Source organism: Pseudomonas sp. NFX98 (assembly GCF_047784845.1).
Taxonomy (GTDB): Bacteria; Pseudomonadota; Gammaproteobacteria; order Pseudomonadales; family Pseudomonadaceae; genus Aquipseudomonas.
On sequence record NZ_JBLNNF010000023.1, the window covers coordinates 1 to 98,657 of the forward strand.

General features: G+C 60.0%; 88 protein-coding genes and 1 pseudogene. 37 read left to right on the forward strand and 52 right to left on the reverse strand.

What is annotated here, in order from left to right; all coding sequences use genetic code 11:
- A pseudogene (locus ACM110_RS25790) lies at window positions 1-107 on the forward strand (IS110 family transposase); the annotation flags it as partial.
- A gap of 27 nt (window positions 108-134) precedes the next feature.
- Here ACM110_RS25790 and ACM110_RS25795 read toward each other — a convergent pair.
- Window positions 135-926 carry a crotonase/enoyl-CoA hydratase family protein gene (locus ACM110_RS25795; protein WP_416129976.1) on the reverse strand — a complete coding sequence of 264 codons (792 nt, stop codon included), beginning with the start codon at window positions 924-926 and terminating at the stop codon, window positions 135-137.
- A 420-nt stretch (window positions 927-1,346) separates the two neighbouring features.
- Between ACM110_RS25795 and ACM110_RS25800 the strand changes: the two genes are divergently transcribed.
- The gene (locus ACM110_RS25800; protein WP_338582246.1) at window positions 1,347-3,020 is read left to right on the forward strand and encodes a DEAD/DEAH box helicase; all 1,674 of its coding nucleotides are present in this window, start codon (window positions 1,347-1,349) and stop codon (window positions 3,018-3,020) included.
- A 151-nt stretch (window positions 3,021-3,171) separates the two neighbouring features.
- On the opposite strand, the gene ACM110_RS25805 is transcribed toward ACM110_RS25800, so the two are convergent.
- A complete protein-coding gene (locus ACM110_RS25805) occupies window positions 3,172-3,939 on the reverse strand; it encodes a DODA-type extradiol aromatic ring-opening family dioxygenase (RefSeq protein WP_416129977.1) in 768 nt (255 codons plus the stop codon).
- A gap of 102 nt (window positions 3,940-4,041) precedes the next feature.
- Here ACM110_RS25805 and ACM110_RS25810 point away from each other — a divergent pair, with 102 nt between their 5' ends.
- Window positions 4,042-4,698, forward strand: a complete 657-nt coding sequence (locus ACM110_RS25810) for a thiopurine S-methyltransferase (RefSeq protein WP_416129978.1) — start codon at window positions 4,042-4,044, stop codon at window positions 4,696-4,698.
- A 181-nt stretch (window positions 4,699-4,879) separates the two neighbouring features.
- Here ACM110_RS25810 and htpX read toward each other — a convergent pair whose 3' ends face one another.
- Together htpX and ACM110_RS25820 are read right to left on the reverse strand one after the other, a co-directional pair.
- Window positions 4,880-5,770, reverse strand: a complete 891-nt coding sequence (gene htpX / locus ACM110_RS25815) for a protease HtpX (RefSeq protein WP_338582242.1) — start codon at window positions 5,768-5,770, stop codon at window positions 4,880-4,882.
- Window positions 5,771-6,083: 313 nt separating this feature from the next.
- On the reverse strand, window positions 6,084-7,295 hold the full coding sequence (locus tag ACM110_RS25820; protein WP_008030363.1) for a pyridoxal phosphate-dependent aminotransferase: 1,212 nt from the start codon (window positions 7,293-7,295) through the stop codon (window positions 6,084-6,086).
- 226 nt (window positions 7,296-7,521) lie between these two features.
- Between ACM110_RS25820 and msrB the strand changes: the two genes are divergently transcribed.
- The 3 genes from msrB to ACM110_RS25835 all read left to right on the forward strand — a co-directional run bounded on the left by msrB (window position 7,522) and on the right by ACM110_RS25835 (window position 9,021).
- The gene (gene msrB / locus ACM110_RS25825; protein WP_338582241.1) at window positions 7,522-7,917 is read left to right on the forward strand and encodes a peptide-methionine (R)-S-oxide reductase MsrB; all 396 of its coding nucleotides are present in this window, start codon (window positions 7,522-7,524) and stop codon (window positions 7,915-7,917) included.
- Window positions 7,918-8,077: 160 nt separating this feature from the next.
- A complete protein-coding gene (locus ACM110_RS25830) occupies window positions 8,078-8,563 on the forward strand; it encodes a glutathione peroxidase (protein WP_416129979.1) in 486 nt (161 codons plus the stop codon).
- On the forward strand, window positions 8,560-9,021 hold the full coding sequence (locus tag ACM110_RS25835) for a MarR family winged helix-turn-helix transcriptional regulator (protein WP_416129980.1): 462 nt from the start codon (window positions 8,560-8,562) through the stop codon (window positions 9,019-9,021). Before ACM110_RS25830 ends, ACM110_RS25835 begins: the two co-directional genes overlap by 4 nt.
- On the opposite strand, the gene ACM110_RS25840 is transcribed toward ACM110_RS25835, so the two are convergent.
- Complete coding sequence (locus tag ACM110_RS25840; RefSeq protein WP_416129981.1) at window positions 9,005-11,326, reverse strand: ATP-binding protein; 2,322 nt, start codon at window positions 11,324-11,326, stop codon at window positions 9,005-9,007. The genes ACM110_RS25835 and ACM110_RS25840 overlap by 17 nt on opposite strands.
- Window positions 11,327-11,492: 166 nt before the next feature.
- Here ACM110_RS25840 and ACM110_RS25845 point away from each other — a divergent pair, with 166 nt between their 5' ends.
- Together ACM110_RS25845 and ACM110_RS25850 are read left to right on the forward strand one after the other, a co-directional pair.
- Complete coding sequence (locus ACM110_RS25845; RefSeq protein ID WP_416129982.1) at window positions 11,493-12,383, forward strand: ATP-binding protein; 891 nt, start codon at window positions 11,493-11,495, stop codon at window positions 12,381-12,383.
- Window positions 12,380-12,862 carry a GAF domain-containing protein gene (locus ACM110_RS25850; RefSeq protein WP_338582233.1) on the forward strand — a complete coding sequence of 161 codons (483 nt, stop codon included), beginning with the start codon at window positions 12,380-12,382 and terminating at the stop codon, window positions 12,860-12,862. The genes ACM110_RS25845 and ACM110_RS25850 overlap by 4 nt, the downstream gene beginning before the upstream one ends.
- Here the strand turns inward: ACM110_RS25850 and ACM110_RS25855 are convergent, their stop codons facing one another.
- From ACM110_RS25855 to ACM110_RS25895, 9 genes are all read right to left on the reverse strand, one after another.
- Complete coding sequence (locus ACM110_RS25855) at window positions 12,863-15,808, reverse strand: HD domain-containing phosphohydrolase (protein WP_416129983.1); 2,946 nt, start codon at window positions 15,806-15,808, stop codon at window positions 12,863-12,865.
- 48 nt (window positions 15,809-15,856) lie between these two features.
- Window positions 15,857-19,498, reverse strand: a complete 3,642-nt coding sequence (locus ACM110_RS25860; protein WP_416129984.1) for a transporter substrate-binding domain-containing protein — start codon at window positions 19,496-19,498, stop codon at window positions 15,857-15,859.
- A gap of 8 nt (window positions 19,499-19,506) precedes the next feature.
- Window positions 19,507-20,133: a response regulator transcription factor gene (locus ACM110_RS25865; RefSeq protein ID WP_175389648.1), complete on the reverse strand. Its 627-nt coding sequence runs from the start codon at window positions 20,131-20,133 to the stop codon at window positions 19,507-19,509.
- A gap of 244 nt (window positions 20,134-20,377) precedes the next feature.
- The gene (locus ACM110_RS25870; RefSeq protein ID WP_416129985.1) at window positions 20,378-20,770 is read right to left on the reverse strand and encodes a response regulator; all 393 of its coding nucleotides are present in this window, start codon (window positions 20,768-20,770) and stop codon (window positions 20,378-20,380) included.
- Between the two features lie 179 nt (window positions 20,771-20,949).
- Window positions 20,950-22,278 (reverse strand): deoxyguanosinetriphosphate triphosphohydrolase, encoded by a 1,329-nt coding sequence (locus tag ACM110_RS25875; RefSeq protein WP_416129986.1) that lies wholly within the window; start codon window positions 22,276-22,278, stop codon window positions 20,950-20,952.
- Between the two features lie 69 nt (window positions 22,279-22,347).
- The gene (locus ACM110_RS25880; RefSeq protein WP_416129987.1) at window positions 22,348-23,511 is read right to left on the reverse strand and encodes an EAL domain-containing protein; all 1,164 of its coding nucleotides are present in this window, start codon (window positions 23,509-23,511) and stop codon (window positions 22,348-22,350) included.
- A 126-nt stretch (window positions 23,512-23,637) separates the two neighbouring features.
- Window positions 23,638-23,982, reverse strand: a complete 345-nt coding sequence (locus ACM110_RS25885) for a hypothetical protein (RefSeq protein ID WP_416129988.1) — start codon at window positions 23,980-23,982, stop codon at window positions 23,638-23,640.
- A complete protein-coding gene (locus tag ACM110_RS25890) occupies window positions 23,979-24,368 on the reverse strand; it encodes a phage holin family protein (protein ID WP_338582219.1) in 390 nt (129 codons plus the stop codon). Before ACM110_RS25890 ends, ACM110_RS25885 begins: the two co-directional genes overlap by 4 nt.
- 1 nt (window position 24,369) lies before the next feature.
- Window positions 24,370-24,684: a DUF883 family protein gene (locus tag ACM110_RS25895; protein ID WP_416129989.1), complete on the reverse strand. Its 315-nt coding sequence runs from the start codon at window positions 24,682-24,684 to the stop codon at window positions 24,370-24,372.
- Between the two features lie 325 nt (window positions 24,685-25,009).
- Here ACM110_RS25895 and ACM110_RS25900 point away from each other — a divergent pair, with 325 nt between their 5' ends.
- The 5 genes from ACM110_RS25900 to ACM110_RS25920 all read left to right on the forward strand — a co-directional run bounded on the left by ACM110_RS25900 (window position 25,010) and on the right by ACM110_RS25920 (window position 28,408).
- Window positions 25,010-26,218 (forward strand): ammonium transporter, encoded by a 1,209-nt coding sequence (locus ACM110_RS25900; RefSeq protein WP_416129990.1) that lies wholly within the window; start codon window positions 25,010-25,012, stop codon window positions 26,216-26,218.
- Between the two features lie 82 nt (window positions 26,219-26,300).
- Complete coding sequence (locus ACM110_RS25905; protein ID WP_416129991.1) at window positions 26,301-26,537, forward strand: glutaredoxin family protein; 237 nt, start codon at window positions 26,301-26,303, stop codon at window positions 26,535-26,537.
- A gap of 166 nt (window positions 26,538-26,703) precedes the next feature.
- Window positions 26,704-27,021 (forward strand): transcriptional regulator, encoded by a 318-nt coding sequence (locus tag ACM110_RS25910; protein WP_338582212.1) that lies wholly within the window; start codon window positions 26,704-26,706, stop codon window positions 27,019-27,021.
- Window positions 27,022-27,092: 71 nt separating this feature from the next.
- Window positions 27,093-27,983 (forward strand): pseudouridine synthase, encoded by an 891-nt coding sequence (locus ACM110_RS25915; RefSeq protein WP_416129992.1) that lies wholly within the window; start codon window positions 27,093-27,095, stop codon window positions 27,981-27,983.
- A gap of 146 nt (window positions 27,984-28,129) precedes the next feature.
- On the forward strand, window positions 28,130-28,408 hold the full coding sequence (locus ACM110_RS25920) for a hypothetical protein (RefSeq protein ID WP_416129993.1): 279 nt from the start codon (window positions 28,130-28,132) through the stop codon (window positions 28,406-28,408).
- A 70-nt stretch (window positions 28,409-28,478) separates the two neighbouring features.
- Here the strand turns inward: ACM110_RS25920 and ACM110_RS25925 are convergent, their stop codons facing one another.
- Entirely contained in the window at window positions 28,479-28,700 is a 222-nt protein-coding gene (locus tag ACM110_RS25925; RefSeq protein WP_008055112.1) for a YgdI/YgdR family lipoprotein, read from the reverse strand.
- Between the two features lie 77 nt (window positions 28,701-28,777).
- A complete protein-coding gene (mobA, locus tag ACM110_RS25930) occupies window positions 28,778-29,380 on the reverse strand; it encodes a molybdenum cofactor guanylyltransferase MobA (protein WP_416129994.1) in 603 nt (200 codons plus the stop codon).
- Window positions 29,381-29,461: 81 nt separating this feature from the next.
- On the opposite strand from mobA, the gene moaB reads away from it, so the two are divergent.
- Together moaB and glp are read left to right on the forward strand one after the other, a co-directional pair.
- Window positions 29,462-30,001, forward strand: coding sequence for a molybdenum cofactor biosynthesis protein B (gene moaB / locus ACM110_RS25935; RefSeq protein ID WP_150703763.1), 540 nt, complete (start codon window positions 29,462-29,464; stop codon window positions 29,999-30,001).
- Window positions 30,002-30,023: 22 nt separating this feature from the next.
- Window positions 30,024-31,211 (forward strand): gephyrin-like molybdotransferase Glp, encoded by a 1,188-nt coding sequence (glp, locus tag ACM110_RS25940; protein ID WP_416130043.1) that lies wholly within the window; start codon window positions 30,024-30,026, stop codon window positions 31,209-31,211.
- A gap of 62 nt (window positions 31,212-31,273) precedes the next feature.
- Here glp and ACM110_RS25945 read toward each other — a convergent pair whose 3' ends face one another.
- A complete protein-coding gene (locus ACM110_RS25945; protein WP_416129995.1) occupies window positions 31,274-31,585 on the reverse strand; it encodes a hypothetical protein in 312 nt (103 codons plus the stop codon).
- A gap of 224 nt (window positions 31,586-31,809) precedes the next feature.
- Between ACM110_RS25945 and yegS the strand changes: the two genes are divergently transcribed.
- Complete coding sequence (yegS, locus tag ACM110_RS25950; RefSeq protein WP_416129996.1) at window positions 31,810-32,727, forward strand: lipid kinase YegS; 918 nt, start codon at window positions 31,810-31,812, stop codon at window positions 32,725-32,727.
- On the opposite strand, the gene ACM110_RS25955 is transcribed toward yegS, so the two are convergent.
- The 3 genes from ACM110_RS25955 to ACM110_RS25965 all read right to left on the reverse strand — a co-directional run bounded on the left by ACM110_RS25955 (window position 32,711) and on the right by ACM110_RS25965 (window position 35,213).
- Window positions 32,711-33,367 carry a response regulator gene (locus tag ACM110_RS25955; protein ID WP_416129997.1) on the reverse strand — a complete coding sequence of 219 codons (657 nt, stop codon included), beginning with the start codon at window positions 33,365-33,367 and terminating at the stop codon, window positions 32,711-32,713. The genes yegS and ACM110_RS25955 overlap by 17 nt on opposite strands.
- The gene (locus ACM110_RS25960; RefSeq protein ID WP_416130044.1) at window positions 33,364-34,257 is read right to left on the reverse strand and encodes a sensor histidine kinase; all 894 of its coding nucleotides are present in this window, start codon (window positions 34,255-34,257) and stop codon (window positions 33,364-33,366) included. Before ACM110_RS25960 ends, ACM110_RS25955 begins: the two co-directional genes overlap by 4 nt.
- Before the next feature lie 485 nt (window positions 34,258-34,742).
- Window positions 34,743-35,213 carry a hypothetical protein gene (locus ACM110_RS25965; protein ID WP_416129998.1) on the reverse strand — a complete coding sequence of 157 codons (471 nt, stop codon included), beginning with the start codon at window positions 35,211-35,213 and terminating at the stop codon, window positions 34,743-34,745.
- 469 nt (window positions 35,214-35,682) lie between these two features.
- Between ACM110_RS25965 and ACM110_RS25970 the strand changes: the two genes are divergently transcribed.
- Complete coding sequence (locus ACM110_RS25970) at window positions 35,683-36,618, forward strand: chemotaxis protein CheV (RefSeq protein WP_096509805.1); 936 nt, start codon at window positions 35,683-35,685, stop codon at window positions 36,616-36,618.
- A gap of 178 nt (window positions 36,619-36,796) precedes the next feature.
- On the forward strand, window positions 36,797-37,603 hold the full coding sequence (locus ACM110_RS25975) for an MOSC domain-containing protein (protein WP_416129999.1): 807 nt from the start codon (window positions 36,797-36,799) through the stop codon (window positions 37,601-37,603).
- 72 nt (window positions 37,604-37,675) lie between these two features.
- Here the strand turns inward: ACM110_RS25975 and ACM110_RS25980 are convergent, their stop codons facing one another.
- The 8 genes from ACM110_RS25980 to ACM110_RS26015 all read right to left on the reverse strand — a co-directional run bounded on the left by ACM110_RS25980 (window position 37,676) and on the right by ACM110_RS26015 (window position 46,994).
- Window positions 37,676-37,960: a pyrimidine/purine nucleoside phosphorylase gene (locus tag ACM110_RS25980; RefSeq protein WP_003183665.1), complete on the reverse strand. Its 285-nt coding sequence runs from the start codon at window positions 37,958-37,960 to the stop codon at window positions 37,676-37,678.
- Window positions 37,961-38,029: 69 nt separating this feature from the next.
- On the reverse strand, window positions 38,030-38,572 hold the full coding sequence (locus tag ACM110_RS25985) for an exonuclease domain-containing protein (RefSeq protein ID WP_338582188.1): 543 nt from the start codon (window positions 38,570-38,572) through the stop codon (window positions 38,030-38,032).
- Window positions 38,573-38,642: 70 nt separating this feature from the next.
- Window positions 38,643-40,604, reverse strand: a complete 1,962-nt coding sequence (locus tag ACM110_RS25990) for an acetyl/propionyl/methylcrotonyl-CoA carboxylase subunit alpha (RefSeq protein WP_416130000.1) — start codon at window positions 40,602-40,604, stop codon at window positions 38,643-38,645.
- 108 nt (window positions 40,605-40,712) lie between these two features.
- Window positions 40,713-41,510, reverse strand: coding sequence for an enoyl-CoA hydratase/isomerase family protein (locus ACM110_RS25995; protein WP_416130001.1), 798 nt, complete (start codon window positions 41,508-41,510; stop codon window positions 40,713-40,715).
- Window positions 41,507-42,664, reverse strand: a complete 1,158-nt coding sequence (atuD, locus tag ACM110_RS26000; protein WP_416130002.1) for a citronellyl-CoA dehydrogenase — start codon at window positions 42,662-42,664, stop codon at window positions 41,507-41,509. Before atuD ends, ACM110_RS25995 begins: the two co-directional genes overlap by 4 nt.
- 25 nt (window positions 42,665-42,689) lie before the next feature.
- Complete coding sequence (gene atuC / locus ACM110_RS26005) at window positions 42,690-44,306, reverse strand: geranyl-CoA carboxylase subunit beta (RefSeq protein ID WP_416130003.1); 1,617 nt, start codon at window positions 44,304-44,306, stop codon at window positions 42,690-42,692.
- Window positions 44,307-44,309: 3 nt separating this feature from the next.
- On the reverse strand, window positions 44,310-45,179 hold the full coding sequence (locus ACM110_RS26010; RefSeq protein ID WP_416130004.1) for an SDR family oxidoreductase: 870 nt from the start codon (window positions 45,177-45,179) through the stop codon (window positions 44,310-44,312).
- Window positions 45,180-45,191: 12 nt separating this feature from the next.
- Window positions 45,192-46,994, reverse strand: coding sequence for an acyclic terpene utilization AtuA family protein (locus ACM110_RS26015; RefSeq protein WP_416130005.1), 1,803 nt, complete (start codon window positions 46,992-46,994; stop codon window positions 45,192-45,194).
- A 162-nt stretch (window positions 46,995-47,156) separates the two neighbouring features.
- Between ACM110_RS26015 and ACM110_RS26020 the strand changes: the two genes are divergently transcribed.
- From ACM110_RS26020 to ACM110_RS26030, 3 genes are all read left to right on the forward strand, one after another.
- Window positions 47,157-47,780: a TetR/AcrR family transcriptional regulator gene (locus ACM110_RS26020; protein WP_338582181.1), complete on the forward strand. Its 624-nt coding sequence runs from the start codon at window positions 47,157-47,159 to the stop codon at window positions 47,778-47,780.
- Between the two features lie 94 nt (window positions 47,781-47,874).
- Window positions 47,875-48,684, forward strand: coding sequence for a substrate-binding periplasmic protein (locus tag ACM110_RS26025; protein WP_416130006.1), 810 nt, complete (start codon window positions 47,875-47,877; stop codon window positions 48,682-48,684).
- Between the two features lie 75 nt (window positions 48,685-48,759).
- On the forward strand, window positions 48,760-49,773 hold the full coding sequence (locus ACM110_RS26030; protein WP_416130007.1) for a GNAT family N-acetyltransferase: 1,014 nt from the start codon (window positions 48,760-48,762) through the stop codon (window positions 49,771-49,773).
- 110 nt (window positions 49,774-49,883) lie between these two features.
- Here ACM110_RS26030 and ACM110_RS26035 read toward each other — a convergent pair whose 3' ends face one another.
- Window positions 49,884-50,432 (reverse strand): RNA polymerase factor sigma-70, encoded by a 549-nt coding sequence (locus tag ACM110_RS26035; RefSeq protein ID WP_416130008.1) that lies wholly within the window; start codon window positions 50,430-50,432, stop codon window positions 49,884-49,886.
- 297 nt (window positions 50,433-50,729) lie between these two features.
- Here ACM110_RS26035 and ACM110_RS26040 point away from each other — a divergent pair, with 297 nt between their 5' ends.
- Together ACM110_RS26040 and ACM110_RS26045 are read left to right on the forward strand one after the other, a co-directional pair.
- The gene (locus ACM110_RS26040; RefSeq protein WP_416130009.1) at window positions 50,730-63,728 is read left to right on the forward strand and encodes a non-ribosomal peptide synthetase; all 12,999 of its coding nucleotides are present in this window, start codon (window positions 50,730-50,732) and stop codon (window positions 63,726-63,728) included.
- A 207-nt stretch (window positions 63,729-63,935) separates the two neighbouring features.
- Window positions 63,936-64,754 (forward strand): alpha/beta fold hydrolase, encoded by an 819-nt coding sequence (locus tag ACM110_RS26045; protein ID WP_416130010.1) that lies wholly within the window; start codon window positions 63,936-63,938, stop codon window positions 64,752-64,754.
- Between the two features lie 104 nt (window positions 64,755-64,858).
- On the opposite strand, the gene dsbG is transcribed toward ACM110_RS26045, so the two are convergent.
- From dsbG to dsbD, 3 genes are read right to left on the reverse strand one after another with little or no spacing between them, the layout of a single operon-like run.
- On the reverse strand, window positions 64,859-65,626 hold the full coding sequence (gene dsbG, locus ACM110_RS26050) for a thiol:disulfide interchange protein DsbG (RefSeq protein ID WP_416130011.1): 768 nt from the start codon (window positions 65,624-65,626) through the stop codon (window positions 64,859-64,861).
- A complete protein-coding gene (locus tag ACM110_RS26055; RefSeq protein ID WP_416130012.1) occupies window positions 65,602-66,456 on the reverse strand; it encodes a prolipoprotein diacylglyceryl transferase family protein in 855 nt (284 codons plus the stop codon). Before ACM110_RS26055 ends, dsbG begins: the two co-directional genes overlap by 25 nt.
- Window positions 66,456-68,192 carry a protein-disulfide reductase DsbD gene (dsbD, locus tag ACM110_RS26060; protein WP_416130013.1) on the reverse strand — a complete coding sequence of 579 codons (1,737 nt, stop codon included), beginning with the start codon at window positions 68,190-68,192 and terminating at the stop codon, window positions 66,456-66,458. The genes ACM110_RS26055 and dsbD overlap by 1 nt, the downstream gene beginning before the upstream one ends.
- 153 nt (window positions 68,193-68,345) lie before the next feature.
- Here dsbD and ACM110_RS26065 point away from each other — a divergent pair, with 153 nt between their 5' ends.
- From ACM110_RS26065 to ACM110_RS26085, 5 genes are all read left to right on the forward strand, one after another.
- Window positions 68,346-69,026: a response regulator gene (locus ACM110_RS26065; protein WP_416130014.1), complete on the forward strand. Its 681-nt coding sequence runs from the start codon at window positions 68,346-68,348 to the stop codon at window positions 69,024-69,026.
- The gene (locus ACM110_RS26070) at window positions 69,023-70,348 is read left to right on the forward strand and encodes an ATP-binding protein (protein ID WP_416130015.1); all 1,326 of its coding nucleotides are present in this window, start codon (window positions 69,023-69,025) and stop codon (window positions 70,346-70,348) included. Before ACM110_RS26065 ends, ACM110_RS26070 begins: the two co-directional genes overlap by 4 nt.
- Window positions 70,349-70,557: 209 nt before the next feature.
- Window positions 70,558-71,040, forward strand: a complete 483-nt coding sequence (locus ACM110_RS26075) for a GNAT family N-acetyltransferase (protein ID WP_416130016.1) — start codon at window positions 70,558-70,560, stop codon at window positions 71,038-71,040.
- Window positions 71,041-71,097: 57 nt separating this feature from the next.
- Window positions 71,098-72,504, forward strand: a complete 1,407-nt coding sequence (locus ACM110_RS26080) for an aspartate aminotransferase family protein (protein ID WP_416130017.1) — start codon at window positions 71,098-71,100, stop codon at window positions 72,502-72,504.
- Between the two features lie 81 nt (window positions 72,505-72,585).
- On the forward strand, window positions 72,586-72,810 hold the full coding sequence (locus ACM110_RS26085; RefSeq protein WP_416130018.1) for an MbtH family protein: 225 nt from the start codon (window positions 72,586-72,588) through the stop codon (window positions 72,808-72,810).
- Between the two features lie 213 nt (window positions 72,811-73,023).
- On the opposite strand, the gene ACM110_RS26090 is transcribed toward ACM110_RS26085, so the two are convergent.
- The 10 genes from ACM110_RS26090 to ACM110_RS26135 all read right to left on the reverse strand — a co-directional run bounded on the left by ACM110_RS26090 (window position 73,024) and on the right by ACM110_RS26135 (window position 80,958).
- On the reverse strand, window positions 73,024-73,923 hold the full coding sequence (locus ACM110_RS26090) for a metal ABC transporter substrate-binding protein (RefSeq protein WP_416130019.1): 900 nt from the start codon (window positions 73,921-73,923) through the stop codon (window positions 73,024-73,026).
- Entirely contained in the window at window positions 73,924-74,823 is a 900-nt protein-coding gene (locus tag ACM110_RS26095; protein ID WP_416130020.1) for a metal ABC transporter permease, read from the reverse strand. It abuts the gene before it with no gap.
- Window positions 74,823-75,668 (reverse strand): metal ABC transporter ATP-binding protein, encoded by an 846-nt coding sequence (locus ACM110_RS26100; protein WP_416130021.1) that lies wholly within the window; start codon window positions 75,666-75,668, stop codon window positions 74,823-74,825. Before ACM110_RS26100 ends, ACM110_RS26095 begins: the two co-directional genes overlap by 1 nt.
- A complete protein-coding gene (locus tag ACM110_RS26105; RefSeq protein WP_338582162.1) occupies window positions 75,665-76,591 on the reverse strand; it encodes a metal ABC transporter substrate-binding protein in 927 nt (308 codons plus the stop codon). Before ACM110_RS26105 ends, ACM110_RS26100 begins: the two co-directional genes overlap by 4 nt.
- A 35-nt stretch (window positions 76,592-76,626) precedes the next feature.
- Window positions 76,627-77,199: a DUF6162 family protein gene (locus ACM110_RS26110; protein ID WP_416130022.1), complete on the reverse strand. Its 573-nt coding sequence runs from the start codon at window positions 77,197-77,199 to the stop codon at window positions 76,627-76,629.
- Entirely contained in the window at window positions 77,196-77,525 is a 330-nt protein-coding gene (locus tag ACM110_RS26115) for a hypothetical protein (RefSeq protein WP_416130023.1), read from the reverse strand. The genes ACM110_RS26110 and ACM110_RS26115 overlap by 4 nt, the downstream gene beginning before the upstream one ends.
- Window positions 77,522-78,064: a thiamine pyrophosphate-binding protein gene (locus ACM110_RS26120; RefSeq protein WP_416130024.1), complete on the reverse strand. Its 543-nt coding sequence runs from the start codon at window positions 78,062-78,064 to the stop codon at window positions 77,522-77,524. The genes ACM110_RS26115 and ACM110_RS26120 overlap by 4 nt, the downstream gene beginning before the upstream one ends.
- Window positions 78,061-79,260 carry a PepSY-associated TM helix domain-containing protein gene (locus ACM110_RS26125; protein WP_416130025.1) on the reverse strand — a complete coding sequence of 400 codons (1,200 nt, stop codon included), beginning with the start codon at window positions 79,258-79,260 and terminating at the stop codon, window positions 78,061-78,063. The genes ACM110_RS26120 and ACM110_RS26125 overlap by 4 nt, the downstream gene beginning before the upstream one ends.
- A gap of 204 nt (window positions 79,261-79,464) precedes the next feature.
- Entirely contained in the window at window positions 79,465-80,340 is an 876-nt protein-coding gene (locus ACM110_RS26130; protein ID WP_416130026.1) for an alpha/beta fold hydrolase, read from the reverse strand.
- 159 nt (window positions 80,341-80,499) lie between these two features.
- A complete protein-coding gene (locus ACM110_RS26135) occupies window positions 80,500-80,958 on the reverse strand; it encodes a VOC family protein (RefSeq protein ID WP_416130027.1) in 459 nt (152 codons plus the stop codon).
- A 336-nt stretch (window positions 80,959-81,294) separates the two neighbouring features.
- Between ACM110_RS26135 and ACM110_RS26140 the strand changes: the two genes are divergently transcribed.
- The 3 genes from ACM110_RS26140 to ACM110_RS26150 all read left to right on the forward strand — a co-directional run bounded on the left by ACM110_RS26140 (window position 81,295) and on the right by ACM110_RS26150 (window position 84,034).
- Window positions 81,295-82,518 (forward strand): SfnB family sulfur acquisition oxidoreductase, encoded by a 1,224-nt coding sequence (locus ACM110_RS26140; protein ID WP_416130028.1) that lies wholly within the window; start codon window positions 81,295-81,297, stop codon window positions 82,516-82,518.
- A gap of 2 nt (window positions 82,519-82,520) precedes the next feature.
- Window positions 82,521-83,186 carry a methionine ABC transporter permease gene (locus ACM110_RS26145; RefSeq protein WP_416130029.1) on the forward strand — a complete coding sequence of 222 codons (666 nt, stop codon included), beginning with the start codon at window positions 82,521-82,523 and terminating at the stop codon, window positions 83,184-83,186.
- Window positions 83,187-83,263: 77 nt separating this feature from the next.
- Window positions 83,264-84,034 carry a MetQ/NlpA family ABC transporter substrate-binding protein gene (locus ACM110_RS26150; RefSeq protein ID WP_338582153.1) on the forward strand — a complete coding sequence of 257 codons (771 nt, stop codon included), beginning with the start codon at window positions 83,264-83,266 and terminating at the stop codon, window positions 84,032-84,034.
- Between the two features lie 150 nt (window positions 84,035-84,184).
- On the opposite strand, the gene ACM110_RS26155 is transcribed toward ACM110_RS26150, so the two are convergent.
- From ACM110_RS26155 to msuE, 4 genes are all read right to left on the reverse strand, one after another.
- On the reverse strand, window positions 84,185-85,288 hold the full coding sequence (locus ACM110_RS26155; protein WP_338582152.1) for a sigma-54 dependent transcriptional regulator: 1,104 nt from the start codon (window positions 85,286-85,288) through the stop codon (window positions 84,185-84,187).
- A 24-nt stretch (window positions 85,289-85,312) separates the two neighbouring features.
- Entirely contained in the window at window positions 85,313-86,500 is a 1,188-nt protein-coding gene (locus ACM110_RS26160; RefSeq protein ID WP_416130030.1) for an acyl-CoA dehydrogenase family protein, read from the reverse strand.
- A gap of 118 nt (window positions 86,501-86,618) precedes the next feature.
- On the reverse strand, window positions 86,619-87,764 hold the full coding sequence (gene ssuD, locus ACM110_RS26165; RefSeq protein ID WP_416130031.1) for an FMNH2-dependent alkanesulfonate monooxygenase: 1,146 nt from the start codon (window positions 87,762-87,764) through the stop codon (window positions 86,619-86,621).
- A gap of 10 nt (window positions 87,765-87,774) precedes the next feature.
- Entirely contained in the window at window positions 87,775-88,338 is a 564-nt protein-coding gene (msuE, locus tag ACM110_RS26170; RefSeq protein ID WP_416130032.1) for an FMN reductase, read from the reverse strand.
- 397 nt (window positions 88,339-88,735) lie between these two features.
- Between msuE and ACM110_RS26175 the strand changes: the two genes are divergently transcribed.
- From ACM110_RS26175 to ACM110_RS26190, 4 genes are all read left to right on the forward strand, one after another.
- The gene (locus ACM110_RS26175) at window positions 88,736-89,005 is read left to right on the forward strand and encodes a hypothetical protein (RefSeq protein WP_416130033.1); all 270 of its coding nucleotides are present in this window, start codon (window positions 88,736-88,738) and stop codon (window positions 89,003-89,005) included.
- A gap of 101 nt (window positions 89,006-89,106) precedes the next feature.
- Window positions 89,107-89,721, forward strand: coding sequence for a LysE family translocator (locus ACM110_RS26180; protein WP_338582147.1), 615 nt, complete (start codon window positions 89,107-89,109; stop codon window positions 89,719-89,721).
- A 206-nt stretch (window positions 89,722-89,927) separates the two neighbouring features.
- Window positions 89,928-91,085, forward strand: coding sequence for an aminotransferase class V-fold PLP-dependent enzyme (locus tag ACM110_RS26185; protein ID WP_416130034.1), 1,158 nt, complete (start codon window positions 89,928-89,930; stop codon window positions 91,083-91,085).
- Window positions 91,086-91,149: 64 nt separating this feature from the next.
- Window positions 91,150-92,958, forward strand: a complete 1,809-nt coding sequence (locus ACM110_RS26190) for an aminopeptidase P family protein (RefSeq protein WP_416130035.1) — start codon at window positions 91,150-91,152, stop codon at window positions 92,956-92,958.
- Here ACM110_RS26190 and ACM110_RS26195 read toward each other — a convergent pair.
- Window positions 92,951-93,859, reverse strand: a complete 909-nt coding sequence (locus ACM110_RS26195) for a LysR family transcriptional regulator (RefSeq protein WP_416130036.1) — start codon at window positions 93,857-93,859, stop codon at window positions 92,951-92,953. The genes ACM110_RS26190 and ACM110_RS26195 overlap by 8 nt on opposite strands.
- A 116-nt stretch (window positions 93,860-93,975) precedes the next feature.
- Between ACM110_RS26195 and ACM110_RS26200 the strand changes: the two genes are divergently transcribed.
- A complete protein-coding gene (locus ACM110_RS26200; protein WP_416130037.1) occupies window positions 93,976-94,974 on the forward strand; it encodes a zinc-dependent alcohol dehydrogenase family protein in 999 nt (332 codons plus the stop codon).
- Here ACM110_RS26200 and ACM110_RS26205 read toward each other — a convergent pair.
- Both ACM110_RS26205 and ACM110_RS26210 read right to left on the reverse strand, forming a co-directional pair.
- Window positions 94,971-95,561 (reverse strand): 2-hydroxychromene-2-carboxylate isomerase, encoded by a 591-nt coding sequence (locus ACM110_RS26205; RefSeq protein WP_416130038.1) that lies wholly within the window; start codon window positions 95,559-95,561, stop codon window positions 94,971-94,973. The genes ACM110_RS26200 and ACM110_RS26205 overlap by 4 nt on opposite strands.
- A 36-nt stretch (window positions 95,562-95,597) precedes the next feature.
- The gene (locus ACM110_RS26210; protein WP_338582141.1) at window positions 95,598-96,326 is read right to left on the reverse strand and encodes an SDR family oxidoreductase; all 729 of its coding nucleotides are present in this window, start codon (window positions 96,324-96,326) and stop codon (window positions 95,598-95,600) included.
- Window positions 96,327-96,418: 92 nt separating this feature from the next.
- Here ACM110_RS26210 and ACM110_RS26215 point away from each other — a divergent pair, with 92 nt between their 5' ends.
- Complete coding sequence (locus ACM110_RS26215; RefSeq protein ID WP_416130039.1) at window positions 96,419-96,973, forward strand: TetR/AcrR family transcriptional regulator; 555 nt, start codon at window positions 96,419-96,421, stop codon at window positions 96,971-96,973.
- Here the strand turns inward: ACM110_RS26215 and ACM110_RS26220 are convergent.
- From ACM110_RS26220 to ACM110_RS26230, 3 genes are all read right to left on the reverse strand, one after another.
- Complete coding sequence (locus ACM110_RS26220; protein WP_416130040.1) at window positions 96,960-97,241, reverse strand: hypothetical protein; 282 nt, start codon at window positions 97,239-97,241, stop codon at window positions 96,960-96,962. The two genes, ACM110_RS26215 and ACM110_RS26220, sit on opposite strands and share 14 nt — an antisense overlap.
- Window positions 97,242-97,408: 167 nt before the next feature.
- Window positions 97,409-98,296, reverse strand: a complete 888-nt coding sequence (gene rhtA / locus ACM110_RS26225) for a threonine/homoserine exporter RhtA (RefSeq protein ID WP_416130041.1) — start codon at window positions 98,294-98,296, stop codon at window positions 97,409-97,411.
- 154 nt (window positions 98,297-98,450) lie between these two features.
- A partial coding sequence (locus ACM110_RS26230; protein WP_416130042.1) for a hypothetical protein occupies window positions 98,451-98,657 on the reverse strand: 207 nt, incomplete at its 5' end.

The following is a 98,657-nucleotide window of genomic DNA, read 5'->3' on the forward strand; positions in this document are numbered from 1 at the left end:
CCCCCAAGCAGATCATTTGTGCGGCGATGCGAAAGCTGCTGCACTTCGTTTACGGCGTACTCAAGTCGGGCCAGCCCTACGACCCGAAACTTGCGCTTGCCCGGTGAGGTTCAAGACGGTATCTACACGGATTTTCAGCAGCCTTTGAAAATACCGGGCCGCCGCTCCACCAGCGACCGCACACCCTCCTGCGCATCCTCACTGGTCAGCAACTTCTTCACCAGCGTCGGTAATCCTTGTGCCGCAGCGGTTTCCCCTTCGTAACGCGCCTGCCGGGCCGACATCAGCGTCGCCTGGACCCCCAGCGGCGCCTGTCGCGCGATTCGCTCGGCCAGCTCAATCGCCCTCGGCAGCAAGTCTTCACTGGCCATGACTTCCTGTACCAGGCCCAAGTGCAAGGCATCCCGGGCATCGAACTCGTCGCCGGTCAGCATCCAGCGCATCGCATTGCCCCAACCGGCCACCTGATGCAGGCGCAAAGTGGCCCCGCCAAACGGGAAAATCCCGCGCTGCACTTCCATTTGCGCGAAGCGGGTGTTGCTGGCGCACAGGTTGATATCCGCAGCCAGCATCAATTCGATGCCGATGGTCAAACAATAACCTTGCGCGGCGACGATCACCGGTTTGCTGACCCTTGGCCCGGCGAACACACCCCAGGGATCGCACCCGCCGGGTGGCGCTTGCCAACCTTCGGTCAGCGCCGCGCTGGCGTTGACCAGATCCAGCCCGGCGGTGAAATGTTCGCCATGACCGAAGACTACCGCCACCCGCGCGTCGCTGTCGGCTTCGAACTCGCCGTAGGCCATGCTCAGTTCGTTGAGCAGGTCGAGGTCGAAGGCGTTGCGTTTGGCCACCCGGTCCAGGCCGATCAACAGGACGTGACCGCGCTTTTCACGGCTCACACGACTGGTGTTGGGCTCTTTCATGGTGCATTTCCTCGAGCGGGAAGGGGAGTCGGGCCGACGGTCCGGGTGGTCCGGGTGAACCGTTTTAGCGCCATAACCCGCAAGGCCGGGCCTTTGAAAAATAGACGCTTGCACGATTATCCGCAAAGCCTGTGACAGAACGCCGTACGCGGGAGTTTTGCGATAAAAAAAGCTCCCTTTTTCGGCAAATTCCGGTATAGTGCGCGCCGGCCTTTAGCCGGGCCGCGTTTAGGTAGAGCAATTCCCCGAAGTCAGCTTCGGCTGCACGTCCGTACTGCGGACTCTCCCTTGACGATTCTTTTCATTCATTCGTTTTCGCAAATCCCCGCCGACAAAGCTGCCAGGGCGACTCTTGAGTCTCAACACGGCACGCGCAGCTTTGGAGCATGGGTCTTTGCGGATGCACTTAGAGGCAGACCCATGACCCAGGAAACCGGCGGCTTCGCCGCTTTTAATCTCAATCCGAATATTCTTGCAGCCGTCATCGCGACTGGCTACGAAGAGCCATCGGCTATTCAGCAGCAATCGATCCCGATCATCATGGCCGGTCACGACATGATTGGTCAGGCGCAAACCGGTACGGGTAAAACCGCTGCGTTCGCCCTGCCGATCCTGCATCGCATCGATCCTGCAAAGCGCGAGCCGCAAGCCCTGATCCTGGCCCCAACTCGTGAGTTGGCGCTACAAGTTGCAACCGCTTTCGAAACCTACGCCAAGCAAATGCCGGGCGTAACTGTTGTGGCTGTCTACGGCGGCGCGCCGATGGGCCCACAGCTGAAAGCAATCCGTAATGGCGCACAGATCGTTGTCGCCACTCCGGGCCGTCTGTGCGACCACCTGCGTCGTGACGAAAAAGTACTGGCGACCGTGAACCACCTGGTTCTCGACGAAGCCGACGAAATGCTCAAACTGGGCTTCATGGACGACCTGGAAGTTATCTTCAAGGCTCTGCCTGCAACCCGTCAGACCGTATTGTTCTCGGCCACCTTGCCGCAGTCGATCCGTGCCATTGCCGAACGCCACCTGCGCGATCCGCAACACGTGAAGATCCAGACCAAGACCCAGACCGTTACCGCGATCGAACAGGCTCACCTGTTGGTTCACGCTGACCAGAAGACTTCGGCCGTTCTCAGCTTGCTGGAAGTGGAAGATTTCGACGCCCTGATCATGTTCGTGCGCACCAAGCAAGCGACCCTGGACCTGGCCAGTGCCCTGGAAGCCAAAGGCTACAAAGCCGCTGCGCTGAACGGTGACATCGCCCAGAACCAGCGTGAGCGCGTAATCGACTCCCTCAAGGATGGCCGTCTGGACATCGTTGTGGCGACCGACGTTGCTGCTCGTGGCCTGGACGTTCCGCGCATCACTCACGTTTTCAACGTTGACATGCCGTACGACCCAGAGTCCTACGTTCACCGTATCGGCCGTACCGGCCGTGCCGGTCGCGAAGGTCGCGCGCTGCTGCTGGTAACTCCACGTGAGCGCCGCATGCTGCAAGTGATCGAGCGTGTAACCGGTCAGAAGGTTGCTGAAGTTCGCCTGCCGGACGCTCAAGCCGTTCTGGATGCGCGCATCAAGAAACTGACCAACAGCCTGTCGCCGCTGGTGGCTGATGCCGAATCGACCCACGGTGATCTGCTCGATCGCCTGACCGCCGACATCGGTTGCAGCCCGCGTGCCCTGGCCGCAGCCCTGCTGCGCAAGGCCACCAACGGTCAAGCGCTGAACCTGGCCGCTATCGAGAAAGAGCGTCCACTGGTGCCGAACAACGCACCGCGTGGCGATCGTCCAGAGCGTTCCGGTGACCGTCCTGAGCGTGGTGATCGCGAGCGTCGCGCACCAATGCCGCTGGGCGAAGGCCGTGCTCGTTGCCGTACCGCGCTGGGTGCGCGTGACGGTATCGCTGCCAAGAACCTGCTGGGCGCCATCCTCAACGAAGGTGGTCTGGCTCGCGAAGCAATCGGTCGCATCCAGGTGCGTGACAGCTTCAGTCTCGTCGAGCTGCCGGAAGATGGTCTGGAGAAGTTGCTGACCAAGCTGAAGGACACTCGCGTTGCCGGTAAGCAGTTGAAGCTGCGTCGCTACCGCGAAGATTGATCCGCCCCCGGGCTGATTGATCGAACATAAAAAATCCCCGACTGGTTCGGGGATTTTTTTTGCCTGTAAAAAAGATCGCAGCCTGCGGCAGCTCCAGAGAAATGCGATCCCATGTGGAGCTGTCGAAGGCTGCGATCTTTTGATCTTCATCTCAGCCGAAGCGATAGATATCCATGCCCAGCGCACCCATGGTGAACCCTTTGTGGGCAACGCTGAAGTCGCCTCCGGCACTGCGGGCAAAGTACAGCGGCAACAAATGCTCATCGCTGGGGTGGTTGCGCACGGCGTTCGGTGCTTGTTGGCGATAATCGTGCAGGGCCGCTTCGTCGTTCGCCGCCAGCTTCTCGATCATCCAGTCGCGGAACGTCTGTGCCCAAGGTTCGACGCTTTCGGGGCCGGCATGCCAGTCCAGTTCCCGCAGGTTGTGGGTGATGCTGCCGGAGCCGATCAGCAGCACGCCGTGTCCACGCAGGCTGGCCAGGGCATGACCGACGCGGGTTTGCAGGGCAGGGCCGCCACGGGTGGGCAGCGAGACCTGGACAATCGGAATATCCGCCTGCGGGTACATCAAGGACAAAGGCACCCAGACCCCATGATCGAACGGCCGCCGGGCATCGATGCGCGCCGAAAGGTCGGCGGCGTTCAACAGTTCGACAACCTCTGCGGCCAGTTGAGGTTCGCCAGGCGCCGGGTATTGCACTTCGAACAGCGCCCTTGGAAAACCACCAAAGTCGTGCCAGGTTTCGGGCTGGGGATTACCGCTGACTAATAGCTCGTGACTTTCCCAGTGCGCGGAAACGATCACGATGGCTTTGGGTTTGGGCATTTCTGCCGCCAGGCGAGCCAGAGCCGGTCCACTGGCACCAGGTTCCAGCGCAAGCATCGGGGAGCCATGGGATATGTACAGGCTGGGGAACATGAATGAGCTCCTGAGAGTTAAGATGCACCATCTTCAGTCAGATCATTGATCTAAATCTAATATAAGTTTTAGGGTGTTTTGATCGAATTTTCGGGGTTATTTATGCAGCCGGAGTTTTGGCACAAGAAGTGGGCGTCGAATCAGATCGGCTTTCATCTGCCGCAGGTGAACCCTCATCTGAAGCGGTTCTGGCCAGCGTTGAGCCTTGAAGAAGGCGCACGCGTGTTGGTGCCGCTATGTGGAAAAAGCCTGGATTTGCTATGGCTCGCCCATCAAGGTCATGAGGTCTTGGGAGTCGAACTGTCGGAAAAAGCCGTCGAGGAGTTTTTCAGTGAACATGGCTTTGATCCGGCCGTTAGCGAACAGGGACCGTTCAAGGTTTATCGGGCAGGTTCCATTGAGCTGTGGTGCGGCGATTTCTTCGAGCTGACGGCAGGCGATGTTGCCGATTGCTCCGCGCTTTATGATCGTGCAGCACTGATCGCGCTGCCGGCGGAAATGCGAGAGCGCTATTCCGCCCATTTGACGCGGATACTGCCGAAGGAGTCTCTGGGACTGCTGATTACGCTGGACTATGACCAGTCGCAAATGTCCGGCCCGCCGTTTGCCGTGCTTGATGAGGAAGTGCAGCGGTTGTTTGAGGCTTCATGGACGCTGAAAATCCTGGAAGATCAGGATGTGCTGAGCGAGAGCGGGAAATTCCTGGAGGCGGGTGTCACGAGGCTTGAGGAGCGGGTGTACCGGGTTTCCAGCCGGTAATTCGTAGCGGATATTCTGCCCTCATCGCGAGCAAGCTCGCTCCCACACGGAATTTGTGAACGACGTGGAACCCTTGTGGGAGCGAGCTTGCTCGCGATGAGGCCCTCAAAAGCACTCCAATAATCAGCAGACAAAAAAAGGCCCGCATCGCTGCGGGCCTTTTCTATTCAAGCAGAGCTAATTAGCCCCGACGACGAGCCAGAGCGTCGATACGCTCTTCCAGCGGCGGGTGGCTCATGAACATGCGGGCGAACCCTTGTTTAATGCCACCGTTGATGCCGAAGGCGTTCAAGGTGTCGGGCATATGCACCGGCAGGCCTTGTTCCGCACGCAGACGTTGCAGGGCGCCAATCATTGCGGCCGTACCGGCCAGGTTTGCACCGGCTTCGTCAGCGCGGAATTCGCGCTTGCGCGAGAACCACATCACGATGGCGCTGGCCAGAATACCCAGGACCAGTTCGGCGACGATGGTCGCGACGTAGTAGGCGATGCCCTGGCCTTCTTCGTTTTTGAAGATCACCTTGTCGACAAAGTTGCCGATGATCCGGGCGAAGAACATCACGAAGGTGTTCACCACGCCCTGGATCAACGCCAGGGTCACCATGTCGCCGTTGGCGACGTGGCCGATTTCGTGGGCCAGAACCGCTTTCACTTCATCCGGCGAGAAGCGTTCGAGCAAGCCCTGACTGACCGCGACCAGCGCGTCGTTCTTGTTCCAGCCGGTGGCGAAGGCGTTCGCTTCGTAGGCCGGAAAAATCCCGACTTCGGGCATCTTGATCCCGGCTTCGCGGGACAGTTGCTCGACAGTTTGCAGCAGCCATTGCTCGTGACGAGTGCGTGGCTGGGTGATGATCTGGGTGCTGGTGCTCATCTTCGCCATCCACTTGGAGATGAACAGCGAGAACAGGGAACCGGCGAAACCAAAGACCGCACAGAAAATCAGCAGCTGATTGAGATTGAGGTCAACCCCATTGGCCGCCATGAACCCGTTGAAGCCGAAAAGGCTCAGGGTGATGCTGGCAATCAGCACGACCGCCAGGTTAGTGGCCAAAAACAGCAGGATGCGCATCATGGTTGTAGAAATCTCCTTATGCTAAAGATGTAGCGTACTGCGGGGTATATAAGGTGCTGCACCGGGGTATTCAACCGGGTGACTATTTCAAACTGTGTCCTACGGCAATAGCTTAGTCGCTTGAAGGACTTTTCCGATGGCGCAGAAGGAAGTGTTTGTCAGCTCCTGGACGTCCCGCCCCCCGTCGTTGTTAGACGCGAGCAGGCCAGGTGTTATCGATCAGAGGTTGAGGTGTCAGGGAGCGGCAGGGCGCAAACATGTGTTGCTGAATGAATCACCGTGCGATGGGTTGGCATCGCACGGTGAAGGCCATTCACTGGCGATAGGACTTGAGGAAGTTGCCGATGCGGCCGATGGCCATGTCGAGGTCATCGACGCGTGGCAGTGTCACGACGCGGAAGTGGTCCGGCCATGGCCAGTTGAAGGCCGTGCCTTGCACCACCAGCAGCTTCTCGGAGAGCAGCAGGTCGAGGACGAATTTCTCGTCGTTGTGGATTGGGCAGACTTTCGGATCGATGCGGGGGAATGCGTACAGCGCGCCCATCGGCTTGACGCAGCTCACGCCCGGAATGTCGTTGAGCAGTTCCCAGGTGCGGTTACGCTGTTCCAGCAGGCGCCCCTGCGGCAGCACCAGGTCGTTGATGCTCTGGTAGCCACCCAGTGCGGTCTGGATCGCGTGCTGGCTCGGCACGTTGGCGCACAGGCGCATGTTGGCCAGCATGTCGATGCCTTCGATGTAGCTCTGCGCGTGGTGTTTCGGGCCGGAAATGGCGATCCAGCCGGAACGGAAACCGGCGACGCGATAGGACTTGGACAGGCCGTTGAAGGTCAGGCACAGCAAGTCCGGCGCCAGGGACGCGGTGCAGATGTGCACGGCATCGTCGTAGAGGATCTTGTCGTAGATCTCGTCGGAGAACACCACCAGATTATGCTGGCGGGCCAGTTCCAGCATGCCCAGCAGCACTTCTTTGGAGTACACCGCGCCGGTCGGGTTGTTCGGGTTGATGATCACCAGCGCCTTGGTGTTCGGGGTGATCTTGGCCTTGATGTCGGCCAGGTCCGGCCACCAGTTGGCTTGCTCGTCGCACAGGTAGTGCACCGGATTACCACCGGACAGGCTCACCGCAGCAGTCCACAGCGGATAATCCGGAGCCGGCACCAGCACTTCGTCGCCGTTGTTGAGCAGGGCCTGCATCGACATCACGATCAGCTCGGAAACGCCGTTGCCCAGGTAAATGTCTTCAATGCCGACGCCTTCCACCTGCTTTTGCTGGTAGTACTGCATCACGGCCTTGCGCGCGCTGAACAGGCCTTTGGAGTCACTGTAGCCCTGGGCGGTCGGCAGGTTGCGGATCACGTCCTGGAGGATTTCATCCGGCGCTTCGAAACCAAAGGGCGCCGGGTTGCCGATGTTCAGCTTGAGGATGCGATGGCCTTCCTCTTCCAGGCGTTTGGCGTGCTTGAGCACTGGGCCGCGAATGTCGTAGCAGACGTTGGCGAGCTTGTTCGATTTGCTGACCTGCATGGCGATGTGTTCCCGAAAATGAACGATCCAGGCGGCGTGTGAACAACCGTACTGGGAATCCTGCGTAATCACACAGGCCTGACGCCTTGAGAGGCAGCATCCATAAATCCGTTTGAATGCGCGTGGTCTGGCTGCCAGACTGGCGTTTGACGAGGCGCAATCATACGTGCCGCCCGATCCGTGGAAAAGGTACAGATCGGGCTTTTTCAGCCGCCGAGGTGTGAAGATGGAAAAGTTGGAAAAAACCCTGGAAGAATGGAAGGCGATGCTCGATCCAGAGCAGTACAACGTGTGCCGCCTCAAAGGCACCGAACGACCGTTCTCCGGCAAATACAACGCCACCAAGACCGATGGCGTTTACCACTGCATCTGCTGCAACGAGCCGCTGTTTGACTCGAAGACCAAGTTCGATTCCGGCTGCGGCTGGCCGAGCTTCTACGCGCCGATCGGCGACAGCGCCATGACCGAGATCCGTGATGTCAGCCACGGCATGATCCGCACGGAAGTGGTCTGCGCCAAATGCGATGCGCATCTGGGGCACGTGTTCCCAGACGGCCCGCCACCCACCGGTCTGCGTTACTGCATCAATTCGGTGTGCCTGGACCTGGTGCCACGCGAGTAAACCTCTGTAGGAGCACGGTTTGCCGGCGATGGCGATCTCAAGGGCGAAATCGCCGGCAAGCCGTGCTCCTACAGAAGGGTGGTTTATTGATTATTTAAATTGCACACAATTCAATTGCTCGCTATGTTTGTCCCATCTTCCCGAATCAGGAGCTTTCATCGTGAGCGACAATCTGCTGAGCATCCCGTGCACCACCATCAAGGGCGAGCAAAAGACCCTGGCCGATTTCGCCGGCAAAGCCGTGTTAGTGGTCAACACCGCCAGCAAATGCGGTTTCACCCCGCAGTACAAAGGCCTCGAAGAACTGTGGCAGACCTACAAGGATCAAGGCCTGGTAGTGCTGGGCTTTCCGTGTAACCAGTTTGGTAAGCAAGAGCCGGGCAACGAAGGGGCGATCAGCGAGTTCTGCGAGCTGAACTACGGCGTCAGTTTCCCGCTGTTCAAAAAGATCGAAGTCAACGGAGCAAGCGCTCATCCGCTGTTCGTGCAGTTGAAAAAACGCGCGCCCGGCTTGCTCGGTTCCCAAGGCATCAAGTGGAACTTCACCAAGTTCCTGATCGGTAAGGACGGCCAGCTGGTCAAACGTTTTGCTCCGGCGACCAAGCCGCAGGACTTGAGCAGCGAGATCGAAGCCCTGCTCAAATGAACAGCCTGTCCGTTGATTCGCTGAACCTCGACAGCCAGCTCTGCTTCAAGCTCTACGCTGCTTCCCGCGCGGTGATCCGGGCCTACAAGCCGATGCTCGATCAACTGGGCCTGACGTACCCGCAATACCTGGCGATGCTGGTGTTGTGGGAGTGGCAGGCATCAGCGCCGGAGCAGCCGACCGTCAAGGCGCTGGGCGAACGCCTGGCGCTGGATTCCGGCACGCTGACGCCGTTGCTCAAACGCCTTGAGCAATTGCAACTGGTTCAGCGTCAGCGTTCGGCACGGGATGAGCGCGAGGTGCACTTGAGCCTTTCCCCCAGCGGGCTGGCGTTGCGCGATCAGGTCGGGCCGCTGAAGGCGCGGTTGCTGTGCGACAGCGGCGTGGATCTGGATCGTCTGAATGAACTGCGCGACGGCCTCGATCACCTGTTGGGGCAAATCAAGGCGCTGTCGTAGCGGGTAACCACACATCCAGCAACGCGGCCAGTTCTTCCCGGCGGAAGGGTTTGGCCAGGTAGTCGCTCATGCCCGCCGCGCGACAGCGTTCGCGCTCTTCGGACATGGCATTGGCGGTCAGCGCGACGATGGGCAATTGCGGCCAGCGCCCGCTGCGGCGAATTTGCCGACTGGCTTCATAACCGTCCATCACCGGCATGTTGCAGTCCATCAACACCAGATCGAATTCGCTGCTTTCCAGCTGATCCAGCGCCTCGACCCCATGAGCGGCGACAATCACCTCGCAACCGAGTTTGCCCAGCATGCCCTTGGCCACCAGTTGATTGACCGGGTTGTCCTCGACGAGCAACACCCGTGCACGCCGTTGTGGGGTTTGGGCATCGACAGGAGCGTCGTTGATGGTGGCGATTGCCGGTTGCAGGATACGTCGTAGATTCTGATGCAGCGCATTGCGTGCCAACGGGCGTGCCTGTTGTTGCAAAGGGGCGAGGGCGTTGGCTTGTTCGCTGGGCATGAAACTGCCGTAAGCGGTCACCAGCAAAATCGGCGCAGTAATGGTGGGGCGTAGGTTGAACAGACATTCCGGGCAATCGGTGATCAGCACATCGGGGTTCAAGCCAATTAGCGGATCGTCGATCGAGCGTTGCTGATAGTCCAGCCCCCAACCGGGCAACACGCTACCCAGCAGTTCCGCCAGGCCGCTGCTGGCTGCGGTGATGGCGACGACCTTGCCTTGCAACGCAGGTGGTGCCTGGGCCCGGCTGTGGCGGGGCAGCGGCAGTTCCGCGCAGAACTGGCTGCCGAAGCCTGCTTCCGAACTGATGGTCAGGCGTCCTTGCATCGCTTCGCAGAGGTTGTAGGTCAGGGCCAGGCCCAACCCCGTACCGCCAAACTGCCGGGTAATCCCGGCACCGGCCTGGGTGAAGGGCTGGAAGATCTTGACCTGAGCGTCCTGGGGAATGCCGATGCCCGTGTCGCAGACTTCGATTCTGACGTCGTCGCCGGATGTCGACAGGCGCACATCGACCCGTCCGAAACGGGTGAACTTCAGCGCGTTGGACAGCAAGTTGCTGACGATCTGCCGGACCCGGGTCGGATCACCGAGCACCAGCGCCGGAAACTGCGGGTCGATGAGGCAGGTCAGTTCGACGCTCGGCGCCGCGTTCTGCGACAGCAGGTTGGCGGTGTCTTCGATCAGTGAGCCGAGGTCGAACGGGATGTGTTCGAGTTCGAGCTGACCGGCATCGAATTTCGACAGATCGAGAATATCGTTGAGCAATTCCACCAGCACTTTGCCCGAGTCGTGGGCGATGGACAGTTGTTGCTGTTGTTCGGCATTCAGCGGACCGTCCAGCGACAACGCGATCATCCCCAGCAGGCCATTGAGCGGTGTCCGAATTTCGTGGCTCATGTTGGCCAGGAACACGGAGCGCGCTTCGGCCATGTCCAGGGCGGTGCTGCGGGCGACTTCCAGTTCCTGATTGGATTGACTGAGGCGAGCGTTGATTGCCTTCAGTTCGGCGGTGCGCGCCGAGACAATATTTTCCAGTTGGCTGAGGTAGTCGGTCAGGCGGTTTTCCGCATTGCGGCGCTGCTGGATTTCCGTGGCGACGTTTTCGAATTGCTGATTGGCGACTTTCACCAGCACGCCGATTTCATCGTTGGCGTGTCCGGCCGGACATTCCAGTGTGGTGGGTTCGATGCTGCGCGAGTCGCGACCGCTGAGTTCGCGGATTACCCGCACCAACGGTTTGGTCAACATCACATAGAACAATGCCAGCAGAAGGCCGGTCAGGATCAGGCTGCGGGCGAAGCCGTTGAGCAAGGTGACTTCGGCGCGACGCAGAAAACGGTAACCGAATGAGTAAGTGTCGACGTCCAGTCGCAGCGTGCCGAGGGATTCGTTCGGCAAGTGGTCCAGATAGAGGCGGTCTTCGAACTGTCGGTCGGCACCGAACAACAAGTCGCTGAGCACGCGATAACCGCTTTGCAGGCCGGGGCGTTTGACGTTGGCCAGCACGTTGCCATTGTTGTCGGTCAGTCGCGCGCCGATGATCGCCGGTGAGCGCAGCAGGCCCAGGGTCAGTTCCTGAGCGAGTTCGGCATCGATGTTGTAGGCGATACGCGAGGCCGGGTTGTGACTGATTTCCAGCAAAGACACAATTTCACGGTTGATGGAGGCGTCTTCGCTGACATAATCGATGCCTATTTGCAGCAGGCTGAGCAGCGTGCCCAGAATGAAACCGACCAGCACGGTAAGCTTGGCTTGCTTGTAGGACAGCCGGTTGGTGAATTTGATATCCATGGGGTGTTGGACCACTTCCGTTTCCCTTCGCTGCTCAAGCATAGCCGATCATGCATGGATGCCGACGCTCTCGCGAGCCCTTGTACCGGGGCTTGTCCCGGTTGTCGAACATTGTGTTTCGTCGCTGTATCGTCATCATTACTGTGAACATGCCCGAGGAGAAGACGTGGATTCCCGATTGAATGCTTTTCTTGAACGCGCCGATGCCGTTCTGGCCCGTATCGAACCGCTGCTGCCCACCCCTCGGCAATCCATCGACTGGACAAATTGCCTGGCCGCGCGCTGGCAGCGCGAAGGTCGCAGCGGCTTTCTGCTGCCGCTGGAAGTCAGCCTCGACATGCGCCTGTCCGACCTGATTGGCGTCGACCGCCAAGTGGAACAACTGGGGCGCAATACCCAGCAGTTCCTCGATGGCATGCCGGCCAACCATGCCTTGCTCTGGGGCTCGCGCGGCACCGGCAAATCGTCGCTGGTCCGCGCCTTGTTGGCCGAGCACGCCAAGGCCGGTTTACGCCTGATCGAGATCGAACGCGATCACCTGGCGGACTTGCCACGGGTCGTCGAGCAGATCGCCAAACTGCCCCAGCGTTTCGTACTGTTCTGCGATGACCTGTCGTTCGAGTCGGGCGAGGGTGATTATCGCGTACTCAAAAGTGTACTCGACGGCTCCCTCGAACAGGCACCGGACAATGTGCTGCTGTACGCAACCTCCAACCGTCGCCACCTGGTGCCGGAGAAGGAAAGCGATAACGAAAACTGGAAGCGGGTCGACGGCGAATTGCACCCCAGCGAGGCGGTGGAAGACAAGATCGCCCTGTCGGACCGCTTTGGCCTGTGGTTGTCGTTCTATCCGTTTACCCAGGAACACTTCCTCAACGTCGTCGAACACTGGATCGGCCAACTGGCCCACAAGGCCGGCCTCAATTGGCAACGCACCGAAGAGCTGGACATCCTCGCGGTGCGCTGGGCCACGGGGCGCGGCAATCGCAATGGACGTTGCGCGTATCAATTTGCCCGCTATTGGGTCGGGCTGAAACTGTTGGAGCACAAGGCATGATCGATTTACAAAAGAGCGGCCAGGGCCTCGACGGCTACGGCATGCTGCACGCACAGCTGGAATCGCTACTGGCGGACGAGCGGGATTTCATCGCCAACGCCGCGCAGTTTTCGGCGTTCCTGTTCAACCAGCTCGATGACCTGAACTGGGCCGGTTTCTACCTCAATCGCAACGAAGAACTGGTGCTGGGTCCGTTCCAGGGGCAGATCGCCTGTGTACGGATTCCGTTCGGTCGCGGCGTTTGCGGTACGGCGGCGGCGACCTTGCAGACTCAACTGGTCGAAGACGTACACGCGTTTCCCGGGCACATCGCCTGCGACAGCGCGTCGAACAGTGAACTGGTCGTGCCGCTGGTCAAGGACGGTCGTCTGATCGGCGTGCTGGACCTCGACAGCCCGAAACTGGCGCGTTTCACCGCCGAGGATCAGGCCGGAATCGAGCAACTGGCGGCGATTTTCCTGCGCCTGACCGATTGTTGATCAAACCTTGAGGCCTGCCTTGACCAGCAGGCCTGACGGGTCCACCGCGTCGATTTGTTGTGGGTCGAGAAAACGCTTGGCGTACTGCAAATAGATGTGGGCGTTGATGAACAGCCCGAACAATTCCGGATCAATGTGCGCATCGCGGCACATGTACGCCATGATGCCCAGCGCCTCGCTCAAGGATTTCGCCTTCTTGTAGGGGCGGTCGGCAGCGGTCAGCGCTTCGAAAATATCGGCAATCGCCATCATCCGCGCCGGCAGGCTCATGTCCTCGCGCTTCAAGCGTTTGGGGTAGCCGGTGCCGTCCATTTTTTCGTGATGGCCGCCAGCGATCTCCGCCACGTTGCGCAGATGTTCGGGGAAGGGCAGGTGGCTGAGCATCAGGATCGTCTGCACGATGTGGTGATTGATGATGTAGCGCTCTTCGCCTGTCAGGGTGCCGCGGGCAATGCTCAGGTTATAAAGTTCGCCGCGGTTGTACTTGTAGCGCGGTACATCGAGTTTGAAGCCCCAGGGATTGTCCCGAGCAATCAGTTCGGCATCGGTGCGTTCGAACAGATGCTCGGGTTTGTCCGACAGCAGTGATTCGGTGACCGGCAGTATCGGGGCCGGGGTGCGGGCCTGACGCTGGTTTTCCTCCCAGGAAACCCCCAGTCGATCATCCAGTGTTCGGTTCCAGGTGCGTTGGCCGATGCTGCGCAGGCGATGCAGGTCGCTCTCGGCCATGGCTTCGCCGCCGAGGTTGCAGCCGGCGATGAAGGCGAAATCGTCGTCCAGCTCTGCCAAAGACGCGTCGCGGATTTGCGCCAGAGATTGCTCGTCACCCCCCTTGGCAACGGCTTGCCAGTAACTGATCCACGCATCGCGCTTGAGCACTTCGAAGCGCGTTCGGATTTCGTGGATACGGTCGTTCAGGGTTTCCAGTTTCGTGGCTTTATCCACCACGTACTCCGGGGTGGTGATCTTGCCGCAGTCGTGCAGCCAGGCAGCGATGTGCAGGGCTTCCCATTCATCGTCGGTAGGTTGATAGCTGCGGAAGGCCGGGTCTTCACTGGCCGCGGCGGCCTGAGCGAGCATCAGGGTCAGGACCGGCACACGCTGACAATGCCCGCCGGTATAAGGGCTCTTGGCGTCAATCGCACCGGCCAGCAGCTTGATGAACGCGTCCAGCAATTGTTTTTGCCGGGCTTGCAACCTCTGGCTTTCGATACTCACTGCGGCAGCACCGGACACGGCCTGGAGAAACGCGATGCGGTCCGGACGAAGTTTTTCCAGGTCGCTTTGATTGCCGCTGTCGGTCAGCAAAAACACCAGCAGACCCACGGTTTCGTTATGGCGATTGTGCAAACGGATGCCGATCAGATGAACCCGGGGGCATTCCAGTGCGAGCAGCACTTTCTTCAAATCCCCCGCCTGCTCGAAACCGAGATTGCTGACGACATTGTCGGCACTCGACAACTGCTGCAACCAGGCCGGGCTCTGCGGGTTTTGAAGCTCGTGGGCGCCGATGTCGAATGACGCCAGGGGTTGCTCGGTATCGTTGATCACCAGACCCAGGGGTTCCATGCGATCGCCGTCACCTTCGCGCAGGTAGATCAGGCCAGCCTGGGCCTGGCCGATTTTTACGGTTTCAAACAACACCCGTTCCAGCAAAGGCGCGAAACGGGTCTCGGCGCTCAGGCTGTCGGTGATCTGGAAGAAACTCGTCAGGGTGTCTTTCATGCGCGCCATCGACACGCTCAGTTGATCGACTTCGAGTACCGGTGAACGACTGGACACTGGAAAATTGAAATCGAAACTGCGAATCGCATCCGCTTCCTGCACCAGGGCGCGCAGGGGTTTGACCAGAATGCGCGATGTCAGCCAACCCAATGGCACACACAACAGCAACGTTGCCAGGGTAATCAGCGCGCCTTGCCAGCGCATGCGGTAAGCATCGGCGAGCAATTCATCTTCCGGCACCAGCAACGCCAGTTGCAGTCCCTGTGGGCCACCTTCCTGCATGCTGCTGCGGGCCACGATCCATTGGCGACCGTAAGCATTCAGCCGATTGCCCCCTGGAGGGCTTTTGAGTAACGTTCCAAGGCTGGGGCTCAGGTCAGCGGCCTTGATCAGGCGCGCGGTCTGATCGTCGATGATCAGTCGACTGGCGTCCGGATAGGCAATGGCATTGCCTTGGGCATCGAACAGCACGATCTCCGTGGAAGGGGTCACCACATGTTTGGCCAGGGTGGCGCTGAGTTCAGCGAGAGTCAGGTCGGCGCCCATCACTACCTGCTCGCCACTGCGCCGGGCCAGGGTGGTGCCGACGTTGTGGGTCGAGAAAAAGACATAGGGCTCGGTGGTGATCTGATCGTTGTCGCGGCTGGCGCTGGTAAACCAGGCGCGGCTGCGCGGATCGTAAGGGTCCTCGGGATTGTCCTGGCGACTGATCAAGGCCAGATTCTGATCGAAAAACAAGGATTGGGAATGCGCCTGGCCGCTAGCGCTTCGCTCGATGCTCCACACTTGATAAGCCGCTGACTCCGGGGCCTTGAGCAGTGTTTTCAAATGTGCGGTGCGCAAAGGGCGGACCATGAAGAAATCACCGTTGCCATAACCCAGGTACAGCGACGCCAGATCAGGATTGTCGGTCAGCGACTGGCTGAAGGGCCTAAGCAGCGCCAGGCGTTGCTCCAGGTCCGGCGCCTGGATCGCAGGGTTGACGACCAGCAGGCTCAGCAGGTGCCGAATCGGTTCGTAGGTGGCGTGCAAATCGAGGCGGACATCCTGCTCGATGCGATTGAACAGCTTCTCGCTGCTGGACAGGATGATCTGTGTGGTTTGCCGATAATTGAAAATGCCCAGTGCTACCCCGGTCAGCAACAGCAGGAAGGTAAACATCACGCTGATATGAACGTGCAGGGGAAATCGCCGTTGATCCGGACGCAGTGGGCTGGGCATGCAGGTCGCTCCGTGATGGTTAACACACTGCTCAGCGTCCAAGCATAGTTAAGCCTCTGTCATTCTGCTTTCGTCGTTTTCGCCGATTTGTTGCAGCAATGCCTGGTCCAGTTCCATCAGGGCGCGCTCCACTGCCGCACAGCATTCGGCCACTTTTTCCGCCTGGAATGGGGCGCGGCAGATTGTTTCGAGCGCCTCGCAGCTGTCGATCAAACGAAAAGCCTGAGCGATCCGGGCGGCGCCCTTGATTTTGTGGGCAATGTCGAGAAATGCCTGCGGATCCGTGGACCCGTAAAGCATCTGCAACCCTTGGCGGTCCAGACGGTTGCTGTTCAGCAGTTCGGTCAACAGGCGCTGGTTCAATGCCGGGTTGCCGCCGGTCAGTTGCTGTAACCCTTCCAGGTTGAAGGCTGGAGTGCGGGACGTCAGTGCGATGCTTTCAACCCATTGGCTCAGGGCGGCCAGGGTCAGGGGTTTGAACAGGCAGTCATTCATCCCGGCGTGTTTGCAGCGTCGAATTTCTTCCGCTTGAGCATTGGCGGTGAAACCCAGCACAGTGCATGGCGGTTGTTGCGTTGACTGTTCGTGTCGGCGAATGGCTCGGACCAGTTCGTAGCCATTCATGACCGGCATGTTGCAATCGGCGATCACCAGATCGAATGCTCCGGCTTTCCACGCCTCGAACCCTTCCTGGCCGTCTGCTGCGACACTGAATCGATGCCCCAGAAACTCCAGTTGCTGACACATGAGCAAGCGATTGGCTGCATGATCATCGACCACCAGAACATTCAACGGGATGCTGGCGGTCTGGATCTGCGTTTCAATCGTCTCCACCATGGGTTCACGGGGCAGGGCAGGTAGCGGCAGTGACATTCGCACTTGCGTCCCCTTGCCGGGCTGACTGTTCAATTGCAGGCTGCCGCCCATCGTTTCGCACAGGCTGCGGCTGATCACCAGGCCAAGCCCGGCACCGCCTCTGGCTGACCGCACGGCGTTATCGGCCTGGGCAAAAGGCTCGAACAGGCGCTGCTGATCCTGTTCGCTGATCCCTATACCGCTGTCCTCAACCTGCAGTTGCAACAGCGCTTGATCGGGCTCGGCGGTCTGGCGCAGGTCGACGGTAATCCTCACCTGGCCCTGCTCGGTAAACTTGATGGCGTTGCTGACAAGATTCGACAGCACCTGTTTAAAGCGCAGCGGGTCCAGCAGCACATCGATAGGCGGATTGGCCGGGTTGAAATCCAGATGCAGTTCAAGCTCTTTCTGCCGGGCCAGCCCATCGAAAATCCGCACCACCGATCCCACGATTTCTCGCGGATTGACACGCTCCGGGCTCAGGCTGAGGTGCCCGGATTCGATGCGCGCAATGTCGAGAATATCGCCGATCAGTTCCAGCAAATCCTTCGCCGAGTGATAGGCCACATCGATGGCCGAACGGTCAGGGTGGTGGTGTTCAATTCGTTTCAGCGTCAGTTCGAGCATGCCGATGACCGCGTTCATCGGCGTGCGGATTTCATGGCTCATGGTCGCCAGAAACGTACTTTTGGCCCGGTTGGCTTCATCGGCGCGCTCTTTTGCGCTGCGCAGGTCGTCGAACAGTTGCCGCCGTTCACTGATGTCGATCCAGCCACCGATAATGCCTTGCACTTCACCGCTTGAATCCCGGTAGGGGAGAATCCAGTGATAGATCGTCAGCCGGCGACCGCCAATGTGCAAAGCACGGTCGAGAATCAGCGGTCTGCCCTCAGCCACGACACGCTGGTAATCGGCCTGATATTCGCGGGCTTCGAACGCATTGCTCATGGCTCCCTGGATGACGCTTTTGCCGATCACGTCTTCGCGTCTGGCGCAGAAGGCTTGCAGGTAACTCTCATTGCAGCTTTGCAACAGTCCCTGACGATCCCGCACATAAAGTGGGTGTGGCGTGCCATTGACCAGCGAACGCATGAATTCGAATTGATCGTTCAGTGCGCGTTCAGCCGCTTTGCGCTGATTGATCTGGCGCTGCATGTAGGCATTCCAGGCCACGGAAATCAATAGCAGCACGCCGGCAGCGATGACGATCTGATAAAACAGTCGGTGATAGTTGCGCCAGGTGCTTTGTGATGACGCCGAGTAACCACGCCAGCGGCTGTTGATGATGCCCAGCTCCTCCGGCGCGATACTCAATAGCGCCTTGTTGAGGATGTCATTGAGTTCCTTGGCTTCACGGCCTGTCGCCAGGGAGAACGCGGCTTGTTCCGTACCGATGGTGGTGCTGATTTGCAGGGTGTGGTCAAAGAGTCGCGAGGAAATGAAGTAGTTGGCAATCACCAGTGAATTCACCGCACCTTCTGCCTTACCCTCCGCCAGCATCTCGACGGCGCTGAAAGTGTCCGGGGTTTCGATGAGCTTTATTTGCGGGAACTCGTTGCGCAAGTAGTCCATTAGTGGATTGCCATGGGCGATTGCCAGGCGCTTGCCCTGAAGCTGGGTGAGGTTGGTGGGGCTGTCCGCGGCCTTGCGCGTCAGCAGAACATAGGAGTTCTGCAGGTATGGCCGGCTGAAATTGAGCAGCGTGTCCCGTTGTGCGCTGGGGAGTAGCGCGGCGATCAGGTCAGCCTGGTCGTCTTTGATGCGCTGGATCATTTCGCTGTCGTTGCGGCTGCGCTGGATGTCGAAGCGCAACCCCGTGCGCAGCCTGACTAACTCAAGCAAGTCCGCGGCAATCCCACGGAAGTTACCCGCGCTGTCGAAAAACGTCAGCGGCGCGAACGCCTCGTTGACGACTACGCGGACCACAGGATGTTGCGCCAGCCAGCGCTCCTCGCTGTAACTGAGCGCCAGTTTGTGATCGGTGAGCAGAATGTCACTGCCGGCACTCCAGCGTTTGGCGATGTTTTCTCGAACGCTGGTGGGGATGGCCAAGAGCATCGCATCGATGATCCCGAGCAGCTCAGGGTTGTTTTTATGCACCGCGAAACTGAAGCCGTAGGCTTCGTGTTTGCCGAAGTTGGCCATGCGGATATTGTTCAGGTATCCCTTGTTGATCATGTAGTGGGTGGAAATGGTGTCGCCGAGAAACACGTCGGCCTGGTCGAAGGCAACGGCATTGATCGCATTCTGGTAGGACGGATAAGAGGTAATGATCGCCTTCGGATACAGTGCCTTGACCTCATCCAGCGGCAAGTAGTGATACACCATGCTCAGGCGCATACCGGCGAGGCCATCGGTCAAGGAGCGGGTTTCGCCTTCACGCGTTACCAGGACCGGTTGATCCACGGCGTAGGGTTTGGACAGAACGATGTTGGTACTACGGGCCTCGAACCCATTGGCGGTACCGAGCAAATCCACTTCGCCGTTTTCCAGCGCCTCAATGGCCGCACCCCGGGACGCAAAGCGCTGAATCGTGATGGGCAGGCCGGTTACTTTGCCGAGGATACCGGCGTAGTCGGCGGTGAAACCTTCATAGTCGTGGCCACTTAGGGTCAGGTCGAAGGGCGGATAATCCGGCGCTGAAGTGCCGAGGATCAGTTCATGTTTGTTCTGTAGCCATTGTCTTTGAGGTGGGTCCAGGTGGACTTCCAGATGCCCGACGGTCGAGCGACTCAGCAGGGCGTAGTTTCCACTACTTTGTCCCGCGAACAACGTGGTACTCAGGCATAGGCCCGCGGTCATCAGTATCAGGCATTTCTTCAAACGGCTGGGCATCCTGACTCTCACACTAGCGCATTACGTTTTGCCATCTCTATGAGTTCAACCAGTGATTTGGCCTTGAGTTTTTGCATGAGGCGCTTTTTGTAAGTACTGACGGTTTTGTTGCTCAAGAACATGCCCTTGGCAATTTCCTTGTTGGTACGGCCTTGTGCGAAAAGTTGTAACACCATCAGTTCCCGATCGTTGACTGATTTGAACAGTTCCAGTTCTGCGCAACGCGCCTCATCGCCGCGAACCGGGTTCAATGCCTCGCTTGGAAAATAGTTGTAACCTGACAGTACCGCTTTTATAGCGCTGACCAGTTCGCTGAGGTCCTCCTGTTTGCATACATATCCCGAAGCACCGGACTGCATGCAGCGAATTCCGAAAAGAGTTGGGCATTGTGCAGTCAATACCAACGTTTTCAGTGGAGTACTCATTGCGTTGAATCGGGCCAACACTTCCAGGCCGTCCAGTTTGGGAATACTGATGTCGAGAATGACCAGGTCGGGCATGCATTCGCGCACCATTTGCATGGCGTCGACCCCGTTGTCAGTTTCACCGACGACTTTGTAACCTTCATGTTCAAGCAGCATTCGAACGGCAAGTCGGATGACAGGGTGATCGTCGACAATAAAAACGGAGTTCATAATCAAATCCCATGCGAGCTGAAATAAAGCGCGCACCTTAGCTCAGATAGTTGATGTCACGTATGAACTGATGTACCTGTAGCAGCAATATAGGAATAGTCCTACAAGCGAAAAAGAATGGGCTTACGGGTTAACTGGATTTTTGCGAAGATACATGAAGGTTGCGGGCATTTGGTTTTTGCTTTTGAGTGTGTTGTTTTTTGAACATTGCTTTGGCTTTTCTGTATGGTGATTTCGGAGGTTGTTACGGTGTGATCAAGTTTAATAATTTTCTGAATTCGGATTGTTGTATTGGCTTGATTAAATAGCCCAATAGTGGCAGGCCATGTGCATTCGCCAGGTTTTCTAGGCTGTCCAGTTCGGCCGGTGTCAGGCTACTTAAAAGTATCGCCTGTTTGATCATCCCTCGATGAGTGGCGTACTTCACCAATTCAAGCCCGCAGACGTCTGGCAAACATTGATCACACAAAAGAATATCGAATGGCTGCGCAGCAATGAGCATCTGATGCAATGCACCTTCGGCACTGTCCGTTGTGGTCAATTGTGTGAAGCCGTAACTTTCGAGCAGGTATTGAGTGGCCCTGAGCTGAAATGGATGATCTTCCACCAGCAAGATGCGCAGATTTTCTTTGATCATGTTATTCATGCTTCTTGTATTGAACAAAGTAGACACGATTGTTCCGCGTCAATGCGGCACAATCGATCAGTTCACTCGACATCAGCTGTAGGGGAATTCAGCGAGGGTTGAATGCTCTTGGTTATTTAGGGACGGATCAGCCATTACAGAGGGTGTAATGGCTGATCAAGCGGTTCTTGTCAGTGACTGGAGCGACCGGTCATTTCCAGCGCCATGTCGCTGGCATAGCTGTCGGTCATGCCGGCGATGAAGTCGATCATTCGTAGAAAAGACGTATGTAACGAGCCGTGGGGATCGGGTGCGTTGTTGCCCAGCAGGTCGAGAACCCGTCGACTCTTGAAAGACGGTGTTCGACCGTTGTGTTGTTCGAGCGCCGCGCCACAGAAGGCATTGAGCAGGATTTCCAGCGTGGTGTAGGCACCGATTTCGTGCAGGGTCTTGCGCTTGTCCTGAAAGATTTTTTTGCGTGCCATGTCCTTGGCATTCAAGACGCAACGTTTGGCGGGGCCGTGCATGTGCTCCACCAGGTCGCCGGGTAGCGTACCGGCCAGCAACGAATCCTGCTGCTCGACAAAGGCGCGGGCCGCGGCATTGGTCAGGTGTTCGATGGCTTTTCCGCGCAGGATGGCCAGTTTGCGTCGGCGCGAATCCCCGGGGCCGAGCTGGCGGTAGGTTTCCGGCAAATCGTCGCCCACCAGATCCAGCAACAGCGACTCGACCTCGGCGTATTCCAGCAACGCCATTTCAAGGCCGTCTTCGAGGTCGATCAACGCATAACAGATGTCATCGGCGGCCTCCATCAGGTAAACCAGTGGGTGACGCGCCCAGCGCTGTTCTTCGAGTTGCGGCAAGCCGAGTTTCTGAGCGATCTGCTCCAGCAGTGGCAGTTCACTCTGGTAGCAGCCGAACTTGTGTTTCTTGTAGCCCAGCGAGTCGGCATGCTGGGCCGTCCACGGGTACTTCAGATAGGTGCCGAGGGTGGCGTAGGTCAGTCGTGTGCCCCCGTCGAACTGGTGGTATTCCAGTTGAGTCAGGACCCGAAAGCCCTGGGCATTGCCTTCGAAATTGAGGAAGTCATTGCGCTCGGCTTCAGTCATTGCGTCCAGCCAGCCACGACCGGCCGCTTGCTGGAACCAGTGACGAATCGCATCCTCGCCGGAATGGCCGAACGGTGGATTGCCGATGTCGTGGGCCAGGCAGGCCGATTGCACCACCATCCCCAGATCGCTGGGTTCGCACCAGTCAGGGAGGACGCTGCGGATGGTTTCACCCACGCGCATGCCCAGCGAACGGCCGACGCAACTGACTTCCAGCGAGTGGGTCAGACGCGTGTGGATATGGTCGTTGCTGGAGACCGGATGTACTTGGGTCTTGCGCCCGAGACGGCGAAACGCCCCCGAGAAGATGATCCGGTCATGGTCTTTGTGAAAAGGACTGCGGCCGAGTTCTTGCGGGCTGTGCAGGGGCTTTCCGAGGCGTTCGCGGGTAAGCAGGGTATGCCAATCCAAGGCTGGTTCTCTCCGTCAGGTGACTGATTGCCCCAGCTTCCCGGTTCGCATCACGACCTGCAAGTGTAACTACAGCCCGACAGCATCAATATCGATGAGCAGCAGGCGCTCGCCATTGTCGAAGAATTGCCCGGCGGTGAGGCAATACTGGTTGCTGGTGGCGTCGCGATAGGTGTTGGACAGGGTCAGCCGCCGCTCATCCCAGCCTTCGGCCAGCAGGTGATAGAAGTACGGACGCCAGGACCAGTTATGACCCAGGTAGTGATTGTCGGCGACCCAGCCATTGTTGCGCCATTCCAGGTTCGGCGTCAGTTGGGTGCCGTGGCGGTCGCATTGATAGAAGCGCAGCAGCCAGGGAAACGCGTCCAGTTGCGGCAAGGCGCTGAGCGGCGCGTGCGTCTGGGCCCAGGCTTGCAGGATCGCCATCAGTTCGCTGAGTTGCTGGCGCATGATCATCAAGCGACTGCGCTCGGCGATTTTCTGCTGAACATAGCGCTGACGCAGTTGTGCGAAACGCTCGACAAAGGCGTCGGCGGCAAAGAAATCCTCTTGTGCTCCGGCGAACAGAAAACCCTGCACGTAACGCGAGCCGCATTCCAGAGCGAAATTGAGTTGCGCGTCGGTTTCCACACCTTCGGCAATGATCCAGCAACCGGTTTTCTCGGCCATTTGCGCCAGGGCCTTGACCACGTCGCTGCTCGGCCCGCCCAGTGCCGCTGCCTGGAACAGACGCATGTCGAGTTTGAGAATGTCCGGTTGCAACGCCAGCACGCGATCAAGCTGGGAGTAACCGGCGCCGAAGTCATCGATGGCGATGCGGGCGCCGGCTGACCGGTAACGCGCCACTACTTGGGCCAGGCGCTGGATATCGCCTCCCAGTTCGGTGATCTCGAAAACGATTCGCTGCGGGTCGACACCGTACTTGCTCAGTTGCTTGAGACTTGGCAGCGGCTGGTCGGGGCGCAAGCGGCTGATCCAGCGCGGGGAAATGTTCAGGCTCAGGAACCATTCAGAGGGTGCTTCATGCAACCTGCTCAAGGCGTTATCGCGCAACTGGCGATCAAGGCGACGCAAGGCGATGGCGTTGGTTCTGGGGTCAGCGAACAATGGTCCTACGGACACCAACTGACCGTCGGTTTGACGCAGACGCCCCAGCGCTTCGACACCCGCGATCCGGCCGGTCGCGGTATCGATGAACGGCTGAAAGCAGGCGAGCGGTTGCCCGTCGATCACAAGGCCTCCTTGGTTGATCTTGTTTTTGGAAAGAGCCTGGTCGCCGAGTAGGCACGCAGGGTCGAACCCCTCAATAGAGAGGTTCATCCCGTGGTCTTTGCAAGAATGCAGCCAGAAAGTGACAGCCTAGTGCTTGCGGGAAGAGCCTTGCAGCACGAGCTTGATCAGAGGCCCCAACATGGTGCTCAGTCGCACGAGTCGCGTGAGGCTGGCAATTCCACCGCCGCTTTTCGCACCTTTGCCGGTCAAGAAACCGAGCAAAGTGACAGCAGCAACGCCCCACAGCGGGGCGTGCTTGATGCCGAATCCGTCCTGCAGATTTTGCGTCATCCCGCGAACACGCCGCAGCGGTTGCAGCAGTTGCGTGGATTCGTGGCGGATTTCCTGGCGATGCATTTCCATGCGCAGGCGGATCAGCGCTTTGCGCATTTCCGTGCGCGAACTGTTTCGAGGCAATTCAGGCAGGTTCATGGCAGCAAGCGCTCCCGGTCGTTGGCCAGTTCTTCCAGGGTGCCGTGGAAGGGCGAGGACTCATCGAAAATCGCCGCTCTCAAGCGCACGCCGCAGAAGATTGCCGCGAGGGTATAGAACACGCAAAGGCCGATGATGGCCGCGAGGCGATAGGTGTCCCAGAACACAATCATCACCAGCGTCGACAAGCCCACCAGCAACAGCAAGGCAAACACCAGTGCCAGGCCTGCAAACAGCAGCAGGCTTACGGTACGGGCCTTTTGCTCCTGCAGTTCAATGCCGAACAGTTCGACATGGCTGTGCAGTAATCCAAGAAATGCGGCACCCAGGCGTCGCGGTGAGGAGCTTTGGCCCGTTTCGTCCGGGCCGGATTCACCGAGAGCCATATCAGCGCCGAGTCGCCAGCAGGCCAATCAGAAAGCCCACGCCGGCCGCGATCCCGACCGCTTGCCATGGATTGGCCTGAACATAGTCTTCGGTGGCCGTGACGGCAGCCTTGCCGCGTTCGCGCAGGGAGTCTTCGGTCAGCTTCAAGGTTTCCCGTGCACGCAACAGACTGTCGTGGATCTGGTCGCGCAAGTCATCGGCTTGATCACCGGCAAGAGACGCGGTGTGCTCCAGCAACCGTTCGGTGTCGCTGACCAGGGTCTGAAAGTCGTTCATCAGGATTTCTTGAGCAGTCTTTGCCTTGGTGCTGGCCATTGGTGATCTCCATAAGTGGCGTCTGAAGCGTTCGAGTATGAGCCTTGCGCGAAGGTTCAGTACAAATGACTGGTACAACTTTTGCTGTGTCGTGGTGCGTCAGCCTGCGCTTTGCGCCGTTGCTGGGCATGATTTGCGTAAACCATAACTCAAACAATCAAAACACGAGCCAATGTCTCGGTCGTGATTGGCCTTGACGAACCCTGTGCGCCAAAGCGGTTCATCGGGAGTGACGGAGCGGATTCGTTGCGTCACAACTTGGTGCATGGATTGCCCGCACGAACTGCTTTGGTGCTTTTTTACAGCCTTAAGGTCTGCCTAATCCATGGAAAATCTGCAAAGCGCTGTGGACAGCCTGGTCCATAGTTCCAACACGTTGTTCATTCTGATCGGTGCGGTGATGGTACTGGCCATGCACGCCGGTTTCGCCTTTCTTGAAGTGGGTACGGTTCGGCAAAAAAACCAGGTCAACGCGCTGTCGAAGATCCTCAGCGACTTTGCCGTCTCGACGCTGGCTTACTTCTTTATAGGCTATTGGATTTCTTACGGGGTGACCTTCATGCAACCGGCGGCGGTGATCAACGCCGATCACGGTTACGGGCTGGTGAAGTTTTTCTTCTTGCTGACCTTTGCAGCGGCGATCCCGGCGATCATTTCCGGAGGCATCGCCGAGCGTGCGCGATTCGTGCCGCAACTGTGTGCGACAGCACTGATCGTGGCGTTCATCTATCCGTTCTTCGAAGGCATGATCTGGAACGGCAACTTCGGTTTGCAAGCCTGGTTGCTGGAAAGCTTTGGTGCCAGCTTCCATGATTTTGCCGGCTCCGTGGTGGTCCACGCCATGGGCGGCTGGCTGGCGCTCGCAGCGGTGTTGCTGCTGGGACCACGCAATGGTCGATACCGCGAAGGGCGCCTGGTGGCCTTCGCGCCGTCGAGCATTCCGTTTCTGGCATTGGGATCGTGGATCCTGATTGTCGGCTGGTTCGGTTTCAACGTGATGAGCGCGCAAACCCTGCAAGGCGTCAGCGGGCTGGTGGCGGTGAACTCGCTGATGGCCATGGTCGGCGGCACTATGGCCGCCTTGATTGTCGGGCGCAATGACCCCGGTTTCCTGCACAACGGCCCGCTGGCCGGACTGGTGGCGATTTGTGCCGGCTCCGACTTGATGCATCCGGTGGGCGCGTTGGTGACCGGGGCTATTGCCGGAGCATTGTTTGTCTGGTGCTTTACCGCCGCGCAAGGCAAATGGCACATCGACGATGTTCTGGGTGTGTGGCCATTGCATGGCTTGTGTGGCGTGTGGGGCGGGATTGCCTGCGGCATCTTTGGCCAGAACGCATTGGGAGGGCTGGGTGGCGTGAGTCTGATCAGCCAGTTGATCGGCACGGCGCTGGGTGTGGTCGTTGCTTTGGCTGGAGGCTTCGCGGTATACGGCGCGATCAAGGCGTTCCATGGTCTGCGTCTGAGCCAGGAAGAAGAGTATTACGGTGCGGATTTGTCGGTGCACAAGATCGGTGCTGTCAGTCAGGATTGAGGCGTGGCGCGAGGATTCAATGTCTCGACGGTTATTTAGGGTGGGCCTAGAATAGTCACTCAAATTTTTCGGTTGAGCGCTCATGCTTCCTGAATGTCAGCTGTTCGGCACCGTTGGGTGCCACCTCTGTGAAGTGGCCGAAGCCATGCTGATGGAATTTGTCGAGCGGGGTCTGCTGGTGGAGTTGGTGGACATCGCTGACGACGAAACCTGGTTCGAAGCTTACAGCCTGCGCATTCCGGTGCTGCGACGGGTTGATACCGGCGCTGAGCTAGGCTGGCCGTTCGGCGCCGATGAAGTGGTGGCGTTCCTTGGTTAGTCTTTTTCGATGACGGCATTCCCGTTTGTCGAACTTTACGGTTGATCCCCTTGGCTTATCCGCAGTGATTCGGATACTGTATGCGCATACAGTTATTCGGATTGCTGCGCTGTCATCCGGTTTTCAGAGGATGGGCAGGCAAGTCCGGGCGTGAGAGGGATGAATCGTGGTCAACGTCGAACAATTGAAGAGCAGCGTGAACCGGATGTCGGTTGACGTGGTACGCGAGGCTGTCCTCGAATTGCGTCTGGACGGTCTGGTAACCGAAGGCAAGACGCCTTTCAACAAACTGCATTTCAATACCTGCTTCGCTGAAATCGAAGCCTTGTTCCAGCGCGCGGGCTATCACCGGCAACTGGATGTCGTGGGCTATCAGGGTTTGTTGTATGCGTTGTATGACCCGGGGCGATGGGAGGCGGTCGATGTGCTGCGCTGGCTCAAGGAGTACACCGAGGCGGCGGCGCGCAAACAGATACCGGCCTGAGGATTCTCCGCTAGGTTCGTTCCCCTCGCTGTTGGATAATGCCGCTCTGCATTGAGGGTTAGAGCTTTCGTATGTCCACTTCACCTTTTTCTGCCGCACACAGCCAGGCCAGTACACTCTACTTGCCGCCTGGTTCGTGGCAGACCGTACTCGATTGCCTGTGCGAGCACTTCAGTGCCATTGGCCGTGAACAATGGCTGGACAGAATCGCGCGTGGCCGCGTGCTTGATGGGCAAGGGGCGCCAATCGCTCTCGATCTGCCTTACAAGGAAGGGTTGCGCATTCACTACTTTCGGGAAGTGCCGGACGAAAAGCCGATCCCGGTGGTGGAGTCGATCCTGTACGCGGACGAGCATCTGGTGGTGGCGGACAAGCCGCATTTTCTGCCGGTGACGCCGGCGGGTGAGTACGTTGAACAGACCCTGCTCAGGCGGCTGATCCGTCGTCTGGATAATCCGCACCTGGTGCCTTTGCATCGCATTGACCGGCATACGGCGGGACTGGTGCTGTTTTCAGCCAATCCTCAAAGCCGTTCGGCGTACCAGTCGTTGTTTCCTACACGGCAGATCGAAAAACGCTACGAGGCCATCGCACGAGCATTGCCAGAACTCTCGTTTCCATTGGTTCATAAAAGCCGACTCATTGACGGTGAACCTTTCTTCCGCATGCAGGAAGGGCCGGGCGCCAGCAACACCGAAACGGCTGTCGAGGTCAGGGAAAAGAACGGCGATCTCTGGCGGTATGGCCTTTACCCGGTGACCGGCAAGAAACATCAATTGCGGGTGCACATGACAGCGTTGGGCGCGAGCATTTGCAACGACCCGTTTTATCCTCGGGTGCTCAAGGATGTGGAGGATGATTACGCCAATCCATTGAAGTTGCTGGCGCAAGGGCTAAAGTTCGTGGACCCCGTCACGGGACAGGAAAGAGAGTTCGAGAGCACGATCAGCCTGCAATGGTGATTCAGCGTCTGATTTTTCGAGAGCATCGAATTTACGGGCGGGTTTGTAGTCATTTGAACAGGCCCCACGAACGTGGCGTTCAAAGTCCTCGGCAGGTCAGCCCGATCATTCGGCAGCTCCGAGTCCTTCCAAGCAAGGAGACACCCATGAAACGTACCGTTTTCGCTGGAATGTTCATTTGCGCTGCAATGTTGGCCAATCCCGTGTTCGCTGCAGATCATGACCTTTGTACGATCAAGCTCCAGGAGCTCAGGGACAAGGTCACCACCCTGCCGGCTACGTCCGAAAACACCACCATGGAAGTCAAACGGATGCAGGCCAGCGCGGAAGCGGCCAACGCAGCGAACGACGACAAAAAATGCATCACCGAAGCCACGCAGGCATTGACCCGGGTGGACAGGCTTGCGAAAGAACCTAACCCGTAAGTTGCGGTGTCAGAAAAGAAAATGCCCCGACAAGTCGGGGCATTTTTGTATCCGGTAGTCGCCGCGAAGATTACAACTCTTTAACGGTACGAACCTGATCCTTGTTGATGCGGGTTTGTTTGCCATCCAGTTGTTCGAATTCGTAGAAGCCCGAATCCTTGTCATAGTTTGGCGTGTCGACGGCCTGGATTTCGCGACCGTCATTCAAGGTGATCACTGTAGGCGATGCGCAACCGGCGAGGGTAGCGAGGCCCAGTGCGAGCATGAAAGTGGCCAGGGTCCGTTGAGTCATGGGTGTGTCTCCGAAAATGAATTCTTTGGTTACTGAACTTCAGACGTGTGCAGCACGTGCAAGTTCCTCGGGTGCGTTCAGTCTGACACAGTGTTGTGTTTGCTTAACAGTTCCGGCGTGTTCAGGTTGGCCAGGCGCGGATCGTTGTCAGGGCACTGTAGCGCAGTTGCGCCCAGCTTGCGCATGAGTCGGCCCGGACTGCGTTCACCGTCGTTCCATGCGCTTTCGAAGTCGTCGCGAAGTGCCACGGGAATCACGCACAACAAAGGCTCCCAATGTTCATCATGGCGCAACATCAACGGTTTGTCGGGATGCTGGCTGGCGGTTTCGCGCATGCTGGTGAGCAGGGCTTCATCGATGCGCGGCACGTCGCAGGGCAAGACCAGCAAGTGGGTATGGCGAGCCGCTTTCAGGCCTGCACGAATGCCTGCCAATGGCCCCGGAAAGTCGCCTTCGTCGTCATGAACCAATTGGTCGGCGTAGGGCGCGTATTTTTCCTGGTTGCGGTTGCAGGAGATAATCAGGTCATCGCTCAGCGGGCGAGCCTTGCGATGCAGATGTGCAATCAGCGGCTCACCGTGCCATTCCACCAACCCTTTATCCTGACCGCCCATGCGTTCGCCGCGTCCGCCCGCCAAAAGCAGAATGGAGCACGGTGGCAGTCGTGTGTTAGAGGTCATGGCAGTTCTCCATGGGGGCGGCGAAAAATGGGGGCGCTGTGATATAACACCGGGCTGTTTCTCCTACAACTGGATGAGCCTATGAAAGCCAAGGCTGATGTACCTTTCGCACCGCTCAACATCGCAGTGCTGACGGTCAGTGACACCCGCACCCTGGAAACCGATACCTCAGGTCAGGTCTTCGTTGACCGCTTGACGGCTGCTGGCCATAACCTGGCTTCCCGGGTGTTGCTTAAAGATGACCTCTACAAAATTCGCGCGCAAGTCGCCAACTGGATTGCCGACGATGTCGTACAGGTGGTGCTGATCACCGGCGGCACAGGTTTCACCGGACGCGATAGCACGCCGGAAGCCGTGAGCTGCCTGCTCGACAAGCAAGTCGACGGTTTTGGTGAGCTGTTTCGGCAGATCTCGGTAGCGGACATTGGCACCTCGACCGTGCAATCGCGCGCCTTGGCAGGTCTGGCCAACGGCACGCTGGTTTGTTGTTTGCCGGGCTCGACCAATGCCGTACGCACCGGGTGGGACGGCATTCTTGGCGAGCAACTGGATTCGCGGCATCGCCCCTGCAATTTCGTGACTCATCTGAAACAGGCGGCCCCCTGTGAATCCCGCGGGTAAGCCAGGCAAGTCCGGCAGCCTGATGCCGGTCGAGGTGGCGCTGGCACGTTTGCTGGAAATGGCTGATAGCTCGAGGATTGTCGAACGTGAGCGCCTGCCGCTGGCGCAGGTTGAGGGGCGTGTCCTGGCCGATGATCTGGTGTCGACCCTCGATTTGCCACCCTGGCCGAACAGCGCCATGGATGGTTATGCCTTGCGCATGGCTGACTGGACCGGAGAGCCGTTGGTCGTCAGCCAGAAGATCTTTGCCGGGCAGGCACCTGAACCCTTGAAGCCGGGTACGTGTGCTCGAATCTTCACGGGCGCGCCTGTTCCCGCCGGGGCCGATTGTGTCGAGATGCAGGAAAACGTCGAAGTGCAGGCGGATGAACGCGTACGTTTCACCGAGCCCTTGAGCCTTGGGCAAAATATTCGTCCACAAGGCCAGGAAACCACGGTCGGTGAACTGATCTTGCCGGCCGGAACCCGTTTGGGGCCGATTGAACAAGGTCTGGCTGCCTCGCTGGGGTGTGCCGAACTGGAGGTGATTCGCAAGGTTCGCGTTGCGGTTCTGTCCACCGGGGATGAGTTGATTGAACCAGGCCAGCCGCTTGGGCCAGGACAGATCTATAACAGCAATCGTGTTTTGCTCTGCAGTTGGTTGCAGCGTTTGGGCTGCGAAGTGATCGACGCCGGTATTCTTCCGGATGATCTGGAAACCACGCGTGTACGACTAGGTGACTTGAAGAGTGTCGATCTGATCCTCTCTACCGGTGGCGTCTCGGTGGGTGAAGCTGATTTTCTCGGTATCGCCTTGCGGGAGGAGGGGGAGCTGAGCTTGTGGAAGCTCGCCATCAAACCCGGAAAACCCCTGACATTCGGCCATTTTCGTGGGGTTCCGGTGATCGGCTTGCCCGGTAATCCGGCATCGACGCTGGTGACCTTTGCCCTGTTGGCCAGGCCATATATATTGCGTCGTCAGGGCGTCAAACAGGTGGAGCCACTGAAGGTGCAAGTACCGGCAGGATTTGACTGGCCCATCGCCGGTAATCGACGTGAGTACTTGCGCGGTCGACTGGAGAATGGCCAGGCCATCATCTACAAAAATCAGAGTTCCGGTGTATTGCGCAGTGCCGCGTGGGCCGATGGGCTGGTTGAAGTGCTGGAAAATCGCACACTGGTTGCAGGTGACGGCGTTTACTTCATTCCGCTGAGTGAAGTGCTGGACTGACCTTTATAGCTGTCTTGTCACGCAGGCCCGGTTGATCCAACCGGGTTTGGCGTGATGACGGATCAATGAGCCAGGAGCAGCGTTACGAGCTGGTCGAAACGGCTATTGGCAATCCAGCCCAAAAGCCCGAGCACGACGGCCGTTCCGCCAGCGGAATAGGCGAGTCTGTGTTTGATGGATTTGACGTCGGTTCGTACTTCTTCCATGTCTCTTCGGATGTATTTGAGGTGTGTTTCCAACTCAATGACGCGAGGTTCCATATCGACTTCTCCTTTGGTTTTTGCGCTGTTTCTGAATTCGGCTTGATGATTGGCGCGCTTCTCTGCGAGCGGTACGACCTGAGTCACCGGTAACCTGAGATCATGGCTTTGCATGGCACATCCTTGTGTTTGCTTATCACTGAAAAACCCAAGTGCCAAAGTGTACCAATCACCCTTATTGGTCAATTGAGCCGATTCCTCAGGTTTTGTAAGAAAAATCGCCCCATGTAGTAATCAAGGCTGTCCAGCCGGAAATAATTCAACTTCTTGCGACTTTTTGCGGGTGCGACGAGGTCAACATCTCCCATACGCCATTCAATACCGGGAGTGACAAAACCATGAGCGAGTGCAAGGCGCTGTTGATTCTGCATGGCAAGCAGGCGCTCAATGAAGAGGTTCGTGCCGCCGTCGAAAGCAAGCGTGCACAGGGATGGGAGCTGGCCGTCCGGCTGACCTGGGAGGCTGGCGACGCACAGCGGCTGGTGGATGAAGCGTTGGCGGCAGGTTACAGACAGATCGTCGCTGGTGGTGGTGACGGTACATTGCGCGATATTGCCGAGGCCATGGCGGCGCATTCCACGCGAGCCAGCCTGGTGCTGATGCCCTTGGGAACCGCCAACGATTTCGCACGTGCCGCGGGCGTTCCACTGGAGCCTGCTCAAGCGCTGGATCTACTGGATGTCACACCGAGTCCGATTGATTTGGGGGAGGTCGGCGGGCAGGTTTTCCTGAACATGGCCACTGGCGGTTTTGGCAGCCAGGTCACGGCCAATACCTCCGAGGAGTTGAAAAAGGTGCTTGGCGGCGCAGCGTATCTGTTCACCGGTTTGTCACGCTTCAGCGAACTGCATGCGGCGTATGGCGAGTTGCAGGGGCCGGATTTTCACTGGAGTGGAGATCTGCTGGCCCTGGGCATCGGCAATGGTCGGCAGGCGGGTGGCGGCCATGTGTTATGCCCGCAGGCACTGGCGGACGACGGTTTGCTCGATATCAGCATTTTGCCCGCGCCGCAGGAAGTGGTCGGCACCCTGAAAAACCTGCTGGCCGATGGCTTCGGTATCGACAACATGTTCGTGCGGGCTCGTCTGCCATGGGTCGAGATCAAGGCTTCCGAGGGCCTCTACATCAACCTCGATGGTGAGCCTCTGGAGGGTGACAACCTGCGGTTCTCGGCGCGACCGGCGGCACTGCTTGTGCATTTGCCCGAGGATTCGCCGCTGTTGAGTGCGACAGGAGCTGTCAGTCGTCCAGACTGATGATCTGTTCACGCACGGCGAACAACACCAGGCCTGCGACATCGTAGATTTGCAGGCGCTTCATGATCTGCGAGCGATGGGTTTCGACGGTCTTGACGCTCAAGCCCAGGCCGTTGGCGATTTCCCGGGTGGATTTTCCGCGAACGATCAAGCGCAGGATTTCCAGCTGCCGGGCCGTCAGGTTGTGCGAGTCAGCGGGGTCAGGACTTTTCTGAGTCCGGGTTAGCGCCTGGGTGATGACCGTATGGGCAATGGCCGGGCTCAGGTAGCGTTCGTTATTACGCAAGGCTTCCAGCGCATGTTCCAGTTCAGTGGCTGTGGTGTCCTTGAGCAAATAGCCATGAGCCCCGGACTCCAGCGCCTGCATGATGAGTGCCGGGTCGGTATGCATCGACAGGATGAGGACCTTGCTCTGCGGGCGGACCCGTTTGAGTTGCTGTAAAGCTTCAAGGCCGCCGGTCTGCTTCATGGAAATATCCAGCAGCACAATGTCTGGGGACAGGTGCTCGACCATGGCGAGCAACTGCGAGCCGTCATTGGCCTCGCCGATGACTGCGTAGCCAGGAATATCCAGCACCAGGGCGCGCACGCCAGCCCTGATCAGCGAGTGGTCATCCACCAGAAGTAAGTTACAAGTCAATGCATAACCTTATTCGTACTGGCCCGTTCGAGCGCGCGAGGCGCCCAGGGGAAGAGAGCTTCGATTTGAGTACCTTTGCCCGGTTCACTGGTCACCGTCAATGTGCCGCCCAGCTGAGCGATCCGCTCCGACATCCCGGCCATTCCGCGTTGTCCCTCACGACCCGGGTCCGTGGCTGGCGCGAAACCCTGGCCGTCGTCACTGATCGATAATGTCAGACCCTGGGGCAAACGTTGCAGGCAGACCAGCAGATTCTTTGCTTCGGCATGCCTGAGAATATTGGTGACCGCTTCCTGGGTAATGCGAAACGCCGCCACGGCCATTTCTTCCGGAATCCCGGTCAGGCGTTGATGGCAGTCCAGGCTCCAATGCACGGAGGTATTGGCCAGCGTCTTGAGCAAATGCGCACGCAGACTGGCTTCCAGTCCAAGGCTGGTCAACTGCCGCGGATTGAGGATGGCCGAAACGTCGCGGACTTTGGCGAGGGTTTCCTCCAGGGTGTCGCACAGTACCGAGCATTGCCCCTGGAGTTCTTCCGGCATACGGCGCTTGAGCCAGTCACTCTGAAGTTTGGCAGCGGTCAGCAACTGGCCAATGTCGTCATGCAGTTCCCGGCTGAGCCGGTGACGTTCGTTTTCCTGGACTTCGAGCAAGCGATCCGCCAGTTCCTGGGGTTGAAACTTGATCGACTTGCGCGACAGGCGATATTGCACCCAGACACAGCTCAAGGCCGCGATATTGATCGCCAGCAGAGCCAGTGGCAGCTGGGTGGAAAGGCTATAGACCAGCAGGCAGCCGAGCGTAGAGCAGGCACATAACAAAAGCGTGAACCGTCGCGCATTTTCTCGGGACGGTGGCCACGTGGCGATTGACTTGAGGCTGGCGTACATAGCGGATGGAGCCAATGGAGGTTCGCTGCGGGCAGACCGGTCATGCTGGCTGACGGGTCTCTGTTTTGTAATGTTGTACATCGACTTCAACGCTGCACAATTTCTGTATAAGAAATCGAGTCTGGAACTTGATCGACTGTGGCCGTGGCAATCAAATTGCCATTAATTGACGCCAACTAATGGGCGGCATAATACCACTTAAGATACCGTTGGTCGCGCATGCGATATATGTCCCGGGAGTCAGGATGCAAGGCATTCTGGACTTGATTTCCACATTGGAAAAAGTGTGGTTTTTTCGTGGGAGAGATGTCGGTTTCCCTCGGTTCTTGTCTTTTAATACCAGGAAAAACCCTGGTCAAGACAAGCAATCAAATGCCGAAAGGAATAGGTTGTTTATTGGCGGTTGTCGTTAATTGATATGCGGAGTTCAATTACGACATGCGCGTGCTCAATATGTCGCGCAATCATGACCCGCAGAATGTGGATTAAGCCTGCCGCTCCATATAGGGAACGAGTGTGAACGGTTTGGAATTAACCGGGAGTTGATACTGAGTTTGGCCGACCTGGAAGGCAAAGGCTTCGATCAGTATTGTCTGTTCACTTTCATCCAGACTCAGTTGGCCGGTGTTCTGGTCGATCAGTTCAAGTTGCCAGGCGATCAAAGTCAGGCAATCTTTCAGCGCACCCAGGGCCTGGTCGTGCAGGTCCATGTGATTCTGCGCGTGGTTGAGCAGGCCATGAATGTGCAGCGAGAACTCCGAAACGGCTGCCAGCGCCAGGGCATCCGCCTTGCTGGCCAGTTTCAGAAGAGTACTGAGCATGCAGTCGATGGCGTCCTTGTCATTGCTGATCAGTTGCAGATGACTGAGGCATTCTTCGGTTTTCGCCAGGAGCGATTCGGCTTCGATGAGAAACTCCGGGACCCGCTTTGCCCACTCTGTACGATTGTTTGGCATGCTTATCTCCACAACGTCATGACTAATGAGGGGATGTCGTGTGTGTCGACGAGGACGACGGGCGTCCCGACGTAACCGTTTCGTCGTGAGATCGCGTTCCGGCCATCCTGGATGCAGGTGGGGGAACTACTTGTTGAGGGGGTGGATGGCCACTGACCTGCGATCGCACACAAAAGCCTGACTCCATTCATGCAATGAGAATGGCGTCACATTAATGGCTATTGGATATTGCGAATATCAGGTTGTGCCTGATTGTTGCTAGGGGAATCCCTTACGCAGCGGAACCTATTGCGCAAACTATGGTCGCGTCGCAGAGACTGTAGCAGATGAAATCACAACGCCAGTAAAGCATGATGTTAATGTGACATCAATGTTTGAGCGTGGCATTTTAGAGGGGGTCAAGGTCTGGCAAAACCAGCCGATAACCCTCTATCTAGTGAATTCATCAGTACAAGCCCAGGAGTCATTGATGGCTGGCATTCTCGATACGGTAGACCAACGTACGCAATTGGTGGGTGAGAATCGCCTGGAAATTCTCATGTTTCGTCTCGCCGGACGGCAATTGTTCGCGATCAACGTGTTCAAAGTGCAGGAAGTTCTGCAACTGCCGAAGTTGACCCTGATGCCGCAGCGTCATCCGTTTGTGTGCGGCGTGGTCAACCTGCGTGGCCAGACCCTGCCGGTGATCGACCTGTCCCAGGCCATCGGTATGCGTCCTCTGGTGCCGGGCCCGAACAGTACGATCATCGTCACTGAGTACAACCGCTCCGTGCAGGCCTTCCTGGTCGGTGGCGTGGATCGTATCGTCAACATGAACTGGGAAGCGATTCTGCCACCGCCGACCAGCGCCGGTCGCCAGCACTACCTGACCGCCATCAGCAAGGTCGACGATCAGTTGGTGGAAATCATCGACGTGGAAAAAGTCCTGGCCGAGATCGTCCCTTACAATGCCAAGGTATCGCGCGACAAACTGGATGATCCGGTACTGGAACGCGCCCGTGGCCGTGAAGTGCTGCTGGTGGATGACTCCAATGTGGCCCTGGCGCAATTGCGCGACACCCTGGGTCAGTTGGGCGTGAAGATGCACATCGCCAGCGATGGTTTGAAGGCCTTGAACATGCTCAAGGCCTGGGCCGATACAGGCGTGAACATGACCGACAAACTGCTGATGGTCTTTACCGACGCGGAAATGCCGGAGATGGACGGCTATCGCCTGACTACGGAAATCCGCAACGATCCGCGCCTGCGTGGCCTGTATGTGGTGCTGCACACGTCGCTGTCCGGCAGCTTCAACGACTCGATGGTCAAGAAGGTCGGCTGCGACAACTTCCTCTCCAAATTCCAGCCGGACAAACTCGTCGACGTGGTGCGCCAGCGCCTGATGCTCGATGCGGTTCCAGCCTGATCTATCCCTGTAGGAGCGAGCCTGCTCGCGATGGACGTCAACGATAACGCGTGCTGTCTGACTTAACGCGTTATCCGGACGTTCTTCGCGAGCAGGCTCGCTCCTGCAAGGGTCTTTGCTCTTTGATTCGCCGATCAAGCTCGTATAGGGTGACGTTTTTGCCCACAGGGAGCTGGTCATGCTGCGTCTGAGCGCGCTTTATCGTTATCCGTTGAAATCCGGCAAGGGCGAGGTCCTGCAACAGGCTGGTCTCGACAAGCTGGGGCTGGATGGTGATCGACGCTGGATGCTGGTGGACGAGGCCAGCGGGCGTTTCCTGACCCAGCGCGCGGTGGCGCAGATGAGCCAGTTGTCGGCGTTGTGGAATGCCGAGGGTGGCCTGACGCTCAGCGCGCCAGGTCATTCGCCAATCGATATTGCATTACCCGGCAGCGACGCCGAACTCCGCGGCGTGACCATCTGGCGCGACACTTTGCGTGTGCCGGATGCCGGCGATGCGGCGGGCGCCTGGGTCAGTGAGTTCATTGGTAAACGCACGCGTCTGGTGCAAGTGCCGCTGGACCGCGCGCGGACCACACAGTCGGGCTTCGGCAAGGACGATGATCAGGTTGCCTTCGCCGATGGCTTCCCGTTGTTACTGATCGGCCAGGCTTCACTCGAGGATATTTCGCAGAAAGTCGGTCGGCCAATGGAAATGCTGCGCTTTCGACCCAACCTGGTGATCGATGGCAGCGAAGCGTACGCCGAGGATGGCTGGAAACGCATACGCATCGGCGATGTCGTGTTCCGCGTGGTCAAGCCGTGCTCACGTTGCATTTTGACCACCATCGACCCGCAAACCGGTGAACGTAGCCATGATCGCGAACCTTTTGCCAGCTTGCAGAAGCACCGCTCCACTGAGGACGGCGCGATGTTCGGTCAGAACCTGGTCAACGACGGCAACGGCCGACTGGAAGTGGGGATGCCGGTAGAAATCCTCGAATAACTGCCCCGCACAATGAAAAATGCCCGTGTCCAAGGACGCGGGCATTTTTTTGCGCTGTGAAAACCCAGGGTTTTAGCCGCGGTATTCGCACAGGTAAGCGGTGTCGACGGCCACTTTCAGCTGGAACTTGCTGTTGGCAGGCACGTTGAACTGGCTGCCGGCGGCGAAGGTTTCCCAGTCAGTGCTGTCCGGCAGTTTGACGGTCAGGGCGCCGGACACAACGTGCATGATTTCACGCTGGGCGGTGCCGAATTCGTATTCGCCCGGTGCCATGACGCCGATGGTCGCCGGACCCTCAGCGGTGCCAAAGGCGATCGACTTGACGGTGCCGTCGAAGTACTCGTTGACTTTAAACATGGGCGATTCCTCGAAAAGGGCTAAAAAGGGCCGGCCAGTATGCACAAGGCCTTTGTTGGCGTCACCTGTCTAAAGCGGCAGAACCAGCGGTAGCAGCCGTGCGGTGTTGCGCGCATCTTCGAGCGCCCGGTGTTGCTGGCCGGTGAACTGCAAACCTGCTAGCTGCAGGGCGCCATTGAGCCCCAGCGGGCGTTCCAGTCGCCGGGCCTTGGCAAAGCGTTGTTTGAGATTCATGTGCTGAACCCGACTGAGGACGCTATCGAGTTGCAAGCGCTGCCATTCCTGGAGCAATTGTTTGCGATCGTAGTCGCCCCAGCTGGCCCAGCCTTCAAGACGGCTGTGATGTTGGCCGAGCCAGCGCTCGAACGCTGGCCAGACTTCGCCAAGGGGTTGCGCATTATCGATGTTGGCTTGGGTGATGTGCGTCAGCTCCCGACAAAACGGGGTCAGCAACGGCCTGCGCAACGGCCGGACGAAGCGTTGAAAGTGGTCCACTTCGCGCCCTTTGCGGTCCACCAGGGTGGCGCCGATTTCGATGATTTCCATTTCCGTTATCGGCCAACCACCCTCATCGGTGGTGGCTTCCAGATCAATGACCAGCCAATGAGGCATCGCAGGGTTCCTGGTATCCGCGTCCTGATAGGTCTGAGCGTAGCCAAACCCGACGGATCCGCCTAGCGGCTTATTCAACCTCCAACAAAATCTGACGATTCTTTACCTGATCACCGACCTGCACCTGCAAGCGTTTGAGTACGCCGTCGATGCCCGACTTGAGCGGATGCTCCATTTTCATGGCCTCCAGCACCACCAGCAACTGGCCTTTGCTGACAGTACTTCCTTCACTGACCAGCACGTCGACAATCGCGCCGTCCATCGGCGCCTTGAGAGTACCGCTGCTGACACTGGATTGAATGTTGACCAAAGCCTGGGTCCGGTCCTCCAGTCGCAGGCTGCCCGGTCGGGTAAACAGGCACAGCCGCCCGGCCTCCAATCGATACGCATGGCGTTGGCGGATGCCGTCGATTTCCAGGGTGGCCCGTCGCCCGTCGCACTCGATCACGCGCAGTTCAAGCTCGCGGCTGGCGGCTTGAATTCGATAGGCCTCGCCCGGCACCGCGTTCAACGCCACCGACCACTCCTGTTCGTCCAGGCCGAGGCGATAACTCAACGGCACACTGGCGTTGTTGCGCCACCCGGCCAGCGGGCTGCGGTGAGCTTGAGCCGAGGCGTGATAGAGCAGGGCGGCGGCAATCGCCAGTTCTTCAGCGCAGGGCACATGAAGGTGCAGACACGGATGATCGGCGAAATGCTGCGCGATGAATCCAGTGCTGAATTCGCCGCTGATGAATTGTGGATGTTGCAGCAGGCTGGCGAGCAGGCGCTGATTGCTTTGCACCCCCAGCAACACGCTGTCCTGCACCGCCCGCAGCAGCTTGCGCCGGGCCTCTTCGCGGGTGGCGCCGTGAGTGATGATCTTGCCGAGCATCGGATCGTAGAAGGGGCTGACGTGCTGACCTTCGATCAAGCCGTGGTCGATACGCACGCCATCTTTCAGCGCTGGCTCCCAGGCTGAGATGTGTCCGGTTTGCGGTAGAAAACCCTGTGCCGGATCTTCGGCATACACGCGCACTTCCATGGCGTGACCGGTGAGCTGCACCTGCTCCTGACGCAGCGGCAGCGGTTGCCCTTCGGCGATGTTCAGTTGCCAGGCCACCAAGTCCAGGCCGGTGATCAGTTCGGTGACCGGGTGTTCCACTTGCAGGCGGGTGTTCATCTCTAGAAAGTAAAACTGCCCGTGCGCATCCAGCAGGAATTCAACAGTGCCCGCACCCACGTAATTGACTGCATGCCCGGCCTTGAGCGCCGCTTCGCCCATGGCCTGGCGCAACTCGGAAGTCATGACCGGGCAGGGCGCTTCTTCGATGACTTTTTGGTGGCGGCGCTGGATCGAGCAATCGCGTTCGCCGAGGTAGATCAGGTTGCCGTGCTGGTCGCCGAACAGTTGCACCTCGACATGCCGTGGATCGATCAATGCCTGTTCGAGGATCAGTTCATCGCTGCCAAAACCGTGCAGGGCTTCGGAGCGTGCGGTGCGGATTTGCTCAAGCAAATGGCTGGCATCGTGTACAAGGCGCATGCCGCGCCCGCCACCGCCGGCGCTGGCCTTGATCATCAATGGATAGCCAATGCGCTCGGCTTCGCGGCTCAGGGTCGCGTCATCCTGTTCGGCGCCTTGATAGCCTTTGATGCACGGCACGCCTGCTTCGAGCATGGCGATTTTCGACAGGCGTTTGCTGCCCATCAGTTCGATGGCTTCCGGGCTGGGGCCGATGAAGGTAATGCCGGCCTGTTGGCAGGCCAGGGCGAACCCGGCGTTTTCCGAGAGAAAACCGTAGCCCGGATGGATCGCATCCGCGCCGGTACGCCGGGCCGCATCGATGATCGCCGGGATATTCAGGTAAGACTGTTGCACCGGGGCCGGGCCGATATGCACGGCTTCGTCGGCCATTTGCACATGCAGCGCATCGGCATCGGCGTCGCTGAACACGGCGACGGTGCGATAGCCCAGCGCCTGGGCGGTGCGCTGGATGCGGCAGGCGATTTCACCGCGGTTGGCGATGAGGATTTTGTGGAATCCGGGCATGTTCTATTCCCTGGGTTATTGCGGTGAATTTGATGGCCTCATCGCTGGCAAGCCAGCTCCCACAGGTTTTTCGCAATCCCTGTGGGAGCTGGCTTGCCAGCGATGTTTTCAAGAAGCCCACCCCGGTTTTCGCTTTTGCACAAAGGCCATGGTGCCCTCGACTCCCTCAGCACCGGTCACCGCTTCGCTGAACCATTCGGCGGCTTGATTCAGCAATTCATCGGACGGCTGTGCAGCACTGGCCAGCAACAATTTCTTGGTCGTCGCATTCGCCCCCGGCGCGCAACACAGCACATGCGCCAGCACTTCATCGAGACGCTCGGCCAATGCCTGCGGGTCATGTTCGACAAAATGCACCAGCCCCATGCGCCGCGCCTGGGTGCCATCGAAGCGCGCCGCGGTCAGCGCCAAGCGTCGGGCCTGGGTCAGGCCGATGCGCTGCACCACGAACGGCGCGATCTGCGCCGGCAACAGGCCGAGGCTGGTTTCCGGTAATCCGAACTGCGCTGAATGATCGGCCATGGCGACATCGCTGACACAGGCCAGGCCAAAGCCACCGCCAAGCACTGCGCCTTGCAGCACGGTGATGACCACTTGCGGCGCGTGTTGCACTTCTTGCAGCAGGGCACCGAAAACCCGATTCAAATCACGGTGCGCGCTCGAACCCTGAGCGCGGGCATTGGCCATGTCCTTGATGTCGCCACCGGCACAGAAATGTCCGCCGGCACCACCGATGACGATCGCACGAATGGCGCGGTCATCGTGCACCGCCGCCAGCACCGCGCGCAGTTCGGTGACCATCTGCAAGCTCATGGCATTGCGGCTTTCCGGCCGATTGAGGGTGATGTGCAACACGCCGTTGTGCGGCTCCAGCAACAAGGTCTGGCAAACCGGCAGGGTGCTCATTTCTTTTTCCCCGGCAGGATGCCCATGAGTTTGCAGATGATCCCCAGCATGATTTCATCGGCGCCGCCGCCAATCGACACCAGCCGCACATCGCGGTAGGCGCGGGCCACCGGGTTGTCCCACATGAAGCCCATGCCGCCCCAGTATTGCAGGCAACTGTCGCTGACTTCACGGCCCAAACGACCGGCCTTGAGTTTGGCCATGGACGCCAGGCGCGTGACATCCTGGCCTTTGACGTATTGCTCGGTGGCCTGATAGACCAGCGCCCGCAGACATTCGATTTCGGTTTGCAGTTCGGCCAGGCGAAAGTGAATGACCTGATTGTCGATCAACGCACTGCCAAACGTCTTGCGCTCCTTGCAGTACTCGATGGTGCTGTCGACGCAGTACTCCAGGCCCTTGATCATGTTCGCCGCGCCGAACAGGCGTTCCTCCTGGAACTGCAGCATCTGCATCATGAACCCCGCACCTTCATGGCCGATGCGGTTGCGCTGCGGCACGCGCACGTTGTCGAAAAACACCTGGGCGGTTTCCGAACTGCGCATGCCGAGCTTGTCGAGGTGCGAGCTGAGGCTGATCCCCGGCGTGTTCATCGGCACCATGATCAGCGACTTGTTGATGTGCGGCTTGTCGTCCGAGGTGTTGGCCAGCAGGCAGATGAAATCGGCGCTCGGCGAGTTGGTGATCCACATTTTGCTGCCGTTGATCACGTAGTCGTCACCGTCCTTGCGGGCCGTGGTTTTCAACCCGGCCACGTCGGAACCTGCACCGACTTCGGATACGCCGATGCAACCGACCTGCTCGCCGCTGATGGCCGGGCGCAGGAACTCGTCGCGCAACTCATCGGAACCGAAACGGGCGAGGGCCGGGGTGCACATGTCGGTCTGCACGCCGATAGACATTGGGATGCCGCCGCAATGAATGGTGCCGAACTCTTCGGCGGCGACAATCGAATAGCTGTAGTCCAGCCCCATGCCACCGAATTTTTCCGGTTTGGAAATGCCCAGCAAGCCGAGGTCGCCGGCCTTGCGGAAGACCTCGTGGATCGGAAAGCGTCCGGCCTTTTCCCATTCCTCGACGTGAGGATTGATCTCATGCTCGACGAATTGGCGGACGGTGCGGCGCAGTGCTTCGTGTTCCTGGGTGAAGATCATTTTTATTGTTCTCCTCTGATCGCCCTTAGAAGCGGGCTACACCAAAACTGTTGGCTTGCAGCGGCCGCACTTCGGCCTCGTGACAGATATCCAGCAAGTAACCGAGCAAGGTCCGGGTATCGCGCGGGTCGATCAAGCCGTCGTCCCACAGGTTGGCGCTGCCGTAGAGCGCCGTGGACTGGCTGTCGAGTTTCTGCGCGGTGACTTGTTCCAGCATGTCTAGCATTTTCGGGTCTGGCACCAGGCCGTCCTTGGCCTGTTTGGCCTCGGTGACGATGCGCAGCACTTTGCCCGCCTGCGCGCCACCCATCACGGCGGTGCGGCTGTTGGGCCAGGCGAAGATGAAACGCGGATCGAGGCCGCGCCCGCACATCGCGTAATTGCCGGCGCCATAAGAACCGCCGACGACGATGGTCAGTTTCGGCACCCGGGCGTTGGCCACCGCCTGGATCATCTTGGCGCCGTGCTTGATCACGCCCTGTTGCTCCGATTCGGTGCCGACCATGAAGCCTGTGGTGTTGTGGAAAAACAGCAACGGGGTCTGGCTCTGGTCGCAGAGCTGAATGAACTGTGCAGCCTTGCTCGCGCCTTTGGGCGTGATCGGGCCGTTGTTGCCGATGAAGCCGCAGGCGCGACCCTGGATTTTCAGTTGACCGCAAACGGTCTGCTGATCGAACTCGGCCTTGAACTCGAGGAAGTTCGAGCCGTCGGCAATGCGGGCGATGATTTCGCGCACGTCGTAAGGCTTTTTCGGGTCATCCGGGATCAGCCCCAGCAGTTCGTCGACGGGGTAGAGCGGTTCCTCCCAGTGGCGTTCGGGCAGCCATTGCAGTTGCTCGTTCCAGGGCAACAGGCCGACGATTTCGCGCACCTGACGCACGCCATCGGCATCGTTTTCCGCCAGGTATTCGGCGGTGCCGGCGATTTGCGCGTGCATTTCGGCGCCACCCAGTTCTTCATCCGTGGCGACTTCACCGGTCGCCGCTTTCAGCAGCGGCGGCCCGGCGAGAAACAGTTTGGCCTTGCCACGCACCACCACCACGTAGTCCGACAACCCTGGCTGATAAGCGCCGCCCGCCGTGGCCGAACCGTGCACCACGGTAATCTGCGGCAACCCCATGGCCGACATCCGCGCCTGATTGGCAAAGCTGCGCGCGCCTTCGACGAAAATTTCCGCCGCGTAGTTGAGGTTGGCACCGCCGCTTTCGGCGAGGGTGATCACCGGCAGTTTGTTTTCCATGGCGATCTGTTGCAGGCGCAGGGACTTTTTCAAACCGCTGGGGGAAATGGTCCCGCCCTTGATCGCGCTGTTATTCGCCACCACCAGCACCCGCACGCCGGAGACGTAACCGATGCCGGCAATCAAGCCGCCACCAGCCGAGCTGCCGTCCTTGTCATCGTGCAGTTTGTAGCCCGCGAGGCTGGCCAGTTCGAGAAACGGGGCGCCGGGGTCCAGCAGCAGATTGAGGCGCTCACGGGGCAGCAATTGTCCGCGCTTGTCGAATTTTTGTTTGGCTTCGGCGGCCTTGTTCAGCAGGTTTTGTTCGAGCGTGCGAACTTGCTCGATGGCGCTCAGCATCGCCCCATGGTTCTGGGCGAACTGCTCGCTGTGGGGATCAAGTTGCGACTGAATCACCGGCATGGGTTATTCCTTATCCTTGAGGACATCAGGAATGTAGGCGCGGTGAAAGCCGTTATACGACTCACTGTTGGTAGCCTTGTGAATCGGCCAGGCACGACCGCCAAGGCTGGCGGCACCATCAATGCGCAGGGTGCTGCCGCTGATGAAAGCCGCCGCCGGGCTGAGCAGGAAAACGATCGCCGCACTGACTTCCGATTCGGTGCCAATGCGTTTGAGCGGCACGTGTTCGCGCAAGGTCGGAATCACGGCCTTGAACGCACCTTCATAGGTGTCCATGCCACTGGACGCGATCCAGCCCGGCGCCACGGCGTTGACCCGCACCCCGGCGTGCCCCCACTCGAATGCGGCTGTCTTGGTCAGGTTGTCCATACCCGAACGCGCCGCACCCGAATGGCCCATGCCGGGCATGCCGCCCCACATGTCGGCGAGCATATTGACGATGGCGCCGCCGTGTTTGCTCATCGACTGGTTGAACACTTCCCGGGCCATGAGGAAACCGCCGACCAGGTTGGTGCGCATCACCGTTTCGAAACCCTTCTGGTTGATCGAGGCCAAAGGCGACGGGTATTGCCCGCCGGCATTGTTGACCAGACCGTGAATCGGCCCGTGCTTGCTGATCAGTTGGCTGACCAGGTGCGTCACCGCTTCTTCCTCGCGAATGTCGCAGGTGCTCCAGTCAGCCTTGCCACCGTCTTCGACAATCTCGGCGGCGACACTTTTCAGCTTGTCGACCTTGCGCCCGACCAGAATCACATGGGCACCGAGGGCCGCCAGTTCGTGAGCGGTGCAGCGGCCGATGCCACTGCCGCCACCGGTCACGATAATGGTCTGGCCGGCAAACAGATCAGTTCTGAAAATCGAATCGTAGGCCATGGTGGCAGTCCTCTAGTTGACCTGGTCGGCGATGCGCTGTGGCACCGGAATCTGGATTTCCAGCAGTTGCTGGGCGAAGGCCTTGCCTTGGGGGTCGATGCGCAGGCTGGCGACGCCACCGCCACCCAGGGCGTTTTCCAGGAGGAAATTCAGGCTATGAGTGGCGGGCAAATACCAGCGCTCGACGCGACCGTGCACGGGGTCGAGGACATGGTTCATCCAGTCGACGATCACCTCCGGCGTCAACGCTTCGGCGATCCACGGCAGGTACTCGGGCTCGCGGGCCATGACGCCGATGTTGCTGTGGTTGCCTTTGTCGCCCGAGCGCGCGACTGCGAGTTTGATCAGGGCCACGCTGGCATCCGCCGGGCCGTCGGGTTTGGGTGGGTCGAATGGCGCAGGCAAATCGGCTGTGTCCAGCACGTCAATGGCGGGCAATTCGCATGGCTGGCGTTGCCCCATGAAATCAATTTCCAGCGTGCAGGCGCTTTTGTCGATCAGGAACGAGAACAGTCTGATCAATGGATAGACCGTGGGCCTACCGCCGACAATCCCGGTCAGCCCCGGCGCCATGCCGGTAGCGGCCTGGGCGATTTCCCGGGAGAACACGATCAGCGCCTGTTTGTTCGGGTGACGCACCGCGAGTTTGATCACCACCTCGCGGCTGTCTGCGCGCTGGCCGTGAGGACCGTAAGTGGCCTCGCTGCCAAGCAGTTCGATGCTTACGTCACTGTAGGGCGCCCAGCCGCGTTGAGTGAATATTTCCGAGGTCTTGTTGATGATCGCTGCGCTGACTCGCCGCGCCTTGTCCACCGCATCGATGCCGGCGATCAGGCAACTGGCGGTGCAACGGAAGCCGTCCGGGTAAGTGGCGCTGACCTTGTACTGGTCGGTCGGCGGCAGGCCTTTAGCACCGTGCACCTGCACCGCGTTCTTGCCCTGCTGATGCAGTTTGACCTGAGTGAAATCGCAGACCACATCCGGCAGCAGATACGCTCGCGGATCGCCGATTTCATAGAGCATCTGTTCACCCACCGTCAGTGGTGTGACCAGACCGCCGGAGCCTTCGGGTTTGCTGACAACGAACTGGCTGTCGGCGCTGACTTCGACGATGGGGAAACCGATGTGTTCGTAGTCGGGCACATCGCGCCAATCGGTGAAGTTGCCGCCGGTGCACTGCGCGCCGCATTCGATGATGTGCCCGGCCAGCGCAGCCTGGGCCAGTTTGTCGTAGTCGTGCCACGACCAGTTGAACTCATGCACCAACGCGGCGCTGACCACGGCGCTGTCGACCACGCGCCCGGTGATCACGATGTCCGCGCCCAGACGCAGGGCTTCGACGATGCCCGGCGCGCCGAGGTAGGCGTTGGTCGAGACGCACATCGGTGGCAACGGCGCACCGCTGAACATTTCGTGGATGCCACGCGTGTTCAATTGCTTGAATTGCGGTTGCAGGTCGTCACCCAGCAGCACGGCGATCTTCAATGAAACGCCGGCCTTGTCGCAGGCCGCTTGCAGGGCGGCAGCGCAGGCCTGTGGATTGACCCCGCCGGCATTGCTGATGACGCGGATTTTTTGTTCGGCGAGCTGAGTGAGCAGCGGGCTGAGGACTTCAATGAAATCGCTGGCGTAGCCGGCCTGGGGATCTTTCATCCGCGCACCGGCCATGATCGACAGGGTGATTTCGGCCAGATAATCGAAAACCAGATAGTCCAGACGTCCACCTTCCACCAACTGCGCGGCAGCCGTCGAGGTATCGCCCCAGAAGGCGCTGGCGCAGCCAATGCGAATGGTTCTCGGCGTAGTCGAATCCATAACCACCTCCAACAGAGTGACTCGAGACTACCAAGCAAGCGCTTGGTTTGTAAACGACAGAAATATCTTCTGCCCGAGCGCTTGCTTGGTTGCATCCGTCAGCTTAAATTGCCCGCGCAACCTCGCTGTTTTAGCGGTGATCACGACTGTAGGAGAGAACGGGTGGATGAGCAAAAAGCCCTGAGGGTTATGCGCGAATTGGTCGACAGTGGCCAGTTGACCGATCCGGACAGTGCACGTGGCAAGTTACTGCAAGTGGCGGCTCACCTGTTTCGCAATAAAGGCTATGAGCGCACCACCGTGCGCGACCTGGCCGGCGCCGTGGGCATTCAGTCGGGGAGCATTTTTCATCACTTCAAAAGCAAGGACGAAATCCTGCGCGCCGTGATGGAAGAGACCATCCGCTACAACACCGCGTTGATGCGTGCAGCCATCGCCGAGGCCGGCAGCGTACGCGAGCGGGTGCTGGCGCTGATCCGTTGCGAGTTGCAGTCGATCATGGGCGGCAGCGGCGAGGCCATGGCGGTGCTGGTCTACGAATGGCGTTCGCTGTCCGAGGATGGCCAGGAAAAAGTCCTGGCGCTGCGGGACATCTATGAAGACATCTGGCTCCAGGTGCTGGGTGAGGCCAAGAGTGCCGGTTTCATTCGCGGCGATGTGTTCATCACTCGACGGTTTTTGACCGGGGCGCTGTCCTGGACCACCACCTGGTTTCGCGCCGGTGGCAGCATGAGTCTCGATCAGTTGGCCGACGAGGCGTTGATCCTGGTGCTTGAGGAAAAATAATTAGTTTGTGTTGGTCGGCAGGAAACTGGCTAACTGGGCGAAACCGCCTAGCTTGAATGCATTGATGCAGTATTTTGGGGAGTGGCTTGTCTTGATGTCTTCGCCAATTCGGACGGCTTCGCGGCTTTTGCTGACAGCGCTCGTGGCGTTATGGGTGCTGCCGTCCCAGGCTGCACAACTGGTGCGGATCGGTGCCGCACATTTTCCACCCTATACCGTACGCCCTGAAAAAGGCGCTGATACGGGCTTGCTGCCGCAACTGGCGGAAGCGCTCAACGCCCTGCAAAGCGACTACCGATTCGTGTTGGTGCCTACCTCGATTCCTCGACGCTTCGGTGACTTCAAGCAAGGCCGGATCGATATGGCGATCTTCGAAAATCCCGCCTGGGGCTGGAAAGACATTCCCCACACCGATGTCGACATGGGGCTCGAAGATGCCGAGATTTTTGTTGCGCAACGCCAACCCGAAAGCCGACCCGTTCGCCAGCAGGATTATTTTTCCGATCTGACGGGCAAGCGCCTGGCGCTGTTCAGTGGCTACCACTACGAATTCGCCAACTTCAACGCCGAGCCCCAGTATCTGGCCAAAAACTACAACGCCACGCTGACCTATTCCCATGACAGCAACCTGCTGATGGTGTTGCGCGGTCGCGCTGACATCGCGCTCGTCACTCGCTCCTACCTCAACGACTATTTTTTGCGCAACCTGAATGTCGGCAAAGAGTTCCTGGTGTCCGATCGCATCGATCAGGTTTATCACCATTACGCCATCCTGCGTCCGACCGCACCAATCACGGGCGAGGCGTTCGGCAAATTGCTGCAAGGGCTGCGGGATAACGGCCAGATGCTGAAGATTTTCGACCCCTACAAGATTGCGATCGTGCCGGTTCCGGGCACGCCTTGATTGACGCCGCCTAAATTTCCGGCGTCGGCTCACGTCACATCGTTGAACTGTCGACGATTAACGTGAGCCCGACCCATGTCCAATCTGAATGACCTGACTGCCCTGGCCTTGCCTTCAGGCAGTCGTCTTGTAGCCGATGAAACCGAAACCCGGTTGAGCCTCAGCCTTGACGCTCAACCGCTGATCGAACTGCGGCTGACCCGCGACCCCGAGCCACAACTGCAACTGCAAGAGCGCTTCGTTCGCCCGAACAGTCAGGCCTTGTGGGCTGCCTGTTATTGGTTGTTCGCTCGTCATCCGGACTGCCAGCGTCTGGCCTGGCAACTCGATGAAGCCCCGACCGAGGCTCTGCTCAGCGGTTTGCTGATCCCCACGGAAACTGCCGGTCACTATCGCTGTGAGCGCACCCTGTTCTGGCAGTTGCCGCAGCCCTGGCTGGGGCAGTCGCTGACGCGCGGTTACCCGCAGCAAATGGTCATCAGTGGCGGCAAACGTCATCCGCTACGCCCGTTGAAGCCGCGTGGCGAAGTCTATCGGCGTTTTGATGCGCGGCTCGGAATGTGGATTTCCCTGCGCACCGTGGACATCGACCTCGACCTGGCCCGTTTCAATCGTTGGCAGAACAGTGCGCGGGTCGCGAGTTTCTGGCAGGAGGAGGGCAGCCTCGAAAAACACCGAGAGTATCTAGGCAAACTCGAAGCCGACCCACACACCCTGACGCTGATCGGCTGTTTCGACGATCAGCCGTTCGCCTATTTCGAAGCCTATTGGGCCAAGGAAGACCGCATCGCACCGTTCTACGATACCGGTGACTACGACCGTGGCATTCACATGCTGGTCGGCGAAGAAAACCACCGTGGCCCGCACAAGGTGGCGAGCTGGTTATCGGCGCTGGTGCACTTCCTGTTTCTCGATGATCCGCGAACCCAGCGAGTGGTCGCCGAGCCTCGCGCCGACAACGCCAAGATGATCGGTTACATGCAGGGGCAACGGTTTCATTGCGAGAAAGAGTTCGACTTCCCGCACAAGCGTGCCGCGTTGATGGCGCTGGGGCGTGAGCGGTTTTTTGATCGGTGTGGGTTGGTTTGATGGGGCATTGAACCCGAAAAGATCGCAGCCTTCGGCAGCTCCTGCATGGGATTGCGTACCCCTGTAGGAGCTGCCGAAGGCTGCGATCTTTTTAAACTGGCGACATGGATTCAGCGGCGGGCCACGGTATCCGCCCGAGTGCCCGACACCTTGCGGCAATGCACCAGCGCATCGCGAATCATGAAGTTCACCAGGGTCGGCGAGACGCCGAGCTCCTTGGCGATGTCCTTCTGCGGCACGCCGTGCAGGCGGTACATCTCGAAGGCGTAGCGGGTACGGCTCGGCAATTCGGTGAGCGCGTCGGCGATGTTTTCCAGGGTCGAAAAGTTGATGTGCGACGTTTCCGGTGAAGCCCCCTGAATCACCACGTTCAGACCTTCCTCTTCAGGCCCGGAATACTTCTGCTCCAGTGCCTGCTTGCGGTAGTGATCGATCGCGAGGTTGCGCACGATCTGGAACAGATAGCTGAGCTGAGCCTTGAACGAGGACGTGATCTGCGGCGCCGATTGCAGCCGGAAAAACGCGTCCTGCACCACGTCTTCAGCGCGTGATCGGCAGCCGGTGATGCGGGCTGCAATCTTGACCAGAATCAGTCGATTGTCGACGAATGCCTGAAGTAGCGGCGAATCGCACCTGCTTGTGGAGACTTGTTCCGTCATGGAAATCACCCTGCTGCCAAAAGGTTGGTGGGACGACAAGAAGACCGGGGCCGTCCTACACATCGAGCGACAAATTATGTTGAATGATAATGATTGTCAATTGAGAAAGAGAACTAATGCTCCGCGAAGGTGCAGAGTGCGAACTGCGACACACTGACTCTCCCGCTTGCGGCACCCCGGCCCGCCTGGCGTTCAAGCCTGCCGACTAATTATTTGCAGATGCCATCCGTTCTCAAGGATGAATTGCACAGCGCAAAACCGATTCCATTTGCAAGCCGAATTCAGGCAGGAAACCTCATGACCGACGCGTTCGAACTCCCCAGCACACTGGTCCAAGCCCTTCAGCGCCGCGCGGCCCTGACGCCGGATCGGGTGGCCTTGCGTTTTCTCGCCGAAACCCAGGACCAGGCTGTGGTACTCAGTTATCGCGAACTGGATCAGCGCGCGCGGACGATTGCCGGTGCATTGCAGGCCGAGGCTGATTTTGGCGACCGTGCGGTGCTGCTGTTTCCCAGTGGCCCGGATTACGTCGCGGCGTTCTTTGGTTGCCTGTATGCCGGTGTGATTGCGGTGCCGGCCTATCCGCCGGAGTCGGCCAAGCGTCACCATCAGGAGCGTTTGCTGTCGATCATCAGCGACGCCGAACCGCGTCTGTTGCTGACCAGCGCCGATCTGCGCGATGCCTTGCTGCAAATCGAAGGGGCACCGCCGTTGCTGTGTGTCGATACCCTCGACAGCGCGATGGCCGAGCGTTGGGTCGCGCCGGATCTGCAAGACGATCACATCGCCTTCCTGCAATACACCTCCGGTTCCACGGCATTGCCCAAAGGCGTGCAAGTCAGCCACGGCAACCTGGTGGCGAATGAACTGCTGATCCGTCATGGCTTTGGCATCGACCTCAACCCCGACGACGTGATCGTCAGCTGGCTGCCGCTGTACCACGACATGGGCCTGATCGGCGGCTTGCTGCAACCGATTTTCAGCGGCGTGCCGTGCGTGTTGATGTCGCCGGCGTACTTCCTCGGCCGGCCGTTGCGCTGGCTCGAAGCGATCAGTGAATACGGTGGCACCATCAGCGGCGGGCCGGACTTTGCCTATCGCCTGTGCAGTGAACGGGTCAGTGAATCAGCCCTGGCGCGCCTCGATCTGAGCGGCTGGCGCGTGGCGTACTCCGGCTCCGAGCCGATTCGTCTCGACACCCTGGAGCGTTTCGCCGAGAAGTTCGCCAGCTGCGGTTTCACTGAAGACAGCTTCATGGCCTCCTATGGCCTGGCCGAAGCCACTCTGTTCGTCGCCGGTACCCCGCGTGGTCAAGGCATCGGCAACCTGCGTGTGGACGATCAGGCCCTGACGCAAAACCGTGCCGAGCCGGGCGAGGGCAGTGCGATCATGAGTTGCGGCATCAGTCAGCCGGATCACGCCGTGCTGATTGTCGACCCGGCGACGCTCGCTGAAGTGGCCGACAACGCAGTCGGCGAAGTCTGGGCCGCAGGGCCGAGCATCGCCCACGGTTACTGGCGCAATCCCGAAGCGTCCGCCAAGACGTTCGTCCAGCACGCCGGTCGTACCTGGTTGCGCACCGGTGACCTGGGCTTCATGCGTGCTGGTGAACTGTTCATCACCGGTCGCCTGAAAGACATGCTGATCGTGCGCGGTCACAACCTTTATCCACAGGACATCGAACAGACCGTCGAGCGCGAAGTGGAAGTGGTGCGCAAAGGGCGCGTCGCCGCGTTCGCCGTCACCGTCGACGGTCAGGAAGGCATCGGCATCGCGGCGGAAATCAGCCGCAGCGTACAAAAAATTCTGCCGCCCGAAGCGTTGATCAAAGCCATTCGCCAAGCCGTGGCCGAGGCGTATCAAGAAGCGCCGAGCGTGGTGGTGCTGCTCAATCCGGGCGCACTGCCGAAGACCTCCAGTGGCAAGTTGCAACGCTCGGCGTGCCGCAATCGCTTGGCGGACGGCAGCCTCGACAGCTACGCGGTATTCCCGTCGGCCACGACTGAAAGCGCAGGTATTACCGAATCGGCTTCGGAGCTGCAAAGCCTGATCGGCCGGATCTGGTGTGAGCAGTTGCAGATTAAGCAGGTAGGCGCCGACGATCACTTCTTCCTGCTCGGCGGCAACTCCATTGCGGCGACGCAGGTGGTGGCACGTCTGCGCGAAGAACTGGGCCTGGAGCTGAACCTGCGCCTGTTGTTCGAAGCACCGACCCTCGGCGCATTCGCCGATGTGGTGGCCCGTCAGCAGCAAGACGGTGGCCTGGCCCAAGGCGCGATCACATCGCTGTCGCGCCATCAACCGATGCCGCAATCCCTGGCACAAAACCGTCTGTGGATAACCTGGCAACTTGACCCGCAAAGCAGCGCCTACAACATTCCCGGTGCCCTACGCCTGCGTGGCGAACTGGACGAAGACGCCTTGCGCGCCAGTTTCCAGCACTTGATCGAGCGCCATGAGTCTTTGCGGACACGCTTCTTCGAGCGTGATGGCGTGGCGTTGCAACAGGTCGATGCGGCCAGTGAGTTCAACCTGCAACTGATCGACATCAGCGATCTGCCGGTCGCCGAGCGTGAGGCCCGTGCGCAACAAATCCGCGAGGACGAGGCGCGGACCCAGTTCGATCTGGAGAAAGGCCCGCTGTTGTGGGTGACGCTGGTGCGACTCGACGACGAAGACCATCAACTGCTGGTGACGATGCACCACATCATCGCGGACGGTTGGTCGCTGAGCGTGCTGATCGACGAATTTTCGCGGCTGTACGCGGCGGCTTCCCAAGGGCAGCAAGCGACGCTCGCGCCATTGCCGACTCAATACGCCGACTACGGCAGTTGGCAACGTCAATGGCTGGCGCAAGGCGAGGGCGAGCGTCAACTGGCCTACTGGAAAGACCGGTTGGGCGATGACCATCCGACCCTGAGCCTGGCCACCGACCATCCGCGCTCCGCTCAACAACTGCACAGCGCCGCCCGCCACAGCGTGCGCTTGGGGGCGACCCTGAGCGAGGCGATTCGCCAGACCGCCCAGACCCATGAATCGACTTCCTTCATGCTGCTGCTCGCCGCGTTCCAGACTTTGCTGCATCGCTATAGCGGCCAGCGCGACATCCGCATCGGCGTGCCGAACGCCAACCGTCCGCGCCTGGAAACCCAAGGCCTGATCGGCTTCTTCATCAACACCCAGGTGCTGCGCGCCGAGATGGATTCGCGACTGCCGTTCGTTGAACTGCTGGGGCAAACCCGTCAGGCGGCGTTGGGTGCGCAAGCGCATCAGGACTTGCCGTTCGAACAACTGCTCGAAGCCTTCCCGCAGGCCCGTGAACAGGGCTTATTCCAGGTCATGTTCAACCACCAGCAACGGGACCTCAGCGCCTTGAAGCGCCTGCCGGGGTTGCTGGCCGAAGAGCTGCCGTGGCACAGCCGCGAAGCCAAGTTCGACTTGCAATTGCACAGCGAAGAAGACCGCAACGGTCGCCTGAGTCTGTCCTTCGATTACGCCAGCGAGTTGTTCGATACGGCGACCATCGAACGCTTGTCCGAGCATTTCAGTAACCTGTTGCGCGCCATTTGTGCACAACCGCAAACCGCCATCGGCGACCTGCAACTGCTGACCGGCGCTGAGCACGATCAGCAAGCCGACTGGTCCGTTGCGCCTTGCACGCCAGCCAACCAATGGCTGCCCGAACTGCTCAACGAACAGGCACGCCAGACCCCGGAGCGCACCGCGCTGCTGTGGGACGGCGGCCAAATGGATTTCGCTGAACTGCACACCCAGGCCAATCGCCTGGCCCATTACCTGCGCGACAAAGGCGTCGGTCCGGATGTCTGCGTGGCCATCGCCTGCGAGCGCTCGCCGCAACTGTTGATCGGTCTGCTGGCGATCATCAAGGCGGGTGGCGCCTACGTGCCACTCGATCCGGATTACCCCGCCGAACGCCTGGCCTACATGCTCAACGACAGCGGCGTCGATTTGCTGCTGACACAAACCCAATTGCTTGATCGCTTGCCGGCGACTGACGGCGTCTGCGTGATCGCTATGGACGCCTTGCATTTGGAGAACTGGCCGAGCCATGCGCCGGGCCTGCACCTGCACGGCGACAACCTCGCCTATGTGATTTACACCTCTGGCTCTACCGGGCAACCGAAGGGTGTCGGCAACACCCACGCGGCCCTCGCCGAACGCCTGCAATGGATGCAGAACACCTATCGCTTGAACGACACTGACGTGCTGATGCAAAAGGCGCCGATCAGTTTCGACGTGTCGGTGTGGGAATGCTTCTGGCCGCTGATCACCGGCGCGCGCCTGCTGATTACTGGGCCCGGCGAACACCGTGATCCGCACCGCATTGCACAACTGGTCCAGCAATATGGCGTGACCACGTTGCACTTCGTGCCGCCGCTGCTTGCGTTGTTCATCGACGAACCGCTGACGGCTGAATGCACCAGCCTGCGCCGCGTGTTCTCCGGTGGCGAAGCCTTGCCCGCCGAACTGCGCAACCGCGTGCTGGAGCAACTGCTAGCGGTGCAATTGCACAACCGCTACGGCCCGACCGAAACCGCGATCAACGTCACCCATTGGCACTGCAGCCGCGCCGATGGCGAGCGCTCGCCGATTGGCCGGCCATTGGGCAATGTGATTTGCCGTGTACTCGACAGCGATCTCAACCCCGTTGCGGCCGGCGTGCCGGGTGAGTTGTGCATCAGTGGCATCGGCCTGGCGCGCGGTTACCTGGGGCGCCCGGGCCTGACCGCCGAGCGTTTTGTCGTCGATCCATTGGGCGAGCAGGGCGCGCGTCTGTACCGCACCGGTGACCGTGCACGCTGGACCGCCGATGGCGTAATCGAATACCTCGGTCGCCTCGATCAGCAGGTCAAGCTGCGTGGCTTCCGCGTCGAGCCGGAAGAAATCGAAGCGCGTCTGCTGGCTCAGGACGGTGTTGCCCAAGCCGTGGTGCTGGTGCGCGAAACCTCGGCCGGTGGACAACTGATCGCTTACTACACCACGACCGATTCCGCCGAATCCATCGACGCGCAAACCGCACGACTGAAAAACGCATTGGCGGCGGAGCTGCCTGAATACATGGTCCCGGCACAACTGATGCGCCTGGACGAAATGCCCCTCAGCCCGAGCGGCAAACTCGACCGCCGCGCCTTGCCCGAACCGCAGTGGCAAGTTCGTGAGCACGTCGAGCCCGTGACCGAACTGGAGCAACAGATCGCCGGCATCTGGCGCGAGGTGCTGGGCCTGGCGCAAGTCGGCTTGCGCGACGATTTTTTCGCCCTCGGCGGTCATTCGCTGCTGGCCACACAAATCATTTCCCGCACCCGTCAGGCCTGCGACGTCGAGTTGCCGTTGCGTGCCCTGTTCGAGAACAGTGAACTGGGTGCGTTTGCCGAACAGGTGCGCCTGATCCAGGCCAGCGGCAGCACCAACAAGCAACCACCAATCGACAAAGTCGACCGCAGCCAAGCGGTACCGTTGTCCTATTCGCAGCAGCGCATGTGGTTCCTCTGGCAGATGGAGCCGGACAGCCCGGCCTACAACGTTGGCGGCATGGCGCGGCTGCGCGGGGTGCTGGATGTCGGGCGTTTCGAAGCGGCGCTGCAAGCCTTGATCCTGCGCCACGAAACCCTGCGCACCACGTTCCCGAGCGTCGACGGCGTGGCGCGTCAGCAGGTGCATGCCGAGACGGGCGTGGGCATGGACTGGAAAGATTTCACCGCGCTGGATGTCGATGGTCGCGAATGGCAGGTCCAACAACTGGCCGATGACGAAGCGCACAAACCGTTCGATCTGGAAACCGGGCCGCTGCTGCGCGCCTGCCTGGTCAAGACTGCCGAACAGGAACACTACTTCGTGCTGACCTTGCACCACATCGTCACCGAAGGTTGGGCGATGGATATTTTCGCCCGCGAGTTGAGTGCGCTGTACGAAGCCTTCGTCGATGACCATGAATCGCCGCTGGCGCCGCTGCCGGTGCAGTACCTCGATTACAGCGTCTGGCAGCGTCAGTGGCTGGAGTCTGGCGAACGTCAGCGCCAGCTCGACTACTGGACCGCGCAACTGGGCCGCGAACACCCGCTGCTGGAGTTACCCGCCGATCGTCCGCGTCCGCCGGTGCAAAGCCATCAAGGCGAACTGTTCCGCTTCGACCTGAGCGACGATCTTGCGGCACGGGTCCGCGCCTTCAACGCGCAAAACGGTCTGACCCTGTTCATGACCATGACCGCCGCCCTGGCCACGTTGTTGTATCGCTACAGCGGCCAGACCGACCTGCGCATCGGCGCGCCGGTGGCCAACCGCATCCGTCCGGAAAGCGAAGGGCTGATCGGTGCGTTCCTCAATACTCAAGTGTTGCGTTGCCAGCTCGACGGGCAGATGTCCGTGGGCGAGTTGTTCGAGCAGGTTCGTCATACGGTGATCGAAGGCCAGTCCCATCAGGACCTGCCGTTCGATCATCTGGTGGAAGCCTTGCAGCCACCGCGCAGCGCCGCTTACAACCCGTTGTTCCAGGTGATGTGCAACGTGCAGCGCTGGGAATTCCAGCAGAGCCGAACCCTGGCCGGCATGACGGTCGAGTACCTGGCCAACGATGCTCGCGCGACCAAATTCGACCTCAACCTGGAAGTCACCGACCTCGATCATCGCCTGGGTTGCTGCCTGACCTATAGCACCGATCTGTTCGATGAACCACGCATTGCGCGGATGGCCGCACATTGGTGCAACCTGCTGGAAGTGCTGATTGCCGATCCGCAGCAGCGCATCAGTGAACTGCCGTTGCTGGCAGCCGAGGAACAAAAAAACCTGCTCGACAGCCTTGGCGTTGAGCCGGGTGAACATCGCCTCGACCAGTGCATCCATCACCTGTTCAGCGAACAGGCACTGGCGCATGCCGATGCGCCGGCGCTGACCTTCGGCGGGCAAACCCTGAGCTATGCCGAACTCGACAGCCGCGCCAATCGTCTTGCGTGGATGCTGCGCGAACGCGGTGTCGGGCCGCAGGTGCGTGTGGGCCTGGCGCTTGAGCGTTCGCTGGAAATGGTCGTCGGCCTGCTGGCGATCCTCAAGGCCGGTGGCGCCTACGTGCCGCTGGACCCGGAATACCCGCTCGATCGCCTGCACTACATGATCGAAGACAGCGGCGTCGGCTTGCTGCTCAGTGATGCGGCCATGTTCAAAGCCTTGGGCGAATTGCCGTCGACGGTTGGCCGCTGGTGCGTGGAAGAAGACGCGGCCGCGCTCATCAATTATCCGGCCACCGAGCTGCCATTTATCAGTCTGCCGCAACATCAGGCGTACCTGATCTACACCTCGGGCTCCACCGGCAAGCCGAAAGGCGTGGTGGTGTCCCACGGCGAAATCGCCATGCACTGCCGCGCTGTGATCGAGCGCTTTGGCATGCGCCCGGACGATTGCGAACTGCACTTCTATTCGATCAACTTCGACGCCGCCACCGAGCGTCTGTTGGTGCCGTTGTTGAGCGGCGCGCAAGTGGTGTTGCGGGCGCAGGGCCAATGGGATGCCGAAGAAATCTGCGGGCTGATCCGCACCCATCACATCAACGTCCTCGGTTTCACCCCAAGCTACGGCAGCCAGTTGGCGCAATGGCTGGCGACCCGCAATGAAATTCTGCCGGTGCGCATGATCATCACCGGCGGCGAAGCGCTGACTGGCGAACACCTGTCGCGCATTCGCGCAGCGTTCAAGCCGAGCGCGTTCTTCAACGCTTACGGGCCGACCGAAACCGTGGTCATGCCGCTGGCCAGTCTCGCGCCTGAGGTGCTGGAAGAAGGCCTGGGCAGCGTGCCGATCGGCAGCGTGATCGGCGACCGCGTGGCGTACATTCTCGACGCCGATCTGGCGTTGGTGCCGCAAGGCGCGACCGGTGAGTTGTACGTCGGTGGCGCGGGTCTGGCGCAGGGTTATCACCAGCGTCCAGGCATGACCGCCGAACGCTTTGTGGCGGATCCGTTCGCCGACAATGGCGGACGTATTTATCGCACTGGCGACCTGGTGCGTCAGCGCGCGGATGGTCTGGTGGAATACCTCGGGCGGATTGACCATCAAGTGAAGATTCGCGGTTTCCGCATCGAACTCGGTGAAATCGAAACCCGTCTGCTGGAACACCAGTCGGTACGTGAAGCCGTGGTGTTGGCGCTCGATGCACCGAGCGGCAAGCAACTGGTGGGCTATCTGGTCACCGAAATCGCAGAGTTTGGCGAAGCGCAACAGGCTGAACTGCGCGAAGCACTCAAGGCGCATCTCAAGTCGCAGTTGCCAGATTACATGGTGCCCACGCACCTGATTCTGCTCGCCAGCATGCCGCTGACCGCCAACGGCAAACTCGACCGGCGCGCACTGCCGGCGCCGGACCCTGAGCTAAATCGTCAGCAATACGTGGCGCCGAGCAACCAGCTCGAAGTCACCCTGGCGCAGATCTGGTGCGAAGTGTTGAACGTCGAACAAGTCGGCCTCAACGACAACTTCTTCGAACTGGGCGGCGACTCGATCCTGTCGATCCAGGTGGTCAGCCGTGCGCGGCAGCAGGGCATTCACTTCAGTCCGCGCGACCTGTTCCAGCACCAGACCGTGCAGACCCTCGCCGCCGTGGCGACCCGCACCGAGCAGGTCACCGCCGAGCAAGGCTTGATCAGCGGTGAATCGCGCCTGACGCCGATCCAGCACTGGTTCTTCGACACCGACATTCCACAGCGTCAACACTGGAACCAGGCACTGTTGCTGCAACCGACTTTGCCTCTGGAACCCCATCGCCTGGAGCAAGCGCTGTTGGCGGTGATCGAACAGCACGACGCCTTGCGTTTGCGTTTCAGCAACGCGGCGGGCCAGTGGGATGCCGAACATCAGACGATTTCCGATGCGCCGGTGTTGTGGCAAGTACGTGTTGCGTCGATGGACAAATGCGCGGCGCTGTTCGCCGACGCCCAGCGCAGCCTCGACCTCGAAGAGGGGCCGCTGATGCGTGTGCTGCTGGTCGATGGTCCGGAGGCCCAGCAACGGCTGCTCATCGCGATTCACCACTTGGTGGTCGATGGCGTTTCCTGGCGCGTGCTGCTCGATGATCTGCAAACCGTGTATCGCCAACTCGATGCGCAGCAGTCGGTGAAACTGCCGGCTAAAACCAGCGCCTTCAAGGACTGGGCCGCGCGCTTGCAAGCGTATGCCGGCAGTGAATCGTTGCGTGAAGAGCTGATCTGGTGGCAGACGCAATTGGCCGGGCCGAGTGCCGAGCTGCCGTGTGATCGTCCCGAGGGTGGTCGGCAGAATCGTCACGCACAAACCGTCAGCGTGCGCCTCGATAACGAGCGCACCCGGCAATTGCTGCAACAGGCGCCGAGCGCCTACCGCACGCAGGTCAACGATCTGCTGCTGACCGCGTTGGCCCGCGTGCTGTGCCGCTGGAGCGGTCACGCTTCGGCGTTGATTCAACTGGAAGGCCATGGTCGCGAAGCGCTGTTTGACGAGATCGACCTGACCCGCACCGTCGGCTGGTTCACCAGCGCTTACCCGCTGCGCCTGACCCCGTCGAACATTGAAGAAGCGGCCGGGCAGGGCGCGTCGATCAAGGCGATCAAGGAACAACTGCGCGCCGTGCCGCATAAAGGTTTGGGTTATGGCGTGCTGCGCTATCTCGCCGATGACTTGAGTCGCCAGAGCATGGCCGCGTTGCCGGTGGCGCCGATCACTTTCAACTACCTGGGGCAGTTCGACCAGAGCTTTGGTGCCGATGCGTTGTTCCATCCGCTGGATGAAGCCATCGGCGCGGCCCACGATTTGAATGCGCCGTTGCCCAACGAGTTGAGCGTCGACAGTCAGGTCTATGGCGGTGAACTGGTCCTGCGCTGGACCTTCAGCGCCCAACGCCATGATCCGCAGACCATCACGGACCTTGCGGACGCCTACCTCGGCGAGCTGCAAAGCCTGATCGAACATTGTCTGCGCGACGATGTCGGTGGCCTGACGCCGTCGGACTTCCCGCTGGCCAGGCTCAACCAGACTCAACTGGATGCGCTGCCAATTCCGGCCGCCGAGATCGAAGACGTCTACCCGCTGACGCCGATGCAGGAAGGCATGCTGCTGCACACCTTGCTGGAACCGGGCACCGGCCTGTACTACATGCAGGATCGCTACCGCATCAACAGCGAACTCGATCCGCAGCGTTTCGCCCAGGCCTGGCAAGCGGTGATCGCCCGGCACGAAGCCTTGCGCGCATCGTTCTGCTGGAACGTCGGCGAAGACATGCTGCAAGTTATCCACAAGCCGGGCAGCACGCCGATCGAGTACCTCGACTGGAGCGATATCGCCGACGCCGAGCAGGAACCTAAGCTGCAAACCTTGCTCAAGACCGAGCGCGAGGCCGGGTTCGATCTGCTCAACCAGGCACCGTTCCACCTGCGCCTGATCCGGGTAGGCGCGGGGCGCTACTGGTTCATGATGAGCAACCACCACATCCTCATCGATGCCTGGTGCCGTTCGTTGTTGATGAACGATTTCTTTGAAATCTACAGCGCCCTCGGCGAAGGCCGTGACGCGCAACTGGCCGTGCCGCCGCGTTATCGCGACTACATCGGCTGGCTGCAACGCCAGAGCCTGGCCGAAGCGCGGCAGTGGTGGAAAAGCAACCTGCAAGGATTCGAGCGGACCACGCCGATCCCGAGCGACCGACCGTTCCTGCGCGAACATGCCGGCGACAGCGGCGGCATGATCGTCGGCGACCGCTACACCCGACTCGACGCCCGCGACGGTGCACTATTGCGTGAACTGGCGCAGGCCCATCAGCTGACCATCAACACTTTCGCCCAAGCGGCGTGGGCCCTGGTGCTGCGCCGCTTGAGCGGTGATCGTGACGTATTGTTCGGTGTCACGGTGGCCGGGCGTCCAGTGGAAATGCCGGAGATGCAACGCACCGTTGGCCTGTTCATCAACAGCATCGCGCTGCGGGTGAAAATGCCGCAGGACGATCAGCGTTGCAGCGTGCGTCAGTGGCTCAGCGGCTTGCTCGACAACAACATGCAACTGCGCGAGTACGAATACCTGCCGCTGGTGAACATCCAGGAGCAGAGCGAATTGCCGAAGGGCCAGCCGCTGTTCGACAGCCTGTTCGTGTTCGAAAACGCCCCGGTGGAAACGTCGGTGCTGGACCGTGCGCAGAGCCTCAACGCCACATCTGATTCGGGCCGCACCCACACCAACTTCCCGCTGACGGCCGTGTGCTATCCGGGCGATGACCTGGGCTTGCACCTGTCGTACGACCAGCGTTACTTCGACGAAAACACTGTCGAACGCATGCTCGGCGAGTTCAAACGCCTGCTGCTGGCGTTGGTCGAAGGGTTCCACGGTGACATGGCTGATCTGCCGTTGCTCGGCGCCGAGGAACAGGATTTCCTGATCCACGGTTGCAACCAGAGTGCACGCGAATATCCGCTTGAGCAGAGCTATGTGGCCTTGTTTGAAGCGCAGGTCGCTGCGCATCCGCAGCGGATCGCTGCCAGTTGCCTCGATCAGCGGCACAGTTTTTTCGAGCTCAACCAGCGTAGTAATCGACTCGGTCACGCCTTGGTCGCTGCCGGGGTCGGGCTCGATCAGCCAGTTGCGTTGCTGGCCGAACGCAACCTCGATTTGCTCGGCATGATCATCGGCAGCTTCAAGGCCGGCGCAGGTTATCTGCCGCTGGATCCGGGCCTGCCGACTCAGCGCCTGAGCCGGATTATCGACCTGAGCCGTACGCCGTTGCTGGTCTGCACCGAGGCGTGTCGTGAACAAGCCGTTGCGTTGCTGGAAGAGTTCGGTTGTGCCAATCGGCCTAAGCTGTTGGTCTGGGAAGATGTGCAAGCGAGTGATGTTTCCGTGATGAATCCGGGCATCTACAGCGGCCCGGACAACCTCGCCTACGTGATCTACACCTCCGGTTCCACCGGTTTGCCGAAGGGTGTGATGGTCGAACAGCGCGGCATGCTCAACAACCAATTGAGCAAGGTGCCGTACCTGAACTTGAGCGAGTCCGACGTCATCGCGCAGACCGCTTCGCAAAGCTTCGACATTTCGGTCTGGCAGTTCCTCGCCGCGCCGTTGTTCGGTGCGCGGGTCGATATCGTGCCGAACACCATCGCCCACGATCCGCAAGGTTTGCTGGCACACGTTTCGGTTCAGGGCATCACCGTGCTGGAAAGCGTGCCGTCGCTGATCCAGGGCATGCTCGCCCAGGAGCGCATGAGCCTCGATGGTTTGCGCTGGATGTTGCCGACTGGTGAGGCGATGCCGCCGGAACTGGCGCATCAATGGCTGCTGCGTTATCCGGACATCGGCTTGGTGAATGCCTACGGTCCGGCGGAATGCTCGGATGACGTGGCGTTCTTCCGCGTCGACATGGCCTCGACTCGCGGCAGCTACTTGCCGATCGGTACGCCGACCGACAACAACCGTTTGTACCTGCTCGACGGCGCACTGGAACTGGTGCCGCTCGGCGCAGTGGGCGAGTTGTGCGTCGCCGGCACCGGGGTCGGGCGCGGTTACGTCAGCGATCCGTTACGCACCGCCCAAGTGTTTGTGCCGAACCCGTTTGGAGCACCGGGCGATCGCCTGTATCGCACCGGCGACCTGGCCCGCCGTCGCAGCGACGGCGTGCTGGAGTACGTCGGGCGCATCGACCATCAAGTGAAGATTCGCGGCTACCGCATCGAACTGGGGGAAATCGAAGCGCGCCTGCATGAACAACCGGAAGTCCGCGACGCGGCGGTCGGCGTGCAGGAAGGTGCGAACGGTAAACACCTGGTCGGCTACCTGGTGGCTGCGGATTCAGCGCTCAATCCAGCCGAACGCCTGGAACGCATCAAACAACGCCTGCGCGCCGAACTACCGGAGTACATGGTGCCGCTGCATTGGTTGTGGCTGGACAAGATGCCGCTCAACGCCAACGGCAAACTGGACCGCAAGGCCTTGCCGGCGCTGGAGATCGGCCAGTTGCAGAGCCAGGACTACGAAGCGCCGCGCAATGAGCTGGAACAAACCCTGGCCGCGATCTGGGCCGAGGTGCTGAAGGTGGAGAAGGTCGGTGTGCGCGACAACTTCTTCGAACTGGGCGGGCATTCGCTGCTGGCCACGCAGATCGCTTCGCGGGTACAGAAAACCCTGCAACGGGATGTGCCGCTACGGGCGATGTTCGAGTGCAGCACGGTGGAAGAACTGGCCGGGTACATCAATGGGTTGGCGGCCAGCGACATCACCGAGGAGAAGGTTGATCGGTTGAATGATTTGATGGCGGAGCTGGAGGGGCTTTGATGCTCTAGCGTCTGTGGCGGCCTCATCGCTGGCAAGCCAGCTCCCACAGTATTTGATGTCGTGTACAAAATGTGTGTTCGACTCGGATCCCTGTGGGAGCTGGCTTGCCAGCGATGGCGGTTGTACAGGCGCATACATTCGTGTGATTGACTGCGCACGTTCAGCCGCTCAATCTTCCTGCTCCATTTTCACTGGCGGAGACATTCGATGCCCTTCGTAACCCTGGACGGACAACCCCTCCACTACATCGACCAAGGCAGCGGCCCGGCCGTCCTGCTGGCCGGCAGTTACCTGTGGGACCAGGCCATGTGGGCGCCGCAGATTGCCGCGTTGTCGCAACAGTATCGGGTAATTGCCCTGGACTTGTGGGGCCACGGTGAATCCGGGCCGTTGCCCGCAGGCACGACTTCGCTGGACGATGTGGCGCGCCAGGCCTTGGCGCTACTCGATCATCTGGATATCGATCGCGTGACCCTGGTCGGGCTGTCGGTCGGCGGCATGTGGGGCGTGCGTCTGGCGTTGTCGGCACCGCAGCGGCTCAACGGGCTGGTGCTGATGGACACTTACGTCGGCGTCGAGCCGGAACCAACCCGCCAGCACTATTTCTCGTTGTTCGACATGATCGAGCAAACCGGTGTGATCGCGCCGCAATTGCTGGACATCGTGGTGCCGATTTTCTTCCGTCCGGGTATCGACCCGCAGTCGGCGTTGTATCAGGACTTCCGCGCCAAACTGGCTGCATTACCACCGGAGCGCTTGCGCGAAAGCATCGTGCCGATAGGGCGGATTACCTTTGGCCGGGATGATCTGTTGCCGCGATTGGGCGAACTGGATGCGGCGAACACGCTGGTGTTGTGCGGCGATCAGGACAAGCCGCGGCCACCTTCGGAGGCGCGTGAAATGGCGGAGTTGATTGGTTGCCCGTGCGTTCTGGTGCCGGAGGCGGGGCATATTTCCAATCTGGAGAATCCGGGGTTTGTCACCCAAGCGCTGCTGGCATTTTTGGCTGAGCGCAATCGAGCGTAGGTTGGGGAAAAGATCGTCCGAACGCGGCCCGAACCTTCGGCAGCTCCTACGGGATCGGGTGAACCCTGTAGGAGCTGCCGAAGGCTGCGATCTTTTGATCTTGTTTATTTCGGCCCGAGAATCTTCGCCAACTTGTCCGGTGACGGCGCGCCTTGCTGCTGTTGCAGTTCACCCTTGCTGTCCATGTAGAAAATCGCCGGGGTAGCCTGCAACTCAAGGTCTTCCATCAACTGCATGTTGGCCGCGAGTTTCGCCTGGATCGCCGGCGGCACATCTTTCAAGGCCTTGAGCGAACTGCCCTTGCCGGCCGCTTCGTGGTCTTGCAGGGCTTTTTGCGGGTCTTTGGCGGCGAGCAGGGCGGCGGACTTGCCGGGGCTGTCTTCGCGGATGATGCCGACCATGATGTGGCGCAGTTGCACCTTGCCGGCCTTGACCCATGGCCGCGCCTGTTCCCAGAACATGTTGCAGTAAGGGCAGTTCGGATCGCTGAACATGTAGACGATGCGCGGTGCATCCTTGTTGCCGTCGGCGATCCAGTTGCTTGCTTCCATCTTGGCCCAGACTTCCTTGGCCATCGGCGCGTACACCAGTTTTTGCAACGGCGCGCTGCTCAAGTCGTTGCCTTCAGCGTCGTACAGACTACCCAGCAGCACGTGCTTGCCATCGGGCGTCAGGTACAGCGCCATGCCACGGTTCTGGTATTGCGCCGCGTAACCACGCAAGCCATCCGGGGCATCGAATTGACCGACGATCTTCGCGCCTTTGGCTTCGATCTTCTTGATCGCCTCGGGCAACTCTTCGGCCTGCACCGATGGCAGGTGCAGCAGGGCGACACCCAGGCTCAGGGTCAGCAGGTGGCGGAGGCGGGGCATGGCAGTTTCCTTGAAGAAGTGGCGGGTACGTTGTCGAAATTTTCCAGGGCGCGGGCCAGGCTGGCTTGCGACAGTTCGCCCAGATGGCTGCCCAGCAGGCGACCGTCGGGGCTATAGAACAGCGTAGTCGGCAATGCCATGGAACCGACAGCCTGGCCCAAACGACCACCGCCGTCGAACAGCACGTTGGACAGGCTCAGGCCTTGGGTTTCCAGAAACGTGGCGACGCTTTGCATGCTTTCGGCCTGATTGACGAACAGGAACGTCAGGTCGGGACGTTGTTGTTGGGCGTTTTCCAGCACCGGCATTTCCCGGCGACACGGCGGACACCAGGTGGCCCACAGATTGATCACCAGCGGGCCGCCCTTGTAGTCGGCCAGTTGCACGGTTTCACCGGCAGCATTGCGCAGGGTGATTTCCGGCAGACGCGTGCCTTGCTCATAAATGCTCAGGGAGAACGTTGCCAGCAGCCAGAACGCCAGGCCGCTGGCCACCCCAAAGCCCAACGGACGACGCAGACCCGGGCGACGCCAGCCTCGGTACACGGTGGCGAGCACCAGCGCGATCACCCCCGGCCAGGCGAGGAAACCGCCGTCGCGCAGGTCGATGACCTGCCAGGGATCGCTGCGATAGTGGGCCCAGTAAACCGCGACGAAACCGATCCGCGCCGCGAGCATGCCGATCAGGAACAGGCTGAACAGCACCGACTCGGGGTTCTCGCCCCCGCGCTTGGCCACCCGCCACCCGACGAACGTCGCCAGTGCCAATGCACTGATCAGCAGCAAGTGGTTAAGCGCGATGGCAAAGGTGCCGAGGGTAAAAGTCAGCATTAACGGGCGTCTCGGGTGGTGGTCCAGCGTTGCAGGAACGTGTCGGCATCGACCTCTCCGGTGATGCGCTGGCTGCGACGCTCGACGCCGTCGGCACCGATCCACAACAGGCTCGGTGGCCCCGGCACTTTATAACGGCCGAGCAGTTCGCGGCTGGCGGCATTGTCTGCGGTGACGTCCAGTCGGAGCAAGCGCACATCGCTCAAGGCTTCGAGCACTCTGGTTTTGCCGAACACCTGTTTTTCCATGACCTTGCACGACACGCACCAGTCGGCGTAGTAGTCCAGCAACACCCATTGGCCCTGCGTTTGCGCCGCATCGAGTTCCCGTTGCAGGGCTTGCGGGTCCTTGATGGTGGTGAAGGCATCGTGACCGACCGGGACAGCCGCAACCGCCGTGTTTGACGCGCGATAAACCTGCAACGGCTTGAACAGATCATCACTGCCGCCCGCCGCGCCGATCATCAACAGACTGCCCCACAAACCGAGCAGCAACGAAGTGGCACCGAACAGATGCGCCACGCGACCAAAACCGTCCGATTGCTTCCAGGCGCTGTAGGCCGCGACCAGCAACAACGCGCCGCACAAGCCGATCCACAACGATTCATCCAGCACCGGGCGCAACATCAGCAACGCGGTGGCGAGGAACAGGAAGCCGAAAATACCTTTGACCAGGTTCATCCAGGCGCCAGGTTTGGGCATGAAGCGATTGCCGACGGTCACCAGCAACAGCAGCGGCACACCGATGCCGATGCCCATGGCGAACAGGATCAGCCCGCCATGCAACGCGTTACCACTCTGCGCGATGTAGAGCAGGGCGCCGGCCAGCGGTGCGGTCATGCACGGACCGACCAGCATACCGGACAAGGCGCCCAGCACACCGGCACCGATCAGGCTGCCGCCGCGCTGATTGCGCGAGACGTTTTCCAGACGATCACGCACGGCCACCGGCAATTGCAGCTCGAAGAAACCGAACATCGGCAACGCCAACAGCACAAAAATCGTCGCGAAACTGCCCAGCAACCAAGGGTTCTGCAACCAGGCTTGCAGGTTCGCCCCCAGGGAAGCCGCCAACACGCCCATCGCCGCATACACCAGCGCCATGCTCACCACGTAACTGCCGGCCAGCGCCAAACCGCGTTTGGGCGAAGCGCCGCTGCCGACAATCAATCCGGCCAGAATCGGCAGCATTGGCAACGAGCAGGGTGTGAAGGCCAGCAACAGGCCAAGACCGAAGAACACCAACAAGCTCCAGCCCAGAGCACGTTGTTGCAGGTTGCTGGCCAGGGCTTGGTCGGGCGCTTCATTCGTCGTGCCGGCCGCAATGGCGCTGCCCAGGTCCACGACTTTGGTTTGCGGCGGATAACACAAACCGGCGTCGGCACAGCCCTGATAACTCACGTTGACCTTACCGCTGGCGCCGGCGGGAATCTTCAGTTCCAGGCCTTGACGATAAACCTGCTGCTCACCGAAAAACTCGTCGCTGTGGGATTCGCCTTGCGGCAGCGCAGGGTGCTGATCGGCAGGCAGACCATCGAACTTTAGCCGTTTTTGATACAGGTAATAGCCGTCGGCAATCTGCCAAAAGAGCTGGGTTTCACCGGATTCCAGGCGTTCAGAGGTGAAAACGAACGCTTTGTCGACGGGCAGAAAATCGGGTTTGGTCTCGAACGGATTGCTTCCGGCCTGGGTCAGGCTGGAGAACAGCAGGGCGACGAGTAGAAACAGCTGACGCATGGAAAAGCCTTATCCTTTGCAAGTGAGGTGCACAATGGGCGGCGGCGATTAACCGATGATTAACCGTGGCGGCCTTGTTGCAGTGGCGCTTGCGGCATAATGTCCGCTTAATCGGTCAGCGGCCTAATCAGCATTATTTACACGAGGCTCTCCATGCACGTACTGGTTTGTGAAGACGATGAGTTGATCGCCAGCGGCATCGTCGCCGGCCTGACCGCCCAAGGTCTGACCGTGGAACATGTGGCCACGGCGTCTGCTGCCCGGGCGATGCTCAAGGTGGCGGAGTTCGATGTGATGGTGCTCGACCTCGGTTTGCCCGACGAAGACGGCCTCAAGTTGTTGCAGCAGTTGCGCCATAGCGGTCTGGAACTGCCGGTGCTGATCCTCACGGCCCGGGATTCGGTGACCGACCGCGTCGACGGTTTGCAGGCCGGTGCCGACGACTACCTGCTCAAGCCTTTCGACCTGCGTGAACTGGCTGCGCGCCTGCACACCCTGCTGCGACGGGTGGCGGGGCGCAGCGTCAACCTGATCGAACATGGCGCTTTGACTTACGACCCGAGCAGCCGCGAAACCACGCTCGCCGGTCAGCCGGTCGATCTCTCGCGCCGCGAGCAATCGCTGTTGCAGGCCCTGCTGCATAACCGTGGCCGGGTGTTGTCCACCGAGCAGCTCAAGGACAGCGTCTACGGTTTCAACGACGAATTGGAGAGCAACGCCCTCAACGTCCATATCCATCACCTGCGGCGCAAACTCGGCAACGGCATTGTCGAGACCGTGCGCGGCCTGGGCTATCGCCTGGGGCCGGCTGATGGCGGAGAACAATCGAAGTGATGAGTTTGCGTTTGCGCCTGAGCCTGACGCTCGGCGCCGCGTTTGCGCTGATCTGGGCGCTGGCTGCGGCCTGGATGCTCAGCGACCTGCGCAATCAAATGATGTTTTCCCTCGACCAGCGCCTGGTGGCGTCGGCGCGGATGGTTGCCGGGTTGATGGAGCAACTGCCGCCGTTGCCGAACAAGGGCGAGGGCACGCATTTCAGTGCCGAACAGTTGAACATTCCCGGGGGCATGGCGTGTCAGGTCAGCTCGTTGCGCGGGGAAATTCTCGCCCGTAGCCACAGCGATCCGGGACAAACCCTGGAAGCCGAGAAAATGGGTTTCCACGATCAGATGATCGACGGCGCGCCGTGGCGCAGTTTCACCTTGGCCCGGGGCGATCTGCGCATAACGACGGCGGATCGGCAAATCGAGCGTGAGGCGTTGAACATGTCGATCCTGCTGGCCGCTTCGGTGCCGGTGGGTGTGGCATTGCTCGGTTGCCTGTGCCTGCTGTGGCTGGGGATTGGCCAGGGGCTGGCGCCGCTCAATCGCATGCGCGATGCCTTGATGCGTCGCAGTCCCGACTCCTTGGAGCCTTTACAGGTGCAGCCGTTGCCCAGCGAACTGCAACCGTTGCTTGAAACGCAAAACCAGTTGTTCCAGCGCATCGGCAAGACCATCGAGCGCGAACGTCGGCTGACCGGTGACGCCGCCCACGAATTGCGCAGTCCGCTGACCGCGATCAAGACCCACCTGCAAGTGGCGCGCATGACCGATGGCGCGGCCCGGGATCAATCCCTGGCCCGGGCCGAGGAGGGCGCTGATCGTTTGCACCGGACCCTTGAGCAATTGCTGTTGCTGGCGCGGGTCGAGGGCAGTCTGTCGTTCGACGACGGCGTGCAATGCAGCGCCGAGCAAGTGGCGAAACTGGCGATTCAGGACACGGCCGGCGGTGATCGCCAGCGCATCAAGTTCCAACCGCCGGCCAAGGTGTCTCAGGCACCGGTCAAAATGCCTGCCGTGCTGTCGATTGCCGCGCTGCGCAATTTGCTGGACAACGCCTTGCGCCATACACCCGGCGAGGGTCCGGTGGAACTGAGCCTGCAAACTACCGGCAACCGCGTGCAGTTCGTGGTGCGCGACCACGGGCCGGGCATTGCCGAAGATGACCTGCAACATTTGACCCAACGCTTCTGGCGCAACGGCCAGAGCACAGGTTGTGGCCTCGGGTTGGCGATTGTGCAGGCCATCGTCCAGCGCTGTGGTTGCACGCTGCATTTCGACAGCCGGCCGGATGGGTTGCGGGTTGAACTGACCATGCCGCTGCAACCGATCTGACAACTCCACAAACCCCTGTAGGAGCTGCCGAAGGCTGCGATCTTTTGATTGTGTTTTTCAAGATCAAAAGATCGTCCGAACGCGGCCCGAGCCTTCGGTAGCTCCTACATGAAGCCAGATCCCACATCATCTGTAACTTCTCTCCATTGGCCGGCCGGACCTCCCACGACTATCGTTCCTCACACTCAACGGATTGAGGTGACCGCGTCATGGAAGCATCCGTACACACCTGCAAGGCAACCCCGGCTGACGCCGGTATCATCAGCCGCATCATCGAGCGTTCCATTCGCGTCGGTTGCGCGCTCGACCACCGCAACGATCCGCAAACCGTTGCTGTCTGGACCCACAACAACACCATCGAACACATCCTGCCCTGGCTCAACGACCAGCGGTTGTACCTGAATATTGCCTTGTTGCAGGACAAACCGGTGGGCGTCGCCATGGCTTCGGTCAGCGGCAAGGTGGCGTTCTGTTACGTGCAGCCGGAATGGTTTCGCCGGGGTGCCGGGCAAGCGCTGGTGCGTGATCTTGAGGGCTGGCTGATCAACCAGGGTTTGCGCCAGTCCCGACTCAACAGCACCCGGACCGGTGAAGCCTTTTATCGACGATTGGGTTATCGGGTGTGCGCAGAAACATTCGCGGTGGCGGGTCTTCATGCCATCCCCATGCACAAAGCCTTGCCTGAGGTCTAAATCGCCGAGCCCCTGATGCGTTTCCAGAACAGGAAAACCTTATTGAGGGGTCGAGAGATGTCAGTCGCTACCAGCCTTATCGAAGATCATCCGGCTCGGGTCGCCCCGACCGAGACGCTTTATCAGTTCAACGAATCGCCGCTGCTGGCCCGTCAGAGCCGGCAGGAATCCAATGCTCGCAGCTATCCGCGACGCATTCCCCTGGCGCTCAAGCGTGCCAAGGGTATCCATGTCGAAGACGTTGAAGGTCGCACGTTCATCGACTGCCTGGCCGGCGCCGGCACCCTGGCCCTGGGGCACAACCACCCGGTGGTGATCGAAGCCATTCAGCAAGTGCTGGCTGATGAATTACCGCTGCACACCCTCGACCTGACGACGCCGGTCAAGGATCAGTTCGTTCAGGATCTGTTCGGCCTGTTGCCGCCAGCTCTGGCCGCAGAAGCCAAGATCCAGTTCTGCGGCCCGACCGGCACCGACGCCGTGGAAGCCGCGCTGAAACTGGTGCGCACCGCCACCGGCCGCAGCACCGTGTTGTCGTTCCAGGGTGGTTATCACGGCATGAGCCAAGGCGCGCTCAGCCTGATGGGCAGCCTGGGGCCGAAAAAGCCCTTGGGCGCTTTGCTCAGCAGCGGCGTGCAGTTCATGCCGTACCCTTACGATTACCGTTGCCCGTTCGGATTGGGCGGCGCGCAAGGGGTCAAGGCCAACCTGAATTATCTGGAAAATCTGCTTAACGATCCCGAAGCCGGCGTGCAACTGCCAGCAGCGGTAATCGTTGAGGTGGTGCAGGGCGAGGGCGGGGTGATCCCGGCGGACCTGGACTGGTTGCGCGGTTTGCGCCGGATCACCGAAAAGGCCGGCGTGGCGCTGATCGTCGACGAGATCCAGAGCGGTTTTGCCCGTACCGGCAAGATGTTTGCCTTCGAGCATGCCGGGATCATTCCGGACGTGGTGGTGATGTCCAAGGCTATCGGCGGCAGCCTGCCGCTGGCGGTGGTGGTCTATCGCGACTGGCTCGACACCTGGCTGCCGGGCGCCCACGCCGGGACGTTCCGTGGCAATCAGATGGCCATGGCTGCCGGTTCGGCGGTGATGCGTTATCTGGTCGAACACAGGGTGTGCGAACACGCCGCCGCAATGGGCGAGCGTTTGAGCGAACACCTGCGCATCCTGCAGCGAGATTTCCCGCAACTGGGCGACATTCGCGGTCGCGGTCTGATGCTCGGCGTCGAACTGATCGACCCGACTGGCGCACTGGACGCTCAGGGGCATCCGCCAGCGTTTGCGCGCCTGGCGCCACTGGTACAGCGCGAATGCCTGAAGCGTGGCTTGATCCTGGAGCTCGGTGGCCGTCACGGCGCGGTGGTGCGTTTCCTGCCGCCGCTGGTGATTACCGCCGCAGAAATCGACCGCGTCGTCGAGATTTTCGGCCGGGCGTTGGCCGCCGCGACCGCCGGCCTGTAAATTTTCCAGGCCCCGGAACGTTACTTCTACATAGCGGCTGCACGCAGCGTGCAGCCCACCCTACAGTGATGGAGAGACAGCATGACGTCAGTATTCGACCGCGAGGACATCCTCTTTCAGGTCGTGGTCAACCACGAAGAGCAATACTCGATCTGGCCCGACTACAAGGCCGTGCCGGAAGGCTGGCGTACCGTGGGCAAGAGCGGGCTGAAGAAGGAATGCCTGGTGTACATCGAGGAAACCTGGACTGACATGCGTCCGCTGAGCTTGCGCCAGAAGATGGATGAGCAGGCTGTTGCTCACTAAACATTTGCGCTAAAAAAGCCCGCTGGACTGGTGACGGTCAGCGGGCTTTTTGTAGCGGGTAATCCCTGTAGGAGCTGTCGAGTGCAACGAGGCTGCGATCTTTTGATTTTTTTTCAAAGCAAGATCAAAAGATCGTCCGAACGCGGCCCGAGCCTTCGGCAGCTCCTACATCGTAATCGCCAGCAGGCTGGCTCCCACAGGGGGCTACGGTGGTCAGCCACTCAACCCCTTGATCACCAAATTCACATCCCCCTCCAACTCGGCCACCGGATCAGCCGCGTCGACACTCAACACCACCAACCGGCTCCCGGCCTCAGCGATCACCGCTTTTACCGCATCGGAAGGCTGGCGATGGTGCAGCACCACGGCCACGTCATTGTCCTTGAGCGTCGCAGCTAATGCCTTCAGCGCCTCAGGCGTCCACTCGGCATCAGGTCTTGCATCCAGGCCAACCAGCTCAAGATTGAGACCACCAATCAGGTAGCCGAAGTGATCGCTCAGGCTCATCACGCTGAGGTTGTCGGCGGCGGCCAGACGCGCCTCGCTGTCAGCACTGAGCTTGAGCAAACGCTGTTTCAAAGTCGCCAGATTGGCTTCGATCGCAGGCTTGGCCGTGGGCGCGAGGCGCACCAGGTCCGCCGCCATCACGTCCGCCATTCGCCCCATGTTGTTGCTGGCGAGCCACGGCTGACTGTTCAAGCCGTCGACCTTGTTGTCAGGCTGCACGGCGATGCCGGGCAGGGCGCCGTCCACCGGGCGGGCTGCGTCGACTTCGATGATGCGGATGTTGCTGCGCCGCGAGATCGGGTACAGCGGATCATCCGGCCACAGCGAACGTAGGCCGATCACCGCGTCGGCGTCGGTTGCCAGTTTGGCCAGCGCCGGGGCGCCTCGGCCGGTGAAGTAGGCGGTCTGACGGCTTCCGGGCAAATTGTCCGGCGCGGCGCGTTCAAGTTTGACGTCGGTGCCTTTGAGCAGAACTTCGCCCAAACCGTAAGTGATCGGCAACGAGGCGAGCACTCGCAGCGGCTTGCTGCTGTCAGTGGCGAAGGACGTTGTGGCCAGCCCGCACAGGGCGACCGCCAGGGTTAATTGGCGTAGAGAAAAAGTCATTTATCCAAGGTTCCCTTTCAGGCTGGGGACGACGCCGCGCGCGATGGCGGACAGGGCGAAGGCGATACCGGCCACCAGGATGATCGCGGCACCGGACGGAATCGGCAGGTCGAAGACGATCGGCGCGAGAATCCCGCACAGCGTGCTGACCGTGGCGATCAGTACCGAACACCAGAAAAAGCCCTTCAACGATTGGCTGAGCAAACGCGCCGCTGCGGCTGGAATCACCAGCAGTGCACCGACCAGGATCGCGCCGATCACTTTCACTGCGGCAACGGTGATCAGCGTCACCAGAATCACGAACAGATAATCCAGCGACTTCACCGCCACGCCACGCACCGCCGCCAGTTGCGGGTTGAAGCTGGCGAGCATGATGCGGTTGTACAGCGGCAAGGCCAGGGCCATCACCAGCGAGCCGACGATGGCCAGCACCAGCAGGTCATTGCCGTTGACCGTCAGCACCGAACCGAACAGCACGTTTTCCAGAATGTGCACGTTGATCTTGCCCGCCAGAATCAGCAGCAGACTCGCACCCAGTGCCAGGGACACCGAGAGGAACACGCCGATCAAGGTATCCGGCGCCAGGCCGGTGCGGTTGCGCAGGTAGTTGAGCAGGATGCCGAACAGCAAGCAGTAACCGAACAGGCTGCCATAAGGGCCGGTGTAGGGTTCGCCGAGCAGGATGCCGATGGCCACACCAGTCAACGCTGCGTGGCCCACCGCTTCGGAGAAAAACGCGAAGCGCTTGACCACCACCAGCGTGCCCAAACCGCCCAGTACCGGACCAATCAACAACCCGGCGAGCAGTGCGTTGACCACGAATCCATAGGCCAAAGCCTCAGGCAGGTAACCCGCAGAGGCCCAGCCTTGGACCATCAAACGAAAGGCTTCGTAACTCATCAGGCAGCGCTCCGTGGATGGGTCGAAAACAGCGTCAGCAGACGATCCGGGGTCAATGCCAGTTTCGGCGTGGCGTCGAACAGCACCCGGCGATTGAGGCCGGTAACGTGATCGGCCAGACGCCCGACGGCTTCCAGATCGTGCTCGATCCACAGCACGGTGATGCCTGCTGCGCGCCAGTCGCCCAGCAAGCGTTCGAACACCTGAATCCCGGCTTCATCGAGCGCCGACATCGGCTCGTCGAGTACCAGCAATTGCGGTGCTGGAATCAGCCCTTGCGCCAACAACACGCGCTGACGTTCGCCGCCGGAAAGCGCGCCCATGCGCCGCTTGCGCTTGTCCTGCATGCCGACCCGCTCCAGGGCCTCGCCGATTGCTGCCGCGTAGTGCTTGCTCAAACCGAGGAATGCCGGGCGTCGCTGGCACATGGCGGCCATGAAATCGTCGACGGTCATCGGCAGGCCGCGATCGAACTCCAGCGCTTGCGGCACGTAGCCGATAGTCCCCGGTTCGCCCGGCCATTGCAGACTCAGGCGACCCTGATGCGGCATCTGACCGAGCAAAGTCTTGATCAGCGAACTCTTGCCGCCACCGTTGGGGCCGACCAGTGCATGCACGCTGCCGGGCCGAACCTGAAAGGTGACCTTGTCGAGGATTGTCGTGCGACCAAGGGTCAGGCTGACCTCCGCAAAGTCCAGCGTCGGCCCCACTCCCTGTAGGAGCGAGCTTGCTCGCGATTGCGGTGTGTCATTCAATGATGATGTCGGCTGACCGGGCGCCTTCGCGAGCAAGCTCGCTCCCACAGGGGATTCTGCATCGGCCAGGATGGTTTCTTTCGAGGTCATTTACCCGACTCCTGAATCGCCCGGACCACCGTGTTGAGGTTGCCGGTCATTTCCTTTTCATACTTGTCGGCGGTGTATTCGCCGTAGGAAATGTGCGACAGCGGATACAGCTTCACCCCGGATTCACGCTGGATGGTGTCGACGTAGGTGGACGGGAAATCCATCTCCGAGAAGATCACCTTCACGTCCAGTTCACGCAGTTGGTCGATGGTCTTTTTCAACTGGCTCGGGCTCGGCTCGATGCCGTGGGCCGGTTCGACCACGGCCGTCACTTCCAGGCCGAATTCGCGCAGCAAGTAGTCGTAGGCGGCGTGCACCGTGGCCACCCGCAGTTCGGCGTTCGGTGCCTCGGTCAGTTTGGCCAGGGCGTCGGCGCGCATCTTGCGCAGGCGCTTGCCGTAGGCGCGGGCGTTCTCGGTGTAAGTCTTGGCGTTGGCCGGGTCGAGTTTGCCCAGTTCACGGGCGATGTTGTTGACCTGGGCAATCGAGGCGCTGATCGACAGGAAGGTGTGCGGGTTCACCACCTTGCCGGCGCCGCGTGCAGCAACGCCGGTGGCGGCCAGCAGCGGTACGTTTTCGTTGGCTTCGATGACCGGCACGTTCGGCGTTTCGCTGGCGGCGATCATGCGGTCGGCGAAGTCGTCATGCCCGACGCCGTTAAGCACGATCACGTCCAGCCCGCTGATGCGCTTGATGTCTTCGGCCCGCGGCTCGTAGGCGTGGGGGTTGAAACCGGCCGGAATCAGCGGCACCACCTCGGCCTTGTCGCCGACGATGTTGGCCACGTAGCTGTAGTAAGGATGCAGGGTGATGCCGATGCGCAGGCGCTTGGCCTCGTCGGCGCTGGCCAGGGGTGTCAGCAGGCAGGCCAGCAGGCCGACCAGTGTCAGGCGCAGAACAGAGCGTAGAGATGAAATAGGCATGGGAAAGCGGTCTTCTCTCGGGTGAAGGCGAGGGTTCAGTGCCGGTGCTGGCGGGTCACGCCGGCATCGAATTGCGCGACGATCTGCTGCCAGCCAGCGCTTTCGAGCGCGGCGTCGCTGAGGTCGGCCGGGGCCTTGAGGTCGATGGCGCGGTTGAGCCAGATGTCCGGGGCGTCATCTTCTGCGGTCAAACGCATCAGGAACGAGCCGGCCACGCTGGCGGTCTGGCTCTGGCCGAAGTAAGCCTTGGTGTCGAGCAACTGCCAGGCATGGGCGCCTCGGCTGACGGAACTGGCGTCCTGGGCAAACGGCGCAAAGCCTTCATCGGCGAGGGTCGCCGGTGTCGGCAGGGTTTGCTGTTCCTGGCGCAGCAGGTGAATCTCGTCCAGCGTCACGCGCAAATCGGCGTAGATGCCTTGCTCGGAAGCGCTGAGGTCGCGGCGGGCATCCAGCTGATGGCTGTTGACGCTGCTCACTTCCTGAGACTCGCCGCGCCAGGCGACCACCGAGCCGGCCACCGCCAGGATCATCAGGCACAACAGCAATACGTAGAGGGTTTCATGGCCGGCACCGGCCGGGCGAACAACTTGTGTGGTTGGCGTACTCATGGGGCTTCAATGTCCGCTTGGTCGATTTCGACCACGTGGCCGGGGCCTGCGTCGAACAGCACATAAAACTCGGCACCGGGCTTCTTGAAAGTCAGGGTCGAATCGGCGCCGAGCTTGCCCGGCACCAGGATGGTTTCGTCGTAGCCGATCACATCCAGGGTCACGCCCGGTGCGCCGCTGCCGTCGGAGAAACCGCCGGTGCACTTGATCTGCTCGGCGTCGACGGCCTTGCATTCGCACATCGGGTTGTGGGCCAGGGCGCTGGTGCTGAAAGCGGCGCAGAGCACCAGCACCGCGGCGCTGAGAGGGCGGATAACGTTGATCATGGTTTGCCTCCTTGAGTGGTCAACCAGGCGAGGGTGGCGGGGGAGGCCTGGCTCAGAGGAACGAATGCCTGATGCATGGAGCCGTCCCAGCCTTCCATGGTTATCCACAGTTCGGCGTCGGCTTTGGTTTTTTCCGGGATCGGCAACATCGCGCCCATGCGGTACGGCGTGCCGAAGAAAATCACCCCGGCGGCGCGTAGGCTGCGCGGCTTGCCGATGCGCAGGTAAGTCGCCTTGACCTGCTCGCGGCAGCTGTTGCACAGGGCGGCGTTGAAGCTTTTCATGTAGCCGGCGGGGCCATCGAGGCGCGGTGCTTCATTGCGCAACTCGGCCAGGCGCACGCTCCACGGGCCGACCTGCACTTCGCCGATTTCCCGTTCGCCCAACCCGGTATCGCCACGGAACAGCGCGGCATCGGCGAAGTACTTGGGCATGAAGCCCAGCGGCACCAGCAACAGCAGAACGTTGATGTGGAAACGCCATTTGTGCCAGAAACGGCTCAGTTTTGACCCCGGTTTCTCCGCAGCGAACAGGCTCATTGGCTGACCTCCGTGGTTTCATGGCTGGTCGCCGGAACATTTTCGTTGCGCGGGCGTTTGTTGCTGCGCTTGAGGGCGTTGGCCGTCGCCAGGGCAGTGCGCTTGGTCCAGATCAACAAGCCGCTGAGGACCATCATGCTCAGCAGCAGGCCGAAGAAGAACCAGATCAGCTTGATCCAGATACCGCCGAAATCACCGGTGTGCAGCGGACGCATGGACTCGGTCACGAACTCCAGGCCCGAGCGGTCGGATAGCAGGCGCGTGGCGGCAACGTCGCCGGTGTACGGGTTGATGTCTGCGGTCTGGAACATCAGCGGATACCAACTGCGCCCACCCACCGACAGGTAGCTGTAGGCGTTGGCCGGCATGCTGACAAAACTCTCGTCGAGACCGGGAATGCGTTCCTTGGCTTCGCGGATCGCAGCTTCCAGGCTGATCATCGGCGCCGCTGAACCATCGGCGGTGAGCGGCACGCTTTCACGCGGGACCACGGCAGCCACCGGTGCGGTGGAGATGGTGATCTGATTGTCGAACATGAAGGCCTGAATCAGGAACCAGGTGCTGGTGATGGAAATCACCGCGATGAACCAGATCGACCAGATGCCGCTGAGACGGTGGAAATCACCCCAGAAAATCCGTGCGCCATGGCGAATGCGCAGGGTCGGGCGCAGGAAACCTTTCCAGAAACGCTTGTACACCACCAGCCCGGTCACCAGCGAGGCCAGCAACGGCAGGCTGAGGAACGACACCAGATACCAGCCCCAGCTGTAGCCATTGGTGAACGGCACCAGCCACCAGCCATGCAGCGCGCGGGTGAATGCCTGGAAGTTGAATTGCGGAGCGGGGCCTTGAATGGCGCCGGTATACGGGTTGACGTAGACCGTCAGCGCACGCCCGTCGGGGTAAGTGACGCTGACATCCAGCGCAAAGTGCGATTCGTCGGGACGGCTGATGCTGTCGACAATGATGTCGGGCTCGGCCTTCTTGATGGCGGAGAGGATCTGGTCGTAATTGAGCCGCGGCGCATCGTCCGACGGCTGGCTGGCGCGCATTTGCGGATTGGCCAGCCAGACGATTTCCTGGCTGACTACTGCCAATGTGCCGGTCACGCAGACGATCAGAACGAAAAACCAGATGGGCAGCGCCAGCCAGCTATGGACCAGGAACCAGAGTTTAGAGCGGGATTTCTTCGACATGGTCAGGGCGTCTTATATCGATGAAAAGGCCTCTACTACGGGCTTCGCAGCGATGAGGTCGATAAACGTCCAGTCGTGGCTTTTGCCTACGCGAAAGGACTGCATCTATATAGGACGGATGAGCAACCGAAATCCCGAAGGGCGATATGAAAGAAAATGTTTCGTGTTCCGCGCAGGCCGATGTTGGCCTGCGCGGCGCCGCGATCAGCGCAGGAAACCCAGCGCTTCGGCAAGCAGCAGTTCAGGGGCTTCTTCGGCGATGTAATGTCCGGCGGGCAACGCTTTGCCACGGACATCGGTGGCGACTTGCTGCCATTCCTTGAGCGGCTCGAAACAGCGCCCGACCGTGCCTTCGGCGCCCCATAAAACCAGCAACGGCAGGTTCAGATGATGACCGGCATCGATGTCGGCGCGGTCATGTTGCAGATCGATGCTGGCGCTGGCCCGGTAATCCTCACAGATGCCACGGGCGGCGCCCGGCAGTTTCAGGCAGCGCAGGTATTCGCCAAAGGCTTGCTCGGTGAACGGTTTGAGCCCGGCACTGCGACTGCCCATCACGCTGCGCAGATAAGCCTCGGGATCGGCGTCGATCAAGGTTTCCGGCAGCGGTGCGGGGCGGATCAGGAAGAACCAGTGCCAGTACGCACGGGCAAAGGCTTCGTTGGTTTGCGAATACATCGCCAGGGTTGGCGCGATATCGAGCAGCACCATGCGTTGCACGGCATCGGCATGGTCCAGCGCCAGGCGATGGGCGACGCGGGCGCCACGGTCGTGGGCCAATACCGAAAACCTTTCGAACCCCAAGGCCTTCATCAGCTCGACGTTGTCCTTGGCCATTTCCCGTTTGGAGTAATGCGCGTGCAGATCATCGGCGGGCGGTTTGCTGCTGTCGCCGTAACCGCGCAGGTCGGCGGCAACCACGGTGAAATGCTCGGCCAGTTGTTCGGCGACCTTGTGCCAGATGACGTGGGTCTGCGGGTGACCGTGCAGCAACAACAGGCCCGGCCCGCTGCCGCCGATGCGGTAGGCGATATCCACACCGTTGACGCGGCGCTGGTCTTTCAGGAATCCGGCAAACATGAGTGCCTCCTTGTTCTGATTAGCTGCATCCTGAAAGTGTTGCGGCGTGAGGGCAAGGCGTGAAGTGTGGTGTGATTGTTCATGAAGTGTGTTTGATAGACCGCCATCACTGTAGGAGCGAGCCTGCTCGCGATGGCGGTCTATCAACCCATGAAGATCTTAACCCTGCTGAAACATCTCCTTCGCCCGCTGCTCAATCTGCTCCTGAGTCAGATCCTCTTTCCGCGTGGCCAAAAACCACAGATGTCCATACGGATCCTTCAAAGTCCCGGAACGGTCGCCATAAAACTGATCCTTGACCTCCGACACCACGGTGCCACCTGCCGCAATCGCCTGTTTGTAAGACTTGTCCACATCGGTCACATACAAATGCAGACCGACTGAAGGCGAGTTGTCCGGATTGCTCAACGGCCCTTGATCACACGGTGTGCCGAGCATGATCGGGCAGTCGCCGATGCGCAGTTCGGCGTGGCCGATACCGCCGTCGGGTATGGACAGGCGCATGACTTCGATGGCGCCGAAGGCTTTTTTATAGAACTCGATGGCTTCGCCGGCTTTTGCAATGCCCAGGTACGGGGTGATGCTGTGATAACCCTCTGGAATGGGTTTAACGCTCATGATGGTTTCTCCCTGTTCTTGTTGTGGATTCACTGCTTTCAAGCAGGACCTATAAGTGTAGGAGCTGCTGAAGGCTCGGGCCGCGTTCGGACGATCTTTTGATTTTGATCTTCAGCAATCTTCAAGTTCACAAAAGATCGCAGCCTTCGGCAGCTCCTACAGGGTTAATTCTGTTGTTCATGCCACTGTTCAGCCATCAACAGTGAAGCAACAGATTGTCTGGCCTGAGCATCATCAAACCCTCGAAACACCGCCGAAATCCCCGTAAACACTGGCCCGCGCAGTCAGGCACAGAAGCTGCAATCACTCAGGTATTACCGATACCGAGAGTCTTGTATGCCTGCCTTGCCCGAATCTGCCGTTTATCCGATCAACCGTCCGTCCGCCCACCGGATCGCTGACGAAGCCCAAGCCCTGCAAGTAGCCGAGCGTGTCGCCGCGATCCTGCTGGAGCAGGACGCCGAGCGCGACCGTTCGCGCCAGGTGCCCGCCGAGATCGTCGATCTGTTTTCCAACAGCGGCCTGTGGGGCATCACCGTGCCCAAAGCGTTCGGTGGCGCGCAAGTCTCCTCTGCGGTGCTGGCGCAGGTCATCGCGATCATCTCGGCGGCCGATCCATCCTTGGGACAAATCCCGCAAAACCACTACTGCCTGCTGGAAGACATTCGCCTGCAAGGCACGCCGGAGCAGCAGGCGCATTTCTTTGAGCTGGCCTTGCAAGGGCACCGCTTCGCCAACGCCTTGTCGGAGACCGGTGGCAAGAACGTGCAGGACATTCAGACCACCATTCGCCGTTACGGCGACGGCCATGTGATCAACGGCCGCAAAGGCTACTGCACCGGTTCGCTGTATGCGCACTGGCTGGCGGTGCTGGCGCTGGACGAAGAGCAGAAGGGCCAGTTGGCCTTCGTCGAGCGCGGCACCCAAGGGCTGGTGATCGTCGACGACTGGGACAGCATCGGCCAGCGCACCACGTCCAGCGGCACGGTTTTGGCCGAGGATCTGCACGTCGCGGCGTTCAATCTGTTCCCGACCTATCGCTCCTATGAAAGCCCGACCCTGGCCGGCCCGTTCGCCCAATTGACCACCGCCGCCATTGACGCCGGCATTGCCCGCGCAGCCCTGCGCGACACCATCGCTTTCGTTCAGCAATTCGCCCGGCCGTGGATCGATGCGGGCGTGGAAAAAGCCAGCGAAGATCCGCTGACCATCATTCAGGTCGGAGGCCTGGAGATTCGACTGGAAGCCGCCGAAGCCTTGTTGGAGCGGGCCGGTCATGCACTGGATGCGGCGCGTCCGGCACCGGATGAAGACAACGTTGCCCGCGCGTCCCTGGCCGTGGCCAAGGCCAAAGTGCTGACCACCGAAATCGCCATCGAAGCGACCAACAAACTGTTCGAACTCGGCGGCACCCGTTCCACGTTGCGCAAGCACAACTTCGACCGCCACTGGCGCAACGCCCGGGTCCACACACTGCACGACCCGGTGCGCTGGAAATATCACGTGGTCGGCAACTGGCTGCTCAACGGCGTGAAACCGCCGCGACATGACTGGTCGTGATCATGGCCGAATTGTTCAAGAACATTTATTGGGCTGACATCGGTCAGGCCTGTCTCGACACGCTGAGCATGCTCGGCGCGGCCCTCGGTTTTACTGTGCTGCTGGGATTGCCGCTGGGCGTGTTGCTGTTCCTCACCGGCAAGCGCCAATTGCATGAAGCCGTCGGGATTTACCGGGTGTTGTCGGTGATCGTCAACATGCTGCGTTCGCTGCCATTCATCATTTTGCTGATTGTGCTGATTCCCCTGACCACGTTGCTGGTGGGCACCTCGCTGGGCGTGCCGGGCACCATTCCGCCGCTGGTGGTGGGCTGCACACCGTTCTTCGCGAGGCTGGTGGAAACCGCATTGCGCGAAGTCGATCGCGGCGTGGTGGAAGCGACCCAGGCGATGGGCGCCAACACCTGGCAAATCATCCGCTACACCTTGTTGCCTGAAGCCCGGGGAGGGTTGCTGGCGGCGGTGACGGTGACCGCGATCGTGCTGGTCGATTACACGGCGATGGCCGGCGTGATTGGCGGCGGCGGGCTGGGCGACCTGGCGATCCGCTACGGCTATCAGCGTTTCCAGACCGACGTGATGGTGGTCACGGTGGTGCTGTTGTTGATCCTGGTCCAGGCCCTGCAAATGAGCGGCGACCGACTGGTAGCGCGTTACAGCCACCGATAGACATTCAGTTCTAAACCAAAAAAAACCGGCCCCACGTCCGCCCCACGACGGCCACTTGATCTGCCTTGGAGCAACCCATGAAAAAGACCCTGGCCGTTTTGGCTGCACTGATTTCGTTGAGCGTTCACGCCAATGAAAAACTCACGGTCGGCGCCACCCCGGTGCCGCACGCGGAAATCCTCGAATTCGTCAAACCGACGTTGGCCAAGGAAGGCGTGGACCTGGACATCAAGGTGTTCACCGATTTCATCCAGCCCAACCAGCAGTTGGCGTTGAAGAATCTCGACGCCAACTATTACCAGTACCGGCCATTTCTCGATGACTACAACAAGACCCGCCACACCGATCTGGTGCCGGTGGTCGGCGTGCACATCGAACCGTTCGGGGCTTACTCGACCAAGATCAAAAACATCTCCGAGCTGAAGGATGGCGCGACCGTGTCGATCCCCAACGACCCGGTCAACACCGGTCGTGCGTTGGTGCTGCTGCATGAAGCGGGTTTGATCAAACTCAAGGACCCGAGCAACACACTGGCGACCCAGCGCGACATCGTCGAGAACCCGAAACACCTGAAAATCCGTGAGCTGGAAGGGGCGCTGCTAGCGCGTTCGGTGAGTCAGGTGGACCTGGCGTTCGTATTCGCCAACTACGCGCTGGAAGCCGGGATCGACACCAACAGTGCGCTGATCGTCGAGAAGGGCAAGAGCCTGTACATCGAGTTCCTGGTGGCGCGTCCCGATAACATCAACGACCCGGGTTTGCAGAAACTGGCCAAGGCGTTGAACTCCGATGAGGTGCGACAGTTCATCCTGACCCGCTACAAAGGGCAGATTGCGCCGGGGTTCTGATTCTCGGTTGACCTTGAGGACGCCATCGCGGGCAAGCCTTGCTCCTACAGATTTCGGGTCGTTTGAGAAGAGTGCAAACGACACAGATCCTGTAGGAGCAAGGCTTGCCCGCGATGGCCGCGCCACCTATTTCGCGTCAGGCTCGATGGGTTAAATCGACAGCTGCATCAAGCGCTCGCCCTGCACGTTTTCCGTAGGCCGGCGTTTGTTCACTGCCAGTTCGCCGATCTTGATCAGGCGTGTGCGCGTCACGTTGCGGCTCAGCCCCAACAGCGCGGCGGTGTGCACCTGGTTGTAATGGCTGAAACGATAGGCGGCGCGCAGCAACGCATCTTCGACTTTCTCGTGCAGTGCACCGGCCTGTTGTTCGAACAGCTTTTGAAAGGCCCGATCGAGCAACGCTTCGGCGGAGTCGTCGACCTGCGCGTGGTAGTCGTCCTGACGCTCGATGCGCATGTTCGACAGGCGCAGGTCATCGCGTTCGATCACGCCGTTGCGGCAAATCAACAGCGTGTGGTGAATGACGTTTTCCAGCTCGCGGATATTGCCCGGCCAACTGTAGCTGCGCAGTTTCAGCTCGGCTTCTTTACTGATGGTGATGCTGCCGTAACCGAGACGCTGGCTGTAGGCATCGATGAAGTGACGGGTCAGCGGCAGGATGTCGCCCGGCCGGTCACGCAACGGGCTGAGTTCCAGGCTGACCACGTCGAGCCGGTAATACAGGTCTTCACGGAAATGCCCGGCGTTGATGGCTTTTTCCAGTTGCACGTTGGTCGCCGCGAGTACCCGCACATCAATCGGGATGCTCTTGCGCGAGCCCAGACGCACCACTTCGCGCTCCTGCAGCACACGCAGCAACTTGACCTGGATCGCCATCGGCAAATCGCCGATTTCATCGAGGAACAAGGTGCCGCCGTCGGCCTCTTCGAACCAGCCGGCCTTGGCGCTCAACGCGCCGGTAAACGCGCCTTTTTCATGGCCGAACAACTCGGCCTCGACCAGGGATTCGGAGAACGCGCCGCAGTTCACCGCCACGAACGGCCGGTTGCGGCGGGCGCTGAGGTTGTGGATATGTCGCGCCACCAGTTCTTTGCCGGTGCCGGTTTCGCCAATGATCAGCACACTCGCTTCACTCGGCGCGACCTGTTGCAGATGCGCGAGCAAGGCCTGGGATTTCGGGTCTTCGAACACCTGGGCTGTGGCGCGGATCGACGTGGCCAGAGCGGGCGAGGGCGGTAAGGTCAGCAGTTGCATGGGGCACGCTCCTTGATTGGAAAGCTATGAATAGAAAGTCGGAATCGGCAGGGCCTGGTTCAGCGCCCAATCACCCAGCTCATGGAGTTTGTAATCCACCGGGTCATGCAGGGTTTGCGTACGCAGGTTGCGCCAGTGGCGGTCCAGTCGCAGTGAGGCGTGGGTCGAGCGCGCGCCGGTCACTTCGAACAGGCGGCTACACAACTCAAGGCCATTGCGCGTGGCCGCGACCTTGGCCGTGGCGATCGCGGTAGCCAGGTGCCCGCGCTCGTCGGCGCTGAGGTTCGGGCCTTTGGCCCAGGCTTTGTCGAGCAACTCGGCGGCCCGTTCCACCAGCAGTCGCACCCCTTCGAGGGCCACCCAGAATTCGCCGTAGTGGCCGAGCACATAAGGGTCCTGGGACACATCCTGAGCGGTGGATTTATGCCACGGCCGGGTTTCGGTCAGCGTGTATTGCCGTGCTTCTTCGAAAGCGCCTTCGGCGATGCCGAGGAACATATGGGTGAACGTGAGCTGGGCGATCAGCGGGCGCAGGCAGGCGAACGGTGTACTCAACGGACCCGGATCGAGCAGCAGTTCCGACTCTTCGACCCGCACCCGTTCGAACGTGGCGCTACCGCTGTCGGTCTGGCGCTGGCCCATGTTGTTCCAGTCGTTGTGCAGGGTGATGCCGCTGCGACCGCTGGGGATTGCGGCGATCAACAGCTTGCCGCTGGCACTTTCGTCCACCGCCGAGGCGATCAGCATTTCCGAATCGCTGGCGCCGGAGCAGAAACTTTTCTTGCCGGAAAACTCACGCCAGCCGCCGAGTTTTTTCACCACGGTGCGGGTGTCGAGCGGGTTGAGAGCGTTGCCCCAGAACCAGTTCTTGCGCGCGGTCTGTTCAAACCACGGCTGCCATTGTTCCGGCCGGGCGAACAGGCGCACGGTGGCAAGCATCAGGTGATGGAAGCCGAACACATGGGCAATCGAACTGTCGACCTTGGCGAACTCGCGCACAACGGTCAGGGTTTCACTCCAACTGGCGCCGAGGCCGCCGAACTGGGTGGGAATGCTCAAGGCGAGCAGGCCGCTGTGGCGCAGGGCGTCACGCTCGGCCTTGGGTGTACCGCCACGCTCGTCGCGCTCGACGGCGGTCAAGGCAAACTCCGCCGCCAAATGGCGGGCGGTTTGCAGCGGGGATATCAGGGCGCTGTGCGGCTTGGCAGTCACGCGGGTTTCCTTATTGAACGGACCCTGTAGGAGCTGCCGAAGGCTGCGATCTTTTGATCTTGATCTGTAAAATCAAAAGATCGCAGCCTTCGGCAGCTCCTACAGGGCCAAGGCTGGATCAGGGTTTGGCGTGAGCCGGCAACACATCATTGGCAATCATTTCGCCAAACGGCCCCGTGAGGTTGGTCACACCACGCCCGGCAAGGCTGGCGTACGGCTCGGGCAGCAGCGGGAACACCAATTCAGCGAAGCGATACGCCTCTTCTAGATGCGGGTAACCGGAGAAAATGAAGCTCTCGATCCCCAGGTCCGCGTACTCCTTGATGCGCGCCGCCACTTGCTGCGGATCACCGACCAGCGCCGTCCCGGCCCCGCCGCGCACCAGGCCGACACCGGCCCACAGGTTGGGCGAAATCTCCAGATTGTCGCGACGCCCGTCATGCAAAGCGGCCATGCGCCGTTGGCCTTCCGAGTCAAACCGCGAGAAAGATTGCTGCGCAGCGGCGATAGTTTCGTCGCTGATGTGCTCGATCAGTTTGTCGGCGGCTTTCCAAGCCTCTTCGGCGGTTTCGCGCACGATCACGTGCAGGCGAATCCCGAATTTCACCGTGCGTCCGTTGCGCGCCGCACGCTCACGCACATCGGCGAGTTTTTGTGCCACGGCGGCCGGTGGTTCGCCCCAGGTCAGGTAGACATCCACCTGCTCGGCGGCCAGGTCGTGGGCCGCGTCGGACGAGCCGCCGAAGTACAGCGGCGGATACGGTTTCTGCACCGGTGGATACAGTGCCTTGGCGTTCTGCACGCGCAGGTGTTTACCCTCGAAGTCCACCGCTTCGCCTTGCAACACCCGGCGCCAGATTTTCAGGAACTCGTCGGTGACTTCGTAGCGTTCGCTGTGATCGAGGAAGCTGCCATCGCCACGGTTTTCATCCGGGTCGCCGCCAGTCACCACATTGATCAGCAAGCGGCCGTTGGACAAACGGTCCAGCGTCGCCGCCATGCGCGCCGACACGGTCGGCGAAATGATCCCCGGGCGGATCGCCACCAGATAACGCAAGCGCTCGGTCAACGGCACCAGCGCCGAAGCGATCACCCACGAGTCCTCGCAGGAGCGCCCGGTAGGAATCAACACACCGTGATAACCCAGGCTGTCGGCGGCCTGCGCTACTTGTTTCAAATAGTTGAGGATCACCGGGCGCGCGCCTTGGGTGGTGCCCAGATAGTGACCGTCGCCGTGGGTTGGCAGAAACCAGAAAACATCCATGAACAAATCCTTAAGCGATTTTCAGCAGATTGTTGGGGTGCACGCCGAACAATGGCGCGGCGCGTTCTGCAGCCAGTTGAATGCGGGCCTTTAGAGGTTCACTGGTTATCTGGTAATTGGAGAAATCGGCTTCGGTGGCGTAGACACCAATCGGCAACGTCAGCGCCTGGAAGAAACTGAACAGCGGTCGCAATTGATGATCGAGCACCAGCGCATGGCGCTCACTGCCACCGGTGGCGGCCAGCAATACAGGCGTGTTGATCAGCGCATTCAAATCGATCAGGTCGAACAAGTGCTTGAGCAACCCCGGATAGGATCCGCGATAGACCGGCGCGGCGACGATCAGCAGGTCGGCGTTTTCGATCGCTTGCAGTTCGGCTTCGATGTCCGCGCTCAATTCCTGACGGGACAGCGCCGCGCCCAGTGGCCGGGCGATGTCACCCAGCTCGATCAGCCTGGTTTCGATAGGCAGTTGCTCAGCCAACTGCGCCAACAGCGCCTGGGTCAGCACCAACGTGCGGGATGGACGCCAGGTTCCGCCGGACACGGCGACGACTTTCAATGGACGCGACATGATCAGTTCCTTTTTAAACAGTTGCTCAGCGAGCAGTGAGTAGTCACTCGGTTGAGCAAGAGCTGTACCAATCCCTCGGAGTCAGGAATTACGGGGCTTTCAGCGCATTCATCAGTCCGCGCTGTTGATTTTCAGGGGCTGTTTGTTGAATGGCTGTTGCCCGCCAAACAGTTGCGTGAGCAACAGTGCGTGAGGCAATGCAGTTGTTATAAAGGCTCGTCGTTATTCCGTAAAAGACATTAAACAAATATTAATAGGTCGTTAAGCTATATAAGGGGCCACCAAAGCAGCATTAGGAAAACTCGATAGCGACTATCGAAAGCGTTGATTTCTGCTCATCCAATGGCGCGAGTAGCCTGTGTTCATTGCCCCGAACCCAGATGCCAGGACGCCGAACATGAAACCTCTAATCGCCACTTTCTTGCTGCTCGCGGTCTCCGTACTGGCCGGATGTGCCACTCATGTTTCCCCGGAATTGCGGCCTTACACCGCCGAAGAAACCCGGGAACTGGCGCTGGAGGCGTTGAATCGCCGTGGCTTGTCCTTCGACGAATACCACGCGAAAAAGGCCCAACTGCTCGGCGAACCGCAAAAGACTTATGGCTTCGACAAGCAGGGCGAAATGAACGCCGAGCGGGCTGTACAGCTGCACGGTCGCCCGAGCTGAGCTAAAACTGTACGGGTCCAACTTTCGCGTAACTGTCCATGGGTTTCGCCGAAGGTGTGCGATAGGGTCAATACCTGACTGACCTTGATGGACTGCCACCCATGACGCTCTCACTCGATCTGCTGCTGGGCTTCGCCCTGTTTGCCCTTGTCACCTCGATCACGCCCGGCCCGAACAACACGATGTTGCTGGCATCCGGCGTGAACTTCGGCTTTAACCGCACGATCCCCCATATGCTCGGCATTACCTGCGGCTTTTTCGTGCTGGTGGTGGCGGTCGGTTTCGGATTGGGCGCGGTTTTCCAGACTTACCCTGTGCTCTACACCGTGCTGCGTTATGTCGGCGCGGCGTATTTGCTGTATCTGGCGTGGAAAATTGCCCACTCCGGGCCGGTCTCGGACAGTGAGAAGGGCGAGGGCAAACCGATCAGCTACTTGGGCGCTGCCGCGTTCCAGTGGGTCAATCCCAAGGCCTGGATCATGGCCATCGGCGCCATCAGCACGTACACGCCGATGCAAGGCTACTTCACCAATGTCATCGTGATTGCTGCGGTATTCGCCCTGATCAACCTGCCGAGCGTCGGTGTCTGGGCCGCTTGCGGCACGCTGTTGCGCAATGTTTTGAAGGATCGCCGCTGGCTGCGCCTGTTCAACTGGGGCATGGCCGCGCTGCTGGTGGCGTCGCTGTATCCGATCCTGCTCGAAAGCTTTAGCTGACGCATTGCTTCAACCGGTCGCCCGATGCCTGTTAAGCTCACTTTTCAGGAGCGTTCCTACGCACTTTTAAATGAAGTTGTACTTCTTTAACGGCATCCGATCAGGTATTGGTAACGTTCTGAAAACCGGACGCAGCTCATAAGGCCGCGTCTCGCCGTTTGCAGTCACGAGCCTCCTGATCCCGGAACACGCTCTGCGAGTCTTTTATGAATAAACGTCCGTTGTATTTCGACTACGCCGCCACCACGCCGGTGGACGAGCGAGTCATCAAGGTCATGGTCGAGTGCCTGGGTTTCAGCGGCAATTTCGGCAACCCGGCCTCCAGCTCCCACTTCTTTGGCCAGCAGGCTCGACAATCGGTCGAGCAGGCGCGGCGTCAGGTCGCTGAACTGGTCGGCGCCGAGGCGGAGCAGATCGTCTGGACCTCCGGCGCCACCGAATCCAACAATCTCGCCCTCAAGGGCGTCGCCCAGGCGCGCGGCGTTGCCGGCGGCCACATGATCACCAGCCAGATCGAACACAAGGCGATTCTCGACACTGCAAAACAATTGCAGGACACCGGTGTCGCGGTGACGTATCTGGTGCCGGACGCCGAAGGCCTGATTACGGCGCAAGCGGTCAGCGACGCGATGCGCGAAGACACCTTCCTGGTCTCGCTGATGCTGGTCAACAACGAACTGGGCACGGTCAATGACATCCCGGCCATCGGCCAGGTGGTGCGTGAGCGCGGCGCGTTGTTTCATGTCGACGCGGCTCAGGGCGCGGGCAAAGTAGCGATCGACCTGGCCGAGTGGCCGGTGGACTTGATGTCGTTCTCGGCGCATAAACTCTACGGCCCCAAAGGCATCGGCGCGTTGTACGTCGGGCCTCGTGCGCAACAGCGCTTGCTGGCACAGATCCATGGCGGCGGTCACGAAGGCGGCTTGCGTTCCGGCACCTTGGCGACACATCAGATCGTCGCCATGGGCGAGGCTTTTGCCTTGGCGGCGGCTTCGTTCGAGGAAGAGGCGGACAAGATCGTACGACTGCGTGCACGCCTGCTCGAACCGCTGTTGAGCATTCCGGGCGTGCGTCTCAATGGCAGCCCGACCCAACGCATTCCGCATACCCTGAGCCTGACCTTTAATGAAGGTGAGTTCAGTTCCGCGGCGCTAAGCGCCTCGATCGCGTTTTCCGCGACCTCGGCCTGTAATTCTGCGAGCAATGCGCCGTCCCATGTGTTGCTGGCGCTGGGGCATGACGCCCGCGCAGCGAGTCGCACCATCCGTTTGAGTCTGGGGCGCTTCACCTCCGACCAGGATATCGATCAAGCGGTGCAACTGATTAAAACGGCCTGCGCCAGTGCTCCGGCATTCTGGCAATAGGGCGATAAAGCGCCGGCGTTGATCGGCACTAAACAACAATGATGAGTGGTTAGCAGGAGTCATGATGAATACGCAGTTTTCGATCACCGGATCGGTGCCCCAGCGCCTGGCGCAAACCCGCGAACTGATGAGCCGGGAGGGCATTCATGCGCTTCTGGTGCCGTCGGCCGACCCGCACCTGTCCGAATACCTGCCGGGCTACTGGCAAGGGCGTCAATGGTTGTCGGGTTTCCATGGTTCGGTCGGTACGCTGATCGTGACCGCGGACTTTGCCGGTGTCTGGGCCGACAGCCGTTACTGGGAACAGGCGACCAAGGAACTCAAGGGCAGTGGCATTGAACTGGTCAAGCTGCAACCGGGCCAACCGAGCCCTCTGGACTGGCTGGCCGAACAAACCCCTGAAGGCGGCGTGGTCGCGGTCGATGGTGCAGTAATGGCCGTGGCCTCGGCGCGTACCCTGGGTGGCAAACTCGAAGAGCGCGGCGCACGCCTGCGCACCGACATCGACTTGCTGAACGAAGTCTGGAGCGATCGCCCGACGCTGCCGAACGAGCTGATCTATCAGCACTTGCCTCCGCAAGCGACCGTCAGCCGTGGCGAAAAACTTGCAAAGCTGCGTGAAACCTTGCAGGCGCGCGGTGCCGACTGGCATTTCATCGCCACCCTCGATGACATCGCCTGGCTGTTCAACCTGCGCGGCGGCGATGTGTCGTTCAACCCGGTGTTCGTTTCCTTTGCCTTGATCAACCAGCAACAGGCGACCCTGTTCGTGGCGCTGAGCAAGGTCGATGCCGAGTTGCGTGCGGTCCTTGAACAGGACGGCGTGACCCTGCGCGATTACAGCGAAGTGGCCGAAGCCCTGCGCGCAGTGCCGAACGGCGCGAGCCTGCTGGTCGATCCGGCGCGTGTAACGGCAGGTTTGCTGGATAACCTGAACGATAGCGTCAAACTGATCGAAGGCCTCAATCCGACTACCCTCGCCAAGTCGCAGAAAAGCCTGGCCGATGCCGAGCATATTCGCCAAGCGATGGAGCAGGACGGCGCGGCGCTGTGCGAGTTCTTCACCTGGCTGGACTCGGCGTTGGGTCGCGAACGCATCACCGAGCTGACCATCGACGAAAAACTCACCGCCGCCCGTGAGCGTCGTCCGGGTTATGTGTCGCTGAGCTTCAACACCATCGCCGCATTCAACGCCAACGGCGCCATGCCGCATTACCACGCGACCGAAGAAGAGCACGCGGTGATCGAAGGTGACGGTCTGCTGCTGATCGACTCCGGTGGTCAGTACCTCGGCGGCACCACCGACATAACGCGGATGGTGCCGGTCGGAACGCCAACCGCCGATCAGAAGCGCGATTGCACCCGCGTACTCAAGGGCGTGATCGCCTTGTCTCGTGCGCAGTTCCCGAAAGGCATTCTGTCGCCGTTGCTCGACGCCATCGCGCGGGCGCCGATCTGGGCTGAAAACGTCGATTACGGTCACGGCACCGGTCACGGCGTGGGCTACTTCCTCAACGTTCACGAAGGTCCGCAGGTCATCGCCTATCAAGCCGCACCTGCACCGCAAACCGCGATGCAACCGGGCATGATCACCTCTATCGAACCGGGCACTTACCGTCCGGGCCGCTGGGGTGTGCGGATCGAGAACCTGGCGATGAACCGTGAAGCAGGCAGCAGCGAGTTCGGCGAATTCCTGAAATTCGAAACCCTGACCCTGTGCCCGATCGACACCCGTTGCCTGGAAACCTCGCTGCTCAGCGAAGAGGAAAAGCAATGGTTCAACGCTTACCACGCCGAAGTGCGTGAGCGTTTGAGCCCATTGCTCGACGGCGCGGCCCTTGAGTGGTTGAACACTCGCACCGCGGCTATTTGATTGCTTGCAGCTCGGGCGCTGCCTCCAGCGCCCGGCTCATGTAGTCGACAAAGGCTTTGACCCTGGCGGATTGGCGACGATTCGCCGGGGACACGGCGTATATCGGCAGCGACTGCGCGGTGTAGTCCTGCAAGATCGGCAACACTCTCCCGGCTTTCAGGTCTTCGCTGAACAGCCACACCGGCGACAACGCAATCCCCAATCCCCCCAGCACCATCTCGCGAATGGCTTCGGAGTTGTTGCTCTGCGCATTGCCCTTGATCCGCACTTCATGTGGTCGGGCGCCTTTGTTGTAGATCCACAGGTTCTGACTGCTCAGCAGGTTGAACAGCAGGCAGTTGTGGCCGCTGAGTTCCTTAGGTGTTTGCGGCTGGCCGTGTCGCGCCAGGTAATCCGGCGCAGCGACAGTTATCCGGTAAGTGGTGCCGATGTGGCGAGCGATCAGGCCGCTGTCATTCAATGCGCCGATCCTGAACGTGACATCCAGACCCTCGCTGACCAAATCCTGATTTTGATCGCTCAGTTGCAGGTCGACCTGAACCTCGGGATAGCGCATGAGGAATTCCGGCAGGCGCGGCGCAATCTGCAAGCGCCCGAAGCTGACCGAGGAACCGATTCTCAGCGGCCCGGCGATGGATTCCCGGCCGGACTGAAAGCTGTGCTCGGCGGCGTCCACTGCAGCGAGAATTTGTCGGCATTCGGCGTAGTAGCGCTGGCCTTCATCAGTCAACGATAACTTGCGCGTGCTGCGCGCAATCAGCTTTCCACCGAGCTCGGTTTCCAGTGCCCGCAGCACTTTGCTGATGGTCGGCTGGCTGGTCTGCAACTCTCGGGCGACAGCGGAAAAACTGCCGCGCTCGACGACCCGCACGAAAATGGCCATTGCATTGAGTTTGTCCATGCGGTCTCTCATTGATGCTTTCAGGGCATATTCACTATAGCGATCTGGCGCCTTATCGGCATGAGTCGGTTAGCGGAAGATCAGTCCTACAACCACCTCTGACAGGAATAGGCGAAATGACTGACTCACTGCAAATGCGCGCGCTGATTGTTGACTCGGCTAATGCTCCATTACGCTTGGCCTCCATTCCCCGGCCAGTGCCGGGCGCAGGGCAGGTCTTGGTACGGATCGCGGCGAGCGGGGTGAACCCGTTGGACGGGAAGATCCGCTCGGGTCAGGCTGCTCACGCGCGCCAGCCTTTGCCGGCGGTGTTGGGCATGGATCTGGCGGGAACCGTAGAAGCGTTGGGGGAGGGCGTCAGTGGCTGGCTGCCGGGAGATGAGGTCTACGCCATGGCCACGGGGATTGGCGGGGTCCAGGGTTCGCTGGCTGAATATGCGGTGGTCGATGCGCGGTTGTTGGCACGCAAGCCGGTTAATCTGAGCATGTGTGAAGCGGCAGGATTACCGTTGGTGCTGATTACGGCGTGGGAGGGTTTGGTCGACCGGGCCCGGGTACATTCGGGGCAGAAAGTGTTGATTCATGGCGGGGCGGGCGGTGTCGGACATGTCGCGGTACAAATCGCCCGCGCATTCGGCGCCGAAGTATTTGCCACGGGGGCTGCGCGGCACCAAGGGATCATTGAGGCGTTGGGCGCGACGTTTATCGATTACCGCACATCCTCGGTCGAGGATTATGTCGAGCGGCACACGGCCGGCGAGGGCTTCGATATTGTTTATGACACGGTTGGGGGTGAAACCCTGGATATGTCTTTCAAGGCTGCACGGGTTTATCTCGGTCACGTGGTGAGTTGCCTCGGTTGGGGCCAGCACAGTCTCGCACCGCTTTCGTTTCGTGGCGCGACCTATTCCGGGGTGTTCACTTTGTTGCCGCTGTTGACTGGCCAGGGGCTCGAGCGTCACGGTGAGATTCTTCGGCAAGCGGCAGGTTTGATCGAGGCCAGCAAGCTCCTGCCGATAGTCGATCCGCATCGGTTCACGCTGCAAACCGCCGAGGCCGCCCATGAGCTGCTCCGGTCGGGAGCAGCTCATGGGCGGTTGGTCGTCGAGATCTAACGCAGGGCTTCGAGGACGAAGTCCAGTCGGTCCTGGCCAAAGAACAGTTGATCATCGACAAACATGCTCGGTGCGCCGAATACACCGCGCTGCACCGCTTTCTCGGTGTTGTCCTTGAGTGCGGCTTTGACTTCCTCGTCGGCGGTCAGGGCCAGCACCTCATTGGGATCGAAGCCGTTCTGCGTCAGTACCGCCGCGACAGTTGCCGGTTCATCGAGGCTGCGGCCTTCAACCCAGAGCGCTTTGAACAAGCAGTCGATGAACGCTGCAAAGCGTAGGGGGTGGCGCAACTGCATGCCAGTGACGGCGCGCATGAGCATCAGGGTGTTGATCGGGAAATGCGGATTGTACTTCAGCGTTACGCCGTAACGTTTGGCGTAGCGGTCGAGGTCCTGAAACATGTAGCGACCCTTGGCTGGAATGGTCGCCGGGGAAGCATTGCCGGTGGCTTTGAATACGCCGCCAAGCAGGAACGGGATGTAGATGAGTTGGCTGTCGGTTTGCTCACAGATCTTCGGCAGTTGGGTGTAGGCCAGATAGGTGGCGGGGCTGCCCAGATCGAAATAGAACTCCACGGTTTTGCTCATGGTCGATGCGCTCTGATTATTGTTGTAGGGGAAGGCTTACCAACGTTCGCTCCAGGGGCGCAGGTCCAGTTCAAAGGTCCAGGCGTCGCGGGGCTGGCTGTGCAGGTACCAATAGTTCTCGGCAATGTGCTCGGGATTGAGAATGCCGTCCTGGTCCTTGGTCGCGTATTTCTCGGGAAAGCTTTCCCGGATGAAATCGGTATCGATAGCGCCGTCGACCACGATATGGGCGACGTGAATGTTCATCGGTCCCAGTTCGCGCGCCATGCTTTGCGCCAGCGCACGAATGCCGTGCTTGGCGCCGGCGAACGCGGCAAACCCAGCGGCACCACGCATACCCGCAGTGGCGCCGGTGAACAGGATCGTTCCCCGTTGTCGTTTGGCCATGCGCTTGGCCACTTCTCGGGCATTGAGAAAACCAGAGAAACAGGCCATTTCCCAGATTTTGAAATACTTGCGGGCGGTTTCTTCGAGAATGCTGCACGGCACGTTGGCGCCGATGTTGAAGACGAACGCTTCGATGGGGCCGATCTCGTTTTCAATCTGCTCGACCAATGCCACCACATCTTCTTCTTTGCGCGCATCGCAAGCGAAGCCATGGGCTTCGCCACCGTCGGCCAGGATGGCATCGACCAGCGGCTGGAGTTTGTCCGCGCTGCGGCGTGTGACGCAGGCGACAAATCCTTCTTGAGCGAAACGCTTGGCAATAGCGCCGCCGGTGGCGTCTCCGGCACCCACAACCAGTACGACCTTCTTGTTATTCATGGGCAGATCCCTTTGTTAAACGATCGTTAACTAAACGAACGTTATGCTACGATTCGATCAGCGTCAAGGCGACCAATTCTGAGGGAAGGGCAATGCGTTACTCCGCCAGTCACAAGCTGGAAACCAAGGAAAAATTGCTGCAAAGCAGTGCGGTGTCGGCCAAGAAGTCCGGCTTTTCCACAGTAGGCGTCGATGGCTTGATGAAAGCGATTGGCTTGAGTGGTGGCGCTTTTTACAGCCACTTTTCGTCGAAGGACGAGTTGTTCGCTTCAATCGTCGAACGTGAGTTGCGCCAAAGCCTGGAGCGATTGGGCGCTGATCAGGATCGCGACAAGCTGGAACGCTGCTTGAAACACTATCTGAGTATGTCCCATGTCGAACACCCGGAAACCGGATGCGCTTTACCTGCATTGGGCGCCGAGATTGCCCGTTCCGACGTATTGATTCGGCAACAGGCGGAGCACTGGATCTGCAAGCTACAGGAGAGCTGGGCGCAGGTGCTGGCGAGCGACAGCCTGGCCTGGGCCATTCTGTCGCAATGCATCGGGGCGCTGGTGGTGACGCGGATGCTTGCCACGCCGGAGCTTCAGCGCAAGGTGCTGAAGTCCAGTCATGATGAGATCGCCCGTCAGATTACTTGCAGATGACAATCATGCTGCGGCTGGTATAGCCGGCAGGGTTGAGGCCAAACGGGTAATCACCTGGCTCTTCCACGGCATCCCCCGATTTGGCGATAACTTTGTATCCCTTGGGATTACAAGAGTTGGCGGCGCTGGCGTAGCACTGGTCCCAGGAGGATGACAGCCCCGAGCAGTTGATGTGCAGCCCTCTCTTGCCATGTTTGGTCTGGGTTTTCGTGGTCGCCGCACAGCCCGCAACTGCTAGAATGGCGATCAATATCAAAATTCGTTTCATTGCTGTCCTTGGTGCATTCCCGGATCTGACGCCCGGTCTGGCAGTATTCGCTTTCGCGTGAAGCGTTCTGATGTCCCTGTCCTGAAAAGTCCATGTCTGACATTGGGTTGCGGACCTAAACATGGCCTAAATGAACGGTAAATACCAGTACCTCGTCAAATCTTGCATCAATCCGCTGCGACTGCGGGCTTGGCGGCATTCCCCATCGTCATGGTTGCGCCGACGGAAGCCAGAATGATGCACAGAATAGCCATCCACTGTGACAGGAAGAGGTATTCATGGAGGAACAGCAAACCGGATAACGCGCCAATGGCAGGTTCAATACTCATCAATGTACCGAAGGTCTTGGCGGGCATTCGCGTGAGGGCGACCATCTCCAGGGTATAGGGGAGGGCGGTCGACAGGATGGCAACGCCGATGGCTATTGGTATCAGTGATGGGGTCAACAGTGCGGCACCGGCATGAACAATGCCGATGGGAGCGACGAACAGGGCAGCAATCATCACCCCCAGCGCTGCGGTCTGCACACCATTATCAGCCCCCGCTTTTTGACCGAAAAGAATATAGAGCGCCCAGCAGACGCCAGCGCCCAATGCATAGCCGGCACCCAACAAATCGATTCCCGCGGTTGTTGCCCCTATTGGTATCAGTAGCAGCAGGCCGACTGCCGCCAGAGCGATCCACAGAAAGTCGATTGCCCGGCGCGAGGCATATATCGCAACTGCCAATGGTCCAGTGAACTCCAGCGCTACCGCGATGCCCAGAGGCACAGTGCGCAAAGACATATAGAAGAGGAAGTTCATACCACCGAGTGCCATCCCGTAGACGATGACGGTACGCAGGGACTTTGCGGTGAGCTTTGCTCGCCAAGGGCGCAGTAGCAGCAACATGATCACGCTGGCAAAGATCAGACGCAGGGTAGTGGTCCCCTGAGCGCCGATGACAGGGAACATGCTTTTGGCAAGGGAGGCTCCGGACTGGATCGATGCCATGGCTATTATTAGCAGGCCGACCGAAAACAGGGTCGAGGCAAGGCTGCGAGGCTGATCATTCATGAAGTGACATCGTCCACGGCTGGGATCTTGGGTGTTGTTCTTGGTGTTGAGCAATATACTGCGCATTCGATGCGGGCGCGTCTATATATAAGCAATGAATTTGTTCTTGCTGATAGAAAAGCCAAATCAGTGCTTGACGGCAGATCTCAGGTGTCTATAATTCGCCCCACTTCCGGCGCAGTCGAAACGGAAAACTCCTTGGTAAACAACGAGTTACGCAGTTTTCGGCGGCAAGTTGCTTCAGGTCATCGAAGCCAAAAGGAAGTTGAAAAAGAGGTGTTGACAGCAGCGTGTAACGCTGTAGAATTCGCCTCCCGCTGATGAGAGATCTGAAGCGCAAGTGGTTGAAGTTGTTGAGGAA

Bases quoted from the DNA above. Each gene is read 5' to 3' on its own strand.
- ACM110_RS26180 (WP_338582147.1), top strand. From the start codon at position 89,107: ATGACGCTCTCACTCGATCTGCTGCTGGGCTTCGCCCTGTTTGCCCTT.
- ACM110_RS25970 (WP_096509805.1), top strand. From the start codon at position 35,683: ATGGCTGGCATTCTCGATACGGTAGACCAACGTACGCAATTGGTGGGT.
- ACM110_RS26110 (WP_416130022.1), bottom strand. From the start codon at position 77,199: ATGAGTACGCCAACCACACAAGTTGTTCGCCCGGCCGGTGCCGGCCAT.
- ACM110_RS26115 (WP_416130023.1), bottom strand. From the start codon at position 77,525: ATGATCAACGTTATCCGCCCTCTCAGCGCCGCGGTGCTGGTGCTCTGC.
- ACM110_RS26185 (WP_416130034.1), top strand. From the start codon at position 89,928: ATGAATAAACGTCCGTTGTATTTCGACTACGCCGCCACCACGCCGGTG.
- ACM110_RS26015 (WP_416130005.1), bottom strand. From the start codon at position 46,994: ATGGATTCGACTACGCCGAGAACCATTCGCATTGGCTGCGCCAGCGCC.
- ACM110_RS26025 (WP_416130006.1), top strand. From the start codon at position 47,875: ATGTCTTCGCCAATTCGGACGGCTTCGCGGCTTTTGCTGACAGCGCTC.
- moaB (WP_150703763.1), top strand. From the start codon at position 29,462: ATGAAAGCCAAGGCTGATGTACCTTTCGCACCGCTCAACATCGCAGTG.
- ACM110_RS26215 (WP_416130039.1), top strand. From the start codon at position 96,419: ATGCGTTACTCCGCCAGTCACAAGCTGGAAACCAAGGAAAAATTGCTG.
- ACM110_RS25980 (WP_003183665.1), bottom strand. From the start codon at position 37,960: ATGTTTAAAGTCAACGAGTACTTCGACGGCACCGTCAAGTCGATCGCC.
- ACM110_RS25995 (WP_416130001.1), bottom strand. From the start codon at position 41,510: ATGAGCACCCTGCCGGTTTGCCAGACCTTGTTGCTGGAGCCGCACAAC.
- dsbD (WP_416130013.1), bottom strand. From the start codon at position 68,192: ATGCGTCAGCTGTTTCTACTCGTCGCCCTGCTGTTCTCCAGCCTGACC.
- dsbG (WP_416130011.1), bottom strand. From the start codon at position 65,626: ATGCCCCGCCTCCGCCACCTGCTGACCCTGAGCCTGGGTGTCGCCCTG.
- atuC (WP_416130003.1), bottom strand. From the start codon at position 44,306: ATGCCGGTGATTCAGTCGCAACTTGATCCCCACAGCGAGCAGTTCGCC.
- ACM110_RS25905 (WP_416129991.1), top strand. From the start codon at position 26,301: ATGCTTCCTGAATGTCAGCTGTTCGGCACCGTTGGGTGCCACCTCTGT.
- ACM110_RS25895 (WP_416129989.1), bottom strand. From the start codon at position 24,684: ATGGCCAGCACCAAGGCAAAGACTGCTCAAGAAATCCTGATGAACGAC.
- ACM110_RS26175 (WP_416130033.1), top strand. From the start codon at position 88,736: ATGAAACCTCTAATCGCCACTTTCTTGCTGCTCGCGGTCTCCGTACTG.
- ACM110_RS26195 (WP_416130036.1), bottom strand. From the start codon at position 93,859: ATGGACAAACTCAATGCAATGGCCATTTTCGTGCGGGTCGTCGAGCGC.
- ACM110_RS25850 (WP_338582233.1), top strand. From the start codon at position 12,380: ATGATCGATTTACAAAAGAGCGGCCAGGGCCTCGACGGCTACGGCATG.
- ACM110_RS25920 (WP_416129993.1), top strand. From the start codon at position 28,130: ATGAAACGTACCGTTTTCGCTGGAATGTTCATTTGCGCTGCAATGTTG.
- ACM110_RS25865 (WP_175389648.1), bottom strand. From the start codon at position 20,133: ATGAACTCCGTTTTTATTGTCGACGATCACCCTGTCATCCGACTTGCC.
- ACM110_RS26075 (WP_416130016.1), top strand. From the start codon at position 70,558: ATGGAAGCATCCGTACACACCTGCAAGGCAACCCCGGCTGACGCCGGT.
- ACM110_RS25975 (WP_416129999.1), top strand. From the start codon at position 36,797: ATGCTGCGTCTGAGCGCGCTTTATCGTTATCCGTTGAAATCCGGCAAG.
- ACM110_RS26150 (WP_338582153.1), top strand. From the start codon at position 83,264: ATGAAAAAGACCCTGGCCGTTTTGGCTGCACTGATTTCGTTGAGCGTT.
- ACM110_RS26030 (WP_416130007.1), top strand. From the start codon at position 48,760: ATGTCCAATCTGAATGACCTGACTGCCCTGGCCTTGCCTTCAGGCAGT.
- ACM110_RS25965 (WP_416129998.1), bottom strand. From the start codon at position 35,213: ATGCCAAACAATCGTACAGAGTGGGCAAAGCGGGTCCCGGAGTTTCTC.
- ACM110_RS26090 (WP_416130019.1), bottom strand. From the start codon at position 73,923: ATGACTTTTTCTCTACGCCAATTAACCCTGGCGGTCGCCCTGTGCGGG.
- ACM110_RS26145 (WP_416130029.1), top strand. From the start codon at position 82,521: ATGGCCGAATTGTTCAAGAACATTTATTGGGCTGACATCGGTCAGGCC.
- ACM110_RS26085 (WP_416130018.1), top strand. From the start codon at position 72,586: ATGACGTCAGTATTCGACCGCGAGGACATCCTCTTTCAGGTCGTGGTC.
- ACM110_RS26100 (WP_416130021.1), bottom strand. From the start codon at position 75,668: ATGACCTCGAAAGAAACCATCCTGGCCGATGCAGAATCCCCTGTGGGA.
- ACM110_RS25925 (WP_008055112.1), bottom strand. From the start codon at position 28,700: ATGACTCAACGGACCCTGGCCACTTTCATGCTCGCACTGGGCCTCGCT.
- mobA (WP_416129994.1), bottom strand. From the start codon at position 29,380: ATGACCTCTAACACACGACTGCCACCGTGCTCCATTCTGCTTTTGGCG.
- ACM110_RS26220 (WP_416130040.1), bottom strand. From the start codon at position 97,241: ATGAAACGAATTTTGATATTGATCGCCATTCTAGCAGTTGCGGGCTGT.
- ACM110_RS25890 (WP_338582219.1), bottom strand. From the start codon at position 24,368: ATGGCTCTCGGTGAATCCGGCCCGGACGAAACGGGCCAAAGCTCCTCA.
- ACM110_RS26035 (WP_416130008.1), bottom strand. From the start codon at position 50,432: ATGACGGAACAAGTCTCCACAAGCAGGTGCGATTCGCCGCTACTTCAG.
- ACM110_RS26210 (WP_338582141.1), bottom strand. From the start codon at position 96,326: ATGAATAACAAGAAGGTCGTACTGGTTGTGGGTGCCGGAGACGCCACC.
- ACM110_RS25855 (WP_416129983.1), bottom strand. From the start codon at position 15,808: ATGCCCAGCCCACTGCGTCCGGATCAACGGCGATTTCCCCTGCACGTT.
- ACM110_RS26010 (WP_416130004.1), bottom strand. From the start codon at position 45,179: ATGGCCTACGATTCGATTTTCAGAACTGATCTGTTTGCCGGCCAGACC.
- msrB (WP_338582241.1), top strand. From the start codon at position 7,522: ATGGAAAAGTTGGAAAAAACCCTGGAAGAATGGAAGGCGATGCTCGAT.
- atuD (WP_416130002.1), bottom strand. From the start codon at position 42,664: ATGATCTTCACCCAGGAACACGAAGCACTGCGCCGCACCGTCCGCCAA.
- yegS (WP_416129996.1), top strand. From the start codon at position 31,810: ATGAGCGAGTGCAAGGCGCTGTTGATTCTGCATGGCAAGCAGGCGCTC.
- ACM110_RS26040 (WP_416130009.1), top strand. From the start codon at position 50,730: ATGACCGACGCGTTCGAACTCCCCAGCACACTGGTCCAAGCCCTTCAG.
- ACM110_RS26055 (WP_416130012.1), bottom strand. From the start codon at position 66,456: ATGCTGACTTTTACCCTCGGCACCTTTGCCATCGCGCTTAACCACTTG.
- ACM110_RS25985 (WP_338582188.1), bottom strand. From the start codon at position 38,572: ATGCCTCATTGGCTGGTCATTGATCTGGAAGCCACCACCGATGAGGGT.
- ACM110_RS26140 (WP_416130028.1), top strand. From the start codon at position 81,295: ATGCCTGCCTTGCCCGAATCTGCCGTTTATCCGATCAACCGTCCGTCC.
- ACM110_RS26190 (WP_416130035.1), top strand. From the start codon at position 91,150: ATGAATACGCAGTTTTCGATCACCGGATCGGTGCCCCAGCGCCTGGCG.
- ACM110_RS25900 (WP_416129990.1), top strand. From the start codon at position 25,010: ATGGAAAATCTGCAAAGCGCTGTGGACAGCCTGGTCCATAGTTCCAAC.
- ACM110_RS26105 (WP_338582162.1), bottom strand. From the start codon at position 76,591: ATGCCTATTTCATCTCTACGCTCTGTTCTGCGCCTGACACTGGTCGGC.
- ACM110_RS26135 (WP_416130027.1), bottom strand. From the start codon at position 80,958: ATGAGCGTTAAACCCATTCCAGAGGGTTATCACAGCATCACCCCGTAC.
- ACM110_RS26130 (WP_416130026.1), bottom strand. From the start codon at position 80,340: ATGTTTGCCGGATTCCTGAAAGACCAGCGCCGCGTCAACGGTGTGGAT.
- ACM110_RS26205 (WP_416130038.1), bottom strand. From the start codon at position 95,561: ATGAGCAAAACCGTGGAGTTCTATTTCGATCTGGGCAGCCCCGCCACC.
- ACM110_RS25805 (WP_416129977.1), bottom strand. From the start codon at position 3,939: ATGTTCCCCAGCCTGTACATATCCCATGGCTCCCCGATGCTTGCGCTG.
- msuE (WP_416130032.1), bottom strand. From the start codon at position 88,338: ATGTCGCGTCCATTGAAAGTCGTCGCCGTGTCCGGCGGAACCTGGCGT.
- ACM110_RS26120 (WP_416130024.1), bottom strand. From the start codon at position 78,064: ATGAGCCTGTTCGCTGCGGAGAAACCGGGGTCAAAACTGAGCCGTTTC.
- ACM110_RS25960 (WP_416130044.1), bottom strand. From the start codon at position 34,257: ATGTACGCCAGCCTCAAGTCAATCGCCACGTGGCCACCGTCCCGAGAA.
- htpX (WP_338582242.1), bottom strand. From the start codon at position 5,770: ATGATGCGCATCCTGCTGTTTTTGGCCACTAACCTGGCGGTCGTGCTG.
- ACM110_RS25810 (WP_416129978.1), top strand. From the start codon at position 4,042: ATGCAGCCGGAGTTTTGGCACAAGAAGTGGGCGTCGAATCAGATCGGC.
- ACM110_RS26065 (WP_416130014.1), top strand. From the start codon at position 68,346: ATGCACGTACTGGTTTGTGAAGACGATGAGTTGATCGCCAGCGGCATC.
- ssuD (WP_416130031.1), bottom strand. From the start codon at position 87,764: ATGGATGTTTTCTGGTTTCTGCCAACCCACGGCGACGGTCACTATCTG.
- ACM110_RS26125 (WP_416130025.1), bottom strand. From the start codon at position 79,260: ATGTCGAAGAAATCCCGCTCTAAACTCTGGTTCCTGGTCCATAGCTGG.
- glp (WP_416130043.1), top strand. From the start codon at position 30,024: ATGCCGGTCGAGGTGGCGCTGGCACGTTTGCTGGAAATGGCTGATAGC.
- ACM110_RS25990 (WP_416130000.1), bottom strand. From the start codon at position 40,604: ATGCCCGGATTCCACAAAATCCTCATCGCCAACCGCGGTGAAATCGCC.
- ACM110_RS25835 (WP_416129980.1), top strand. From the start codon at position 8,560: ATGAACAGCCTGTCCGTTGATTCGCTGAACCTCGACAGCCAGCTCTGC.
- ACM110_RS25820 (WP_008030363.1), bottom strand. From the start codon at position 7,295: ATGCAGGTCAGCAAATCGAACAAGCTCGCCAACGTCTGCTACGACATT.
- ACM110_RS25885 (WP_416129988.1), bottom strand. From the start codon at position 23,982: ATGAACCTGCCTGAATTGCCTCGAAACAGTTCGCGCACGGAAATGCGC.
- ACM110_RS25915 (WP_416129992.1), top strand. From the start codon at position 27,093: ATGTCCACTTCACCTTTTTCTGCCGCACACAGCCAGGCCAGTACACTC.
- ACM110_RS25870 (WP_416129985.1), bottom strand. From the start codon at position 20,770: ATGATCAAAGAAAATCTGCGCATCTTGCTGGTGGAAGATCATCCATTT.
- ACM110_RS25800 (WP_338582246.1), top strand. From the start codon at position 1,347: ATGACCCAGGAAACCGGCGGCTTCGCCGCTTTTAATCTCAATCCGAAT.
- ACM110_RS26080 (WP_416130017.1), top strand. From the start codon at position 71,098: ATGTCAGTCGCTACCAGCCTTATCGAAGATCATCCGGCTCGGGTCGCC.
- ACM110_RS26200 (WP_416130037.1), top strand. From the start codon at position 93,976: ATGACTGACTCACTGCAAATGCGCGCGCTGATTGTTGACTCGGCTAAT.
- ACM110_RS25945 (WP_416129995.1), bottom strand. From the start codon at position 31,585: ATGCAAAGCCATGATCTCAGGTTACCGGTGACTCAGGTCGTACCGCTC.
- rhtA (WP_416130041.1), bottom strand. From the start codon at position 98,296: ATGAATGATCAGCCTCGCAGCCTTGCCTCGACCCTGTTTTCGGTCGGC.
- ACM110_RS26155 (WP_338582152.1), bottom strand. From the start codon at position 85,288: ATGCAACTGCTGACCTTACCGCCCTCGCCCGCTCTGGCCACGTCGATC.
- ACM110_RS26095 (WP_416130020.1), bottom strand. From the start codon at position 74,823: ATGAGTTACGAAGCCTTTCGTTTGATGGTCCAAGGCTGGGCCTCTGCG.
- ACM110_RS25860 (WP_416129984.1), bottom strand. From the start codon at position 19,498: ATGCCCAGCCGTTTGAAGAAATGCCTGATACTGATGACCGCGGGCCTA.
- ACM110_RS25795 (WP_416129976.1), bottom strand. From the start codon at position 926: ATGAAAGAGCCCAACACCAGTCGTGTGAGCCGTGAAAAGCGCGGTCAC.
- ACM110_RS26045 (WP_416130010.1), top strand. From the start codon at position 63,936: ATGCCCTTCGTAACCCTGGACGGACAACCCCTCCACTACATCGACCAA.
- ACM110_RS25840 (WP_416129981.1), bottom strand. From the start codon at position 11,326: ATGGATATCAAATTCACCAACCGGCTGTCCTACAAGCAAGCCAAGCTT.